General features: G+C 72.7%; 103 protein-coding genes, 12 tRNA genes, 1 other RNA gene and 2 pseudogenes (1 of these 118 running past the window's edge). 62 read left to right on the top strand and 56 right to left on the bottom strand.

The features are described 5' to 3' along the window. On the bottom strand, window positions 1-373 hold the 5' portion of the coding sequence (locus ACFY7C_RS25825; RefSeq protein WP_389654728.1) for an ATP-binding protein. The gene continues 233 nt to the left of window position 1, outside the view; the window shows 373 of its 606 coding nt (coding positions 1-373); it begins with the start codon at window positions 371-373; its stop codon lies beyond the left edge, outside the window. A 187-nt stretch (window positions 374-560) separates the two neighbouring features. After that, window positions 561-1,382, bottom strand: coding sequence for a glycerophosphodiester phosphodiesterase (locus ACFY7C_RS25820; protein WP_389654726.1), 822 nt, complete (start codon window positions 1,380-1,382; stop codon window positions 561-563). Window positions 1,383-1,533: 151 nt separating this feature from the next. Between ACFY7C_RS25820 and ACFY7C_RS25815 the strand changes: the two genes are divergently transcribed. Further along, window positions 1,534-2,991: a S1C family serine protease gene (locus ACFY7C_RS25815; RefSeq protein WP_389654724.1), complete on the top strand. Its 1,458-nt coding sequence runs from the start codon at window positions 1,534-1,536 to the stop codon at window positions 2,989-2,991. Window positions 2,992-3,111: 120 nt separating this feature from the next. Beyond that, window positions 3,112-3,198 (top strand) — tRNA-Ser (locus tag ACFY7C_RS25810). Window positions 3,199-3,230: 32 nt separating this feature from the next. On the opposite strand, the gene ACFY7C_RS25805 is transcribed toward ACFY7C_RS25810, so the two are convergent. Next, on the bottom strand, window positions 3,231-4,145 hold the full coding sequence (locus tag ACFY7C_RS25805; protein WP_389654722.1) for a bifunctional DNA primase/polymerase: 915 nt from the start codon (window positions 4,143-4,145) through the stop codon (window positions 3,231-3,233). Between the two features lie 386 nt (window positions 4,146-4,531). Between ACFY7C_RS25805 and ACFY7C_RS25800 the strand changes: the two genes are divergently transcribed. The 9 genes from ACFY7C_RS25800 (at window position 4,532) to ACFY7C_RS25760 (ending at window position 14,130) form a co-directional block, all read left to right on the top strand. Next, window positions 4,532-4,837, top strand: coding sequence for a hypothetical protein (locus ACFY7C_RS25800; protein ID WP_389654720.1), 306 nt, complete (start codon window positions 4,532-4,534; stop codon window positions 4,835-4,837). Between the two features lie 348 nt (window positions 4,838-5,185). Then, window positions 5,186-6,352, top strand: a complete 1,167-nt coding sequence (locus ACFY7C_RS25795; RefSeq protein ID WP_389654718.1) for an acyl-CoA dehydrogenase family protein — start codon at window positions 5,186-5,188, stop codon at window positions 6,350-6,352. Next, window positions 6,349-7,431, top strand: coding sequence for a bifunctional MaoC family dehydratase N-terminal/OB-fold nucleic acid binding domain-containing protein (locus tag ACFY7C_RS25790; protein ID WP_389654716.1), 1,083 nt, complete (start codon window positions 6,349-6,351; stop codon window positions 7,429-7,431). The genes ACFY7C_RS25795 and ACFY7C_RS25790 overlap by 4 nt, the downstream gene beginning before the upstream one ends. 1 nt (window position 7,432) lies before the next feature. Then, window positions 7,433-8,542, top strand: a complete 1,110-nt coding sequence (locus ACFY7C_RS25785) for an acyl-CoA dehydrogenase family protein (protein WP_389654714.1) — start codon at window positions 7,433-7,435, stop codon at window positions 8,540-8,542. Then, a complete protein-coding gene (locus ACFY7C_RS25780) occupies window positions 8,539-9,030 on the top strand; it encodes a MaoC family dehydratase (protein WP_389654712.1) in 492 nt (163 codons plus the stop codon). Before ACFY7C_RS25785 ends, ACFY7C_RS25780 begins: the two co-directional genes overlap by 4 nt. Beyond that, window positions 9,027-10,193 carry a lipid-transfer protein gene (locus ACFY7C_RS25775; protein ID WP_389654710.1) on the top strand — a complete coding sequence of 389 codons (1,167 nt, stop codon included), beginning with the start codon at window positions 9,027-9,029 and terminating at the stop codon, window positions 10,191-10,193. Before ACFY7C_RS25780 ends, ACFY7C_RS25775 begins: the two co-directional genes overlap by 4 nt. 52 nt (window positions 10,194-10,245) lie before the next feature. After that, window positions 10,246-11,460: a glycoside hydrolase domain-containing protein gene (locus ACFY7C_RS25770; protein ID WP_389654708.1), complete on the top strand. Its 1,215-nt coding sequence runs from the start codon at window positions 10,246-10,248 to the stop codon at window positions 11,458-11,460. A gap of 219 nt (window positions 11,461-11,679) precedes the next feature. After that, window positions 11,680-12,333, top strand: coding sequence for a SigE family RNA polymerase sigma factor (locus tag ACFY7C_RS25765; RefSeq protein WP_389654706.1), 654 nt, complete (start codon window positions 11,680-11,682; stop codon window positions 12,331-12,333). Between the two features lie 144 nt (window positions 12,334-12,477). Continuing rightward, window positions 12,478-14,130: a long-chain fatty acid--CoA ligase gene (locus tag ACFY7C_RS25760; RefSeq protein ID WP_389654704.1), complete on the top strand. Its 1,653-nt coding sequence runs from the start codon at window positions 12,478-12,480 to the stop codon at window positions 14,128-14,130. Window positions 14,131-14,278: 148 nt separating this feature from the next. On the opposite strand, the gene ACFY7C_RS25755 is transcribed toward ACFY7C_RS25760, so the two are convergent. Further along, window positions 14,279-18,343, bottom strand: coding sequence for a PAS domain-containing protein (locus ACFY7C_RS25755; protein WP_389654702.1), 4,065 nt, complete (start codon window positions 18,341-18,343; stop codon window positions 14,279-14,281). A 153-nt stretch (window positions 18,344-18,496) separates the two neighbouring features. Next, entirely contained in the window at window positions 18,497-18,952 is a 456-nt protein-coding gene (locus ACFY7C_RS25750; RefSeq protein ID WP_389654700.1) for an SSI family serine proteinase inhibitor, read from the bottom strand. 195 nt (window positions 18,953-19,147) lie between these two features. On the opposite strand from ACFY7C_RS25750, the gene ACFY7C_RS25745 reads away from it, so the two are divergent. Continuing rightward, window positions 19,148-19,241: transfer RNA gene (locus ACFY7C_RS25745), tRNA-Ser, on the top strand. A 323-nt stretch (window positions 19,242-19,564) separates the two neighbouring features. Further along, window positions 19,565-19,637: transfer RNA gene (locus tag ACFY7C_RS25740), tRNA-Arg, on the top strand. A 207-nt stretch (window positions 19,638-19,844) separates the two neighbouring features. Here the strand turns inward: ACFY7C_RS25740 and ACFY7C_RS25735 are convergent. After that, on the bottom strand, window positions 19,845-20,093 hold the full coding sequence (locus tag ACFY7C_RS25735; protein ID WP_389654698.1) for a hypothetical protein: 249 nt from the start codon (window positions 20,091-20,093) through the stop codon (window positions 19,845-19,847). Between the two features lie 43 nt (window positions 20,094-20,136). Next, entirely contained in the window at window positions 20,137-20,532 is a 396-nt protein-coding gene (locus ACFY7C_RS25730; protein ID WP_389654696.1) for a hypothetical protein, read from the bottom strand. Between the two features lie 174 nt (window positions 20,533-20,706). On the opposite strand from ACFY7C_RS25730, the gene ACFY7C_RS25725 reads away from it, so the two are divergent. From ACFY7C_RS25725 to ACFY7C_RS25670, 12 genes are all read left to right on the top strand, one after another. Further along, window positions 20,707-20,859 carry a hypothetical protein gene (locus ACFY7C_RS25725; protein ID WP_389654694.1) on the top strand — a complete coding sequence of 51 codons (153 nt, stop codon included), beginning with the start codon at window positions 20,707-20,709 and terminating at the stop codon, window positions 20,857-20,859. A gap of 11 nt (window positions 20,860-20,870) precedes the next feature. Next, entirely contained in the window at window positions 20,871-21,536 is a 666-nt protein-coding gene (locus ACFY7C_RS25720) for a histone deacetylase (protein WP_389654692.1), read from the top strand. A gap of 56 nt (window positions 21,537-21,592) precedes the next feature. Next, window positions 21,593-22,615, top strand: a complete 1,023-nt coding sequence (locus tag ACFY7C_RS25715; protein ID WP_389654690.1) for a Bro-N domain-containing protein — start codon at window positions 21,593-21,595, stop codon at window positions 22,613-22,615. Between the two features lie 36 nt (window positions 22,616-22,651). Beyond that, complete coding sequence (locus tag ACFY7C_RS25710; RefSeq protein WP_389654688.1) at window positions 22,652-23,503, top strand: DUF2797 domain-containing protein; 852 nt, start codon at window positions 22,652-22,654, stop codon at window positions 23,501-23,503. A gap of 119 nt (window positions 23,504-23,622) precedes the next feature. Next, window positions 23,623-24,015: an antibiotic biosynthesis monooxygenase family protein gene (locus ACFY7C_RS25705; protein WP_389654686.1), complete on the top strand. Its 393-nt coding sequence runs from the start codon at window positions 23,623-23,625 to the stop codon at window positions 24,013-24,015. Beyond that, entirely contained in the window at window positions 24,005-24,871 is an 867-nt protein-coding gene (locus ACFY7C_RS25700) for an amidohydrolase family protein (RefSeq protein ID WP_389654684.1), read from the top strand. Before ACFY7C_RS25705 ends, ACFY7C_RS25700 begins: the two co-directional genes overlap by 11 nt. A gap of 141 nt (window positions 24,872-25,012) precedes the next feature. Further along, window positions 25,013-25,756 carry a response regulator transcription factor gene (locus ACFY7C_RS25695; protein WP_389654682.1) on the top strand — a complete coding sequence of 248 codons (744 nt, stop codon included), beginning with the start codon at window positions 25,013-25,015 and terminating at the stop codon, window positions 25,754-25,756. Window positions 25,757-25,762: 6 nt separating this feature from the next. Continuing rightward, window positions 25,763-27,298, top strand: coding sequence for a sensor histidine kinase (locus ACFY7C_RS25690; RefSeq protein WP_389654680.1), 1,536 nt, complete (start codon window positions 25,763-25,765; stop codon window positions 27,296-27,298). A 149-nt stretch (window positions 27,299-27,447) separates the two neighbouring features. Next, window positions 27,448-28,713 (top strand): glycosyltransferase, encoded by a 1,266-nt coding sequence (locus ACFY7C_RS25685; RefSeq protein ID WP_389654678.1) that lies wholly within the window; start codon window positions 27,448-27,450, stop codon window positions 28,711-28,713. After that, window positions 28,710-30,806 (top strand): ArnT family glycosyltransferase, encoded by a 2,097-nt coding sequence (locus tag ACFY7C_RS25680; protein ID WP_389654676.1) that lies wholly within the window; start codon window positions 28,710-28,712, stop codon window positions 30,804-30,806. Before ACFY7C_RS25685 ends, ACFY7C_RS25680 begins: the two co-directional genes overlap by 4 nt. Window positions 30,807-30,893: 87 nt before the next feature. Further along, window positions 30,894-32,414 carry an MFS transporter gene (locus ACFY7C_RS25675; protein WP_389654674.1) on the top strand — a complete coding sequence of 507 codons (1,521 nt, stop codon included), beginning with the start codon at window positions 30,894-30,896 and terminating at the stop codon, window positions 32,412-32,414. Between the two features lie 36 nt (window positions 32,415-32,450). Beyond that, window positions 32,451-33,242, top strand: coding sequence for a TetR/AcrR family transcriptional regulator (locus ACFY7C_RS25670; protein ID WP_389654672.1), 792 nt, complete (start codon window positions 32,451-32,453; stop codon window positions 33,240-33,242). A gap of 88 nt (window positions 33,243-33,330) precedes the next feature. Here the strand turns inward: ACFY7C_RS25670 and ACFY7C_RS25665 are convergent, their stop codons facing one another. Both ACFY7C_RS25665 and ACFY7C_RS25660 read right to left on the bottom strand, forming a co-directional pair. After that, window positions 33,331-34,926, bottom strand: coding sequence for an MDR family MFS transporter (locus ACFY7C_RS25665; RefSeq protein WP_389654671.1), 1,596 nt, complete (start codon window positions 34,924-34,926; stop codon window positions 33,331-33,333). Window positions 34,927-34,954: 28 nt separating this feature from the next. Further along, complete coding sequence (locus ACFY7C_RS25660) at window positions 34,955-35,398, bottom strand: MarR family winged helix-turn-helix transcriptional regulator (RefSeq protein WP_389654669.1); 444 nt, start codon at window positions 35,396-35,398, stop codon at window positions 34,955-34,957. Window positions 35,399-35,591: 193 nt separating this feature from the next. On the opposite strand from ACFY7C_RS25660, the gene ACFY7C_RS25655 reads away from it, so the two are divergent. The 3 genes from ACFY7C_RS25655 (at window position 35,592) to ACFY7C_RS25645 (ending at window position 37,808) form a co-directional block, all read left to right on the top strand. Continuing rightward, window positions 35,592-35,825 (top strand): hypothetical protein, encoded by a 234-nt coding sequence (locus tag ACFY7C_RS25655; protein ID WP_389654667.1) that lies wholly within the window; start codon window positions 35,592-35,594, stop codon window positions 35,823-35,825. A gap of 306 nt (window positions 35,826-36,131) precedes the next feature. Next, window positions 36,132-37,358 carry a glycosyltransferase gene (locus tag ACFY7C_RS25650; protein WP_389654665.1) on the top strand — a complete coding sequence of 409 codons (1,227 nt, stop codon included), beginning with the start codon at window positions 36,132-36,134 and terminating at the stop codon, window positions 37,356-37,358. A gap of 111 nt (window positions 37,359-37,469) precedes the next feature. Then, window positions 37,470-37,808 (top strand): DoxX family protein, encoded by a 339-nt coding sequence (locus ACFY7C_RS25645; RefSeq protein WP_389654663.1) that lies wholly within the window; start codon window positions 37,470-37,472, stop codon window positions 37,806-37,808. Window positions 37,809-37,821: 13 nt separating this feature from the next. Here the strand turns inward: ACFY7C_RS25645 and ACFY7C_RS25640 are convergent. Both ACFY7C_RS25640 and ACFY7C_RS25635 read right to left on the bottom strand, forming a co-directional pair. After that, window positions 37,822-37,926, bottom strand: a pseudogene (locus ACFY7C_RS25640) (DUF397 domain-containing protein); the annotation flags it as partial. Next, window positions 37,895-38,842 carry a Scr1 family TA system antitoxin-like transcriptional regulator gene (locus ACFY7C_RS25635; RefSeq protein WP_389654661.1) on the bottom strand — a complete coding sequence of 316 codons (948 nt, stop codon included), beginning with the start codon at window positions 38,840-38,842 and terminating at the stop codon, window positions 37,895-37,897. The gene ACFY7C_RS25635 and the pseudogene ACFY7C_RS25640, both read right to left, overlap by 32 nt. 122 nt (window positions 38,843-38,964) lie before the next feature. Here ACFY7C_RS25635 and ACFY7C_RS25630 point away from each other — a divergent pair, with 122 nt between their 5' ends. Then, the gene (locus ACFY7C_RS25630; protein ID WP_389654659.1) at window positions 38,965-39,348 is read left to right on the top strand and encodes a hypothetical protein; all 384 of its coding nucleotides are present in this window, start codon (window positions 38,965-38,967) and stop codon (window positions 39,346-39,348) included. Between the two features lie 36 nt (window positions 39,349-39,384). Beyond that, complete coding sequence (locus ACFY7C_RS25625) at window positions 39,385-39,630, top strand: hypothetical protein (RefSeq protein WP_389654657.1); 246 nt, start codon at window positions 39,385-39,387, stop codon at window positions 39,628-39,630. Between the two features lie 43 nt (window positions 39,631-39,673). Here ACFY7C_RS25625 and ACFY7C_RS25620 read toward each other — a convergent pair whose 3' ends face one another. From ACFY7C_RS25620 to ACFY7C_RS25580, 9 genes are all read right to left on the bottom strand, one after another. After that, on the bottom strand, window positions 39,674-40,408 hold the full coding sequence (locus ACFY7C_RS25620; protein WP_389654656.1) for a hypothetical protein: 735 nt from the start codon (window positions 40,406-40,408) through the stop codon (window positions 39,674-39,676). Window positions 40,409-40,479: 71 nt separating this feature from the next. Further along, entirely contained in the window at window positions 40,480-41,508 is a 1,029-nt protein-coding gene (locus ACFY7C_RS25615) for an RNA polymerase sigma factor SigF (protein ID WP_389654654.1), read from the bottom strand. Between the two features lie 235 nt (window positions 41,509-41,743). Beyond that, window positions 41,744-42,592, bottom strand: a complete 849-nt coding sequence (locus ACFY7C_RS25610) for an RNA polymerase sigma factor SigF (protein ID WP_389654652.1) — start codon at window positions 42,590-42,592, stop codon at window positions 41,744-41,746. 209 nt (window positions 42,593-42,801) lie between these two features. Further along, a complete protein-coding gene (locus tag ACFY7C_RS25605) occupies window positions 42,802-43,101 on the bottom strand; it encodes a Dabb family protein (protein ID WP_389654650.1) in 300 nt (99 codons plus the stop codon). 54 nt (window positions 43,102-43,155) lie between these two features. Further along, the gene (locus ACFY7C_RS25600) at window positions 43,156-43,320 is read right to left on the bottom strand and encodes a hypothetical protein (protein ID WP_164986384.1); all 165 of its coding nucleotides are present in this window, start codon (window positions 43,318-43,320) and stop codon (window positions 43,156-43,158) included. A 338-nt stretch (window positions 43,321-43,658) separates the two neighbouring features. After that, a tRNA-Ser gene (locus ACFY7C_RS25595) sits at window positions 43,659-43,746 on the bottom strand. Window positions 43,747-43,814: 68 nt separating this feature from the next. Then, complete coding sequence (tadA, locus tag ACFY7C_RS25590; protein WP_389655644.1) at window positions 43,815-44,243, bottom strand: tRNA adenosine(34) deaminase TadA; 429 nt, start codon at window positions 44,241-44,243, stop codon at window positions 43,815-43,817. Window positions 44,244-44,389: 146 nt separating this feature from the next. Then, window positions 44,390-44,929 carry a hypothetical protein gene (locus ACFY7C_RS25585; RefSeq protein ID WP_389654648.1) on the bottom strand — a complete coding sequence of 180 codons (540 nt, stop codon included), beginning with the start codon at window positions 44,927-44,929 and terminating at the stop codon, window positions 44,390-44,392. A gap of 235 nt (window positions 44,930-45,164) precedes the next feature. Next, window positions 45,165-45,389, bottom strand: a complete 225-nt coding sequence (locus tag ACFY7C_RS25580) for a hypothetical protein (RefSeq protein ID WP_389654646.1) — start codon at window positions 45,387-45,389, stop codon at window positions 45,165-45,167. 87 nt (window positions 45,390-45,476) lie between these two features. Here ACFY7C_RS25580 and upp point away from each other — a divergent pair, with 87 nt between their 5' ends. Next, the gene (upp, locus tag ACFY7C_RS25575; protein WP_389654644.1) at window positions 45,477-46,112 is read left to right on the top strand and encodes a uracil phosphoribosyltransferase; all 636 of its coding nucleotides are present in this window, start codon (window positions 45,477-45,479) and stop codon (window positions 46,110-46,112) included. 71 nt (window positions 46,113-46,183) lie between these two features. Here the strand turns inward: upp and ACFY7C_RS25570 are convergent, their stop codons facing one another. Both ACFY7C_RS25570 and ACFY7C_RS25565 read right to left on the bottom strand, forming a co-directional pair. Continuing rightward, window positions 46,184-46,813 carry a LytR C-terminal domain-containing protein gene (locus ACFY7C_RS25570; RefSeq protein ID WP_389654642.1) on the bottom strand — a complete coding sequence of 210 codons (630 nt, stop codon included), beginning with the start codon at window positions 46,811-46,813 and terminating at the stop codon, window positions 46,184-46,186. A 171-nt stretch (window positions 46,814-46,984) separates the two neighbouring features. Further along, window positions 46,985-47,281 (bottom strand): type II toxin-antitoxin system VapB family antitoxin, encoded by a 297-nt coding sequence (locus ACFY7C_RS25565; RefSeq protein ID WP_003999914.1) that lies wholly within the window; start codon window positions 47,279-47,281, stop codon window positions 46,985-46,987. A 106-nt stretch (window positions 47,282-47,387) separates the two neighbouring features. On the opposite strand from ACFY7C_RS25565, the gene ACFY7C_RS25560 reads away from it, so the two are divergent. Then, a complete protein-coding gene (locus ACFY7C_RS25560; RefSeq protein WP_389654640.1) occupies window positions 47,388-49,076 on the top strand; it encodes a helicase HerA-like domain-containing protein in 1,689 nt (562 codons plus the stop codon). Window positions 49,077-49,102: 26 nt separating this feature from the next. Here the strand turns inward: ACFY7C_RS25560 and ACFY7C_RS25555 are convergent, their stop codons facing one another. From ACFY7C_RS25555 to ACFY7C_RS25540, 4 genes are all read right to left on the bottom strand, one after another. Continuing rightward, window positions 49,103-50,656, bottom strand: a complete 1,554-nt coding sequence (locus tag ACFY7C_RS25555; RefSeq protein WP_389654638.1) for a M28 family metallopeptidase — start codon at window positions 50,654-50,656, stop codon at window positions 49,103-49,105. A gap of 115 nt (window positions 50,657-50,771) precedes the next feature. After that, entirely contained in the window at window positions 50,772-51,383 is a 612-nt protein-coding gene (locus ACFY7C_RS25550) for an HhH-GPD-type base excision DNA repair protein (RefSeq protein WP_389654636.1), read from the bottom strand. 41 nt (window positions 51,384-51,424) lie between these two features. After that, window positions 51,425-52,441 (bottom strand): prolyl aminopeptidase, encoded by a 1,017-nt coding sequence (gene pip / locus ACFY7C_RS25545; RefSeq protein ID WP_389654634.1) that lies wholly within the window; start codon window positions 52,439-52,441, stop codon window positions 51,425-51,427. A 10-nt stretch (window positions 52,442-52,451) separates the two neighbouring features. After that, window positions 52,452-53,027 (bottom strand): RBBP9/YdeN family alpha/beta hydrolase, encoded by a 576-nt coding sequence (locus tag ACFY7C_RS25540; RefSeq protein ID WP_389654632.1) that lies wholly within the window; start codon window positions 53,025-53,027, stop codon window positions 52,452-52,454. Between the two features lie 51 nt (window positions 53,028-53,078). On the opposite strand from ACFY7C_RS25540, the gene ACFY7C_RS25535 reads away from it, so the two are divergent. Beyond that, window positions 53,079-54,152, top strand: a complete 1,074-nt coding sequence (locus tag ACFY7C_RS25535; RefSeq protein ID WP_389654630.1) for an erythromycin esterase family protein — start codon at window positions 53,079-53,081, stop codon at window positions 54,150-54,152. On the opposite strand, the gene ACFY7C_RS25530 is transcribed toward ACFY7C_RS25535, so the two are convergent. Beyond that, window positions 54,149-54,889 (bottom strand): TetR/AcrR family transcriptional regulator, encoded by a 741-nt coding sequence (locus ACFY7C_RS25530; protein ID WP_389654628.1) that lies wholly within the window; start codon window positions 54,887-54,889, stop codon window positions 54,149-54,151. The genes ACFY7C_RS25535 and ACFY7C_RS25530 overlap by 4 nt on opposite strands. A gap of 134 nt (window positions 54,890-55,023) precedes the next feature. Between ACFY7C_RS25530 and wrbA the strand changes: the two genes are divergently transcribed. Further along, window positions 55,024-55,635, top strand: coding sequence for an NAD(P)H:quinone oxidoreductase (gene wrbA, locus ACFY7C_RS25525; protein ID WP_389654626.1), 612 nt, complete (start codon window positions 55,024-55,026; stop codon window positions 55,633-55,635). A gap of 225 nt (window positions 55,636-55,860) precedes the next feature. Here the strand turns inward: wrbA and ACFY7C_RS25520 are convergent, their stop codons facing one another. Beyond that, on the bottom strand, window positions 55,861-56,148 hold the full coding sequence (locus tag ACFY7C_RS25520) for a metal-sensitive transcriptional regulator (RefSeq protein ID WP_389654624.1): 288 nt from the start codon (window positions 56,146-56,148) through the stop codon (window positions 55,861-55,863). Between the two features lie 86 nt (window positions 56,149-56,234). Here ACFY7C_RS25520 and ACFY7C_RS25515 point away from each other — a divergent pair, with 86 nt between their 5' ends. Beyond that, window positions 56,235-56,834 (top strand): rhodanese-like domain-containing protein, encoded by a 600-nt coding sequence (locus ACFY7C_RS25515; protein WP_389654622.1) that lies wholly within the window; start codon window positions 56,235-56,237, stop codon window positions 56,832-56,834. Here ACFY7C_RS25515 and ACFY7C_RS25510 read toward each other — a convergent pair. Then, on the bottom strand, window positions 56,822-57,520 hold the full coding sequence (locus tag ACFY7C_RS25510; protein WP_389654620.1) for a TetR/AcrR family transcriptional regulator: 699 nt from the start codon (window positions 57,518-57,520) through the stop codon (window positions 56,822-56,824). The genes ACFY7C_RS25515 and ACFY7C_RS25510 overlap by 13 nt on opposite strands. Window positions 57,521-57,590: 70 nt before the next feature. On the opposite strand from ACFY7C_RS25510, the gene ACFY7C_RS25505 reads away from it, so the two are divergent. Beyond that, the gene (locus ACFY7C_RS25505) at window positions 57,591-59,036 is read left to right on the top strand and encodes an MFS transporter (protein WP_389654618.1); all 1,446 of its coding nucleotides are present in this window, start codon (window positions 57,591-57,593) and stop codon (window positions 59,034-59,036) included. A 37-nt stretch (window positions 59,037-59,073) separates the two neighbouring features. On the opposite strand, the gene ACFY7C_RS25500 is transcribed toward ACFY7C_RS25505, so the two are convergent. The 5 genes from ACFY7C_RS25500 to ACFY7C_RS25480 form a co-directional block, all read right to left on the bottom strand. Beyond that, window positions 59,074-60,270 carry an RNA polymerase sigma factor gene (locus tag ACFY7C_RS25500; protein ID WP_389655642.1) on the bottom strand — a complete coding sequence of 399 codons (1,197 nt, stop codon included), beginning with the start codon at window positions 60,268-60,270 and terminating at the stop codon, window positions 59,074-59,076. A 191-nt stretch (window positions 60,271-60,461) separates the two neighbouring features. Next, window positions 60,462-60,896 (bottom strand): YciI family protein, encoded by a 435-nt coding sequence (locus ACFY7C_RS25495; protein WP_389654616.1) that lies wholly within the window; start codon window positions 60,894-60,896, stop codon window positions 60,462-60,464. An 88-nt stretch (window positions 60,897-60,984) separates the two neighbouring features. Then, window positions 60,985-61,848 (bottom strand): ATP-grasp domain-containing protein, encoded by an 864-nt coding sequence (locus tag ACFY7C_RS25490; protein WP_389654614.1) that lies wholly within the window; start codon window positions 61,846-61,848, stop codon window positions 60,985-60,987. After that, window positions 61,845-63,032 carry a winged helix DNA-binding domain-containing protein gene (locus tag ACFY7C_RS25485; RefSeq protein ID WP_389654612.1) on the bottom strand — a complete coding sequence of 396 codons (1,188 nt, stop codon included), beginning with the start codon at window positions 63,030-63,032 and terminating at the stop codon, window positions 61,845-61,847. Before ACFY7C_RS25485 ends, ACFY7C_RS25490 begins: the two co-directional genes overlap by 4 nt. 85 nt (window positions 63,033-63,117) lie before the next feature. Next, window positions 63,118-63,690 carry a TetR/AcrR family transcriptional regulator gene (locus tag ACFY7C_RS25480; RefSeq protein ID WP_389654610.1) on the bottom strand — a complete coding sequence of 191 codons (573 nt, stop codon included), beginning with the start codon at window positions 63,688-63,690 and terminating at the stop codon, window positions 63,118-63,120. 107 nt (window positions 63,691-63,797) lie between these two features. On the opposite strand from ACFY7C_RS25480, the gene ACFY7C_RS25475 reads away from it, so the two are divergent. Next, on the top strand, window positions 63,798-64,697 hold the full coding sequence (locus ACFY7C_RS25475) for an NAD(P)-dependent oxidoreductase (protein ID WP_389654608.1): 900 nt from the start codon (window positions 63,798-63,800) through the stop codon (window positions 64,695-64,697). Between the two features lie 114 nt (window positions 64,698-64,811). On the opposite strand, the gene ACFY7C_RS25470 is transcribed toward ACFY7C_RS25475, so the two are convergent. Genes ACFY7C_RS25470 through ACFY7C_RS25460 form a run of 3 tightly spaced genes read right to left on the bottom strand, consistent with a single transcriptional unit; the run spans window position 64,812 to window position 67,745 of the window. After that, complete coding sequence (locus ACFY7C_RS25470; protein ID WP_389654606.1) at window positions 64,812-65,870, bottom strand: aldo/keto reductase; 1,059 nt, start codon at window positions 65,868-65,870, stop codon at window positions 64,812-64,814. 10 nt (window positions 65,871-65,880) lie between these two features. After that, window positions 65,881-66,792: an alpha/beta fold hydrolase gene (locus ACFY7C_RS25465; protein ID WP_389654604.1), complete on the bottom strand. Its 912-nt coding sequence runs from the start codon at window positions 66,790-66,792 to the stop codon at window positions 65,881-65,883. Continuing rightward, the gene (locus ACFY7C_RS25460; protein ID WP_389654602.1) at window positions 66,789-67,745 is read right to left on the bottom strand and encodes a DUF5937 family protein; all 957 of its coding nucleotides are present in this window, start codon (window positions 67,743-67,745) and stop codon (window positions 66,789-66,791) included. Before ACFY7C_RS25460 ends, ACFY7C_RS25465 begins: the two co-directional genes overlap by 4 nt. A gap of 95 nt (window positions 67,746-67,840) precedes the next feature. Here ACFY7C_RS25460 and ACFY7C_RS25455 point away from each other — a divergent pair. Next, window positions 67,841-69,022: pseudogene (locus tag ACFY7C_RS25455) on the top strand (MFS transporter); the annotation flags it as partial. A gap of 69 nt (window positions 69,023-69,091) precedes the next feature. On the opposite strand, the gene ACFY7C_RS25450 reads toward ACFY7C_RS25455, so the two are convergent. Continuing rightward, a complete protein-coding gene (locus ACFY7C_RS25450; RefSeq protein ID WP_389655640.1) occupies window positions 69,092-69,313 on the bottom strand; it encodes a DUF4287 domain-containing protein in 222 nt (73 codons plus the stop codon). Window positions 69,314-69,591: 278 nt separating this feature from the next. Between ACFY7C_RS25450 and ACFY7C_RS25445 the strand changes: the two genes are divergently transcribed. The 3 genes from ACFY7C_RS25445 (at window position 69,592) to ACFY7C_RS25435 (ending at window position 71,533) form a co-directional block, all read left to right on the top strand. Continuing rightward, window positions 69,592-69,909 (top strand): hypothetical protein, encoded by a 318-nt coding sequence (locus ACFY7C_RS25445; RefSeq protein ID WP_389654600.1) that lies wholly within the window; start codon window positions 69,592-69,594, stop codon window positions 69,907-69,909. A gap of 70 nt (window positions 69,910-69,979) precedes the next feature. Then, a complete protein-coding gene (locus ACFY7C_RS25440) occupies window positions 69,980-70,864 on the top strand; it encodes a GNAT family N-acetyltransferase (protein ID WP_389654598.1) in 885 nt (294 codons plus the stop codon). Between the two features lie 102 nt (window positions 70,865-70,966). Further along, window positions 70,967-71,533: a hypothetical protein gene (locus ACFY7C_RS25435; RefSeq protein ID WP_389654596.1), complete on the top strand. Its 567-nt coding sequence runs from the start codon at window positions 70,967-70,969 to the stop codon at window positions 71,531-71,533. 40 nt (window positions 71,534-71,573) lie between these two features. Here ACFY7C_RS25435 and ACFY7C_RS25430 read toward each other — a convergent pair whose 3' ends face one another. After that, on the bottom strand, window positions 71,574-73,037 hold the full coding sequence (locus tag ACFY7C_RS25430) for a glycosyltransferase family 39 protein (protein WP_389654594.1): 1,464 nt from the start codon (window positions 73,035-73,037) through the stop codon (window positions 71,574-71,576). Between the two features lie 216 nt (window positions 73,038-73,253). Next, window positions 73,254-73,341 (bottom strand) — tRNA-Ser (locus ACFY7C_RS25425). Window positions 73,342-73,460: 119 nt separating this feature from the next. Between ACFY7C_RS25425 and ffs the strand changes: the two genes are divergently transcribed. The 6 genes from ffs to ACFY7C_RS25395 all read left to right on the top strand — a co-directional run bounded on the left by ffs (window position 73,461) and on the right by ACFY7C_RS25395 (window position 81,842). Next, window positions 73,461-73,559: signal recognition particle sRNA small type (gene ffs / locus ACFY7C_RS25420), an RNA gene on the top strand. A 57-nt stretch (window positions 73,560-73,616) separates the two neighbouring features. Continuing rightward, window positions 73,617-75,776: a DNA polymerase III subunit gamma and tau gene (locus ACFY7C_RS25415; RefSeq protein WP_389654592.1), complete on the top strand. Its 2,160-nt coding sequence runs from the start codon at window positions 73,617-73,619 to the stop codon at window positions 75,774-75,776. Between the two features lie 61 nt (window positions 75,777-75,837). Next, the gene (purD, locus tag ACFY7C_RS25410; protein ID WP_389654590.1) at window positions 75,838-77,097 is read left to right on the top strand and encodes a phosphoribosylamine--glycine ligase; all 1,260 of its coding nucleotides are present in this window, start codon (window positions 75,838-75,840) and stop codon (window positions 77,095-77,097) included. Between the two features lie 262 nt (window positions 77,098-77,359). Next, window positions 77,360-79,183 carry a hypothetical protein gene (locus ACFY7C_RS25405; protein ID WP_389654588.1) on the top strand — a complete coding sequence of 608 codons (1,824 nt, stop codon included), beginning with the start codon at window positions 77,360-77,362 and terminating at the stop codon, window positions 79,181-79,183. Window positions 79,184-79,393: 210 nt separating this feature from the next. Further along, the gene (locus tag ACFY7C_RS25400; RefSeq protein ID WP_389654586.1) at window positions 79,394-80,854 is read left to right on the top strand and encodes a N,N-dimethylformamidase beta subunit family domain-containing protein; all 1,461 of its coding nucleotides are present in this window, start codon (window positions 79,394-79,396) and stop codon (window positions 80,852-80,854) included. Between the two features lie 88 nt (window positions 80,855-80,942). Next, window positions 80,943-81,842 (top strand): phosphoribosylaminoimidazolesuccinocarboxamide synthase, encoded by a 900-nt coding sequence (locus ACFY7C_RS25395; protein ID WP_389654584.1) that lies wholly within the window; start codon window positions 80,943-80,945, stop codon window positions 81,840-81,842. A 47-nt stretch (window positions 81,843-81,889) separates the two neighbouring features. Here the strand turns inward: ACFY7C_RS25395 and ACFY7C_RS25390 are convergent. The 8 genes from ACFY7C_RS25390 to ACFY7C_RS25355 all read right to left on the bottom strand — a co-directional run bounded on the left by ACFY7C_RS25390 (window position 81,890) and on the right by ACFY7C_RS25355 (window position 86,902). Beyond that, window positions 81,890-81,965, bottom strand: a tRNA-Gly gene (locus tag ACFY7C_RS25390). A gap of 22 nt (window positions 81,966-81,987) precedes the next feature. Next, window positions 81,988-82,656 carry a response regulator gene (locus ACFY7C_RS25385; protein WP_389654582.1) on the bottom strand — a complete coding sequence of 223 codons (669 nt, stop codon included), beginning with the start codon at window positions 82,654-82,656 and terminating at the stop codon, window positions 81,988-81,990. Then, on the bottom strand, window positions 82,599-84,071 hold the full coding sequence (locus ACFY7C_RS25380) for a sensor histidine kinase (RefSeq protein WP_389654580.1): 1,473 nt from the start codon (window positions 84,069-84,071) through the stop codon (window positions 82,599-82,601). Before ACFY7C_RS25380 ends, ACFY7C_RS25385 begins: the two co-directional genes overlap by 58 nt. 236 nt (window positions 84,072-84,307) lie before the next feature. Continuing rightward, on the bottom strand, window positions 84,308-85,078 hold the full coding sequence (locus ACFY7C_RS25375) for an ABC transporter permease (RefSeq protein ID WP_389654578.1): 771 nt from the start codon (window positions 85,076-85,078) through the stop codon (window positions 84,308-84,310). After that, complete coding sequence (locus ACFY7C_RS25370) at window positions 85,075-86,040, bottom strand: ABC transporter ATP-binding protein (protein ID WP_389654576.1); 966 nt, start codon at window positions 86,038-86,040, stop codon at window positions 85,075-85,077. The genes ACFY7C_RS25375 and ACFY7C_RS25370 overlap by 4 nt, the downstream gene beginning before the upstream one ends. 166 nt (window positions 86,041-86,206) lie before the next feature. Then, a tRNA-Gly gene (locus ACFY7C_RS25365) sits at window positions 86,207-86,279 on the bottom strand. 80 nt (window positions 86,280-86,359) lie between these two features. Continuing rightward, a tRNA-Gly gene (locus ACFY7C_RS25360) sits at window positions 86,360-86,431 on the bottom strand. Window positions 86,432-86,560: 129 nt separating this feature from the next. Continuing rightward, window positions 86,561-86,902, bottom strand: a complete 342-nt coding sequence (locus tag ACFY7C_RS25355; RefSeq protein WP_389654574.1) for an Lsr2 family protein — start codon at window positions 86,900-86,902, stop codon at window positions 86,561-86,563. A 307-nt stretch (window positions 86,903-87,209) separates the two neighbouring features. On the opposite strand from ACFY7C_RS25355, the gene purS reads away from it, so the two are divergent. Genes purS through purL form a run of 3 tightly spaced genes read left to right on the top strand, consistent with a single transcriptional unit; the run spans window position 87,210 to window position 90,405 of the window. Then, window positions 87,210-87,479 (top strand): phosphoribosylformylglycinamidine synthase subunit PurS, encoded by a 270-nt coding sequence (gene purS / locus ACFY7C_RS25350; RefSeq protein WP_356696207.1) that lies wholly within the window; start codon window positions 87,210-87,212, stop codon window positions 87,477-87,479. Next, entirely contained in the window at window positions 87,476-88,156 is a 681-nt protein-coding gene (gene purQ / locus ACFY7C_RS25345; RefSeq protein WP_389654572.1) for a phosphoribosylformylglycinamidine synthase subunit PurQ, read from the top strand. The genes purS and purQ overlap by 4 nt, the downstream gene beginning before the upstream one ends. After that, on the top strand, window positions 88,156-90,405 hold the full coding sequence (gene purL / locus ACFY7C_RS25340; protein ID WP_389654570.1) for a phosphoribosylformylglycinamidine synthase subunit PurL: 2,250 nt from the start codon (window positions 88,156-88,158) through the stop codon (window positions 90,403-90,405). Before purQ ends, purL begins: the two co-directional genes overlap by 1 nt. Before the next feature lie 52 nt (window positions 90,406-90,457). Here the strand turns inward: purL and ACFY7C_RS25335 are convergent, their stop codons facing one another. Then, the gene (locus ACFY7C_RS25335) at window positions 90,458-90,862 is read right to left on the bottom strand and encodes a nuclear transport factor 2 family protein (RefSeq protein WP_389654568.1); all 405 of its coding nucleotides are present in this window, start codon (window positions 90,860-90,862) and stop codon (window positions 90,458-90,460) included. A gap of 73 nt (window positions 90,863-90,935) precedes the next feature. On the opposite strand from ACFY7C_RS25335, the gene ACFY7C_RS25330 reads away from it, so the two are divergent. The 4 genes from ACFY7C_RS25330 to purM all read left to right on the top strand — a co-directional run bounded on the left by ACFY7C_RS25330 (window position 90,936) and on the right by purM (window position 95,510). Then, on the top strand, window positions 90,936-91,727 hold the full coding sequence (locus tag ACFY7C_RS25330; protein ID WP_389654566.1) for a sterol carrier family protein: 792 nt from the start codon (window positions 90,936-90,938) through the stop codon (window positions 91,725-91,727). Window positions 91,728-91,807: 80 nt separating this feature from the next. After that, window positions 91,808-92,629: an META domain-containing protein gene (locus ACFY7C_RS25325; protein WP_389654564.1), complete on the top strand. Its 822-nt coding sequence runs from the start codon at window positions 91,808-91,810 to the stop codon at window positions 92,627-92,629. A 242-nt stretch (window positions 92,630-92,871) separates the two neighbouring features. Continuing rightward, a complete protein-coding gene (gene purF / locus ACFY7C_RS25320) occupies window positions 92,872-94,398 on the top strand; it encodes an amidophosphoribosyltransferase (RefSeq protein WP_389654562.1) in 1,527 nt (508 codons plus the stop codon). A gap of 44 nt (window positions 94,399-94,442) precedes the next feature. Then, window positions 94,443-95,510: a phosphoribosylformylglycinamidine cyclo-ligase gene (gene purM / locus ACFY7C_RS25315; RefSeq protein ID WP_389654560.1), complete on the top strand. Its 1,068-nt coding sequence runs from the start codon at window positions 94,443-94,445 to the stop codon at window positions 95,508-95,510. 173 nt (window positions 95,511-95,683) lie between these two features. Here purM and ACFY7C_RS25310 read toward each other — a convergent pair whose 3' ends face one another. Together ACFY7C_RS25310 and ACFY7C_RS25305 are read right to left on the bottom strand one after the other, a co-directional pair. Then, on the bottom strand, window positions 95,684-95,941 hold the full coding sequence (locus tag ACFY7C_RS25310) for a DUF3073 domain-containing protein (protein ID WP_345486740.1): 258 nt from the start codon (window positions 95,939-95,941) through the stop codon (window positions 95,684-95,686). Window positions 95,942-96,229: 288 nt separating this feature from the next. Further along, window positions 96,230-97,318, bottom strand: a complete 1,089-nt coding sequence (locus tag ACFY7C_RS25305) for a Leu/Phe/Val dehydrogenase (protein WP_389654558.1) — start codon at window positions 97,316-97,318, stop codon at window positions 96,230-96,232. A 153-nt stretch (window positions 97,319-97,471) separates the two neighbouring features. Between ACFY7C_RS25305 and ACFY7C_RS25300 the strand changes: the two genes are divergently transcribed. Both ACFY7C_RS25300 and bldC read left to right on the top strand, forming a co-directional pair. Beyond that, window positions 97,472-98,326: a hypothetical protein gene (locus ACFY7C_RS25300; RefSeq protein WP_389654556.1), complete on the top strand. Its 855-nt coding sequence runs from the start codon at window positions 97,472-97,474 to the stop codon at window positions 98,324-98,326. A 545-nt stretch (window positions 98,327-98,871) separates the two neighbouring features. Next, window positions 98,872-99,078 (top strand): developmental transcriptional regulator BldC, encoded by a 207-nt coding sequence (gene bldC, locus ACFY7C_RS25295; RefSeq protein WP_003949541.1) that lies wholly within the window; start codon window positions 98,872-98,874, stop codon window positions 99,076-99,078. 415 nt (window positions 99,079-99,493) lie between these two features. Here bldC and ACFY7C_RS25290 read toward each other — a convergent pair. Both ACFY7C_RS25290 and hrpA read right to left on the bottom strand, forming a co-directional pair. Next, window positions 99,494-99,567: transfer RNA gene (locus ACFY7C_RS25290), tRNA-Asp, on the bottom strand. A gap of 77 nt (window positions 99,568-99,644) precedes the next feature. Next, complete coding sequence (gene hrpA / locus ACFY7C_RS25285) at window positions 99,645-103,619, bottom strand: ATP-dependent RNA helicase HrpA (RefSeq protein WP_389654554.1); 3,975 nt, start codon at window positions 103,617-103,619, stop codon at window positions 99,645-99,647. Window positions 103,620-103,801: 182 nt separating this feature from the next. On the opposite strand from hrpA, the gene ACFY7C_RS25280 reads away from it, so the two are divergent. The 3 genes from ACFY7C_RS25280 (at window position 103,802) to ACFY7C_RS25270 (ending at window position 105,938) form a co-directional block, all read left to right on the top strand. Further along, complete coding sequence (locus ACFY7C_RS25280) at window positions 103,802-104,155, top strand: hypothetical protein (protein WP_389654552.1); 354 nt, start codon at window positions 103,802-103,804, stop codon at window positions 104,153-104,155. A 62-nt stretch (window positions 104,156-104,217) separates the two neighbouring features. Beyond that, window positions 104,218-105,105 (top strand): DsbA family protein, encoded by an 888-nt coding sequence (locus ACFY7C_RS25275; protein ID WP_389654550.1) that lies wholly within the window; start codon window positions 104,218-104,220, stop codon window positions 105,103-105,105. Next, window positions 105,102-105,938, top strand: coding sequence for a cytochrome c biogenesis CcdA family protein (locus ACFY7C_RS25270; protein WP_389654548.1), 837 nt, complete (start codon window positions 105,102-105,104; stop codon window positions 105,936-105,938). Before ACFY7C_RS25275 ends, ACFY7C_RS25270 begins: the two co-directional genes overlap by 4 nt. Window positions 105,939-106,076: 138 nt before the next feature. Here ACFY7C_RS25270 and ACFY7C_RS25265 read toward each other — a convergent pair. From ACFY7C_RS25265 to ACFY7C_RS25255, 3 genes are all read right to left on the bottom strand, one after another. Continuing rightward, a tRNA-Phe gene (locus tag ACFY7C_RS25265) sits at window positions 106,077-106,150 on the bottom strand. 22 nt (window positions 106,151-106,172) lie between these two features. Further along, window positions 106,173-106,246, bottom strand: a tRNA-Asp gene (locus tag ACFY7C_RS25260). 39 nt (window positions 106,247-106,285) lie between these two features. Then, window positions 106,286-106,358 (bottom strand) — tRNA-Glu (locus ACFY7C_RS25255). Between the two features lie 105 nt (window positions 106,359-106,463). On the opposite strand from ACFY7C_RS25255, the gene ACFY7C_RS25250 reads away from it, so the two are divergent. From ACFY7C_RS25250 to ACFY7C_RS25240, 3 genes are all read left to right on the top strand, one after another. Further along, window positions 106,464-106,814 (top strand): metallopeptidase family protein, encoded by a 351-nt coding sequence (locus ACFY7C_RS25250; protein ID WP_352076949.1) that lies wholly within the window; start codon window positions 106,464-106,466, stop codon window positions 106,812-106,814. 210 nt (window positions 106,815-107,024) lie between these two features. Beyond that, on the top strand, window positions 107,025-107,624 hold the full coding sequence (locus tag ACFY7C_RS25245; protein WP_389654546.1) for a hypothetical protein: 600 nt from the start codon (window positions 107,025-107,027) through the stop codon (window positions 107,622-107,624). Between the two features lie 211 nt (window positions 107,625-107,835). Next, window positions 107,836-109,680: DEAD/DEAH box helicase (locus ACFY7C_RS25240; protein WP_389654544.1), on the top strand; the 1,845-nt coding region annotated here is incomplete at its 3' end.

Genomic DNA, 109,680 nt, shown 5'->3' with positions numbered 1-109,680 from the left:
CGTCCGTCACCTCGACCGTCAGACCGCCGGCCTTGTCGACGCTCCAGGCCGCGCGGACGTCGCCTTCGCCCACGTCCGCGTCGCGGCCCAGCGGTCTCCCGTGCCGACAGGCGTTGCTCAGCAGTTCCGAAAGGATCAGTACCGCGTCGTCGACGACCGTTTCGGACATCCCGCTGCGGCTCAGCTGCTCCCGCATCCGGTGTCGCGCCTTGCCCACGCCCGCAGGGCCATGGGGTACGGCCATGCTCGACGACGTGGGCACCTCCTGTGCCATCACCAACGCCACCCCCGAGACCTCCTTTGCCCCACGCCACGTGGTGAATGCCCCAATGGCCTGGACCGGAAACCGGCCAGTCCGCCTCCGGTGACGCACTCGTGACGATCGCGTACGTTCCGAACGCGCCGGTGCACACCCCTCACCTGTGTGACGGGTGGTGCACAAGGGGCGTCACGGCCGCAGGAGGCGGGTGCGGCGCGGAGCCCCGCAGAGCCGGCGCGGGCGGCGTGACCGTAGGGACGGCCGGGGACATCCGGGGAGGCGGGGGGCCTCCGGACGCGGTCTAGAGGCGGCCGAGTTGGGTCAGCACCTGCTTCGGCCGGTTGGTGATGATCGCGTCCACGCCGAGCCGTTCGCACAGCTCCACGTCCTCCGCTTCGTCCACGGTCCAGACGTGCACCTGGTGACCGGCCTTCTGCAGCCGCAGGATCACGGCCGGGTTGTGGCGCACGATCCGGATCGACGGGCCCGCGATCCGCGCACCGGCCGGCAGCCGGCCGTCGCGCAGCCGCGGCGTGACGAACTGGGAGAGGGAGACCGTGGGCATGGTCGGCGCGGCCACCGCGATCCGGTGGAGCGAGCGGGCCGAGAAGCTCATGACGCGTACGGGGGAGTCCTCGGGCGCGGCGGGCGCGGCGAGCCCGAAGCGGTCGAGCAGCTGGAGCAGTTTCTCCTCGACCTGCCCGGCCCAGCGGGTGGGGTGTTTGGTCTCGATGGCCAGCTCGACGCGGCGGCCGGCGTCCGAGACCAGCTCCAGGAGCCGTTCGAGGGTGAGGACGGAGGTGGCTCCCGGATCGCCCCAGTCGGGGATCTCGCCGGCCTCCTCGCGTCCCTTCCAGGTGCCGAAGTCGAGGGCCGCGAGATCGGCGAGTTCAAGCGCGGAGACGGCGCCGCGCCCGTTGGAGGTGCGGTTGACGCGGCGGTCGTGGACGCAGACGAGATGGCCGTCGGCGGTGAGCCGGACGTCGCACTCCAGGGCGTCGGCGCCGTCCTCGATGGCCTTCACGTAGGCGGCCAGCGTGTGCTCGGGGGCGTCCTCGGAGGCTCCGCGGTGGGCGACCACCTGGACGGGGAGGCGGTTCGGTTGCTGCGGTGCGTGGGTCACCGCGTCATGGTAAGGGCGCCCGTTATGCCCTATATAAACAATCGAGTGCGGACGCACAGCTCCGGCTTACAGTGGCCTGACGCGCTGTGGGAAAAGCTGATCCCAGCGATCGTGCGACGAGTGGACGTGGACAGTGAACGAGGAGAGAGCTGTGAGCACCGAGAACGAGGGCGCGGCGGTTCCGGCGGACGGGAGCGCCCCGGCCACCCCTCCCACGCCCCCGGCACCCCCCGCGCCCCCGACCCCGCCCTCGACCGAGTCGGCGACCTCGCCCACGACTGAGCCGGCGACCTCGCCCCCGACCCCGCCCTCGGCCGAGCCGGTGACGGCGGCCCAGGAGCCGGTGCAGCCTCCCTCCCCGGCTCCCGCCCGGACCCCTGCCCCGGCCCCCGCTCCGGCCCCGGACCCGGCGGGCGGCTGGCCTCCCGCCCCGCCCGTGACCCCGGCCTGGGCCGCGCCCGTGCCGCCCACCCCCGAGGCCCCGCGCAAGCGCGCCGGCGGCCTCGTGGCGGCCGTCCTCGTCGCGGCCCTGGTCGCCGGCGGAGTGGGCGGCGGCATCGGCTACTGGGCGGCGTCCGAGCGGGACACCGCCACCACCAGCTCGACCACGGTCTCCTCGGGCGACTCCCCCGCCTCCTTCAAGCGCGACCCGGGCACCGTCGCCGCCGTCGCGGCCAAGGCGCTGCCGAGCGTCGTCACCATCCAGGCCAACTCCGGAGCCATGGAGGGCGAGGGCGGCACGGGCACCGGCTTCGTCTACGACAAGGAAGGCCACATCGTCACCAACAACCACGTGGTGGCGTCCGCGGCGGAGGGCGGCACGCTCTCCGTGACCTTCTCCAACGGCAAGTCGTACGACGCGGAGGTCGTCGGCCGAGCCGAGGGCTACGACGTGGCCGTACTGAAGCTGAAGAACGCCCCGTCGAACCTCGCGCCGCTGCCGCTGGGCGACTCCGACAAGGTCGCCGTCGGCGACTCGACCATCGCGATCGGCGCGCCCTTCGGCCTGTCGAACACGGTCACCACCGGCATCATCAGCGCCAAGGACCGCCCGGTGGCCTCCGGCGACGGCTCCGGCGGCAAGAACTCGTACATGAGCGCTCTGCAGACCGACGCCTCGATCAACCCGGGCAACTCCGGCGGCCCGCTGCTCGACGCGAGCGGCGCCGTGATCGGCATCAACTCCGCGATCCAGTCGGCGGGCAGCGGCTTCGGCCAGTCCCAGGCGGGCTCGATCGGCCTCGGCTTCGCCATCCCGGTCAACCAGGCCAAGAACGTCGCCGAGCAGCTGATCAAGACGGGCAAGCCCGTCTACCCCGTCATCGGTGCCACGGTGAACATGCAGGACAAGGGCGAGGGCGCCACCATCGCCGACCAGGGCTCCGGCGGCACCCCCGCCGTCGCCCCGAACGGCCCCGCGGCCAAGGCCGGCCTGAAGCCGGGTGACGTCATCACCGGCCTCGACGACCGCCAGATCGACAGCGGCCCCACCCTGATCAGCGAGATCTGGACCCACAAGCCCGGCGACACCGTCAAGATCACCTACGAACGCGCCGGCAAGCCCGCCACCGCCACGGTCACCCTGGGCGAACGGACCGGCGACAACTGACCCCACCCACCCACCCCGCCCCAGCGACCGATCGGCTCCGGGCGGCATACAACGACGGACCCGGCCGGCCCGCCCAGCCGGTAGGCTGTAGCCGCTCCGCGCCAGGTGAGGCGGGGCGTGGGTGGGTTGCCCGAGCGGCCTAAGGGAACGGTCTTGAAAACCGTCGAGGCAGCGATGTCTCCGTGGGTTCAAATCCCACACCCACCGCGTGGACGAACGGCCCCTGACCAGTCACCTGGTCAGGGGCCTTTCTCGTCCCGGGACGTGATCGCGGCCGCTGAGGCCAGGGTGGCCTGGATCTCCGGTTCCGGGAGGCCCGTGGTGAGGGCCGCGGTGGTGAGGGCGGCGAGGAGGGGGGCCGGGGCGCCGTTCTCGTAGGCGCGGCAGGCGGCCCAGAAGAGGCGCGTGTTGCGCTGGCCGCGCGGGGAGGCGAGGACGAAGCGGATCAGGCCCTCGGTGGCGGCCGGGCCCGGTGGGACCGGGTGGTCCGGAGGGGGCGGGGGTGGTGGCGGGGCGATCAGGGTGAGCAGGGCGGGCGGGCAGGGTGCGGGGGAGAGGTCGGCCGTGCCGGTGGCGAGCCGGTACGTGCCGCGCGGGGTGATCGAGCCGGGCCCGACCAGGTAGCCGCCGGAGCCCCGGATGTCGACGCCGGGGGCGAGGCGGCCCGCGGAGTTGGGGACCACGACGTCGGGCGGGCCGGTCAGCCACAGGTGCCGGCCGCCGCCGGGGGTGAGGACCGTGACGGTGGGCGGGACGGTGAATCCGTGCCGCCGGGCCAGCTCGTCGAGCGTGGCCACCCCGTCCGTACCGTCCGGGGTCTCGTCGTCGGCCTCCCGTACGTCGAGGTCCACCCCGATCAGCCGGTGCGGAGGGCGCCCGCAGGCGATCCCGTAGCCCGAGGCCCACGGGGCCGCGGTGAAGAGGGCCCGCACGGCGGCCGGGTCGGTCGTCGCGTCGTGGACGCCGTGGCCGGGCAGCCCGCACTCCCCGCGGCAGGGCACGGAGCGGTGTTCGCCCCGGTGCGGTGAGCGCAGGGCCGGCAGCTTGGTGCGGGACAGGGGGATGACGGGAAGCCCGCGCTCCGCCGCGGTCAGGGCGTGGGCGAGGGCCAGGGCGTGGTTCAGGGCAGCGGTCTGCCGGGCAGAAGCGGCCATGGATTCATTTTCGCACACAAGTTCGATCGAGGGGAGGGTGGGCATGGTCGCAGAGGGTGGAGGCGGGGAGTGTCAGCCTGCGGGGCAGATTGGCTGAAAAGCTGCCGAATCGGTTCTCCTCTTGCGCGGCCCAGCCTCGGTCGTGCCCGTTCGTCCGTGTGGTGGTCGGGACGCATGTGAGCTGGGGGGATGGTGAGGCTGAGGAGGTTTATCGACTTGTCCTCACGCCTGGGAGGGAATCGCCTGCTCCGGGGTGGTTCGCCGGGGATTCGGTGGGCAACTCTGGACTCGCGACGTCGAGCACAACGACCGAGGCGGCCGGCCAACCGCCTTGCGTTTGCGAGTAGTTAGAGCAGTTCAGAGCTTCAGTTCCTGGAGGAACAGACATGGCAAGCATCCGTACCGCCCGCGTCCTCGCCGCTGCCGCCGCCCTGCCCCTCGCCGCCGCGCTCTTCACCGGGGTGGCCCAGGCCGACAACGGAGGATTCGCGAACGACGGATCGAATGCGAGCGTCGCCACGATCATCGGCAGTGGGGTCGCCGGCAACAACAACGGCAACTCCACCACCACGCAGCAGGTGGCGACCGGATCCGGTGCCTCCAACCAGAACAACACCGCGAGCGTGAACGGCTCGGGCGTCACCAACATCGGCCAGTCCAACGCGACGGTCAACTTCTACCCGTGGTGGTAGTCGGCCCGTGGGGGATGCCCATGAGGGGCCCGTGAGGGGGCATCCGTAGGGGAATGATCGAGGGGTGAACGGCGGCCTGCGCGGCGGTGCTTCGGGACTGACGCGCAGGCCGCCCGCGTCTGCGTACGTGCGCCGCCGGCGTCTGCGCGCCGCCTGCATACGTGTGACGCCTGACTTCGTGTGGTGCATGGGTTCGTGCGCGGCCTGACTTCGTGTGGTGCATGGGTTCGTGCGCGGCCTGGGTTCGTGTGGCACCCGTGCAGCTCTTGCGCATCGACCTTGACAGGGCTCCCGAATCTGACGGACAGTCAGAAACCTTGACCCGGAGTCCCGACGGGAGGCGTCGCCGTGCACCTCGCCCCGACCGAACGGCAACTGCGGCTGCGCGCCGAGCTCCGCGCGTACTTCCGTGCGCTGATGCCCGACGGACCGCCGCCCGCCGCCGACACCACCGCCCAGCGCGCGCTGCTGCGCCGGATCGGCGGCGACGGCATGCTGGGGATCGGCTGGCCCGAGGCGTACGGCGGCCAGGGCCGCGGCCCCGACGAACAGTTCGTCTTCTTCGACGAGGCCTACCGGGCCGGCGCACCCGTCTCCATGGTCACCCTCAACACCGTCGGCCCGACCCTGATGAGGTACGGCACCGACGAGCAGAAGGCCTCCTTCCTGCCCCGCATCCTTCGTGGCGAGGCCGTCTTCGCCATCGGCTACAGCGAGCCCGAGGCCGGTACGGACCTCGCCTCCCTCCGCACCCGGGCGGTGCGCGACGGCGACTCCTGGGTCGTCGACGGCCAGAAGATCTTCACCTCCAACGCGCAGAACGCCGACTGGATCTGGCTCGCCTGCCGCACCGATCCCGACGCGCCCCCGCACCGGGGCATCTCCATCGTCCTCGTCCCCACCGACGCACCCGGCTTCTCCTGGACCCCGATCGAGACCGTCGGCGGGCTCACCACCACCGCGACCTACTACGACGGGATCCGCGTCCCCGCCGGGAACCTGGTCGGGGAGGAGAACGGCGGCTGGGGTCTCATCACCAACCAGCTCAACCACGAGCGGGTCGCGCTCGCCGCGATCGGGATGCAGGCCGAGGACTTCTACGCGTCGGCGCTCCGCCACGCCTGTACACCCGATCCGGTGACGGGGAGGCGTCGCATTGACGAGCCGTGGATTCGGATTCGGGCCGCCGAGGCACATGCCCGGCTGGCGGCAACGCGCCTGCTCAACTGGCGTTTGGTGGGGGATGTGGAAGCGGGCGGTCCGGCCCCCGGCGACGCGAGCGGGGTGAAGTTCGCGGGAACCGAATCGGCGGTCGAGGTGTACCGAATGTGTCAGGAGATCGCGGGCGGGGCCGGACTGGTCCGAGCGGGGTCGCCGGGAGCGTTCGACGGCGGCGAGCTCGAGCGGATGAACCGGGCCGCCCAGATCAACACCTTCGGGGGAGGGGTGAGCGAGGTGCAGCGCGAGATCGTCGCGACGATGCGGCTCGGCATGAAGGGGAGGAGGCGCCGATGAGCACGACGGAGCAGCAGCGGGGGGACCGGCCGGAGCGGGACCGGCCCGTGCAGGACCGGCCGGAGCAGGAGCGGCAGGCGCCGGGGCTATCCGGTCGGCAGGGACCGGCCGAGGAGCCGGACGCCTTCTACGAGCGGCTGAAGGGGTACGAGGGGCAGGCCGCCGCCACCGCCGGCGCGGGCAAGGACCTCGTCAACGAGCCCATGATCCGGCACTGGTGCGAGGCGATGGGCGACACCAATCCGGCCTACCGGGGGCCGGAGGCGATCGCGCCGCCGACCATGCTCCAGGCATGGACGATGGGCGGCCTGTCCGGTCACACGGACCGCTCGGGGGCGTACGAGGAGCTGTCCGCCCTCCTCGACGGCGCCGGGTATACCTCGGTCGTCGCCACCGACTGCGAGCAGGAGTATCTGCGGCCTCTGCGCCCGGGGGACGCGATCACCTTCGACGCCGTCATCGAGTCCGTGTCTCCGCGCAAGACCACCAGGCTCGGCACGGGCCACTTCGTCACCACGCGCATGGACGTCCGGGCCGGAGGGGCGCTCGCCGGCAGGCATCGCTTCCGCATCCTCAAGTACGCGCCGGCCGCCCGCCCCGCCGAGCCGGACCCGCTTGCCCAACCCGGCAAAGCCGCCCCACTCGCCCAGCCCGCCCCGCCCGCCCAGCCTGCAAAGCCCAGGCGGCCGCGGCCCGTCGTCAACCGCGACAACGCCGGCTTCTGGGAGGGCGTGGCGGAGCACCGGCTGCTGATCCAGCGCTGCGGCGGCTGCGAGACGCTCCGTTTCCCCTGGTTGCCCGGGTGCAACGCCTGCGGGGCCCGACAGTGGGACACCGTCGAGGCGAGCGGCGAGGGGACCGTCTACTCGTACGTGGTGATGCACCACCCGCCCTTCCCCGCCTTCGACCCTCCCTACGCGGTGGGGCTGATCGAACTGGCCGAGGGCGTGCGGATGGTCAGCAACGTCGTGGGCGTGCCGTACGACAAGGTGCGGATCGGGATGCCGGTCCGGCTGGAGTTCCTCCGGGTGGACGACGAGCTGGAGCTCCCCGTCTTCCGGGCGGGAGGCGAGCACTGACATGGACTTCACGCCCACCGAGGAGCAACAGGCCGCCCGCGAGCTGGCGGCCCGGATCTTCGGCGACCTCGCCACGCACGAGCGGCTCGCCGCCGCCGGCACGGGGACGGACGCCGAGCTGTGGAAGGCCCTGTGCGGGGCGGGGCTGCTGGAGGCCGTCGAGGAGACCGGACTGCTCGGCCTCGTCCTGCTGGCGGAGGAGCAGGGGCGCACGACGGCGCAGGTCCCGTTCACGGCGAGCGGGGTGTACGGGCTGCTGGCCGTCGCCCGGCACGGTACGGAGGAGCAGCGCGCCCGGCTGCTGCCGGGGCTCCGGGACGGTACGACGGTGGTGACGGGTGCCTTCCCTGCCGCTGAGGGCGCGGGCGCGGTACGGGCGGAGGCCGACGCCCGGGAGCGGAGCGGGGACGAGGCGGTGCCGGGCTCGAGGGGGCGGGCCACCGAGGCGCGGGGGCGGCTGACCGGTGGCGTCGGATGGGTGCCCTGGCTGGGGGATGCCACTCATGTCCTCGTGCCGGACGAGGAGCGGACCCTGTGGCTGGTGCGCAGGGAGGACCTGGGGCCGGTCGACGCCGTGGAGCTCACGGCGCCGTGGTCGGCGGGGCGGCTCGTCCTCGACGGGACACCGGCGGAGCCCCTCGGCGGCCCAGGGCCCGAGGCGTACGAGGACGTGCTCGCCACCGCCCGGGTCGCCTTCGCCGGCCTCCAGGCGGGAGTCTGCGCCGGCTCGCTGGCCAGAGCGGTCGCGTACACCTCGGAGCGCGAGCAGTTCGGCCGCCCCCTGTCCTCGAACCAGGCGGTCCAGCTGCGGGCCGCCGACGCGTACATGGACACGGAGTCCATCCGGGTCACCGCCTACGAGGCCGCCTGGCGGCACGACCAGGGGCTTCCCGCCGCCGAGCACGCCCTGACGGCGGCCTGGTGGGCCTCCGAGGCGGGCAAGCGGGTGGTCCACGCCGGCCAGCACCTGCACGGCGGCCTGGGCGCCGACCTCGACCATCCCGTCCACCGGCACTTCCTCTGGGGGCGGCAGCTCGACGCCTATCTGGGCTGCGGCACCGAACTCCTCGCCGAACTGGGCGACCTGCTCGCGAAAGGACGGCCCGCATGAAGCCAGGGGACCAGCTGGCACCGCTCACGATCCCGATCACCCGCACGCTGATCGTCGCCGGGGCCGTCGCCTCCCGCGACTACCAGGACGTGCACCACGACGCCGAGCTGGCCCGGGAGAAGGGCTCCCCGGACATCTTCATGAACATCCTCACCACCAACGGTCTGGTGGGCCGGTACATCACCGATCACTTCGGCCCGAGCGCCGTCCTCCGCAAGGTCGCCATCCGGCTCGGCGCGCCCAACTACCCGGGCGACACGATGACGTTGACCGGCACGGTCACGGGGGTCGACGGAGCCCTCGCCCGGGTGCGGATCGTGGGGGCCAACGGTCTGGGCCGCCACGTCACGGGCACCGTCACCGTGGAGCTGCCGGGGCCCGGGCCCCTGGACCTGTCCGGGCCCGAGTCCCCGGACCTGCCCGGGCTCGGGACAGCAGACCCCGGGTCCGAGCTCCTGGGCCTGTCGGGGGAGGGCGGCGAGCGATGAGCGTACGCAGCCGGGACGCGCTCGGTGGCCGGGCGGCGATCGTCGGGATCGGCGCCACCGAGTTCTCCAAGGACTCGGGCCGCAGCGAGCTCACCCTCGCCGTGGAGGCCGTGCAGGCGGCGCTCGACGACGCCGGGCTGGTGCCCGGCGATGTCGACGGGCTGGTCACCTTCACCATGGACACCAGCCCCGAGATCACCGTCGCCCAGGCCGCCGGCATCGGCGAGCTGTCCTTCTTCTCCCGCGTCCACTACGGCGGCGGCGCCGCCTGCGCCACCGTCCAGCAGGCCGCCCTCGCCGTCGCCGCCGGGGTCGCCGAAGTCGTCGTCTGCTACCGGGCGTTCAACGAGCGCTCCGGCCGCCGCTTCGGCTCCGGCGTGCAGCACCGGGAGCCGTCCGCGGAGGGTGCGGCGCTCGGCTGGCAGCTGCCCTTCGGGCTGCTCACCCCCGCCTCCTGGGTCGCCATGATCGCCCAGCGCTATCTCCACACCTACGGGCTCACCCCGGAGGCCTTCGGTCATGTCGCCGTCACCGACCGCCGCCACGCGGCCACCAACCCCGCCGCGTACTTCCACGGCAAGCCGATCACCCTCACCGACCATGCCGCCTCCCGCTGGATCGCCGAGCCGCTGCGGCTGCTCGACTGCTGCCAGGAGACCGACGGCGGACAGGCGATCGTCGTCACCTCCACCGAACGCGCCCGCGATCTGCGCCGTCCGCCCGCGGTGATCGTGGCCGCGGCGCAGGGCGCCGGACGCAACCAGGAGGCGATGACCAGTTTCTACCGGGACGGGTTGACCGGGCTGCCGGAGATGGGGGTGGTGGCCCGTCAGCTGTGGCGGAGCTCGGGTCTCGCGCCGGGGGACATCGACGTGGGCATCCTCTACGACCACTTCACGCCCTTCGTGCTGATGCAGCTGGAGGAGTTCGGCTTCTGCGGGCCGGGCGAGGCGGCCGACTTCGTGGCGGCGGACGCGCTGCCCCTGAACACCCACGGAGGCCAGTTGGGCGAGGCGTATCTGCACGGGATGAACGGGATCGCGGAGGCGGTCCGGCAGCTGCGCGGCACGTCCGTGAACCAGATACCCGGGGCGGCCCGGACACTGGTCACGGCGGGCACCGGGGTTCCCACGTCCGGGTTGATCCTGGGCACGGACGGCTGAGGCCAGAGCCCCAGCGGTGGCCGCGCGGGACGGGTGGCCCTTCACTCGCGCCATGGAGAACATCCCGCCGTCCCGCCCGAGCGCCCCGCGCCGCACCGGCCCCGGACCCTCGCGTGGCGTCCCTCCCGGCGCCCCTCCCTCCGGGGCCGGTTCCCGGGGCCGCCCGCCCGCCCGGGCCCGTACGTCCCTCCGCGCCCGCGCCCACGCCCGTACGCGCGTCTCGGCCCGGGCCGCCCTCGCCGGCGCCGTGGCCGTCCTGGCGGCGGTCGCCGCCCTCCTCACGGCCGCGGTGGAGGAGGCGCCGCCCCTGGGGCCCCGGACGCAGAAGGCGCCCCAGCCCCAGAAGGCGAGCGAGACCGGGGCGGAGACCGAGCCCTTGCCGGGGAGCCGGAAGGCCCAGGGCTCGGGCGCCCAGGCCTCGTCCGCACAGGGCTCGGGCGCCCAGGCCTCGGGCGCTCCGGCCTCGTCCGCACAGGCTCGGGGCGTCGCCGGGCCCGGAAGCGAGCCCCGGGTGGGCGCGGTGCCGCGGTACTTCGCCGGGCGGGCCTTCGACACGTGCGAGGCCCCGTCCCTCGCCGTGATGAACGCCTGGCGCTCCTCGCCGTACCGGGCCGTCGGGGTGTACTTCGGGGGCCGTGGCCGAGGTTGCCCGAGGCAGGAGCACCTGACCCCCGGCTGGGTCGCCTCGGTGCACGCCCAGGGCTGGGAGATGCTGCCGCTGTTCGTCGGCTCGCAGGCTCCGTGTGTGATCGCCGAGGCCAAGCGGCGGTACGCCATCGGCGCCAGCCCCTGGCTCCAGGGCACCCAGGAGGCGGGGGACGCGGTGCGGGCGGCTCGCGCCCTCGGGTTCGACGCGGCCAGTCCGCTCTACCTGGACATCGAGGCGTACCGGACCGATGACGCCCGCTGCGTGGAGACCACCGTCCGCTTCGTCCGCGCGTGGAACCGGGAGGTCCGCCGCCTCGGTTACGTCCCCGGCTTCTACAGCAGCGCGGACACCGGCGTCCGGCAGCTGGAGCGGGAGCGGCGGGCGGGGACGAAGGACCTGCCGTCGGTGATCTGGTTCGCGCGCTGGCAGGGCGGGCCCGCGCTCGACACCGAGAGCGTGCTGCATCCGGCGGCGTGGCAGCCGCGCGCCCGGATCCACCAGTACGCGGGCAATGTCACCGAGACGTACGGCGGCCGGCGCATGCTGATCGACCGCAACGTCGTCGACGCCCCCGTCGCCCGCGTTCGCGTCGCCACCCGCGCCCTCCCGCGTCGCTGACCCCGCACCCGCACCCGCACCCGCATCCCGCACCCGCATCCCGCACCCCCGCACCTCGTGCCCTCCCCGGCCGGTGAAGGGCTGCGGGACCCTGACGTCGGTGCGGCGCGGCTCCACCTACAGGAGGTCCGGCGGGCCCCACCCCTACAACCTGAGAGGGACTGCGGTTCGGGACCTGGGGCCGATCCCGGGGCCGCCGCCCGCTCATAGCGTGGAGCCATGACTCCGCCGCCCCTCGGCCCGGTCTGCACCGGCGCCTCGACCGCCGTCGGCCGCCCGGCCGCCGGCCGCCCCGCGACCGGTCCCACCGCCGGCCTTGCGACCCGTCCCGCGACCCGTCCTGCGGCCCGCCCCGCTCACCGCGCCGCGCCGCACGCCGCGTACCCGTCGTTCACCTCGTACGTGCGGGCCCGCGGCCCCGTCCTCCTGCGCACCGCTCGCTCGCTCACCGCGAACCCGTCGGACGCCGAGGACCTGCTCCAGACGGCGCTCGCGAAGACCTTCGTCGCCTGGGAGCGCATCGAGGACCACCGCGCCCTGGACGGTTACGTGCGCCGGGCGCTGCTCAACACCCGGACGTCGCAGTGGCGCAAGCGCAAGGTCGACGAGTTCGCCTGCGACGAGCTGCCGGAGCCCGCAGGGGTGCCGGAGCCGGACCCGGCGGAGCGTCAGGTGCTGCACGACGCGATGTGGCGTGCGGTGATGAGGCTTCCGGACCGCCAGCGGGCGATGGTCGTCCTCAGGTACTACGAGGACCTGAGCGAGGCGCAGACCGCCGAGGTGCTCGGCGTCTCCGTGGGAACGGTGAAGAGCGCCGTCTCCCGGGCCCTGGGCAAGCTCCGCGAGGACCCGGAGCTCTCCCCCGTACGGTAGGAGCCCTCGTCCTCGCGGGTTACCCACAGTTACGCCAGTGATCACTGGCAATTTCCGTACTCCCGGGTAGTGACATACCGCGCGGTACGTGCGCAGAATCGGGGCCACCCTACTGTCGCGTAGCGCCCATCGGGAGGACGCCCCGTGCTGAGCACCATGCAGGACGTACCGCTGACCGTCACCCGCATCCTCGAGCACGGGATGCGGATCCACGGGAAGTCCACGATCACCACCTGGACCGGGGAGGCCGAGCCGCAGCGCCGCACCTTCGCGGAGACCGGTGCCCGCGCCGGACAGCTGGCCAACGCCCTGCGCGACGAACTCGGAGTCACCGCCGACGAGCGGGTCGCCACCCTCATGTGGAACAACGCCGAGCACGTCGAGGCGTACTTCGCGATCCCCGCCATGGGCGCGGTCATCCACACCCTCAACCTCCGGCTTCCGGCCGAGCAGCTGGTCTGGATCGTCAACCACGCCGCCGACCGCGTGGTCATCGTCAACGGCTCCCTCCTCCCGCTCCTCGCCCCGCTGCTGCCGCACCTCCCGACCGTCGAGCACGTCGTCGTGACCGGCCCCGGCGACCGCTCCGTACTCGACGGCGCGGCCCCGCGCGTCCACGACTACGAGGACCTGATCGCCGGCCGCCCCACCACGTACGACTGGCCGGAGCTGGACGAGCGCACCGCCGCCGCCATGTGCTACACCTCCGGCACCACCGGCGACCCCAAGGGCGTCGTCTACTCGCACCGCTCCATCTACCTGCACTCCATGCAGGTCAACATGGCCGAGTCGATGGGTCTCACCGACAAGGACACGACCCTGGTCGTCGTGCCGCAGTTCCACGTGCTCGCCTGGGGGTTGCCGCACGCCACCTACATGACCGGCATCAACATGCTCATGCCGGATCGTTTCCTCCAGCCGGCCCCGCTCGCCGAGATGATCGAGCGCGAGAAGCCGACCCATGCCGCCGCCGTCCCCACCATCTGGCAGGGCCTGCTCGCCGAGGTCACCGCCCGCCCCCGCGACCTGACCTCCATGGCCCAGGTCACCATCGGCGGCGCCGCCTGTCCGCCCTCCCTCATGGAGGCGTACGACAAGCTGGGCGTCCGCCTCTGCCACGCCTGGGGCATGACCGAGACCTCCCCGCTCGGCACCATGGCCCACCCGCCGGCCGGTCTGAGCGCCGAGGAGCAGTGGCCCTACCGCGTCACCCAGGGCCGCTTCCCGGCCGGCGTCGAGGCCCGGCTGGTCGGTCCCGGCGGCGAGATCCTGCCCTGGGACGGCGAGTCCGCGGGCGAGCTCGAGGTCCGCGGCAACTGGATAGCCGGTGCCTACTACGGCGGCGCCGAGGGCGAGGCCTTCCGCCCCGAGGACAAGTTCAGCGCGGACGGCTGGCTCAAGACCGGCGACGTCGGCGTCATCAGCACCGACGGCTACCTCACCCTCACCGACCGCGCCAAGGACGTCATCAAGTCCGGCGGCGAGTGGATCTCCTCCGTCGAGCTCGAGAACGCGCTCATGGGCCACCCGGCCGTCGCCGAGGCCGCCGTCGTCGCCGTCCCCGACGAGAAGTGGGGCGAGCGCCCGCTCGCGACCGTCGTCCTCAAGGAGGGCACGAGCGCGGACTACGAGGAGCTGCGCGCCTTCCTCGCCTCCGAGGGCGGCATCGCCAAGTGGCAGCTCCCGGAGCGCTGGGCGATCGTGCCGGCCGTCCCGAAGACCAGCGTCGGGAAGTTCGACAAGAAGGTGATCCGCAGGCAGTACGCGGACGGCGAGCTGGACGTGACGCAGCTGTAGCGACGAGCGGTCGTACGCGTACGGGGAGGGCTGGAGAGCCCTCCCCGTACCCATGCGTACCCGTGCGTGCCCGCGGCTTTCCGCGCGCCGTTCCGTCTGCCCGTCTGCTCCGTCTGCTCCGACGGTTCCGACGGTTCCGTCTGTCCGTCTAGTTGGTGCCGATCTTCGCGAGCAGGTCGACGATCCGGGCCTGCACCTCGGCGCTGGTCGACCGCTCGGCGAGGAAGAGCACCGTCTCCCCCGAGGAGAGCATGGGGAGTTCGGCCTCGTCGAGGTCGGCGGAGGTGTAGACGACGAGCGGGGTGCGGTTCAACTGGCCGTTGGCCCGCAGCCAGTCGATGATCCCGGCCCGGCGGCGGCGCACCTGCATCAGGTCCATCACCACCAGGTTCGGCCGCATCTGCGCGGCCAGCGTGACCGCCTCCGTGTCGGTCGCCGCCCGCGCCACCTGCATCCCGCGCCGCTCCAGCGTCGCCGCGAGCGCCTGCGCGATCTCCTCGCTCTCCTCGATCAGCAGGACGCGGGACGGGTGCTGCTCGCTGTCCCGCGGTGCCAGCGCCTTGAGCAGGACGGCGGGATCGGCGCCGTACGCCGCCTCCCTCGTCGCCTGCCCGAGCCCGGCCGCGAGCAGCACCGGCACCTCGGCGGCGACGGCCGCCTGGCGCAGCGACTGCAGCGCGGTACGGGTGATGGGCCCGGTCAGCGGGTCGACGAAGAGCGCGGCCGGGAAGGCGGCGATCTGCGCGTCGACCTCCTCGCGGGAGTGCACGATCACCGGGCGGTAGCCACGGTCGCTCAGCGCCTGCTGCGTGGCCACGTCCGGGGCGGGCCAGACGAGCAGCCGGCGCGGGTTGTCCAGCGGCTCCGGGGGCAGTTCGTCGTCGACGGGCTGCGGCAGCGGCTGGTTCGACACCTCTACGGCGCCACCGGGGCCGTCCAGCGGCTCCGGCCCCTCCGCCGAACCCTCGGCGGGCGCCCCTATGGCGTAGGCACGGCCCTCGGGCGCGGGCGCCGGGGTGAGCTTGGGCGCGGCCGCCGATGCCGGACCGGACGCCGGTGCGGGAGTGCTCGGGGACTCCGCCGGACGGCTCTCCTCCGCGGGGTTGCCGAGCTTGCGCCGTCGGCCGGAGGGAGTGGCGGGCGGCGGCGTCGGTGTCGCGGGCTGCGCCCCGGGCTGGGTGCCGGGCGGGGCCGTCTGGGGTCCCTGAACCGACGGCCTGCCCGACGGCTGCGGCGACGGCTGGACCGACGGCTGGCCGGTCGGCCGGACGAAGGGCACGCCCTGGCCGAGCGTACGGACGCTGAAGGCACGTCCCTGCGTGGAGTCCTTCGGCGCGGGAGCGTTCGCCGGACCGGCCGACGGGATCTCCGGCGGCAGCGGTACGGAGCCGGTGCCGGTCCCGCTGGTGGTGGCGGCGGGCGGGGACGCGGGCATGGGCCGCGCGGGCATCGGGTGCGCCGGCGGCGGCGCGTGCTCGTCCTCGGGCGACCCGCTCCGTACGGCCTCGTGGTCCGGGCCGGTGGGGTGGGCGGGGTCGCGGTCGGCGTCGGCCGGCGGAAGCGCGAACGGCGTCCGCGGTCCGGCCTCGGCCGCGGCGGCCCGCTCCTGCGCGGCGGCCAGGGCACGCCGACGGCGCCCGGTGGGCTGCGGCGCGGGCGGCTCCGGCGACGCGACGGCCGGCAGCGCGAGCGCCGCCGCGGGGGCGGCGTCGACCGGCACGCCCTGCGGCGGAACGGTGTCCCCGAGCGCCGGCCGGCCCTGCGCGCTCTCGGCGGCGGTCACGACGGAACCTTCGGCGGGCCGCCCACGGCGCCGCCCGGTACCGGAGGACGCGGGCCCGCGCATGTTCTGGGCGGGGATCAGATCGGCCGGGGTGTGAGGGGTCCCGGGAGTGCCGGCGGTCCCAGGAGCGCCAGGCGCCCCGGGAGCGACCGGGGCTCCTGGAGCGACCGGCGTCCCGGGCGTCCCCGGCACCCCCGGTGTGCCCGGCGTCCCTACGGCCCCCTCAGTCCCATGAGTCCCCTGGGCGACACGGGCCCCCGGCACACCCCCCTGCTCGGGTGCACCCGGCACCCCCGCAGTACCGGGCGTCACCGGCGCTCCTGGCGCACCCGGCATCCCGGCAGCACCCGGCACCCCCGGAGCCTGCACAGCCCCGGCCGCACCCGGCACCCCATCAGTCCCCGGCACTCCACCAGTCCCCGGCGCTCCACCAGCCCCGGGCATCCCTGCCGCCCCAGCCGTCCCCGCCGCGCCCGCCGTATCGGCGCCGGCCGAGTCGTCCGTGCGGCCGCGACGGCGGCCGGTCGGCTCGGGCAGGGGGCCGCCCTCGGGGGAGAGCGGGCTGTCCAGGAACGCGTCCGTGGAGGCGCGGCGGGCGCGCCGCCGGCCACCGCCGCCGGTCGCGTTGTCTCCGTCGACCGGGCTGCTGCCACCACCGTCGGAGGCAGCAGCGGCCAGGGCGGCGCCGCCCCCACTGCCGCCGTCAGCCGCGGGGGAGGGCGAGGCCTGGGCCGGAAGCGCGGGCCGTACGGGACGGGCGGCCGCGCCCTCGGCCGGTTCGGGCCGCTGCGGCTGGGCCGGCGGGGCGACGGTCCCGCGTCCGGCGCCGAGCGGAACCTCCACCACGTAGGCACTGCCGGTCATGCCCGGCACCTCGTGCGTCTGCACGACGCCGCCGTGCGCGGCGACGATCCCGCGCACGATCGGCTGGTGGACGGGGTCGCCGCCCGCGTACGGGCCGCGGACCTCGATCCGTACGACATCGCCGCGCTGGGCGGCCGCGACGACGATCGTCGTGTCGCCCGCCCCGCCCACGCCGCCGGCCTGCGCGGCCCTGCTGCTCTTGCCGGTCGCGTCGACGCCGGCGACGTCCGCCACCAGGTGTGCGAGGGCGGTGGTGAGCCGTGCGGCGTCGACCTCGGCCTCGATCGGCGGCGCGTGCACGGCGAACTGGGCGCGCCCGGGCCCGATCAGCTCCACGGCCCCGTCGATGCCGGCCGTCACGATCCTGTCGAGGAGCACCGTGCCCTTGTCGAGCGACTCCGTGCCCGCGTCGAGCCGCTGGTAGCCGAGGACGTTGTCGACGAGGGTGGTCATCCGGGCGTAGCCGGCGGCCAGGTGGTGCAGCAGCTGGTTGGCCTCGGGCCACAGCTGCCCGGCGTCGTCGGCGGCGAGGCTGGCGAGTTCGCTGCGCAGCTCCTCCAGGGGCCCGCGCAGCGACTCGCCGAGGACGGCCGTCAGCTGCTCGTGCCGGGCGGCGAGCGCCGCGTACCGCTCCTTCTCCTCCGCCAGCTCCGCCGCCCGCTGCTCCAGCTCCGTGGCGTGCCGCTCGGCCAGGTCGGCGAGCTCGGCGGTGTGCCGTTCGGCCTGGTCGGCGAGCTCGGCGGCGTGTCGCTCGGCGAGCTGGGCGTACGGCCTGCGGTCGGCGAAGGTCATGACGGCACCGACGAGCTGGTCCCCGTCCCGTACCGGCGCGGTGGTCAGGTCGACGGGCACCGGGTCGCCGTTCTTCGCCCACAGCACCTGTCCGCGGACGCGGTGCTTGCGGCCCGACTTGAGGGTGTCGGCGAGCGCCGACTCCTCGTACGGGAAGGGCTCGCCGTCGGCGCGCTTGGGGAGGATCAGGGGGTGCAGTTCGGCGCCGCCGAGCTCGGTGGCGCGGTAGCCGAGGATCTGCGCGAAGGCGGGGTTCACGAGGACGACCCGGCCGTCGGTGTCGGTGCCGACGACGCCCTCGGACGCGGCGCGCAGGATCATCTCGGTCTGGCGCTGGGAGCGGGCGAGCTCCGCCTCGGTGTCGAGGGTGCCGGTGAGGTCCCGTACGACCAGCATGAGCAGCTCGTCGCCGGTGTAGCCGCTGTACGAGTCGTAGGCCTCGCGCCCGTCCTCCAGGCTGGCGCTGGTCACCTCGACCGGGAACTCGCTGCCGTCGGTGCGGCGGGCCATCATCCGGGTCGGCCGGGTGCGGCCCCGGTCGTCGGCGCCCTCGGGGCGCCGCATCGAACCGGGGATCAGGCGCGAGTCGAAGTCCGGCAGCAGGTCGAGCAGGCCCCGGCCGACGAGCGCGGTGCCGGGGGTCTCGAACATGCCGAGGGCGATGGTGTTGGCGTTGACGACGGTGCCGTTGCAGTTGACGAGCACCAGACCGTCGGGGAGCGCGTCGAGTATGGCTGCGAGGCGAGCAGCGCCTCGGGATGGCCTGCTGCTCACGAGACGCTTCCTCCCTGAAACCACTGCATGTGCCTGCAGCCCTTGCCTAGTGGCCGGCCGGCCCCATCTTGCCCCTCGGCCCGCGGCCTGTCACGGAGGGAGTCTAAGGGAGGGCGGGGCTCCGCCTCTGGACATGGGGTGGGGGTTGTGTGATCACGCCTTGACGCGGGGGAGGACGGGCCGGAGGTTCTCCCAGCGGTCGATCTCGCAGCCGTTGGCGCGGGAGAAGTGGGCGTCGACGGTGCGGCCCTGCCAGCTTCCGGTGATGTGGGCGGTGGCCGGCCCGCCGTGCTGCTGCGTGCACATCCGGTCCTCCGGCACGGGCGCGAACGGGTTCTCGCCGGCCTTGGCGAGCTGGTCGAGCCGCTTGCAGGCGTTGTCGGCGGCGGGGTGCGTCCCGCCGGGCGTGCCGCCGCACTCCAGCTCGAACGTCCCGTTGGCGTCGGAGTGCCCGCTGCGCTCGATGCTCACGGTGAGCGTGTCGGGGGAGGAGAGGAGCGGCAGCGGGGGCAGCGGCCCGAGCCCGGTGGCGCCGGCGGGGACGGCGGTCGCGAGGGGGGTGAGGGCCGCGACGGTCGCGGCGGTCGCGAGGAGGAGGGGACGCAGCATTCGGACTCCTGGAGCGGCGGACGGGCGTTCTTCCCTCACTAACGCTCCGGGCGGCGCTCCGTTGCGCAACCGGGATGCGCCGGGTGAGGGCTTTGCCCTGGGCCCCCGGTGGCTAGTACGGTGAAAGCGATTGGTGGCACCCGGCTCGTCTGTGTCATCATCTGCACGCACCACTCGCGTACGCGCGGGGTGCATGGAGGCGTCGCCTAGTCCGGTCTATGGCGCCGCACTGCTAATGCGGTTTGGGTCTTAAAGCCCATCGAGGGTTCAAATCCCTCCGCCTCCGCCACCACCGAAGCCCCGGTCCCTCCGACCGGGGCTTCGCCCGTTCCCGCCCCGCCTCCCGGCCGCCTTTCGACCGCTCCGGGCGCCGGGCCCCGCGATCACCCCGACCGCGTGTGACCCCGGTCTCTTTTCGCCCTTTCCGGCCACGCCACCGCCCCCCGGCGGCGTCGGCCGCCGCACTGTCCAGCTTGATCGCCTAGGGCGTTTTCGCAGGTCACAAGGGGTGTGGCCAATGGATTTCACATGACGGCGGCAGTCATGTAATGTTCTTCCTGTCGCCGCGAGCGGGCCGAAAGGCCGGGGAGTGAAGACGAAAACTAAAAACAAGCACTCGTAGCTTAACGGATAGAGCATCTGACTACGGATCAGAAGGTTGCAGGTTCGAATCCTGCCGAGTGCACACAGATGAGAGGCCCGGACGAGAGTCCGGGCCTCTTGCGTTTGCCAGGTGCTTGAGCAGCAGTCGCCGCCCGCCGTGGGGATGTCCCGGACGTCAGCGGCGGAGAGACGCGCAACGGTGACCGTGCCCGTGGTGGAGTCCGGGGAGACCGCGCCGCTCGTCTCGAATATGTCCGCGAGCGCCGCGCTGTTCGGGCGTACGTGCGGGTCAGGACTTGGGCTCGGGGCGGGGAGGAGGCTGGGCGCAGAGGGCGTCGATGGTGGCGTTCTCCTCGGGGGTGAGCTGGTCGTCCAGGGCGACGCTGAGGACGTGGCGGGCGCGCGACAGGCGGCGGGTGACGTCGTGGGCGAGGACGAACTCGCCGATGGTGCGCTCGTCGGCGGTGCCGGAGGCCATGCGGGAGCCGAGGCGGAGGGAGACGACGAACTCGTCCAGGTCCCGCAGGACGGCGACCACGTCGTCGAGGGGAGGCGGATCTCGCGGGTGGACGGGTCCATCGTCAGCCGAGGAGGGGGACGAAGCCGCCGCGGGTGGTGGCCGGTCGGGTGAGGGCGGGGAGGTCCAGCAGGGGCGGAAGCGGGGTGGGGAGCGGGGTCGGGAGGGAGACGACGACGGCGCCCCCCGCGCGTTCGGCGTCCTCGCACCAGTCGGCCAGGTCGCCTTCGCCGAGGACCGGGGCGGCCAGGGCCGGGATCATGGTGCCGTGGTCGCCGGGGCCGTCCACGACGCACAGGGTCAGCCTCGGGACGATGCCCCAGCCGTCGCAGACGGGCGGCTCCCCGCCGGTGGAAACCGGCGCGAGCGGGGGCAGGGCGTCGTGGACCGGCGCCTCGGTGAGGACGAGGAGCGGCGTGGCGGCCCGTACGAACACGGTGTTCTCGGGGTTCTGCAGCATCGGGTCACTTTCGCAGATGACGTACGCTGCCCGGGCCCCGGGTGCTCGCAAGTTCGGGGACATGGACCGGTGGTCGTGCCGGCGGGCCCTCGCCCCGTGCGAGGCCGCCGTGAGGCGGACGGCCACCGGTTTCGCATGTGCCGGAACAGCGATGAGGCGGGGCGGAACACGGGCATGGGCGGGCGGAAGCCACGGCTCGCGTTCGAGGGCACCGAATGTCCGGCGTCCCTCACCGTCTACGGCGACCCCGACGACCCCGTCGCCTGCCTCACCCTCGACCCCTACTCCCTCTGCGACGCCGCCGAGGGCATGCGCCGCAGCCGATAACGTCCGGCGGCATGTACGTCTGGTACGCCGCCTACGGATCCAACGCCGACGACGCACGGCTCCGGCACTACCTCCTCAACTGCCGCGAACCGGCCGCGCCCCTCGCCTCGCGGGCCGTCGAACTCCCCGGAACCCTCTACTTCGCCACCGAGTCGCCCGTCTGGGGCGGAGGACGCGGCTTCTACGATCCGGAGGCCCCCGGCACCGTCTACGCGCGGGCGCACCTCATCACCGCCGGGCAGTTCTCCGACATCACCGACCAGGAGATGTACCGCCGGCCGGGTGCGGGCGCGGGCACGCGCACGGGCCCGCGCCCCGATGCGCAGACGCAGACGGAGCTCAAGCTGGCCGAGGCCGTCGTCCGCGGGCGGGTCCGGCTGGGGCCCGGGCGGTACGAGACGGTGGTGTGCGCCGGGGACATCGACGGGGTCCCGCTGCTCACCTTCACCGCGCCCTGGGCCCTGGGGGAGGTGGAACTGCGGGAGCCCTCCGAGGCGTACGTACGGCGCATCGCGGCCGGTCTGCACGCCGCCGGGGCCTGGGCGGCCGAGGAGATCGCCGCCTATCTGGCCCGCTGTCCGGGAGCGGCCGGGCGGTTCACCGCCGACGACGTCCTCACCCTCCTCGCCGGCGGCCCCGGCCGTCTCCCACCCACACCTTCGGGTGAACCGAACTGATTTCCATGTCAGTTGAATATGCCCTCGGCCTAGCGTGCAGCTGGAGGTGATGTCCGATGAACGCCGTCGACGCCATCGACATCGACGACTTCGTGTACGCCGCCACGGGAGCGCGGCTGCGGAGGATCACGCTGCCGGACGGATCGCACTGGTTCCCCGCCGTGGACGTGGCCCGTCAGCTCGGCCACGCCAGCGCAAGCAAGGCCCTCCGCACGCACGTCGGGGACGCCCTGCACACGACGCTCGGCGAGCTCCCACTCGACCTCGACTCCGACCCCGACCCCGACCCCGACCCCGACCCCGACCCCGGCCCCGGCACGACGCGGACGCGCCTGCGGGGCCTGAGGAAGTCGACCCGGCTCGTGTGCCTCGAAGGGCTCGTCCAGCTCGTCAACGCCTCCAGCAAGGCACAGGCCGCGCCCTTCAAGACGTGGGTCGCCCAGCTCGTCGCCGGCGTGCAGCGTGACGGGTCCTACGGGCTCGAACCGTCGCCCGTGCCCACGGCGGGCTTCGTCCTTCCGCAGCCGCTCCTCGACGCCCTCGTACGGCTGGAGGAGTGCGGTGCGCGCATCGACGAGGAGAGCGAGCGCCTTGAGCTGCTGCGCGAGGCCGGGCGTGACCTCCACCGGATCGCCGCCTCCCTGGAACGGCTCTCCGTCCCCGCCCAGCGCTCCCTCCCCGGCCAGACCGACCAAACAGGCCAGACCGACCAGGCAGGCCAGGCGGCCGAGGAACCGGACGCGGACCGGCCGCGCCCCGGGACCGCTCTCACACCCCAGCAGCTCCTCGACTCCTGGCGCGCCCGGAACGCCGTCGTGAGCGACGACGTCCACGCCGTCGCCGCCTGTCTCGCGCCCGCCCTCGTCCGCGGTGGTGTCCGCTACCGCCTGGAGGAGGTGGCCCGCCGTACCGGGCTCACCGCCGAGCGCGTCCGCGACTGCGTCCGCGTGCTCGTCGAGCACGGCTGCATGCGCCACGCCGGAGGCTCCGACCGCCTCGGCCGTCCCGGCAACGGCCACGACGGCAACGGCAAGGACGGCAACGGCACCGACGGAGGTCTGCTGTACGTGCTGCCCTGACGGCCCCGTGTCAGTGGTCTGCACGACACTGGACCCATGGTGTGGCGGAGCGGCGGGATCTCGTGGCGGGGCGGGGTGCCCGGGCTGCGGTGGGAGGGCGGGCGGGTCAGCGTGCTCGCTTGCGGGCGGGACATCGCCTTCCGGGCCGTCGGCGAGCGGCGTTGCGTCGGGGCCCGGGGCAATCCCTGCCCCCTGGCCGCCGTCCTGCCCGGGCGCGGCACCGGCGGCCGGTGCGGCGACTGTACGCGGCTCGACCGGGCGCACTCCGTGGCGGCCGACACCCTCGCCGACGACCCGCGTCCGTACCGCGTTTATCTCGCCTGGTTCGGGCCCGGGATGGTGAAGGTCGGGATCACCGCGGAGCAGCGCGGCGACGCGCGCCTGCTCGAACAGGGCGCGGTCGCCTTCAGCTGGCTGGGGCGGGGGCCGCTGATGGCCGCCCGGCGGACCGAGGAGGTGCTGCGTCACGCCCTCGCCGTGCCCGACCGCATCCCGTACGCGCGCAAGCGGGCCGTCCGGCACGTCCTGCCGCCGGCCGGGGAGCGGGCGGGCGAGGTCACGGAGCTGTACGGGCGGGCCGTCGGCGTCGGCGTCTGGGCGGAGACCCTGGAGGTGCTGCCCTGCCGGGTCCACGACCACGTGGAGGTCTTCGGGATCGGTGACCTGCCCGCGTACGACGGGAGCGTCGTCGAGCTCGTCGCCGGCGGGGTGGTCGCCGGGCGGCTGCTCGCCGCGGCCGGGCCGGATCTGCACCTCCTCGACCGGAGCGGGCGCCATCTCGCGCTCGACACCCGGCTCATGAGCGGCTGGGCACTGGAGGCCGCGCCACCGGAACGGCTCCTCACCATGCCCGTGAGCTGCGAGGACGGGCAGGAGCAGCTGTTCTGAGGTCGCGCACCCACGCCCCGTCGGTGCGTGCCCCTCGTGAAGATCTGAATCGTAAAGTCTTGGATCCCTTCCGGCGGCATCCATGGACAGCCCCGCCCGGCCCGCCGCAGGGTGATCACATGACCCAGAACCTCGTGGGCGGCTTCGAACCGCCCTACTACACCGCTGTCTTCACCTCGATCCGGCCCGACGCCCCCGAGGGATACGCCGAGACCGCCGCCAAGCTGAACGAGCTCGTCAAGGACGTGCCCGGCTTCCTCGGTTACGAGGCGGCCCGGACTGCCGGCGGCATCGGCATCACCGTCGCCTACTTCCGTGACCTCGACGGGCTCGCCAAGTGGCAGCACCATCCCGAGCACATGGCCGCCAAGCGGTACGGCCGGGAGCACTGGTACGACAGCTACCGCGTCCACATCGGCAAGGTGGAGCGCACCTACGGCTTCGACCGCGAGGACCGCGAGGACCGCGAGGACCGCGACGACCGCGACGACCGTAACGCCCATGACGACTGAGGAACGGCGGTGGGCCGACCGTCTCGGCGTCCCCGGGCTCGTCGACGTCCACACCCACTTCATGCCCCGCAGCGTCCTCGACAAGGTGTGGGCCTACTTCGACGCCGTCGGGCCCCTCACCGGTCTCGAGTGGCCCATCACCTACCGCGAGGAGGAGGACCGCCGGGTCGCGCTGCTGCGGGAGTTCGGGGTGCGGGCCTTCACCTCGATGCTCTACCCGCACAAGCCGGCCATGGCCGCCTGGCTCAACGACTGGGCCGCCGACTTCGCCGGCCGCACCCCCGACTGCCTGCACACCGCCACCCTCTTCCCCGAGGCCGGCGCCCCCGGCTACGTCCGGCAGGCCCTGGAGCGCGGCGCACGGGTCTTCAAGGTGCACCTCCAGGTCGGCGGCTTCGACCCCAACGACCCGCTCCTCGACGAGGTGTGGGGCCTGCTGGCCGAGGCCGGGACCCCGGTCGTGATCCACTGCGGATCCGGGCCCGCCCCCGGCGCGTACACCGGCCCGGGGCCCGTCGGACGGCTGCTCGCCCGCCATCCCCGGCTGCGGCTGATCGTCGCGCACATGGGCATGCCCGAGTACGCGGACTTCCTGGACCTCGCCGAGCGGTACGAGGGGGTCCACCTCGACACCACGATGGCCTTCACGGACTTCAGCGAGCGACTCGCGCCCTTCCCGGCCGGTGAGCTCAAGCGGCTCCAGGGGCTCGGCGACCGGATCCTCCTCGGGTCGGACTTTCCCAACATCCCCTACCCGTACGTCCATCAGCTCCACGCCCTGGAACGGCTCGGTCTCGGCGACGACTGGCTGCGGGCCGTCTGCCATGACAACGGCGTCCGGCTGTTTCACCTCTGATCCGCCCTGATCCGCCCTGATCGACCCCAGATCCGCCCTGATCCGCCTCTGATCACGGGAAGTCGGCGGCCCCCGGCTTTCTCAGGGAATTCACAGACAAGCGCAAGACGTGTCTCAGCCGCGCCCCGGACCGTGGCAGCCATGACTGCGACCACCCCCGCGCCCCGCTCGCGTACCGATCTGCTCCGGCCCGACGGCTCCGCCGTCCGCGTGCTCGTCGTCGACGACGAGGCCTCGCTCGCCGAGCTGCTCTCGATGGCCCTGCGCTACGAGGGCTGGCAGGTGCACAGCGCGGGCGACGGGGCCGGGGCGCTGCGGACGGCCCGGGAGTTCCGGCCCGATGCCGTCGTGCTCGACATGATGCTGCCCGACATGGACGGGCTCTCCGTGCTCGGGCGGCTGCGGCACGAACTGCCCGAGGTGCCGGTGCTGTTCCTGACCGCGAGGGACGCGGTCGAGGACCGGATCGCCGGGCTCACGGCGGGCGGCGACGACTACGTCACCAAGCCCTTCAGCCTGGAGGAGGTCGTGGCCCGGCTGCGCGGGCTCATCCGGCGCGCGGGGGCGGCGCAGGCGCGCAGCGAGTCGCTGCTCACGGTCGGGGACCTCACCCTGGACGAGGACAGCCACGAGGTGACCCGGGGCGGCGAGTCCCTCCACCTCACCGCCACCGAGTTCGAGCTGCTGCGCTTCCTCATGCGCAATCCGCGCCGGGTGCTCAGCAAGGCGCAGATCCTGGACCGCGTGTGGTCGTACGACTTCGGCGGGCAGGCCAACGTCGTGGAGCTCTACATCTCCTACCTGCGCCGGAAGATCGACGCCGGGCGCAGCCCCATGATCCACACCCGCCGCGGGGCCGGGTATCTCATCAAGCCAGGGGAATAGCCCGCCGTGCGCCCCCGCCCCCCTCTCCGGTCGCGCCCCCGCCCCCTTCGCCGGTCGAGCCTCGGCGCGCCCTGGTCGCTCCGCACCCGCCTGGTCGTCTCCGCCGTCGCCCTGATCGCGGTCGTCGCCGCCGTCATCGGGACGGTGACGACGATCGCGTTCCGGTCGTATCTGTACGACCAGGTGGACGGCCAGCTGCGGGCGGTGTCCAACCGGGCCGCCGGTTCGCCGTTCCTCTCGCCCGCGCCCGGGAACGGCGACCCCCGCGAGCTGCTCGGCTTCATCAACGGGCCCGGCTCGCCGCTCGGGACCGTCGGCGCCGTCGTCGTGGACGGCGAGGTCACGTCGGCGTCGGTGTCCGTGCCGCCGGAGGAGGGACGGTACGGGCCGCGGTTCAAGGTCGAGGAGCTCGACGCCGGGCAGCGCGCCGCCCTGGCGTCCGTACCGCGCGACGGCGCACCGCACACCGTCTCGCTGAGTGGTGGCCTCGGGGACTACCGGGTCGAGTACGCGACCGGGCAGCACGGCGACTTCCTCACCGGCATCCCCCTCACCGAGCTCCAGGACGCCCTCTCCACCCTGGTCGTCGTCGAGCTCAGCGTCACCGGCGCCGGGCTCGTCGCCGCCTCGCTCGCCGGGACCCTGCTCGTACGGATCGCCCTGCGCCCGCTGCGCCGCGTCGCCGCGACCGCCGCGCAGGTGGCACGGCTGCCCCTGCACCGCGGGGAGGTGGCGCTCGACCACCGGGTGCCGGAGGCGCAGGCGGACGCGCGCACCGAGGTCGGGCAGGTCGGCGCGGCCATCAACCGGATGCTCGACCACGTCCATTCGGCGCTCGACGCCCGGCAGCGCAGCGAGACGCGGGTGCGGCAGTTCGTCGCGGACGCCAGTCACGAGCTGCGCACTCCGCTCGCCTCGATCCGGGGGTACGCGGAGCTGACCCGGCGCGGCCGGGAGGAGTGCGGGCCCGACACCCGGCACGCGCTCGGGCGCATCGAGTCCGAGGCGACGCGGATGACGGGTCTCGTGGAAGATCTGCTGCTGCTCGCCCGGCTCGACACCGGACGCCCGCTCTCGTACGAGAGCACCGATCTCTCCCCGCTCGTCGTGGACGCCCTCTCCGACGCCCGCGCGGCCGGGCCCGAGCACCACTGGCGCCTCGAACTCCCGGACACCGACGGTCCCGCGGCCGTGAAGGTGCCGGCCGACGGCGCCCGGCTCCACCAGGTCCTCGTCAACCTCCTCGCCAACGCCCGCACCCACACCCCGCCCGGCACGACCGTCATCGCCCGTGTCCGTACGGAGCCGGGCCACGCGGTCGTCGAGGTCGAGGACGACGGGCCGGGCATCGCGCCCGAGCTTCTGCCGTCCGTCTTCGAACGGTTCGCGCGCGGCGACGCCTCCCGGTCGAGGACGGCGGGCGGCACCGGGCTCGGCCTCGCCATCGTCCGGGCCATCACCCTCGCCCACGGCGGCGAGGTGACCGTGGACAGCGTGCCCGGCCGGACCGTCTTCGCGGTGTCCCTGCCGAAGACGCGCTGACTCCCGGCCCCGACCCTTCCTGGCCCAGCCCCAGCCCCAGCCCCAGCCCCAGCCCCTGACTCCCGTCTCCCGCCTCTCGACTCTCGACTCACAGCCCCGGCACAGTCTCACCACACCGCCGTGACAGCGGGCCCCGCGAGGGTCGGGGCATGCGAACGCCACCGTGTGCCGAAACCCTTCCGGCCCGGGAGCACCTCCCCGTGGGCGCGGCCGGCCGGCCCGTCCTGGATGTGGTGATCCCGGTCTTCAACGAGGAGAAGGACCTGGAGCCGTGCGTGCTGCGGCTCCACGACCACCTCTCCCGCACCTTCCCGTACGCCTTCCGCATCACCGTCGCCGACAACGCCTCCACCGACGCCACCCCGGACGTGGCCCGCGCACTCGCCGCCCGCCTCCCGGGCGCCGTCCGCTCCGTACGGCTGGAGCAGAAGGGCCGGGGCCGGGCGCTGCGGACGGTGTGGTCGGCGTCCGAGGCGCCGGTCCTCGCGTACATGGACGTGGATCTGTCCACCGACCTCAACGCGCTGCTGCCGCTGGTCGCGCCGCTGATCTCCGGCCATTCGGACCTGGCGATCGGCTCGCGCCTGGCCCGTTCCTCCCGCGTGGTGCGCGGGCCGAAGCGGGAGGTGATCTCGCGGGCCTACAACCTGATCCTGCGCGGCTCGCTCGCCGCCCGCTTCTCGGACGCCCAGTGCGGGTTCAAGGCGATACGGCGGGAGGTCGCCGAGCGGCTGCTGCCGATGGTCGAGGACACCGGCTGGTTCTTCGACACGGAGATGCTGGTGCTGGCCGAGCGGGCCGGGCTGCGGATCCACGAGGTGCCGGTCGACTGGGTCGACGACCCCGACTCGACCGTCCACATCGTGCGGACCGCGACCGATGACCTGAAGGGCGTGTGGCGGGTGGGGCGGGCGCTGGCGACCGGGTCGCTGCCGCTCGACCGGCTCGCCCGGCCCTTCGGCGACGACCCGCGCGACCGCGAACTGAGCGGAGTGCCGGGCGGTCTGGCCCGCCAGCTGCTCGGCTTCTGCTGCGTCGGGGTCCTGTCGACCCTCTTCTACCTGGCCCTCTACTCCCTCTCCCGGCTCGGCGCCGACGCCCAACTCGCCAACGCCGCCGCCCTCCTCGTCTCCGCCGTCGCCAACACGGCCGCCAACCGCCGGCTCACCTTCGGCGTACGGGGCCGGGACCGGGCCGCCCGCCACCAGGCGCAGGGGCTCGTCGTCTTCGGCATCGGCCTGGCCCTGACGAGCGGCTCGCTGGCCGCGCTCGGCGCGGCGACCGGGGCACCGGCGCATTCGGCCGAGCTCGCCGTGCTGATCGTCGCCAACCTCGCGGCGACCGTCGTGCGCTTCCTCCTCTTCCGGCTCTGGGTGTTCCCGGAGCGTGCCCCCTCCACAAGGACCCTTCGATGAACTCCCTGATCCGACGAACCTGGCGTGGAAGGCCCGAGGACGCGCCCTGGGTGCGGCCCGCCCTCCTCGGCCTGCTGCTCGCCACCGCCGCGCTCTACCTCTGGAACCTGAGCGCGAGCGGCTACGCCAACTCCTTCTACTCCGCCGCCGTCCAGGCCGGCAGCCAGAGCTGGAAGGCCTTCTTCTTCGGCTCGCTCGACGCGGCGAACGCCATCACCGTCGACAAGCCCCCGGCCGCGCTGTGGCCGATGGCGCTGTCCGTACGGCTCTTCGGGCTCGGGTCCTGGCAGATCCTGGTGCCCGAGGTGCTTATGGGGGTGGCCACGGTCGCGGTGCTGTACGCGGCGGTCCGCCGCCGCTTCGGCGCGGCCGCCGGACTGATCGCGGGCGCGGTGCTCGCGCTCACCCCCGTCGCGGCGCTGATGTTCCGCTTCAACAACCCGGACGCGCTGCTCGCCCTGCTGATGACGGTCGCCGTCTTCTGCGTGCTGCGCGCCCTGGAGCTGGACCGGGGCGCCGCGCGGTGGCTGGTGTGGGCGGGGGTGGCGCTCGGCTTCGCGTTCCTCGCCAAGACCCTGCAGGCCTTCCTGATCCTGCCGGTGCTCGCGCTCGTGTACGTGGTGTGCGCGCCGGGCGGGTTCGGGCGGCGGCTCGGCCGGCTGGGCCTCGGCGGGCTCGCGATGCTGGTGTCGGGCGGTTGGTGGGTGGCCGTGGTCGAGCTGTGGCCCGCGTCCTCCCGTCCGTACGTCGGAGGGTCGCAGAACAACAGCTTCCTGGAGCTGACCTTCGGCTACAACGGGCTCGGCCGGCTCAACGGCAACGAGGTCGGCAGCGTGGGCGGTGGCGGTAATGGCGGCCCCCGGCGGTTGGCGGGTGATCTGCCGGCCGGCCTGGAGCTGCCCGCCCGCGCCGGCGGCGGCCCCGGCGGTGGCGGCTGGGGCGAGACGGGCCTCGGCCGGATGTTCGACGAGCAGGTCGGCGGCCAGATCTCCTGGCTGCTGCCGGCCGCGCTGATCCTGCTCGTCGCCGGGCTCGTGGTGACCCGGCGGGCGGCGCGCACGGACACGGCCCGCGCGGCGTTCCTGGTGTGGGGCGGTTCGCTGCTGCTGACGACGGCCGTCTTCAGCTTCATGGCCGGCATCTTCCACGAGTACTACACGGTCGCGATGGCCCCGTACATCGCCGCCCTGATCGGCATGGGCGCGGTGGTGCTGTGGGAGGAGCGGGCCCGGTTCCCCGCCTCGGGGGCCCTGGCGCTCGCGGTGGCGGTGACGGCGGTGTGGGCCTTGGTACTGCTCGGCCGTACGCCGGACTGGCAGCCGTGGCTGCGCTGGGCGGTGCTGGTCGCGGGGTGCGCGGCGGCGCTGGGGCTGCTCTTCGCGTGCCGGACGGACCGGCGCCTCGGGCTCGCGGCGGCGGGGCTCGGCCTCGCGGCGGGCCTGGCGGGCCCCTTCGCGTACACCCTGGCCACGCTGGCCGATGGGCATCAGGGCTCGATCGTCACGGCGGGACCGGCGGGACCGGCGGGCATGGCGGGCCCGGGCGGTCGCGGCGGCCCCGGCGGCCGGATGTTCCTCGCGTACGGCCCCGGCCCGGGCGGCCAGGGAGGGGGTGGCCAGCCTCCGGGCCAGGGCCAGGCCCCGGGCCAGGGCCCCGGCCGGCCCCCGGCCGACAACGGCACCCGTATGGAAGGCCCCAGCGGCCGTGCGACCGGCGGCATGGGCGGTCTGCTCAACGGCGCGACCGTCGGCGCCGAGGCCGAGCGGGCCCTGCTGGAGAACGCCGACGCCTACACCTGGGTCGCCGCCGCCATCGGCTCCCAGAACGCGGCCAGTTACCAGCTCGCCACCGAGAAGCCGGTCATGGCGATCGGCGGCTTCAACGGCAGCGACCCGTCGCCGACCCTGGCGCGGTTCAAGCAGTACGTGGCCGAGGGGCGGATCCACTGGTTCATCGCCTCGGGCGGCGGCGGGATGGGCGGCAGCGGTGAAGGATCGCGGATCTCCGCGTGGGTGGAGGCGACCTTCGAGAAGGTCACCGTCGGCAGCGCCACTTTCTACGACCTGACCAGCGATAAGACCACCCGCGAGTAGCCCGTCACCGTTAATCGCTATACAGCGTACGAGAGAGTCCTATACGGTGTACGAGTCCACCCCTCGTACACCGTATAGGAGTTGCCCATGACAGCCACCGGCGGTGGCCACCCGCAGCGCTGGCTGATCCTCGGCGTCATCTGTCTCGCCCAGCTCACCGTGCTGCTCGACAACACCGTGCTCAGCGTCGCCATCCCTTCGCTGACCACCGAACTCCACGCGTCCACCAGCGACATCCAGTGGATGATCAACGCCTACTCGCTGGTCCAGTCCGGCCTGCTGCTCACCGCGGGCAACGCCGCGGACCGCTACGGCCGCAAGAAGATGCTGGCCATCGGCCTCGCGCTCTTCGGCATCGGCTCGCTCACCGCCGGCCTCGCCGAGTCCAGCGCGCAGCTGATCGCCGCCCGTGCGGGCATGGGCGTCGGCGGCGCGCTGCTGATGACCACGACCCTCGCCGTCGTCATGCAGATCTTCGACGACTCCGAGCGGGTCAAGGCCATCGCGCTCTGGGCCACCGTCGGCTCGCTCGGCTTCGCCGCCGGCCCGCTGATCGGCGGCGCGATCCTCAACCACTTCTGGTGGGGAATGATCTTCCTCGTCAACATCCCGGTGGCGCTCATCGGTCTGATCGCCGTGCTCAAGCTCGTCCCCGAGTCGAAGAACCCGCAGGGCGAGCGCCCCGACCTGCTCGGCGCCCTGCTCTCCACCATCGGCATGACCTCCGCCGTGTACGCGATCATCACCGGTCCCGAGCACGGCTGGACCTCGGCCGAGGTGCTGGTCCCGGCCGCGATCGGCGTCGTCGTGCTGGCCGCCTTCGCCGTCTGGGAGCTGCGCATCCCGTACCCGATGCTCGACATGCACTTCTTCCGCAACCAGAAGTTCGTCGGCGCCGTGGCCGGCGCGATCCTGGTCATGTTCGGCATGGGCGGCTCGCTCTTCCTGCTCACCCAGCACCTGCAGTTCGTCCTCGGTTACGAGCCGCTGGAAGCGGGTCTGCGGATGGCGCCGCTCGCGCTGACGGTCGTGGGGCTCAACCTCACCGGCGTCGGCCCGCGGATCGTGACGAAGCTCGGCACCCCGCTCACCGTCGCCGTCGGCATGACCCTGGTGGCGGCCGGTCTCGGCTCGATCGCCCTGATCGGCGGGGGCACCGACGGCACCTACTGGGGCATGCTGCTCGGCCTGGTCCTCATGGGCACCGGTCTCGCCGTCTCCAACCCGGCCATGGCCAACGCGATCATGAGCGCCATCCCGCCGGAGAAGGCCGGCGTCGGCGCGGGCGTCAACGGCACCCTCGCCGAGTTCGGCAACGGCCTCGGCGTCGCCGTCCTCGGCGCCGTCCTCAACGCCCGCTTCGCCGCCCTCGTCACCGTCACCGCGACCTCGCTGCCCGCGGCCCTCGCGGCGGCCGGCGGCGAGAGCGAGCGGGCGGCGATCTCCGACGCCTTCGCCTCCGGCCTCCAGACCAGCCAGTTGGTCGGCGCGATCGCCGTCCTCGCCGGCGGCCTGGTCGCGGCGGCCCTGCTGAAGCGGGCCGAGCGGGCCGAGCGCGCCGGGGCCGAGGGCGCCGAGCCGGCCGAGCAGCCGACCGTGGCTGCCTAGCATGGTCACGGACCACTGACGGACGGAAGGAACGCGATGGTCAAGGCAGCCGATCGGGCCAAGAACCCGGCGCGTTCCAGCGTCTGGCTGGAGAACCGGGACAACCGGGCCGCCCGCAGCGGGGGCGGCCCGGCCGGGCTCGACCGGGAGCGGATCGTCGCCGCCTCGATCCGGATGCTGGACGAGGAGGGCCTGGCCAAGCTCTCGATGCGCAAGCTGGCGACCGAGCTGAACGTCACCGCGATGTCCCTGTACTGGTACGTGGACACCAAGGACGACATCATCGAGTACGCCATCGACACCTGTTACGCGGAGATCGACCTCGCCGAGGTCGACGCGGCCGGCGACTGGCGGGACCGGATCAGGGCGCTCGCCCTGGCCTACCGCCGGATGCTGGTGCGCCACCCGTGGATGTCGCCGTGCGCCGGGCAGTATCTGAACATCGGCCCGTACGCCATCGCCGTCGGCTCCAAGATCCAGGAGGCGGTCCGGGACACCGGGCTTCCGATCGAGCGTCAGCCGAGCGCGATGTCGGCCGTCTTCCAGTTCGTGTACGGGTACGGGACGATCGAGTCCCAGTTCCAGCGCCGGGCCGCCGAGGCCGGGATGTCGCAGGACGACTTCTACGGCGAGTCGATCAAGGCATTCCGGGACGATCCGCAGTTCGTCGAGGTGCTCGAACCGATCGCGGAGATCCTCGACGAGCGCGCCTCGCACGGCAGCGTCAGCGACATCTGGGACCGCGACTTCGCGTACGCGCTCGAGGTCCTGATCGCGGGCATCGAGGTCATGGTCGAGCGCAGCCGTACGGAACGGGCGAAGGAATGACGGAGCGGCGGGCCGTCCCCTGCCCGCCGCCCCGTACTCCACCCGGCCGCGCCTCCGCTCGAAGCGCGGCCGGGAGCTTTTTGCCTGGTTACCCGGTCTTCTCCGGCTGCGCGGTGTTGCTCTTCAGCGCGACCTCCTTGATGAACAGCGTCACGAGGAAGGCGAGCAGCGCGAACGGCGCCGAGTAGAGGAAGACGTCGCCGACGCCGTGCCCGTACGCGCTCTCCATGACCGTACGGATCGGGGCGGGCAGCTTGTCCATGTCCGGGATGCCACCGCCGCCCTGGCCCACGGCCGCCGCGGCCTTCGGGCCGAGCTCGGCCAGGCCCTCCTTGACGTAGTCGGTGACCCGGTGGGCCATGACCGCGCCGAGCGCCGAGACACCGATCGCACCGCCCAGGGAGCGGAAGAAGGTGACGACGGAGGAGGCGGCGCCGAGGTCGGAGGGGGCGACCTGGTTCTGGGTGCAGAGCACCAGGTTCTGCATCATCATGCCGAGGCCGAGGCCGAGGACCGCCATGAAGACGGCGATGTGCCAGTACTCCGTGTCGTAACGGATGGTGCCGAGCAGGCCGAGGCCGCCGGTGGCGAGGGCGCCGCCGCTGATCAGCCAGGCCTTCCAGCGGCCGGTCTTGGTGATGACCATGCCGGAGACGGTGGAGGAGACGAACAGGCCGCCGATCATCGGGATGGTGAGGACGCCCGACATCGTCGGCGACTCGTTCCGGGCCAGCTGGAAGTACTGGCTGAAGAAGACCGTGCCGGCGAACATCGCGACACCCACGAAGAGCGAGGCCAGGGAGGCCAGGGTGATCGTGCGGTTGCGGAAGAGCCGGAGCGGGATGATCGGCTCGGAGGCCCTCGACTCGACGAGCGCGAACACCGCGCCGAGGACGATCGAGCCGCCCACCATGACGGCGGTCTGCCAGGACATCCAGTCGTACTTGTCGCCCGCGAAGGTGACCCAGATCAGGAGCAGGGAGACGGCGGCGCTGATGAAGAGGGCGCCAGCCCAGTCGACCTTGACCTGGCGCTTCACGACGGGGAGCTTCAGGGTCTTCTGCAGCACCAGGAGCGCGATGAGCGCGAAGGGCACGCCGACGTAGAAGCACCAGCGCCAGCCGAGCCAGTCGGTGTCGGTGATGACGCCGCCGAGCAGCGGGCCGCCGACGGTGGCGACGGCGAAGACCGCGCCGAGGTAGCCGCTGTACCGGCCGCGCTCCCGCGGGGCGATCATGGCAGCCAGGATGATCTGGGAGAGGGCGGTCAGACCGCCGACGCCGATGCCCTGGACGACGCGGCAGGCGATGAGCATGCCGGTGTTCTGGGAGAGACCGGCGACGATCGAGCCGGCGACGTAGATCACCAGGGCTATCTGGACGAGCAGCTTCTTGGAGAAGAGGTCGGCCAGCTTGCCCCAGAGCGGGGTGGTCGCCGTCATCGACAGCAGGGCGGCGGTGACGACCCAGGTGTAGGCGGACTGGCCGCCGCCGAGGTCGGTGATGATCTGCGGGAGGGCGTTGGAGACGATCGTCGAGGACAGGATGGCGACGAACATGCCGAGCAGGAGCCCGGACAGCGCCTCCATGATCTGCCGGTGCGTCATCGGGGCGGCGGAGGCGTCGGCACCGGCGGTGTCGGTGCGGCCCTCCCGTACACCCGTGTCAGGCGCGGTGGTGGCCATGAATTCCTTTGCTTCCTTTGCGTGAGTCTCAGGCGTGGTGGGCCCGGCAGTCCCCGAAGGAGTCGCGGAGGCGGACGAGCAGGTGGGTGAGCAGTTCGACGTCGTCGTCGGACCACTCCGCGAGGTGGCGGGAGAAGGCCTCGGTCACCCGCCGGTCGAGTTCGCCGAGCATGGCGAAGCCGTCGGTGGTGAGCCGCAGGATCCGGGAGCGCTTGTCGTCCGGGTCGGGCAGTCGCTCGATCCAGCCGTGCTCCACGGTGTGGGCCACATGGCGGCTGCAGACGGACATGTCGACGGCCATGAGCTCGGCCAGCCGGCTGGTCCGCATGTCGCCGTGGTGCTTGACCAGGGCGAGGACGGCCGCCGCCCCGCCCTGGCAGTCGGCGGGCAGCGCACGGCTGAGCCCGCGCTTGACGGCCCCGATCGCGCTCACCGATCGGGCGAGGTCCTCGTACCGGCTCCGTGTCTCCATGCACTTCTCCAGGGAAGGATCTCGGCATCTTGTTGCTTAGGGCAACCATAGAGATGGATGGTTGCTCCAGGCAAATGAAATCGGTCAAAGCGGCCTAAAGAATCGGCAAAGGGGGGAGGGGAGGTGCAGGTCCGGGGCAGGGCCGGAGGGCGGGGCTTGGGACCGCCACCCCGACTTCGCTAGGGTCCGGCCCATGGCACACAACCCCCAAGCACCGTACGGCCAGGGCGGCGGACAGGCCCCCGAGGGCTCCTACGACCCCGCCGGCAGCACCCAGATGTTCCGCGCCTTCGTCGACGAGGGCACTCCGCAGCGGCAGCCGCAGGCCGCTGCCGCCACCTCCTCCGGCCCCCGGGTGGGCCTGATCGTCGGCGTGGTCGTCGCGATCGCCGTCCTGGCAGGCGTGGCCTGGCTCGCCCTGGGCTGACCCGCACGACCTTCTCGAAGGCCCCTCGAAGGCCCCTCGCAGGCCCGTTGCGGACAGACCCCTGACCGGCCGGACCGGACGCCCCACCACCGGGGCCTCCGGCCCGGCCGTCCGCGTCTCGGCACCTGAAGGCCCGTCACCAGCGAAGCGGGGCAGGGCAAAAGAAAAGGCCGGGAGCCGTACGCGCTCCCCGCCACTCTCAACTTATAGCGCACGGGGGGCCTTGCGGCAAGGCCCCGGTCATGGCGCAGAATCGGCGGCCTCGCCGGAATCGGACGAGGAGCAAGCCGAAGGGGGAGCCACCGCATGCGCGTGGTGTTGTCGTCGTACGGGTCCCGTGGGGACGTCGAGCCGCTGGCCGCTCTGGCGCTGGCGCTGCGGCAGTCGGGGGCCGAGGTGCGGCTGGTCGCGCCGGGGGACCAGGAGTTCGCCGACCGGCTGGCCGGCATCGGGGTCGAGATGGTGCCGGTGCGCTATTCGGTGCGGGTGCTGGCGGCCGGGCCGAGGCCGAACTCCCCGGAGGACATGGCCGAGCGGGTCGCCGCGCTGGCGAAGGCCCAGTACGCGGCGGTGGCCGAGGCCGCCGAGGGGGCGGACACGCTCCTGGCCACCGGCCTGTTCCCGGCCGTGACCGGGGCCCGCACGGCGGCCGAGAAGCAGGGCCTGCGCTACGCCTACGTGACCTTCTTCCCGGGGATGCTGCCCTCGCCCCACCACCCGCCCTACCCGCTGCCGGGCCGCCCGCTCCCCGAGGACGTGAGCGACAACCGGACCCTGTGGGACCTGGACGTCGACAGCGTGAACGCCGTCTTCGGCGCCGGGCTCTCCGCCCTCCGGACCGAGGTGGGGCTCCCGCCCGTTCCCAGCGTCCGCCACTACGCGATGGGCGGCCGGCCGTTGCTCGCGGCGGACCCGGTCCTCGGCCCGTGGCAGCGGCCGGCGGAGCTCGACGTCGTGCAGACCGGTGCCTGGTTCGTGCCGGACGAGCGCCCGCTCCCGGCCGACGTGGAGGCGTTCCTGCGGGCCGGCGAACCGCCGGTGTACGTCGGCTTCGGCAGCATGGGCATGCAGGGCTCGACCGAGCCCGCCCGGGCCGCCATCGAGGCGGTACGGGCCCATGGCCGCCGCGTCCTCGTCTCCCGGGGCTGGGCCGACCTCGGCCTGATCGACGACCGGGACGACTGCATGGCGGTCGGCGAGGCGAACCACCAGCGTCTGTTCCCGAGGGTGGCCGCCGTCGTCCATCACGGCGGCGCCGGCACCACCACCACGGCCGCCCGGGCCGGAGTGCCCCAGGTGATCGTCCCGCAGATCGTGGACCAGCCGTACTGGGCGGGCCGGGTGGCCGAACTCGGCATCGGTGCGGCGCACGACGGCCCGGTGCCGACCTTCGACTCCCTGTCCGCCGCCCTGGCGACGGCCCTCGCGCCCGAGACCGCCGCCGCGGCACGGACGGTGGCGCCCACGGTCCGCGCCGACGGTGCGGAGCGGACCGCGAAGCTGCTGCTCGACGGCTTCGGCGAACCGGCGTAACGGCGGCTCCGAAAAAGAATTTCGCGTGCGCGGTCACACGGACGTCGTGGGCGGTGTCAGTGCGGTGAGTGAGCGAGAAGCGCTCACCACCGTCCGCACGAGGAGCCCACGATGTCCACCACCGCCACCGTCGTCACCGCCATCGCCGCGTTCATGGCCGGGTTCTCCGGTGTGTCGATCCTCGCCCGCGCCACGTTCGTCGTGGAGCCGCTCGCCGAGTACGGCGTGCCCCGCTCCTGCTGGAACCGGCTCGGCGCCGCCAAGCTGGCCGGCGCGGTCGGCCTCCTGGTCGGCTACGCCGTCCCGGCGATCGGCGTCGCCGCCGCGATCGGTCTCGTCCTCTACTTCGCCGGGGCCGCGATCACCGTGATCCGCGCCCGCTCGTACGGGCACGTCCCGTTCCCGCTGCTCTACATGGCCCCGGCGGTAGCCGTCCTGGCCCTGGTGTGACCCGCGGGACTGTTCACAGGCTGTGGACGAAGGTCTCCCACGCCGCCCGCTCGAAGACGACGGCAGGGCCCTCCGGGGCCTTGCTGTCACGTACGGGGACGAGGCCGGGGAATCCGGGGGCGACTTCGAGGCAGTTTCCGCCGTTGTCGCCGCTGTAGCTGCTCTTGATCCAGGTCGCCGCAGCCAGATCGTGCCTCTGCATGGTGCCCGTACCCTTCCATCATGTCGCTGATCAGAGCGGCGGATTCGCGGACTGACAGAGCGCCTGCCCTGAGCACATCATAGGTCTGGGTGTGCCGCGCGAAGTCGCTTGGATCGTCGCTGAAATGGCCTCTGTCAAGGGATTCCGAGTAGACCCACTCATGCCCGTCGGGCAGCCGGATCAAGGACACCGACGTGTTCGGGCGACGGAGTCCGGGACGGTCGGAGGGCGCCACCTGCACCACGATGTTGGGGTGTTCGGCCACCCGCAACAGGTGGGTGCACTGATCCCGCATGACGGTCGCGTCACCGACCATGTTCCGCAGGCAGCTCTCGTCCAGCACCACGATGTACAACGGGCCGTCCTCGGCCAGGAAGCGCTGCTGGCGGCTCAGCCGCGCCCGGACCCGGTCCTCGACCGCCTCGCCGTTCGGCACGCGAGAGAACAGGGCGTGCGCGTACTCCGGGGTCTGCAAGAGGCCGGGCATCATCTGCGTCTGGTACTCCCGTAACGCCACCGCCTCCGCGTCCATCTCGGCTCGGCGCTCGAACCAGTCCGGATGCTGCACCTCCGGGTACCAGTCGATCTTCTCCCACAGCTTCGCCAACACCCCTCCCGTTCCCAGCACTTCGTCGCAAGTCCTGGCGAACGCGCACGTCGGCACCCGCGTCCCTGCCTCCACGCGCGCCACCATCGAGCGATCGCACGGGATCCGGCCGGCGAGCGCGCTCTGGGTGAGCCGGGCCGACTCGCGGTAGTGCCTGAGGAGTTCGCCGAACACCTCGGCCGTCGTGGCAGCCTCCGTCTGCGCCCTCGCGTTCTTCTGGGCCACTTCGTCCCCCTCGTGACAGTGGCCCTTGGCACGCGGCAGGCGTTGTGGCCACACCTCCCATTGAGCAACGCTGGAAGCACGGAGAGTAATCGCCCGATCGGGTGAGTGTGGAAGGACGACGCATGGCAGGGCACACGGAGTGCGGGGCGGAGCCCGGGGCGTATGTGTACGACCCGGTCGCCGGGAAGGTCGGCGAGTACCGGGGGCAGGCCGGGCCGTACGCGATGCTGCGGCCGCTCGGCGGGGGGCGGGAGTGGCAGGCGGACCCCGAGAAGGTGCGGCCCGCGACCCGGGACGAGCGGCTGAGCGCGGGGGTGCGCGCCGCGAACGAGCGGGCGGAGACGGCGTACGACCTGAGCCGCCCGCCCGTACCCGTGCCGCACTGCGTCGAGTGCGGCGAGCTGGCCGATGCCCGTGCCGCGGCCCGCGCCCGCTTCGACTGGAGCGCCGAGACGGACGCGAACGTCCTGCTGCGCCGGCACCTCCGGGCGGGTCACCCGGAGTGACACGGCGGGCCCGGGCTCGTTGGCACTGCCGTGAACATGAAGAAGCCGGCCGTCATGGCCACCCTCGCGATCAGCGCCCTCGCCCTCGCCGCGCCCGCCCACGCCGCCCCCGAGCCGGACGGCACCTTCGGCAGCGGGGTCAACGCCGCCAACAACTGGAACTTCACCGCGGGAGCCGTCTGCCGGGCGGAGGTCGCCGTCGTGCCCGTCCTCGGGGACTGGGTCGGCGACCAGGTCGACAACTGCTCCAACGGCAACGTCGTCGAGCGCCCGCAGCCCTAGTCATCGGGTCTGCGATGCCTCGACACCCCCATCTGCGGAGAGGTCACTGCCAGGTGGCGGTGACCTCGCGGGTGTCGACGCGCATGCCGAGCGGCACCCGCCAGGAGTCCACGCAGACCGTGTACGTCTGGGTGCGGGCCGTCCCGGCGGCGAGGGGGGCGGGGAGGGGCTGACTGGACCGGATGGTCGCCCAGTCGACGCCGAGGGCGCCGATGACGTGTGTGGCGAAGGAGACGGTGCCCGAACGGACCGCTGTGCCACCGGTGTTGCGAATGGTGACGGTGACGTTCTCGCACCAGCGCCGGTCGGTGTCGGTGAGCACGGGCGCGGAGAGGGTGAGCGCGGCGGGGGCGGTCGGGGTGGTGGACGGCGGTGTCGTCGCCGAGGGGGCCGAGGGCGGTGGTGAGGGTCTTGTGACGGGCGTGCGGGGTGGGGGCGGGGTCCCTTCGGCGGCAGGGGGCGCCGTCGCCGCGGCGCCGCCCGGGCGGCCCGGCGCCCTCGGAGCCGTACCGCTCGGAGCCGTATCGGCCGTGGAGGGTCTCGGCGACGGGCGGGACGTGCTGGACGTCTGTCCGGGGTCGGTGGGCTTCGCCGGGTCCAGGGGGACCAGGGTGACCGATCCGGACGGTGGGACCGCGCCTTTCTGGTCGGGGCCGGAGCCGGCGCCGACCGCCGCGTATCCGTCGCCGTCGTCGCCCGCTCCGCACGCGGTCAGCGCTCCGCCGAGGCAGAGCGCGACCACCACGAGTCCCGGTCGCTTCCATCGCCGCATGGACATGGTCGTCAGTGTGACTGACGGGTCGTCAGCAAGGAAGCGAAACGGGGGAACTCGCCCTCGGAGGGCCCCGCTCAGTCCGCGATCAGGCCCTCGCGGAGCTGGGCCAGGGTGCGGGTGAGCAGCCGGGAGACGTGCATCTGCGAGATGCCGACCTCCTCGCCGATCTGCGACTGGGTCATGTTGGCGAAGAAGCGGAGCATGATGATCTGCCGCTCACGGGGCGGGAGTTTGGCGAGCAGCGGCTTCAGCGACTCGCGGTACTCGACGCCTTCCAGGGCCGTGTCCTCGTAGCCGAGGCGGTCGGCCAGGGAGCCTTCGCCGCCGTCGTCCTCGGGGGAGGGGGAGTCGAGCGAGGAGGCGGTGTACGCGTTGCCGACGGCGAGGCCGTCGACCACGTCCTCCTCCGACACCCCGAGCACCGCGGCGAGTTCGGGCACGGTCGGGGAGCGGTCGAGCTTCTGGGCGAGCTCGTCGCTGGCCTTGGTGAGGGCGAGGCGCAGCTCCTGGAGGCGGCGCGGCACGCGGACGGACCACGAGGTGTCGCGGAAGAAGCGCTTGATCTCGCCGACGACGGTCGGCATCGCGAACGTCGGGAATTCCACGCCCCGTTCGCAGTCGAAGCGGTCGATCGCCTTGATCAGGCCGATGGTGCCGACCTGGACGATGTCCTCCATCGGCTCGTTGCGGGAGCGGAAGCGGGCCGCCGCGTACCGCACGAGGGGGAGGTTGAGCTCGATGAGGGTGTCGCGGACGTAGGTCCGCTCCGGGCTGTCCGCGGCGGCGCCCTCGTCGTCCAGGGCGCGCAGGCGCAGGAACAGGGAGCGGGAGAGGGTGCGGGTGTCGAGGGCCTCGGGCGCGACGGGCGGCGGGGCGGCGGCGAGCGTGGCGTCCTGGTCGGTCTCCGGCGCGGCGGTGTCGGCCACCATGGCGGTGTCGATGGCGGGGACGGTGTCGATGGCGGTCGCCGTGGCCGTGACGGACGCGGTGGCCGTCGCCGTGCCGTGCGGGCCTTCGGCGCTCTCCGCGGCGGTCGGCGCCGTCGTCTGCGTGGGCATGGGCGTGAGCGTGAGCACCTTCGAGCTGCCCTGATCTGCGGACATGCCACCCCCTTGAGGTCGCGGACGGTCGTGGCGGCCACGACCATCTGAGGAACGCAGCCTCCACCTGAATACCGGCAGCGGGGCTGCGGCAAACGCGCTCTCAGCAGAATGTCACATGTCGGCAACACGCTGTAGTGACTTGTCGACACAACGGCGGTGAATATCCGCAGGAAACAAGGGGTGTACGGCTTTTGGGACGGCTGAAAACTGCTCCGAACCGGTCTACCCGATCAAGCTACGCCTCGATCCGATTTGCGGATCTCAGACGGGCGAAGCTCCGGGCGAGGAGCCTTGACACATGCATCTGGGAGACCCCGAGCTCCTGGCTGATCTGGGACTGGGTCAGGTTGCTGTAGTAACGCAGCATCAGGATCCGCTGCTCGCGCTCGGGGAGCTGGACCAGCAGGTGCCGTACGAGATCGCGGTGCTCGACGCCCGCGAGCGCGGGGTCCTCGTAGCCGAGCCGGTCGAGCAGTCCGGGCAGCCCGTCGCCCTCCTGGGCCGCCTCCAGGGAGGTGGCGTGGTAAGAGCGGCCGGCCTCGATGCAGGCGAGCACCTCGTCCTCGCCGATCTTGAGGCGTTCGGCGATCTCGGCGGTCGTCGGGGAGCGGCCGTGGGCGGTGGTGAGGTCCTCGGTGGCGCCGTTGACCTGCACCCACAGCTCGTGGAGGCGGCGGGGGACGTGCACGGTGCGGACGTTGTCGCGGAAGTAGCGCTTGATCTCGCCCACGACCGTCGGCATGGCGAAGGTGGGGAACTGCACGCCCCGGTCGGGGTCGAAGCGGTCGATGGCGTTGATCAGGCCGATCGTGCCGACCTGGACGACGTCCTCCATCGGCTCGTTGCGGCTGCGGAAGCGGGCGGCGGCGTACCGCACGAGGGGCAGGTTGGCCTCGATCAGGGCCCCGCGGACGCGGTGGTGCTCGGGGGTGCCCGGCTCCAGGTTCTTGAGCTGGCCGAAGAGCACCTGGGTCAGGGCGCGGGTGTCGGCGCCGCGGGTGCTCTGGGGGCGTGGGCGGGGCGTGTCGGGGGTGGTCCCGGCCTCGTTCTGGGGCGGGACCTGAGGCGCTGTACTGGCCGGCACGTTCACGCCACCCCTTCTCGTCAACTTCGGTCGACTCATCCGTCAAAAGCGGTCATAGCATCACAAGACATGTCCACTGTGTGCAAGCACCGCATAACTACGTGTTGAGGGGGAAGTTGGGCAGCAAAAACCCCGAGGCCTGCGCGTTCGTGGCGCGCGGCCCCGGGGTGAAGCCGGGTTCGGCCGGGGTTCAGCCGATGGGGAAGGGCTCAGCCCTGGAACTCGTAGTCGGCGATCACCCACGTGGCGAACTCGCGCCACTGGGCGACGCCCGCCTGGTGGGCCGGGTGCTCGAGGTAGCGCTGGAGGGCGTCCTTGTCCTCGACGGCCGAGTTGATGGCGAAGTCGTACGCGATCGGCCGGTCCGTGATGTTCCAGTCGCACTCCCAGAACCTCAGCTCCGGGATCTGCGAACCGAGCGCGCGGAAGGCCTCCACGCCGGCGATCACTCGGGGCTCGTCGCGCCGGACGCCGTCGTTGAGCTTGAAGAGGACCAGATGGCGGATCACGGCGGTACTCCCGGAAGTGCTGGGTCGTCGTCCTAGGGGCGGTTGCGTGTCGTCCTAGTTGACGAGTTCGGTCATGAACTGGCCGACGCCTTGAGCGGCGCTCGATATGCCCTCGAACCCTACCTGGACGAGATCCGCCGCCCGGGCGGGGGACGTGATGATCGTGTACAGCACAAAGACCACGACCGCGTAGAGCGCGATCTTCTTCGCCTGAGCCATGCTTCCGCCCTCCCCGGCCCTCCTCGGCCTCCCCGGTCGCGTGAGTCTAACCGAGCCTTTATGGACCAAGGGCCCGGCGATCGGGGTCTTTTGCCGCCCCCCGGACGGGTGACGGGCGCGCAGTATGGATGTCGAGCCCGGCGGATCTGGCAGGAATCCGCGGGGCTGAGGAACCGGCCCTCACTGCGGGGTCCGCGCCGCGAGCTTCCCCCCTGACCGCGGCGCAGGACTGGCAGGACCGGTTCTCATCGGGGGGAGCGGCTTGTCCCCCCGATGCCGCTCCCCCCGGCCACCACATGAAAGAAGAAGGCCCGGTGCGATGCACCGGGCCTTCTCTCTGGCGGTAGCGGAGGGATTTGAACCCTCGGTGACTTGCGCCACACTCGCTTTCGAGGCGAGCTCCTTCGGCCGCTCGGACACGCTACCGAGAGAGAGCTTAGCCCAAAGGTGCCCGTGGACTGAAATCCGTATGTCCGGGCAGGTCAGCGGCCGCGTCAGCGGTCACGGAAGAAGCGGGTCAACTGCTGTGAGCACTCCGCTTCGAGGACGCCGTGGATCACCTCGGGCCGGTGGTTGAGCCGCCGGTCGCGGACGAGGTCCCAGAGGGAGCCGGTCGCGCCCGCCTTCTCGTCGAAGGCGCCGAACACCACCCGTTCGACCCGCGCCTGTACGAGCGCGCCCGCGCACATCACGCAGGGTTCCAGGGTCACGACGAGCGTGCAGCCGGTCAGCCGCCACTCGCCCCTCGCCGCGGCGGCCCGGCGCAGCGCGAGGACCTCGGCGTGGGCGGTGGGGTCGCCGGTCGCCTCCCGCTCGTTGTGGCCGCGGGCGAGGACCGTGCCGTCCGGGCCGAGCACGACCGCGCCGACCGGTACGTCACCGGCCAGCGCGGCCTCGTCCGCCTCGGCGAGGGCCAGCCGCATCGGGTCCCGCCAGGGGTCCCGTACGGGATCGGGGTCGGGGTCGGTGAGGGGGTCGGGACCGGTGATGGGGTCGGGGCCGGTGAGGGGATCGGGGGCGGGATCGGGGGCGGGCCCGGACGAGTCCGGGCCCCGTACGGCGAGGGGCACTAGCGCACGGTCTCCAGGATGTCCGAGGCGCCGATCGCGTCCGCGATCTCCCCGAGGGCGTCGGCGTCGGCCTGCAGGCCGAGGAGCTGCTTCTCGGTCAGGCCGAGGTCGGCCAGGACCTGCACGTCGCCGAGCGGTCCCACCGGCACGATGCCGGTCGTGGCCACCACGTCGTCGTCCTCGTCCTCGTCCGTCTCCGGCTCGCCGTCCTCGGTGCCGTCCAGGTCGACCAGTTCGTCCAGGTCGTCGTCCCGGTCGTCGTCGCCGAGGAGCTCGGAGGTGAGGATCTCCCCGTACGAGGAACGGGCCGCGGCCGCCGCGTTGGAGACGAAGATCCGGGGGTCGTCCTCGCCGTCGACGCGGACGAGGGCGAACCACTCCTCCTCCTGCTCGATGAAGACGATCACCGTGTCTCCGTCGTCGGCTGCGGACTCGCGGGCCAGATCGGCCAGGTCCGCCAGCGTCTCCACATTGTCGAGCTCTGTATCGCTCGCTTCCCACCCGTCTTCGGTGCGCGCGAGCAGTGCGGCGAAGTACACCTGACTCTCCCACTGATCAGAGGTGTGATGATCCGGCGGCGCGCTCCTGATGCCCCGCCCAATCGGCATCGTGACAGAAACCCGGGCTCCAGGAGAGGTCTTCGGCTGTTGCGTCGTGCATCAGTCTGAACGACACCGCGATCGGGCGGGCGTGCGACCCCGGCGCACACAGGGGGCGCACAGCCGGGAGGGGGCGGAGCCCCTTGGCCGTACGGCGCGGGTCACCACGGGAAGATCACCACCGGAAGGTCCGCATGCGCATCGCCTGCCGCATCCGGGCCGCCCGGGCGCGCCGCGGCTGGACGCGGTCGCGCAGCGCCTTGGCCTCGTTCAGCTCGCGCAGGAACTGGGCGCGGCGCCTGCGGCGCTCCGCGTCGGTCTCCTGCTCCTCGCGTCCCTGACGGGGCTCCTCCCTTGCCGAGGTCGCCTCGCCGGGCTTTTTGTCCAGGTCGTCGGGCATAGGCCACACCACCCCATGACTGGGTACCTGTGTCCCCACCTTCCCTCCACGGCGTGGGTTGACGCCAGTCCCGGCTACTGTTGAGCCATGCGTCTCCACGTCGTCGATCACCCGCTGGTCGCCCACAAGCTCACCACGCTGCGCGACAAGCGCACGGACTCCCCGACCTTCCGCCGGCTCGCCGACGAGCTGGTCACCCTGCTGGCCTACGAGGCGACCAGGGACGTGCGCACCGAGCAGGTCGACATCGAGACCCCCGTCACGTCGACGACCGGCGTGAAGCTGTCGCACCCGCGGCCTCTGGTGGTCCCGATCCTGCGGGCCGGCCTCGGCATGCTCGACGGCATGGTGCGGCTGCTCCCGACCGCCGAGGTCGGCTTCCTCGGCATGATCCGCAACGAGGAGACGCTGGAGGCGTCCACCTACGCGACGCGGATGCCGGAGGACCTGTCGGGCCGACAGGTGTACGTCCTGGACCCGATGCTCGCGACCGGCGGCACGCTGGTGGCGGCGATCCAGGAGCTGATCAAGCGCGGTGCGGACGACGTGACCGCGGTCGTGCTGCTCGCCGCCCCGGAGGGCGTCGAGATCATGGAGCGCGAGCTGGCGGGCACGCCGGTGACGGTCGTGACGGCCTCGGTCGACGAGCGGCTCAACGAGAGCGGCTACATCGTGCCGGGCCTGGGCGACGCGGGCGACCGCATGTACGGCACGGCCGGCTAGTTCCTCCCCGTCTCCGGCCCCCCGGCGCCCGGCCCCCCGGCCACAGCGGGTGGCCGGAGGCCGCGAGGTGTTCAGCAGCGGCCCGGGACCGGCTTCGGCTTGTTGAGCGCGATCAGCGCCGCGTCCGCCGCCGCCTTCGGGTCGAGGGTCTTGAAGGCCGTACCGATGATCAGGTCGACGTCCGCCGTGGTGCGGGCGTCGACCTTCGTCGTGGCGCCCTTCAGCTGCGTGCCGACGACCGAGAAGATGCCCTTGGAGGCTCCGGGGGCGCCGAGCCACAGGCCGGTGCCGGGGACCTTCTTGTCGTAGGCGGCGGGGGCGTTCCCGACCTTGCCGATGACGAAGCCGCGCTTCTTCAGCTCGTCAGCGGTCGTCTTCGCGAGGCCGCTGCGCGGCGTCGCGTTGTAGACGTTGACCGTGATCTGGGCGGGCTTGGGAAGCGCGCCGGCGGGCTGCCCGGTCGCCTTCGGGGCCGGCTTGCAGTCGCCGCGCCGGCCGGCGGCGGTGGTGGTCCTCCCGTCGCCGCCGGTGAAGACGTCGACGAGCTGGAACGTTCCCCAGCCGGCCGCGCCGAGCACGAGCACGGCGGCCGCGGCCCCGAGGACGATCCTGCGCCGGCGGTGGGGGCGGCGCATGCGCGGGTAGACATCCCCCGTGATGCGGTATTTTCCGCCCATTCCGGGGGGAGTGAGCATGCTCATGAGCGCAGCGTAATGCCGCCCGTGGGTGATGCCTACTGGATGATCATGTGATCGCGTCCGGATGGGGGTGAAAGGGCCCCGAAAGGATCACGGGGGCTCCCGGAGGGGTTTCGACGGGAGATCCCCGAAGGGGTTCAGGCTGCCCCAAGGAGTTCGGGAGCCCCGAAGGGGTCAGTCGAGTTCCAGTACGCGGGCGTGCAGCACCTGGCGCTGCTGGAGCGCGGCACGGACCGCGCGGTGCAGTCCGTCCTCCAGGTAGAGATCGCCCTGCCACTTCACGACATGCGCGAAGAGGTCGCCGTAGAAGGTGGAGTCCTCGGCGAGCAGCGTCTCCAGGTCCAGCTGGCCCTTGGTCGTCACCAGCTGATCGAGGCGGACCGGGCGCGGTGCCACGTCCGCCCACTGCCGGGTGCTTTCCCGGCCGTGGTCGGGATACGGCCGGCCGTTTCCGATGCGCTTGAAGATCACACGGAAAGCCTACCGGGCAAGCGGCTCCCGGCGCAGCCACGCGGACCCGGTGCGATGCTGGGTCAAACCGGGATCAATCAGTACGCAAGCGGGACAGGGGTCCGTCATGAGTGTGAGTGAGCAGCCCTCGGACGGCCCCGCGACGGAGCCCTGGGCGGAGATCGCCGCGGGGTACGCCTTCGACGGACCGGCACTCGATCTGGGGGCGCTGCTCTGGGACGGCACGTGTCACCCGGACGCGCGGGTCCGTATCCCGCTGCCGGTGCTCAACCGGCACGGTCTGGTCGCCGGCGCGACCGGCACCGGCAAGACCAAGACGCTGCAGCTGATCGCCGAGCAGCTGTCGGCGCAGGGCGTGCCCGTCTTCCTCGCCGACATCAAGGGCGACGTCTCCGGCATCTCCGCCCCGGGCGAGGACGGCGCGAGGGTCCGCGAGCGGGCCGGGCAGGTCGGGCAGGAGTGGACGGCGACGGGATTCCCCTGCGAGTTCTACGGGCTCGGCGGGACGGGGACCGGGCCCACCGGTGCCGGGGTGACCGGTGCCGGCGCGACCGGCGCCGGGCCCGCCGCCGCCGGCATTCCGATCCGCGCCACCGTCACCGGCTTCGGGCCGCTGCTGCTGTCCAAGGTGCTCGGGCTCAACCGGACCCAGGAGCAGTCGCTCGGCCTGATCTTCCACTACGCGGACGGCAAGGGCCTGGAGCTGGTCGACCTGAAGGACCTGCGGGCGGTGGTGGCCTTCCTCGTCTCCGATCTCGGCAGGCCCGAGTTGAAGGGGATCGGCGGTCTGTCGACGGTCACCGCCGGGGTGATCCTGCGGGCGATCACCGCGTTCGAGCAGCAGGGCGCGGGCGGGTTCTTCGGGGAGCCGGAGTTCGACACGGCCGAGTTCCTGCGCACGGCCCCCGACGGGCGCGGCATCGTCTCCGTACTGGAGCTGCCGGCCGTGCAGGACAAGCCGCAGCTGTTCTCCACCTTCCTGATGTGGCTGCTCGCGGATCTGTACGGCGATCTGCCGGAGGTCGGCGATCTCGACAAGCCCAAGCTGGTCTTCTTCTTCGACGAGGCGCATCTGCTCTTCAACGGGGCGTCGAAGGCGTTCCTGGAGTCGATCACCCAGACGGTGCGGCTCATCCGTTCCAAGGGCGTCGGGGTCTTCTTCGTGACCCAGACGCCGAAGGACGTGCCGGCCGATGTGCTCGCCCAGCTCGGCAACCGGGTCCAGCACGCGCTGCGGGCGTTCACCCCGGACGACGCGAAGGCGCTGAAGGCGACCGTGCGGACCTTCCCGAACTCGGCGTACGACCTGGAGGAGGTGCTGACCGGGCTCGGCACGGGCGAGGCGGTGATCACCGTCCTGAGCGAGAGGGGCGCTCCGACACCGGTGGCGGCCACCCGCCTTCGCGCGCCGGAGTCGCTGATGGGGCCGGTCCCGGCGGCCGACCTGGAGGCGGCGGTGAAGGGCTCGGCGCTGTACGGGCGGTACGCGGAGGCGGTGGACCGCGAGTCGGCGTACGAGAGGCTGACGGCCGAGCAGCGGGCGGCGGAGGAGGCGGCCGAGCAGGCCGCGGCGCGTGCCGCGGAGGAGCGGGACGAGGTGAGCGGACGGGAGACCGAACGGCACAGGGCACGGGACAGGGAACGGGAGAGGGCTCCCCGCCGGAAGGAGGAGCCCTCGCTCGCCGAACAGGTCGTCGGCAGTGGTCTGTTCACGTCCCTCGCGCGGTCGATCGGCACCCAGCTGGGCCGGGAGATCTCCCGCTCGGTCTTCGGGACGGCCCGCCGGAGGCGGTGACGCCGGCCCGACGGCGCGGGAGGTGACTACTCGGTGACCTCGTGGTGGTCCTCGTGCAGACCGCCGCCGCTGCCCGCGTCACCGGTGGTCGGGACGGACACGACCGGCTTCTTCAGGGAGCTGATGTCGTGGGCGTAGGTGCCGAGGGCGTTGGCGATGACGTCGATGTTGATGTCGAACGCGGTCATGTTGATGTTGCTGAGGTCGTCGCCCTTGGCGTGGTAGTTCACGTCGTACGCGACCCCCGCCTCGCCGCCGAACTTCGCCGCCTGACCGGCCGTCTTGATGCCCTCGGCGCCGGTGAAGGTGCCGCCGGAGGGGATGCCGACGGCGATGAACGGGCCGTAGTCCGAGCGGCCGGTGAAGTCGGTGCCCTCGTGCGGGTTTCCGCGCCCGTCGAGGAAGTCGTTGATGTCGCGCTCCAGCTGGGCGGAGCCCTCGGGGCCCGCGCCCGCGCCGACGCCGTCGGAGTTGTCGCCGTCGTAGACGAACTGCCCGTAGTTCGGCGAGGCGATCATGTCGAAGTTCAGGTAGAGCTTGATCTCCTTCTTGCCGAGCTCCGACAGGGTGTCGACGTAGTGCTCGGAGCCGAGCAGACCGACCTCCTCGGCCGACCACCAGGCGAAGCGGACCTTGTTGCGGACCTTGTCCTTCGACTCGGCGAGCTCCAGGGCGGCCTGGAGGAGGCCGGCGGATCCGGAGCCGTTGTCGTTGATGCCGGGGCCCGCGGTCACGGAGTCGAGGTGGGAGCCGAGCACGATGGTGTTGGCGGCGTTGCCGCCCTTGGTCTCCGCGATGACGTTGTTGGTGGTCCGCTTCTCCTGGAGCTGGCGGATCTCGAAGGAGAGGTTCACCGGGCCCTTGGCGAGGTCGGCGAGCAGCTTCTCGCCCTCGTCCTTGGTGATGCCGCCGGTCGGGATCTTTCCGGCCGCCGGGTCGCCGAGGGTGCCGGAGAGGATGCCGTCGGCGTTGTTGAAGACGATGGCACCGGCGGCGCCGGCCGCGGCGGCGTTCTGCTGCTTGACGGCGAAGGCGCAGCCGCCGCGCTTGATCAGCGCGATCTTGCCGGTGAAGGTGCCGGAGGCGAAGTCGCCGGGCTCGCAGCCGCTGGTGCCGTCGGCGTCGACCGGGACGGCGGCGAGCTCGGCCTTGATGCCGCCGACGGGGGTGGACTTGGTGTAGGTCATCGCCCGGATCGCCAGCTCGCGGGCGGCGGGGGAGAGGACGGCGGCCTTCTCGGCGAGCGTCTCGGTGTAGACGAAGTCGAACTTCTGGTACGTGACGGCGTAGCCGGCCTTCTTCATCCGGCTGTACACGTACGCGGCGGAGGCGTCGTGGCCGAGGGACCCGGCGGCGCGGTGCCCGCCGGCCGAGTCGGCTATCGCCTGGAACTTCTGCAGGTGCTTGTAGGCGTCCTGGGCGGACGTCTCGCGGACCAGCTTCCTCGCCAGCTTGGCGGCGTCGCGGGCCTGCGCGGCCCCCGGATCGGGGGTGGCGGTGGCGGGCGCGGCGAGCACCAGCGGGGTGGCGAGTGCGGCGGCGGCCAGAACGGCGGCGGCTCTGCGCTGGGATGCGTTCACAGAAGTCCTTCCCGATGCGTACGAGGATGAGGGGAAGTTAGCGATCGCCGGGGCCCTCTGGGAACACATCTCGCACAATTCCTGTCGGCTTGAACAGGATTGACATCAGGCGTTGTCAATTCTCGGTCGGTTTGGTGGTTTTCTCGGCTTTGGCGGCTTTCGCGGCGGCCTTCATCTCCTGCTTGTGGGCCCGCACCTTCGCCAGGGACTCGGGCCCGGTGATGTCGGCCGCCGAGCGGTGGCAGTTCTGCTCGCCGTACGGGCCCGCCGCCTCACGCCAGCCCTCCGGCCGCACCCCGTACTGCTTGCCCAGCAGCGCCAGGAAGATCTGCGCCTTCTGCTTGCCGAAGCCCGGCAGCGCCTGCAGGCGGGCGAGGAGCTCCTTCCCCGTCGCCGCGTCCGACCAGACCGCCTCGGCGTCGCCGCCGTACTCGTCCACCAGGAACCGGCACAGCTGCTGGATCCGCTGGGCCATGGACCCCGGATAGCGGTGCACGGCCGGCTTCTCGGAGAGCAGCGCGGCGAAGCCCTCCGGATCCCGGGACGCGATCTCGTGCGCGTCCAGGTCGTCGTGGCCCATGCGGGTCGCGATCGTGTACGGGCCGGAGAACGCCCACTCCATCGGCACCTGCTGGTCGAGGAGCATGCCGACCAGCGCGGCGAGCGGGGAGCGGCCGAGGAGCGCGTCGGCCTCGGGTTGCTGGGCGAGATGGATCACGGGGCTCATGTATCGATGATCCCGCCGGGGCGCAGGCGCCGCCCGGTGGCTCACCCTTTCGCGCCTCTCGCGGCCTCCTCCTCCCCGAAACGGGCGAGGGCACCCATGACGAGACGCCTGGTCTCGCCGCCGCCGAGGTGGCCGGCACTCTCCACCACGTGCAGCTCGGCGTCCGGCCAGGCGCGGGCCAGCTCCCAGGCGGTGATCAGCGGGCCGCCCATGTCGAGCCAGCCGTGGATCAGGACGCCCGGGATCCCGGCGAGCCGGTGCGCGTCCCTGATCAGGGCGCCCTCCTCCAGGAAGGCGCCGTGGGCGAAGTAGTGCGAGCAGATCCGGACGAACCCGAGCCGGGCGTCGTCGACCCGGTCGGTGTACGGAGTGCCCTGGCCCTCCATCGACAGGACGGCGTCCTCCCAGGCGCACCAGTCGGCCGCCGCCTTCTCCCGTACGGCACGGTCGGGGTGGTTCATCCGGGCCGCGTACGCCCCGACCGGGTCCTCCGCGTGGTCGACGCCCGCCCGGAAACGTTCGTGCGCCTCCGGGAAGAAGCGGCCGACCCCCTCGTACAGCCAGGCCGTCTCCGAGCGGCGCGTGGTCGTCACGGCCGTGATGACGATCTCGGTGACCCGCTCGGGGTAGGCCTCCGCGTAGGCCAGGATCAGGGTGGACCCCCAGGACCCGCCGTAGAGCAGCCAGCGGTCGATCCCCAGGTGGGTGCGCAGGCGCTCCATGTCGGCGATCAGGTGGGCGGTGGTGTTCACCGCCATGTCGGCGGCCGGGTCGCTCGCGTGCGGGGTCGAGCGGCCGCAGCCGCGCTGGTCGAAGAGGACGACCCGGTAGACCTCCGGGTCGAACAGCCGGGGCGAGTTCGGGGAGGACCCGGAGCCGGGGCCGCCGTGCACGACGAGGGCGGGCCTGCCGGCCGGGTTGCCGTACACGGCCCAGTGGACGCGGTTGCCGTCGCCGACGTCGAGCATGCCCTCGTCGTACGGCTCGATCTCGGGGAAACGGTCAGGGAAAAGGTCGGGGAGACGGTCAGGGCGCTCGGGGAGGGGTGCGCTGGTCATCCGGCCGACGCTAGTGGCCGCCGGTCACCCGTGTCGCCGGGTTTTCGCACCAGGCGAGCACGGAGGGCCAGGGCCCGTAGCCGCCGTGCTCGGGGTTGAGGTGCCCGCCGCCCGGGACGTGGTCCATGTCGAGCCCGAGCGGCACGCCGTAGTGCGTGTCGGCGCCCTCGGGGCAGTACGGGTCCCCGTCCCCGAACACCAGCCGGGCCCGCAGCCCGCGCTCGGTGAGGTCGAGGCCGTCGGCGAAGGCGGCGATCTCGGGGATGGACGCGGTCACGGCCGGCGAGGGCGGAGCGACGAGCAGCACCCGGTCCGCCTCGGGCCGCCGCGCGCCCGCGCGCAGCCACAGCAGCACGGAGAGACTGTGCGCCAGCACGACGAACTCCCCGTCCTCCCCGTCCCCGGACCGCTTCCCGTGCTCCTCCAGCGCGTCCAGCCACCGCTCCAACTCCGGAGCGTCCGCCTCCGGCAACTGCGGATACCGCACCTCGTGCCCGCGCTCGCGCAGCTCCGCGGCGAGCCAGTGCTGCCAGTGGCCGGCCGGACGATGGTTCTGGAACCCGTGCAGGATGAGGTAGGTGGTCACGTCACCGATCTTGGGGCCGGGCGGGGGCGGGGTCCAGGGTAGTTTCGAGGGATGGACGGCTTACGGGGACTGCGGGAGTTCGGCGCGGCGCTGGCAGGGGTGCGGCTGGTCGGCCTCGGCGAATCGACGCACGGCACGGCGGAGTTCTTCCGCCTGAAGCACCGGCTGGTGCGATACCTGGTCACGGAGCACGGCTTTCGCACCTTCGCGATGGAGGCGAGCGCCTCGGCCGCGCCCGCGGTGGACGCGTACGTACGGGGCCGGGGCGAGCCGGGCGACGGCGCCGCGGTCCTCGGCGGGCTCGGCTTCTGGACCTGGCGCACCCGCGAGGTCCTGGACCTGCTGGAGTGGCTGAGGGCCTACAACCGGGGGCGGTCACCGGCCGAGCAGGTCGGCTTCGCGGGGATCGACCCGCAGCGCTGCGGGGTGTCGGTGGCGCACTTCGGGGACCGGGCCGGGGCGCTCGCGGTGCTGGCGGACGCGCAGCCGGGTTCCCTGCCGGAGCGTCGGGCCGAGCTGACGGAGGCGGCACGGGCGCTGGCCGAGGGCCTCTTCGACCCGGAGGACGTACGGCACGCGCGGATGCTCGTACGGGTCGCGGACGTGGTCACGCGGCCACGGCAGGAGCTGTTCGGGGTGCGGGACGGCTACATGGCGGACGCGGTCGACGAGCTGCTCGCCACCACCGACGCCGGGGTCGCGCTGTGGGCCCACAACGGCCATGTGGCCGTAAGGGACGGGGTGATGGGCGGCCTGCTGCGGGAACGGCACGGCTCCGCGTACTACGCGCTCGGCCTCTTCTTCGGCGAGGGTGCCTTCCGGGCCCGCCGGATGTGGCCGGGGCCCTGGGGCCCGCGCCTGCGGCGCCCCTCGCCCGTCGCCGTCAACCGCGTCGGCCCGCCGCCGCCCGGTTCGCTGGAGGCCCGGCTCGCGGACCGGGGCGAGCACCTCCGCGACCTGAGGGCCGCGCCGGAGCCCTGGGGCGGGGAATCGCTCGGATCCCGCTCGTACGGCGCGTACGTGTCCCGGGGCTTCTACCGCCGGAACGTCATGCCGACGGTGCCGGGGGAGGAGTACGACGGCCTGGCGTACGTCCCGGTGTCGACGCCGTCCACGCCGCTCTAGCTCTCGGTGGGCTGCTTGAGGGTGAGCAGCTGGCGGATGCCCGCCTTCAGGTCCTCGGCCGAGAGCTGCTGCTCCTGGGACAGGTGGTGCATCAGGCTCGGGGAGAACGGAGCCAGGAGGAGGTGGGCGAGGAGAGGGGCGTTGGTGGTGGGGCGGGCGTGGGAGATCAGCAGGGTCAGGTGGGTGTGCATCGCGAGGTAGGCGCCGCTGGTGTAGCGCGCGGTGGGCGCGGCGGTCTGGGCGGCGAGGAGGATCTCGCGCTGTTCGACGACCCGGTCGACGAGCGCGTCGAGGAAGGCGTCCAGGCGCTCTGCCGCCGGCGCGCCGGGGCCCAGGGGCGGCGGACCGCTGAGGTACGCCTCCTGGAACTGGCGCTCGCGGTCGTCGAGGAGTGCCCACAGCAGCTGGGAGACGTCGCCGAAGCGACGGTAGACCGTTCCGACGCCGATGCCGCTGGCGTGGGCGACCTGGTTCATGGTGACGGCCTCGGGGCCGTCCTCGGCGACGATCCGGGCGGCGGCGTCGAGGATCTTGCGGCGGTTGCGGGCGGCGTCGGCGCGCTCGGGGGCGGGGCCGCCGACGGTCGGCAGCAGGCTGAGCAGGGGCGTGGGCGCGGGTGTGGGAGCGGGCGCGTCGACCGGTCGGTCGCCGCGGTCGCTGCCGCTGCTGCCACCGGTGCTGGTGCCGGTGCCGGTGGCGGTGCCGGTTCCTGTCTGCCGTTTCCTCGTGCTGCTCATGTGCCGTCGCCTGCCTTTCGCGCGCTCCCCCTCCTGACCTGAGCATACCCACCCCCCTTGCTAAACGGATAGGTGTCCGCTTACCTTGGTTCTCGTTGAAGCGGAAAGTAATCCGGTTTTCAGGAGGGCTCGTCATGTCCGTCAAGGTCGCCGTCATCTACTACTCGGCCACGGGGAACGTCCACCAGCTCGCCCAGGCCGTCGCGGAGGGCGCCGAGAAGGCCGGCGCCGAGGTCCGGCTCCGCCGGGTCCCCGAGCTCGCCCCCGACGCGGCCATCGACTCCAACCCCGCCTGGCGCGAGCACGTCGACGCCACCGCCGACGCGGTCGAGGTCGCCACCCTCGACGACCTGGAGTGGGCGGACGCGTACGCGCTCGGCTCGCCGACCCGCTTCGGCAACGTCGCCGCCCAGCTGAAGCAGTTCATCGACACCTCCGGCGGCCTGTGGAACCAGGGCGTGATGGCCGACAAGCCCGCCACCGCCTTCACCAGCGCGTACAACCTGCACGGCGGCAACGAGTCGACGCTGCTCGCCCTCTACAACACCTTCCACCACTGGGGCTCGGTCATCGTCTCCCCCGGCTTCACCGACCAGACCGTCTACGCCGCCGGCGGCAACCCCTACGGCACCGCCCACCCCGGCGCCAACGGCGCCCCCGCGGAGAACGTCCTGGCCGCCGCCCGCTACCAGGGCGAGCGCCTCACCAGGATCGCCAAGCGTCTGAAGGGCCTCGCGGTCGACTGACCCCGCCCGAGACCGACCCGAACCGCCCCCGTGGCCCCCGGCATGACGATGCCGGGGGCCACGGTGCGTTTGTGGAAGAGGGGCTCCGGGCGTGGGGGGCGATGTGGACCGGTGGCCGTCGGCGTCAACGCGCCGGCGGCGCCGCTCGCCCGTCCCGGTGGCGCCGGGTCACTCGACCGGGCGGTCTCGCGCCCCTTCGCGCGAGCGCCGGCGGACGGCCGGGAACTATGCCAGGGACAGGAAGAGCTTCTCCAGGCGGGCCCGCATCTGGTCGCGGTCCTCGCCGTTCTTCCGGGCGTCCTCCACGTCCGTCAGGCACTGCTGGAGGCCGGTCGCGATGATCGCGAAGCCGGCCCGGTCGAGGGCCCGGGAGGCGGCGGCCAGCTGGGTCACGACCTCCTCGCAGTCGCGGCCCTCCTCGATCATGCGGATGACCCCGGAGATCTGCCCCTGCGCTCGCCGCAGCCGGTTCAGCACGGCCTTCAGCTCGGCGCCCGCGAGATCCAGTTCCACGATCACTCCTCCACAGATACCCCGGGGGGTAATTTACTCCCCGCCATGGGGTTCGTCTCCGTACGCGTCCAAGGATGTCACCTGCCATGAACACGCCCTCGTCGCTCGACGCCGACCAGGCCCACGCCCGCCTCGGCGAGCTGACCGTCGTCGATGTCCGCACCCCCGCCGAGTACGCCGGCGGCCACCTGCCCGGCGCGCTGAACGTGCCGCTCGACCGCCTCGACCGGGCCGTGCCCGACCTGGAGGAGGCCGCGGCCCGCGGCTCGCTGCTCGTGGTCTGCCAGTCCGGCGGCCGCTCCGCCGCCGCCTGCGGCCGGCTCGCCGCGCGGGGCGTCGCCGCGATCGACCTCGCCGGTGGCACGAGCGGCTGGGCGGCCCGTGGATACGCCCTGGAGCGCCCGGCCGGCGCCCCGGCCCGTGTCCCGTGGGCGATGGACCGCCAGGTCCGGCTGGTCGCGGGCTCGCTGGTCCTGCTCGGGCTGCTGCTCGGGGTGTTCGTGCACCCCGCCCTGCAACTGCTCGCCGCGGCGGTCGCGGGCGGCCTCGTCTTCTCGGCGCTCACGAACACCTGCGCCATGGCGGTGCTGCTCGGGAAGCTCCCGTACAACCAAGCGGGCGCGGGCGCGGGGGTCGGTGCTCGTGACGGTGCGGCGCCGGTACGGGACGGGCGTCAGGAGGCGTAACGACGCAGGAACATCTCCACGCCGTCCGTGAGGAGCCGCTCGCTCAGGTCGTCGCCGAGCTCGGCCCCGTACTGGTCGAAGACCATCTGCGGGAAGACCAGCAGCGAGTAGAGCTGGAGGACCGCGACCTCCAGGTCGGGGATCTCCAGGAGCCCCCGGTCCGCGAGGGTGCGCAGGGCGCCGGCGACGGCCGGGTGGTGGCCGGCCGGGCCGTATTCGCGCCAGGCGCGGCCCAGTTCGGGGAAGCGGTGGGCCTCCGTGGCGACGAGGGTGCGCAGGGCGCGGCCCTCTTCGTCGGCGCGTACGGCCAGGAGCCAGGCGCGGCCGGTGTCGGTGAGCGCGGTCTTGAGGCCCGCCGCGTCCGTCGCCGCGGCGAGGCGGCCGAGGTCGGGGCCGCCGGTCCCCATGCCGCCGGGGTCGCCCCCCGCCTCGTTTCCCGCCTCGGCTCCCGGCTTGCCCAGGGGATCGTCGAGGGCGCCGGCGACGACGGCCGTGAAGAGGGCCTCCTTGCTGCCGAAGTGGTTGTAGACGGTCACCTTGGAGACGCCGGCCTCGGCGGCGATGGCGTCCATGCCGACCCCGAAGCCCTCACGGAGGAAGAGGGCGCGGGCGGCCCGCACGATGGCCTGGCGTTTGCGGGCGGCGCGGGCCCCGCTGGGTGCGGCCTTCACGGCGTCGGTCGTCATGGTGCCCAGCCTACCGCTGCAACTGAACTGCACCGTTGAGTTCATGTGTACTGTGCCGTACAGTTCAGTTATGACGGCCCCTTCGGACGCTCACGTCCTCACCCCTGCCCACAGCCATGTCCACACCCCCGGACCCGCTCTCCCCCGCCGCTGGACGGCCCTCGCGCTGCTCTGCACCGCGCAGTTCATGCTGGTCCTCGACGTCATCGTCGTGAACGTGGCGCTGCCCGCCATCGCCGAGGACCTCGACCTCGGCCGTACCGCCCTGACCTGGGTGGTCACCGCGTACACCCTCTGCTTCGGCGGTCTGATGCTCCTCGGCGGCCGGCTCTCCGACGCCCTCGGCGCCCGCCGCCTCCTCCTCGCCGGACTCGCCCTCTTCACCGCCGCGTCCCTGCTCTGCGGCCTCGCGCCGAACGGCGGCCTGCTCATCGGCGGCCGGATCGCCCAAGGCGTCGGCGCGGCGCTGCTCTCCCCGGCCGCGCTCGCGCTCCTGACCACGCTCTTCCACGGCCCCGAACGCCCCCGGGCCCTCGGTGTCTGGGCCGCCATCGGCGGCACCGGCTCGGCCGTCGGCGTCCTGCTCGGCGGCGCGCTCACCGACGGCCCCGGCTGGTCCTGGATCTTCTTCCTCAACGTGCCCGTCGGCCTGGCCCTGTCGGCCGCCCTGCCCCGGATCCTGCCGGCCACGGCATCCCGCCCGGCGCGGCTCGACGTCCCCGGCGCCCTGCTCGTCACCGCCGCGACCGGCTCCCTCGTCTACGGCCTGGTCCGCGCCGGCGACACCGGTTGGACCTCCGCCGCCGCCCTGCTCCCGCTGCTCGCCGCACCCGTCCTTTACGGACTGTTCGCGGCGGTGGAGAAGGCCGCCCCCTCGCCGCTGATGGACCCGCGCATGCTCACCCGGCGCCCGGTCGTCGCGGGCTCACTGCTGATGCTGGTCGCCACCGGCCTGCTGATCTCCTTCTTCTTCCTCGGCTCGGCCCTGCTCCAGCACGTCCACCAGCTCTCCGCCCTCCGCACCGGCCTGCTCTTCCTCCCGGTCGCCCTCGCCACCGTCATCGGGGCCCACCTCGCCTCCCGCCTGATCGTCACCGTCGGCCCCCGACCCCTGGCCACCGCCGGCGCGGCCGTGACCGCCCTCGCCCTGCTCCCCCTCGCCCTCCTCCCCGCAGACGCCGGCCCCTGGACCACCCTGATGCCGGCCCTCTCCGTCGCCGCCCTCGGCCTCGGCGCCGTCTTCGTCACCGCCACCACCACCGCCCTCGGCCTGACCGCCCCCCACGAGGCCGGTCTCGCCTCCGGCATCGTCAACACCAGCCACGAACTCGGCGGCACCCTCGGCGTCGCCGCCGTCTCCACCCTCGCCGCCCCGGCCCTCGAAGGCCCCGACCCCACCACCTTCACGACCGCCTTCACCCTCCTCACCACCACGGCCGCCCTCACGACCCTCCTCGCCCCCGCCCTCATCCCCAGGGGCACCCCCCACCTGACGGGCGGCCCGCACGCCCATTGAGCGCGTTCCCCGCGCCGGGCGGTGGCGGTCACCCGCGTCACTCCGACAGGCGGGCCGCGCGGGTCTGGAGGTAGCGCCGTTCCGGGAGGCTCTGGGTGGAGCGGGCGGCGGTGCGGTAGGCGTCGGCGGCGGCCGCGTGGGCGCCGGTGCGTTCGAGGAGGTGGGCGCGGACGGCGGGGAGGCGGTGGGAGTGGGGGAAGCGGGGCTCGAGGGCGGTCAGGGCGGTCAGGCCCGCCTCCGGTCCCTCGACCATCGCGAGGGCGACGACGCGGCCGAGCTCGGCCATCGGGTCGTCGGGGGTCTTCGTGAGGAGGACGTCGTAGAGGGCGAGGATCTGGGGCCAGTCGGTGGTGTCGGGGCCCGTGGCCTCGTCGTGGAGGGCGGCGATCGCGGCCTGGAGCTGGTACGGGCCGGGCGGGCCCTCGGTGAGGGCCTCCTCGACCAGGGCGGTGCCCTCGGCGATCGCCGCCCGGTCCCAGAGCGTGCGGTCCTGCTCGTCGAGGGGGACCAGCTCGCCGTCGGGCCCCGTGCGGGCCGCGCTGCGGGCCTCGGTCAGCAGCATCAGCGCCAGCAGGCCCGTCACCGCGCCCTCCCGCGGCAGCAGCCGACGGGCCGCCCGGGTCAGGCGGATCGCCTCGCGGGCGAGGTCGGCGCGGTGGAGCGCGGGCCCGGACGTGGCCGTGTAGCCCTCGTTGAAGATCAGGTACAGCACCTGGAGCACCGAGGCGAGGCGCGCGTCCCGGTCCTCCGCGCCCGTCGGGTGGAAGGGGTGGTCGGCCCCGGCCGCGCGCAGCCTCGCCTTCGCCCGGCTGATCCGCTGCGCCACCGTCGCCTCCGGCACCAGGAAGGCGCGGGCGATCTCCGCCGTCGTCAGACCGCCCACCGCGCGCAGCGTCAGCGCGATCCGGCCGGCGGGTGGGAGCACCGGGTCGCAGCACAGGAAGAGCAGGGTGAGCGTGTCGTCATCGGCGGGCGCCGCCCGGACCTCGCGCGGTGCGAGCCGCAGCGCCGTCTCCTCGCGCCGCGCCCGTGCCTCCTCCGACCGCAGCGCGTCCGTGAGGCGCCGGGACGCCACCCGGATCAGCCAGCCGCGCGGATTGGCCGGCAGCCCCTCCCGGGGCCACTGCGCGGCCGCCGCGAGCAGCGCCTCCTGTACGGCGTCCTCGGCGGCGTCGAAATGCCCGTACCGGCGCACGAGCGCGCCGAGGACCTGCGGCGCGTGCTGCCGCAGCAGGTCCTCGACGGTGGCCTCCCGCCCGTAGAAGCCGGTGCGCTCCTGCCCGTGGGGGTGCCCGTAAGGGGCGGGGCTCTCCTGCCCGTAGGGGGTGGCGGTGCCCTTCCGCCCGTACGGGACGGTGCCCTCCCGCCCGTACGGATCGGTGCCCTCCTGCCCGTACGGGACGGGGTCCTGCCCGTACGGGACGGTCAACCGAGCTCGCTCCCGCCCAGCTCGCTGCCGCCCGCCTCGTCGATCGGGCGGATCACCACCGGGTAGACCGGCGCGCCGGCCGGCTGCGGGCACTGCGCGACCCGCGCCGCGATCTCGGTCACCCGCTCCAGGCTCTCGCAGTCGAGCACCCAGTACCCGGCGAGCACCTCCTTCGTCTCCCCGTACGGCCCGTCGGTGACGACCGGTCGTCCGTCGGCGTCGGCGGTCACGAACCGGGTCCTGGCCGGCTCGACGAGCCCCTGCCCGTCGATGAACTCGCCGCTCTCCGACAGGTCGTCGTTGATCGCGTTCATGTAGGCGAACATCGCCCTGAGGTCCTGCTCGTTCCACGCGGGGCTGTGCGCGTTGCCCTTGCCGTTCATGGCGTCGTAGTCGGCCTGCGCGCCCTGCACCATCACCAGGTACTTCATGACGTCCTCCTGTGCCGGTGTAGCGGTTCGTTCGTCCGTGCCGGTTCTTTCACAGGAGACGTCGGAGCCGGTCCGCGATTCTCGACACTCAGCCCGATCCCACCCGGAGGAAGGAACGGTCCCGCTCGCCGACCCGCCCGCGCGGCCCCGCCGCCCGCAGGACGACATCGAGCACGTCGGCCGGATCGGCCGCGTAGCAGTGCGCGAACCACGCCATGTTCGCCTCCACCACCGCCCACCCGGCCTCCTCCGTCAGGCCGACGTCCACGACCACCGCGCTCGGCAGCGTGCCGCCCGCCGCCGCGAGCAGCTGCGCCCCGAAGCGGAGGGCGTCCGGCGCCACCGGACCCGGGTCGAGGCGCCCGTACGAGAGGTAGCGGCTGCCTGCCACCACCCGCCCGTCCAGGACGAACAGCCGGTACTCGGTCGCGAACGTCACCGGCTTCGAGACCAGCACCGGCGTGTCCCCGGGCAGGTCGTACGGCAGCCGCCCGCCGTCCTCGTACACGGCGGGCGGGAAGGACTTGTCGACCGGCGGCTTCACGAACGCCGGCCGCGCCGCCAGCTCCCGGCGGGCCGCCGCGAGCGTCGTCAGCGTGACGCGGCGCCCGGTGAACTCCCCCGGCAGCTCCGCGAGCCAGCCGCCCGACGGCTCCAGGAGCCCGAGCCCGAGCCGCCCCGCGATCCGGTCGGCGAGCAGCGGGCCGCCGTACCAGTGCGGTGCCTCGTCCGGCCGTACGACCGTCTCCGGCGGCCCGTCGAGCACCCGGACGGCGAGACCGCGGCGGCCGGCGGCCTCGGCGAGGAGGAGGGCGGTGGAGGTGCGCTGGGCGGAGATCAGCAGGACGTCGGATCGGGGCGAAGGACGCTCGGAGGCGGTGGGGAGCCCGGTGGTGCGGTCGGTCGCGGCGGCGTCGGTCATGGCGGCGTCGGTCATGGCGGCGTCGGTCATGGGGCGGACAGTTCCTTCTCCAGCGGCGTACGGAAGCGGGGCGTGACGCGGACCTCGCCCACCCAGGCGGCCAGTCGGGCGACCTCCGCCTCCACGGCCTGGACGGCGTCCCGGCCCAGGCCCTCGTCGAGCAGTCGCCACACGATCCCGCCGTCCGGCCGCTGCGCCCAGCCGCCCACGATCCGGCCGTTCCACCACACGGTCGGCCCGATGTTGCCGCTGCGGTCGAAGAGCGCGGGGCGGTGGGCCGGGTCCAGGTACCAGTCGCGGGCCTGCCAGCCCATCGCCGTGGGGTCGAGGGCGGGCAGCAGCGCCGCCCACGGCTCGCTCGCGTCCGGTGCGGTGACGGGTTCGAGGTCGTCGGGCAGCACATGACCGGGGCCCTCGTCCAGGGCGACCTCGGCCGCGCCGACGGCGGCCAGCGCCCGGCGGACGTCCGTCACCTTCCAGCCCGTCCACCACTTCAGGTCGGCCTCCGTCGCCGGGCCGTACGCGGCCAGCCAGTGCCGCACCAGCTCCGACTGCGCCTCGGGTAGCGGGAGTTCGGGGTGCGGCGGGACCAGCGCCCAGCGGAACCGGCTCGACGTCCAGCCGCCCTGCGGCCGGCCCCGGGCGATCCGGCCCTCCATGCCGAGCACCCGCAGCACCCGGCTGGACACCGACTGGGGCCCCTCGTGGTTGGTGCCGACCCCGTACACGTACTGCGATCGCAACCGCGGCACGGCCGCGCCCAGTTCGGTCCCCGTCGCCTCGCCGCGCTCCTCCAGCACGGCGATGATCTGGCGCTCGGTCTCGGCGAGCCAGGCCGCGTCGAAGTCACTGCCCGCCGCCAAGTGCTTCAGGAGCATGGCGCGTTCGCGTGCGGCGACCGCGTCGGCGGTGGAGGAGTGGACGGCGGCGGCGAGACCGGTGGGCACGACGAAGACGGTGTGCCGCATGCCGTGCATACGGGTCAGCGTCCGGTCCTCGTACAGCGCCCGCTCCACGTCCGCGACGGGGTCCCCGCCCGGGGCGAGCCGCGCACCCGCGGCGAGGAACACGGTCGCCGCGTCCGTCGCGTGCAGCGCCACCAGCGCCCCGGCGACCTCTTCCGCCGTCGTCGCCCGCGCGGCGGGGGCCAGGCGGTGGCGCAGGGCGAGGCGGGCCCTGCGTTCGTCGGAACCGATCGCTCTCTTGTCTCCCATGGGTCAAGGATGACCTGACCGGAGAGGAAGTCCGCCACCGCGCCCGGACGTCCGCAGGTCAGGGCCCTGGTCGGCGGGGAGGCGGCTAGACCTGGTGCGCGCGGACGAGGCGGGCGAGTTGCCGCCCCACCACGTGGAGGGGTTCCTCGCTGCGGGTGACCTGGGCGGTGACTTCGGCGCCTTCCAGGGCGGAGATGACGGTGATCGCCAGTTCCCGGGCGCTCTCGGCGGGGAAGCCGCAGCGCAGCAGCTTGTCGCGGACCAGTTGCTCCCAGGCGCGCAGTGCGTCGGCGCACGCCTGCTGGATCTCCGAGTCGGTGCCGAGCGTCTCCAGGGCCGCCGCCGTGACCGGGCAGCCGTCGATCCAGCCCGACTCGCGCAGTTCGTCGGCGAGTTGCCGGGCGCAGGCGATCACCGCCTCCGCCGGGTCGTCCTCGCCGTCCAGTGCCGTCCGCAGGAGCGTCGCGAAGTCCTCGGTGCCGCGCTTGATCGCGGCGACCGCGACGGCCTCCTTGCCGCCCGGGAAGAAGTGGTAGACGGAGCCGAGGGTGGCCTGCGCCTCCTGGGCGATCTGCTTGATTCCCGTGCCGACGTAGCCCTGCCGCTGCAGCAGGCGCGATGCGGCGACGACGATCCGGTCCCGTGTGCTGGTCTCCATGCGGCCACAGTATCGGCCCACTGAGTAGAGCGTTCGTTCTAGAGCTGTGCTACGTTCTCGTCGTGCTCTAAATAGAGCGTTCGTTTTAGTGAGGGGTGGAGATCTCCATGAGCAACGGCAGCAGCACCGAGCGGCAGCGGCAGTCGGTCACCGTCATCGGCCTCGGCCCGATGGGACAGGCCATGGCCGGCGCCTTCCTCGACCGCGGATACGACGTCACCGTCTGGAACCGCACCGCGTCGCGCGCGGACGCCCTGGTCGCGCGCGGGGCGGTGCTCGCGCCGACCGTGGCGGAGGCCCTCGCCGCCCATGAGCTGGTGATCCTCAGCCTCACGGACTACGACGCCATGTACGCCACGCTCGGGGCCGCCGAATCCGCGCTGACCGGCCGGGTCCTGGTGAACCTCAGCTCGGACACACCGGAGAAGGCCAGGGCCGCGGCCCGCTGGGCAGCCGAGCGGGGCGCCGTCCAGCTGACCGGCGGCGTCACCGTGCCGCCCTCCGGCATCGGGCAGGCCGAATCGTCGACGTTCTACAGCGGCCCGCGTGAGGTCTTCGACCGGCACCGGCCCGCGCTCGAGGTCATCACCGGGCGGACCGACCACCGGGGCGAGGACCCGGGGCTCGCCGCGCTCATGTACCAGATCGGCATGGTCATGTTCTGGACCTCGATGCTGAGCTACTGGCAGGCCGTCGCCCTCGCCGACGCCAACGGCCTGAGCGCGGCGGACGTCCTCCCGCACGCCGTGGAGACGGCGAACTCGCTCCCCGGGTTCCTCTCCTTCTACGCCGAACGCGTCGACGCCGGCCGGCACACCGGCGACGTGGACCGCCTCGCCATGGGCATGGCCAGCGTCGAACACGTCCTGCACACCAACGCGGACGCCGGAGTCGACACCACCCTCCCGGCCACGATCGTCGAACTCTTCCGCCGCGGCATGGACACCGGCCACGCCGCCGACAGCTTCTCCTCCCTGGTCGAGCTGATGAAGAAGGCCGAGGCGTAGCCCCGCCACCGAGGCCCTGGCCCAGCTCGGCCTCGGCTCCGCGCCGCCCGACGAGCGACGGGCCCCGCCATAGAGCCGGACCAGTCGGGGTCTGCCTCCCCAGAGGCCGGCGGACTAGTCCGCCGCCGCCCGGTCGCCCAGCGGCCGCCGGCGCAGCGCGGGGTCGGTGAGGGAGGCCGGGCGCCAGACGCCGTCCGGCTGGTAGAGGTTCGTGCCGGGCGGCACGATCGCGTCGATGCGGTCCAGGACCTCGTCCGTCAGGACCAGCGAGGCGCCCTTCAGTAGCCCCTCCAACTGCTCCCCGGTCCGCGGACCGAGGATCACCGACGTGACCGCCGGATGCGCGGCGGCGAAGGCGATCGCCAGCTCGGGCAGGGTGGCGCCGATGTCGTCGGCGACCGCGATCAGCTCCTCGACGGCGTCCAGCTTGGCCTGGTTCACCGGCAGGGCGGGATCGAAGCGCTGCGGCGCGAGCGCCGCCCGGCCGCTGGTCAGGTCGACGGGCCGGCCCTTGCGGTACTTGCCGGTGAGGAACCCGGCCGCCAGCGGCGCCCAGGTCAGCACCCCCATCCCGTACCGCTGGGCGACCGGCAGCACGGAGGTCTCGATGCCGCGCGCGAGCAGCGAGTACGGGGGCTGCTCGCTGCGGAAGCGGCGCAGGCCGCGCCGCTCGGCGACGGCGTGCGCCTCGACGATCTGCTCGGCGGGGAAAGCCGAGCAGCCGAAGGCCCGGATCTTGCCCTGGGACACCAGGTCGCCGAGGACGTCGAGGGTCTCCTCGATGTCGGTGCGGTGGTCGGGCCGGTGGACCTGGTAGAGGTCGATCCAGTCGGTGCCGAGCCGCCTGAGGCTGTTCTCCACGGCCCGGGTGATCCAACGGCGGGAGGTGCCGCCCCTGTTGGGACCTTCCCCGAAGGGGAAGAAGACCTTGGTGGCGAGCACGGTCTCCTCGCGGCGGCGCGGGTCGCGCAGCGCCTTGCCGACGATCTCCTCGGACTCGCCCGCCGAGTACATGTCGGCCGTGTCGACGAAGTTGATCCCCTGGTCGAGGGCGGCATGGATGATCCGTACGGAGTCCTGGTGGTCGGGATTGCCCACCGCGCCGAACATCATCGTGCCCAGACAGTACGTACTGACTTCGATCCCGGTCCCGCCGAGTACCCGATAGCGCATGCGCCGCACCCTAGGTGTTGGAGTCCACTCCAGCGCAAGGGATCTCCTGGAGGAACCCGGAGACCAGGGCGTGCAGCACCTCGGGCCGTTCCAGGTGCAGGTCGTGCCCGGTGCCCGGTACGCAGGCGCCGCGGAGCCCGGGGAGCAGGCGGCCCATCTCGTCGTACTCCTCGGCGGGGATGATCCCGTTCTGCGCCAGGACGGCGAGGACGGGCACGTCGATCGCCGCCCACTCCTCCCACCAGGCCCGGTCGGCGTTCTCGGCGAGCGAGGCGATCATGACCTCGGGGTCGAATCGGGGCCACAGGCCGCCGTCCCGCTCCTCCAGCCCGTCCGTCCAGCCTTCCCCTACGGGTCCGCCGCCGAGGTGGGCGACGGCCGCGTCCCGGGACGGGAAGGGCACCGGCCAGGCCCGCAGCCAGTCGCCGACGCCGGCCAGGACCGCCGGGTCCGCCCCGCCGGGCCCGGCCTCGACGAGCACGACGCCGGCGAGGCGCCCGGTGAGGCGCCCGGCGAGACGGCCGGAGCGCGCGGCGGACGTGGCCCCGGCCCCGCCCCGGGCCGTCGCCGCGGCCGTGAGGAGGGCGGCGTGGCCGCCGTACGACTGCCCGACGAGGACCGCGTCCGCCAGGCCGAGGTGATCGAGCACGGCGAGGACGTCGGCGACGTACGCGGCCCGGGAGACGTCCCCCGGGTGCCGCTCGCTCGCGCCGTGTCCGCGCTGGTCGAGGGCGACGACCCGGTGCCCGTCCGCCCGCAGACGCCGGGCGACGCCGTCCCATTCGCCGGCGTGCCCGGCGAGCCCGTGCAGCAGGAGGAGCGGCCGCCCGGTGCCGCCCCAGTCGCGCAGGGAGAGCCGTACGCCCTCGCCGCCGGCGCCCCCGTCCCGTACGAGAGTCCGCTCGGTCCAGCTCGTCCTCATGCGTACGCCTCCCGGGGACAGAGCAGCGCGTCCGCGACGGCGGTGCGCGCGTAGAGGACGGACCGGCCGCTGCGGTGGGCGCTGACCAGGCCGGCGTTCCTGAGGGCGATGAGGTGCTGGGAGACCGCGGCCGCCGACAGGCCGAAGGCGCCGGCGAGCTGGGTGGTCGAGGCGGGCGTGTCCAGCTCGGCGAGGAGCAGCGCGCGCGAGCGCCCGAGGACGGCGGCCACGGCGTCGGTGGCGGTGGTCGTGGTGCGGGGTTCCCACAGGTTGCCGATCCCGCGGGCGGGATAGGCGAGTTGGGGTGGGTCGGGGGCCACGGACCGGGTCAGGACCCGCGGCCAGGCGAACGCGGACGGGACGAGCAGCAGCCCGGAACCCGCCTGGTCGCGGGTGAGCGCGCAGGCCCGCCGTACGAGCCGCAGGGTGCCGTCGTCCCACCGTACGGTCTCGTGGAGTTCGCTGAGCACGCGCGCCGAGCCGTGCTCGGCGACCTGGCGGGCACGATGGAAGACATCGGCCTCCAGGAGACCGCGGATGCGGGCCCAGTAGGGGGCGAGGGCGAGTTCCCAGTAGGTGCGGATCTCCTCGCAGAGACGTTCGAGGTCGACGGAGCCGGGGCTGCGGAGGGTGTCGAGGTCGTGGGCGATCTGCTCGGCCGGGGTCCGCCGGACGGCGTCGAGTTCGTCGTCGAGGGTGGGGAAGGGACCGGAGGGGGTGGGGGTGAGGAAGTCGGCGAGGTAGCCCTGCCCGGGGACCAGCGCGGCGAGCCGGCCCCGGTGGAGCCCGGCGCGGCGGATCCGCGGCCGTACCTGCGCGGCCCAACCGCGGTGCAGCGGCGGGTCGGTGTCGGCGACGAGCAGCCGGAAGCTGGTGACCACCTCCCACATGGGGGAGACGGCGAAACGGGTCTGGGCGAGGTCGGCGGCGGAGAAACTGAGCCCGGACTCCATGAGCGCGCCCCCTGCTGTCTCGGTCGTCCCGGTGGTGGATTCGGCCTGAGCTTAATGATTGGAGGGGGTGCGGGCCAGAGGCGCAGTCTCCTCCCATGCCTCCCTCGAAGTCCTCTCCCTCCAAGTCCCCGTCCTCCGCCTCCCCTTCCTCTTCTTCCTCCCCTTCCGCCTCCTCCTCGCTGTCGTCGTTCCGGGGGCTGCCGCCGGTCGTCTGGACGCTGTTCGCGGGAACGGTGATCAACCGGCTCGGCTACCTGGTCACGCCCTTCCTCGTCTTCTTCCTCGCCTCGCGCGGCGTCACCGGCACCGACACCACCTACGTCCTCGGCGCGCTCGGCGCCGGCAACCTCCTCGGCCCGGCCATCGGCGGCGTCCTCGCCGACCGCATCGGCCGCCGCCCCACCATGCTCATCGGCCTCGTCGGCACCGCCGCCGCGCAGGGCGCCCTGTTCGTCGCGCCCGGCGTGTGGACGATGGCCGCGGCCGCACTCCTGATCAGCGCCACCGGCATGACCGTGTCGCCCGCCGCGTACGCGCTGATGGCCGATGCCGTCGAGCCCGAACGCCGGCAGCGCGCCTACGCGCTCTTCGGCTGGGGCGTCAACATCGGCACGGCGGTCGCCGGCGTACTGGGCGGCTTCCTCGCCGCCCACGGCTACTGGCTGCTGTTCGCCGTCGACGCGGGATCGATGCTGCTGTACGCGGGAGTGGTCGCCGCCCGCCTGTCCGAACCGCCGCGTGCGCCGAGGCCGGCCGGGGACGACGGCATCGGTTACGGGGTCGTCCTGCGCGACCGTCTCGCGGTCGTGCTCCTGCCCCTCCTCGGCGTACAGCTCTTCGTCTACTCCCTCACCGAGGTCGCCCTGCCGCTGGCGATCCGCGACAGCGGCCTGTCGCCCGCCGTGTACGGCGCGATGGCGGCCGTCAACGCCGTCCTGGTGGTCGCCCTCCAGCCCTTCGCGACCGTCCGCCTGGCCCGCCTGCCGCAGCTGCGGGTGCAGGCGGCGGGCAGCGTGCTCATCGCCACTGGCGTCGCCCTGACCGGTCTGGCCGACGGGGTCGTGGGCTTCACCGTCTCGGTCGTCGTCTGGTCCCTGGGCGAGGTGGTCGTCGCCGGCATCGCCGCCGCCATCGTCGCCGACCTGGCCCCGCCGCACGCCCGCGGCCGCTACCAGGGCGCCTTCGGCTGGACCTGGGGCGTGGCCCGCTTCGGCGCCCTGACCCTCGGCGTCGGCGTCTACACCGGCCTCGGCGCCGCCACCCTCTGGTGGTCCGCCCTCACCGCCGGCCTCGCCGCGGCCGCCGCCATCCTCCTCCTGCGCCGCCGCCTCGACGAGCGCACCGCCCTAACGAGCGCCGGCACGGTGGGCGAGGGCATGGGCGACAAGGGCGTTGGCATGCCCGTGCCCGAGCCCGTGCTCGGCCTTGAGCCAGCCGACGAGCTCCATGTGCCTGACGAGCGGCGAGGCGTCGACGAGCTCCAGCCACTCGGAGACGGGACGCCCGTACTTCTTCTCGATGGCCGGGAAGTAGCTGGCGGGACCCTTGACGACGGGAGCGTCGGACATGACACGACCTCTTCTCTGCGCGGCGGCTCGTACGCCGGCCGGTGCTGACGGCTTACGGGGAGGTAGACCGGCGCCCCGCCGAAAACTCATCGGCGGGGCGCCGGTCCTTCTGTCGGTCTGTCTGCCGGCGGGCCCCTACGTCCCGTTGATCCGTCGGCCGGCCCCGTCCCGTCCGTCTGTCGGCCGGCCGTCGGCCGGTCCGTCAGAGCCCGTCCACCCGGCGCCGCGTGTCGCGCGATTTCCGCACGCGCGCTCGTCCGGGCTCCTACGCTCGGCACGTGACCGAGAACGAGATCAAACTCAAGGCCATCGCCGCTCTGACGGCGTTGCGCGGCGGAGTCGACGAAGGCCTCGTCTCGGATCTTCTGGGCGAGGTGATCCCGGGGGAGTTCGCGGTGCCGGCCGGGGCGAGCGCGGAGGAGATCGGGCTCTCCGTCCTGACCCAGCTCTCCGAACCGGTGAGCGCGCTCGTCAACGGATTCATCCTGGCCTTCGAGGCCGTGGCCGACGCCCATGACGCCTCGGGCGCGGAGCCGGGCACCGAGCCGATCCTCCAGGAGCTGGCGCTGCGCCTGGCCAGCGACGACATCGACTGACGTACTCCGCCCGTACCTCGGCGTCTGTCGCTCCTACTTCCCTTCTCGACTTCCTCTGCACGGAGTGAACTTGTCCATACGCATCACCCCTCTGACCGACCCGGAGCCCAGCGCCATCGGCCACCGCCTCGCCTGGCTGGCCGCCGGCCCCGACGGGACGCCCCTCGGGTCCGCGTTCCTCCGGTTGTTCGCGAAGGAGGGGCAACGGCACCTCGCCCAGCTGGAGCTCCAGGTGCATCCGGCCGAGCGGCGGCGCGGTGTCGGCTCGCTGCTGCTGGACGCGGCCGTCGCCGCCGCCCGCGAGGACGGGCGGCGCAGTCTCGTCGCCCAGGCGGAGGCGGGCTCGCCCGGTGCGGCCTTCCTCGCCGCGCGGGACTTCCGCATCGCCATGACCCTCACCTACGCCCGGCTGCCGCTGGCCGACGCCGACCTGCCCGCGCTGGCCGAGGAGATCGTCGCGAAGGCGCCCGCCGGCTACCGGCTCGCGGAGTGGGAGGGCATGGTGCCGGACGCGCTCGCCGGGAGTTACGTGGCGTCCCGCCGGGCCATGGACGACATGCCGATGGGCGCGGTCGACTACGGCACGGTGGTCTGGGACCTCGGCCGGCTACGGGCGGCGGTGGACGCGGTCGAGGGGCGCGGGGAGGTCCTGCACACCGTGGCGGCGGTCGACGAGGCCGACGGTTCGGTGGTCGGCTTCACCGAGCTGGTGACCCCGGGCAGCGGCACGGGCGACGGCCTGCACTACGGGACGGCCGTGCTGTCCGAGCACCGCGGGCACGGGCTCGCCCGCTGGATGAAGGCCGCCTCGATCGTCCGGGCCCGCGAGCGGCACCCGCTGCTCGAGGGCCTCGTCACGGACACGGCCGACAACAACCCGTACATGCGCCGTGTCAACGACGGGCTGGGATACGCGGCGACGCACGAGGCCCACGAGTTCCAGCGCGAGCTGTAGGGCCCGCGGCGGGGGTCGGCTGCCTCCGCCCGGGAGCCCCGTAGGGGGGATCATCGGTGAGTCCCGGTGAACGGGCACGGCCCAGCCGTCGAGGATGCGCCCATGCGTCTTTCCTCCTCGCTCTCCCTGTCGCGCCGTGCCCTCGTTCCCTTCGTGGCGGGCGTCGCCCTGCTGACCACCGCGGTCTCGGCGGCGGCCGACACCGCGGAGGCCTGCGGCTCGGTCATCACCGCGCCCCTCGCCCCGCGAGCCGCCGCCGACGAACCGTGTCCCAGCACCGATCCGGTCGTGTGCCGCATCCGCGTCATGCCGATGGACGAGAAGGTCGAGGCCCAGCGCACCCGGATGCGCTACCACGGCCTCCTGGAGGACATGCACCGCACGGAGGCCGACATGCGGGCGGCCGGGGCCACCGAGGAGGAGATCGCCCGCGAACTGGTCGACATGCGCAACCAGGCCAAGGAGATCACCCGCGCGGGCATGACCCGCGAGGAGGTCCGGGTCCTGGAGGAGCGCAACATCGCCAAGTACGGCAATCCGCTCGGCCCGACGGCCGACCAGCTCCACGCCAAGTACGGCTCCTGGGAGAAGGTCACGGACGCCTCGATGCGGACGAGCTACGCCGTGGACCGCGAACTGAGCCTCGCCTACCGCCCCTGCCCCGTCTGACCCGACCGGAGGGTCAGAGGGCCAGGGGGGCGCGTCGGCGTCATCGCGCCGGCGCGCGCCGCTCGTACACCGTCACCCGGCGCCCGCGGACCTGCGCGTCCGTCACCGGGGTGAAGTGTTCCTCCAGTACGGAGAGCTTCACCTGGTCCCGTTCCGCCGACACCGGCCGCGCCACCTTCCGCGCGTCCGTCACCAGCAGGATCCGCCGCTGGGACAGCATCGCGGCCCTGATCCGGTCGGGGCTCTCCTCCACACCCTTCAGGGTGCCGGACTCCTCGGGCGTCCGCGCCAGGGCGATGTCCCGCAGCCCGGAGAAGGCGTCGGGGGAGACCAGGCGGGTGTCCCGCCGCGCGGCCGGTACGTAGACCACGCCGTCGCCGGGGCCGCCCAGCCGCCGCACCTCCTCGGCCACCGCCAGGACGTCGTCCACCCGGCTGGCCGGGGACCGCTTGGCCAGCGACTGGGGCAGCAGCGCCACCGTCGCCACGGCGATCACGACGGGCAGGATCCAGCGCGACGCCCTCGGGAAGCGCGGCCGGGCCGCCCGTACCGCCGCGGCCGGGATCGAGCCGATCAGCAGCGCGAGCCCGAGCAGGCTGAACAGCACGTACCGGTCGAGGAACAGCGGCTGGACCAGGGAGAGCCCGATCAGGCCGAGCTGCGGCACCGCCAGCAGCGGCAGCCCCACGGCGGCCACGGACAGCCGCCGACCCGCCCGCGGCCGGTCGAGCAGCGCCCCGAGCCCGCCGATCGCCAGCAGGATCGCGGGGCCGATCAGCATGTGCCAGGTCAGCGGCGGGATCCAGGACACCTGGCCGGACTGGCCGCGGCTGAACAGGACGAGCGGAAGCACCCCCGCCGTCGCGCCCGCGGAGGCCGCCGCCCAGCGGATCCACACCCCGCGCCGGGCCCGGGTCCAGAGCAGGGTCAGCAGGTGCGCGGGCAGGATGAGCAGCGAGAGCCAGTTGAGCAGCCCGCACACCAGGACCGCAGCGCCGTACGCGACCCAGCCCGCGCCGCGACGGCGGTCCACTCCCTGCGACAGGCTGACGAGGAGGAGCGTCGCGATGCCCGCGCCCGCCGCGACGAGGGCGTACGGGCGTCCTTCCTGCAGGTGGAACTGCACGGCCGGCAGCAGCCCCAACGCCAGCCCCGCCCCAAGGCCCGCCCACGTCCCGGCCAGTCGCCGCCCGATCACCGTCACGCAGGCCGCCGCCACCGCCATGGCCAGCACGGAGGGCAGCCGCAGGACGGTGGTGCCGGGCCCGAAGCACGCGAAGAGGCCGTGCATGAGCAGGTAGTAGAGCCCGTGCACGACGTCGACGTGCTCCAGCATGCGCACGATGTCGGCGGTGGACCGCTCCGCCACCTGCCAGGTCGCGGCCTCGTCCCGCCACACACTGCCCTGCCGCGACAGGCCCCACAGTCCGAAGGCCAGGGTCCACGCGACGGGGATCGGCCAGAGGTACGGACGGCGCGCGGGAGCGGCGGCGGGGGAGGTCATGAAGGAGGTTCCGGCCCTTGGCTCGTGCGGGGACACTTCGGCGGGTTGCCGCCGTGAAAGACGCACCCCCGGGCCGCCGGGTAAAGCCGGTCCCCCGTTCGAGACGCACGTCACACCACGCTGCGGACACCGCTCCCGCCCCCGAGGGCGGCTTCCGGACCACTGGACGGAGAACGCCGAAGGGCCGGTCCGCTTGCGCGGACCGGCCCTTCGAGCTGGCGGAGGATACGAGATTCGAACTCGTGAGGGGTTGCCCCCAACACGCTTTCCAAGCGTGCGCCCTAGGCCTCTAGGCGAATCCTCCGGGGAGAACATTACATGACCGGGAAGGGTGCTTGCGAACGTGATCCGGGGCGGGGGAGCGACCGAAGGACGCAGGTCGCGGGGGGTGGTCGGGGAGGGGTCCGGATCGGGTACCCTGGGCGGAGCCCCTCACGTGGCGCTATCTGACTGAACTCCCCCAGGGCCGGAAGGCAGCAAGGGTAGGTCGGCTCTGGCGGGTGCGTGGGGGGCGCTTGCGTTCCCGCCCGGTTTCCGGTCGTTCCCGGGTTGTCGGTGGGCGCCTATAACCTCGTATACGTGTCGTCTCTCGCGCTGTACCGCCGCTACCGCCCCGAGTCCTTCGCCGAGGTCATCGGGCAGGAGCATGTCACCGACCCGTTGCAGCAGGCGCTGCGGAACAACCGGGTCAACCACGCGTACCTGTTCAGCGGACCCCGAGGCTGCGGAAAGACGACCAGCGCCCGGATCCTCGCCCGGTGTCTGAACTGCGAGAAGGGCCCCACCCCCACCCCCTGCGGAGAGTGCCAGTCCTGCCGGGACCTCGCGCGCAACGGGCCGGGCTCGATCGACGTCATCGAGATCGACGCGGCTTCGCACGGTGGCGTGGACGACGCCCGTGACCTGCGGGAGAAGGCCTTCTTCGGGCCCGCGTCGAGCCGGTACAAGATCTACATCATCGACGAGGCCCACATGGTCACCTCGGCGGGCTTCAACGCCCTCCTGAAGGTGGTCGAGGAGCCGCCGGAGCACCTCAAGTTCATCTTCGCGACGACCGAGCCCGAGAAGGTCATCGGCACCATCCGCTCGCGCACCCACCACTACCCCTTCCGTCTCGTGCCGCCCGGCACCCTGCGGGAGTATCTGGGCGAGGTCTGCGGACGCGAGGGCATCCCCGTCGAGGACGGCGTGCTGCCGCTCGTCGTGCGGGCCGGGGCCGGGTCCGTGCGTGACTCGATGTCGGTCATGGACCAGCTGCTCGCCGGCGCCGCCGACGACGGTGTGACGTATGCCATGGCCACGTCCCTGCTCGGATATACGGACGGGTCCCTGCTGGACTCGGTGGTGGACGCCTTCGCCGCCGGGGACGGCGCCGCGGCCTTCGAAGTGGTCGACCGGGTGATCGAGGGCGGCAACGATCCGCGCCGCTTCGTCGCCGACCTCCTGGAGCGGCTGCGGGACCTGGTGATCCTCGCCGCCGTGCCGGACGCCGCCGAGAAGGGCCTGGTCGACGCGCCGGTCGACGTCATCGAGCGCATGCAGGCGCAGGCCTCCGTCTTCGGTGCCGCCGAGCTCAGCCGCGCCGCCGACCTGGTCAACACCGGGCTCACCGAGATGCGCGGCGCGACCTCGCCGCGGCTCCAGCTGGAGCTGATCTGCGCGCGCGTGCTGCTGCCCGCCGCCTTCGACGACGAGCGGTCCGTGCAGGCCCGGCTCGACCGGCTGGAGCGGGGCGCCGCCGCCGCGCCCGCGGCCGTCTTCACGACGACGTCGCCCGCGCCCCAGATGGGGTACGTGCCCGCTGCCGAGGCCCATGTCCCGGCGCCCGCGCCGGCGCAGCAGCCCGCGCCCGCCCAGCCGCAGCCCGCCCAGCCCCAGCCCGTCCAGCAGGCCCCCGCGCCCGCCCCGGCAGCCACCCCCGCCCCGGAGGCCCCTCGGCCCGGTGCCTGGCCCGGCGCCGCCCGGCCCGGCGGCGGTGCGGGCTCCGGCGGTGGCGCGCCCGGTGGCAGTGCGCCCGGCGCCTGGCCCGGAGCGTCCGCCCCCCAGGCCCCGGCCCCCGCCGCCGCGTCCCCGTCACAGCCCCAGCACCAGCCGCAGGCCGCCGCCCCCTCCCAGGCCCCGGCGGGCAACATGGCCGCCGGCGCCGCCCAGGTGCGGAACATGTGGCCGTCGATCCTGGAGGCGGTCAAGAACCGGCGCCGCTTCACCTGGATCCTGCTCTCGCAGAACGCGCAGGTGGCCGGCTTCGACGGCACCACCCTCCAGCTCGGCTTCCTCAACGCGGGCGCCCGGGACAACTTCGCGAGCAGCGGCAGCGAGGACGTCCTGAAGGCGGCCCTCGCCGAGCAGTTCCACGTGCAGTGGCGGATCGAGGCGATCGTCGACCCCTCGGGCGGCTCCGCCCCGCCGCCCGCCGCCGGCGGCTTCGGCGGCCGTCCGGCCGCCCCCGCCCAGTCGGCGGCTCCCGCCCCGGCGCCCGCCCCGCAGGGGCAGTACCAAGCGGCGGCTCCCGCCCCCGCGCCCGTACAGCCGCAGCACCGCCCTCAGGCCCAGTCCCCGGCGCCCGCGCAGGCGTCGGCCGCTCCCGTGCCCGCCCCGCAGGCGCCGCCGCCGGTCGCGCCCGAGGACGACGTGCCCGAGGAGGACGACCCGGACCTCGTCGACTCCGCGCTCTCCGGCCACGAGCTGATCGTGCGCGAGCTCGGCGCCACGGTCCTGGAGGAATACACGAACGAGTAGGGACGTCTCGGTCGGTGGCCCGCACAAAGACCACGAGGCCCCGCGGGCTACCCTGGCTGGCGTGAAGGTCCTCGTCATCGGCGGCGGCGCCCGCGAACACGCCCTGTGCCGCTCCCTCTCCCTCGATCCCGACGTCACCGCTCTGCACTGCGCGCCCGGCAACGCCGGAATCGCGGAGGTCGCCGAGCTCCACCCCGTCGACCAGCTCGACGGCGCCGCCGTCGCCGCGCTGGCGACCCGGCTCGGCGCCGACCTGGTCGTCGTCGGCCCGGAGGCCCCGCTCGTCGCGGGCGTCGCCGACGCCGTCCGCGCGGCCGGCATCCCGGCCTTCGGCCCCTCCCGGGAGGCGGCGGAGCTGGAGGGCTCCAAGGCCTTCGCCAAGGACGTCATGGCCGGCGCCGGCGTGCCCACCGCCCGCAGCTACGTCTGCACCACCCCCGAGGAGATCGACGAGGCGCTCGACGCCTTCGGCGCTCCGTACGTCGTCAAGGACGACGGTCTCGCCGCTGGCAAGGGCGTCGTGGTCACCGAGGACGTCGAGCAGGCCCGGGCGCACGCGCTCGCCTGCGACCGCGTGGTGATCGAGGAGTACCTGGACGGCCCCGAGGTCTCCCTCTTCGCCATCACCGACGGCACCACCGTCCTCCCGCTCCAGCCCGCGCAGGACTTCAAGCGCGCGCTCGACGGCGACCAGGGCCCGAACACCGGTGGCATGGGCGCCTACTCGCCGCTGCCGTGGGCCGACCCGCGGCTGGTCGAGGAGGTCCTCGCGACCGTCCTGCAGCCGACCGTGGACGAGCTGCGCCGCCGCGGCACCCCGTTCTCCGGGCTGCTGTACGCGGGTCTGGCCATCACCGGCCGCGGGGTGCGGGTCATCGAGTTCAACGCGCGCTTCGGCGACCCGGAGACGCAGGTCGTGCTCGCCCGGCTCAGGACCCCGCTGGCCGGTGTGCTGCTGCGCGCCGCCGACGGCACCCTCGCCGACCAGCCGCCGCTGCGCTGGAGCGACGAGGCCGCCGTGACCGTGGTCGTCGCCTCCCATAACTACCCGGGCACCCCGCGCACCGGCGACCCCGTCGAGGGTCTGGCCGAGGTCGCGGAGAAGGACGCCCCGCACGCGTACGTCCTGCACGCGGGCACCAGGCGGGACGGCGACGCGGTCGTGAGCGCGGGCGGCCGGGTCCTCTCGGTCACCGCCACCGGATCGGACTTGACCGAGGCCCGCGAGCGCGCCTACGCGGCGGTCGGCCGAATCCGCCTTGACGGTTCCCAGCACCGTACGGACATCGCGGAGAAGGCCGCGAAGGACGCGCGGGGCTGACCTCCAGGCGTCCGCGGGCGCGGCCGCGCAGTGAACCGCACGGCCGCGCCACCGTCATCACCTTTGCCCAAAGCCATTCCATCGAGTGACGGCTCGGCCATCCGGATGACGCCCGCCGAAGGCCCAACTAGGGTGCGGCGAAGGCGTTCCGCCGATGTTCCGGCACTTGGCCCTACCGACATTGCGATGTCAGTGGCGGGTGCCACAGTGGGGGAGTGAGCAACACCGCCACGGGCAGTCCCGTCGAGGGCAGGAGGGGGTGATGTACGGCGTGTCCGGTATCGGTTCCGCGGCCGGCGAGGAGCTCGGCGCGCGCGCCGCGCGTGCCCGGGCCCTCGCCGTGCTCCGCGTCCGCGGCAGGGCGCTCGGCCTCGCGGTGCTTCCCGCCGCCGTCGCCGTCGTGCTGTACGCGGGTGGTGTGACGGGCCATTTCACCGGCCCCGGATGGGACACCGCCCGCTGGGTGGTGACCGCGCTCGCCGTGGTCGTCCTGCTGGTGGCGGCGGCCGTGGCCCTGGTCGTCGCCCGGTCCCGGCCGGCCGTGACGCCGACGGTGGAGCTCGCCGAGAGCGCGGCCCCCGATCTGTACCGGCTGGTGCGCGACCTCGCCGAGCGACTCGGCGTCCCCGCGCCCTCCGCGATAGCCCTCACACCGGACTGCGACAGCTGGCTGGAGGACCGCTCCCACCCGGCGCACGGCCGCCGGCAGCGCCGCCGGGACGGCCTGCGGCACGGCGGCGGCGCGGCGGGTGACGCGCCCGTCCTGGTCATCGGCTCGCCCTTCCTGTGGTGGATGCGCGTCGGCGAGCTGCGCGCGGTGCTGGCGCCGGTCGTCGCCGGTACGGGACCGGCCGCGCACCCCGACATAGCGGCCGCCCGCCGTTTCGTCCGGGGCCTCGACGCCGCCGTGGCCGCGCCCCGGCGTCCCGGTCTCGACCCGTTCCGCAGGCTCGGCGCGCTGGGCGTCGGGCGACTGGCCCGGGTGATGCTCAGGAGCTGCCGCGGCCATGCCACCGAGATGGAGCGGGGTGTCGCCGCGGCCGGTTCCGAGCGGGCCCAGTCCGTGGACTACGGCGTGCGGATCGTCGCCCAGGAGCAGGTCGGTCTGGCGTACGCGGGCTGGGACCGGCTGCTGACCCGGGTCGCGCTGCCCGCCTGGCGGATGGGCCGCTGGCCCTCCCGGCTGGACGCCGGCGTGGTCTCCGCGCTCACCGAGCTGTCCCGCCGCGACCGGCTGGCGGACGGCTTCGCCTCCCGCCTCGGCGAGCGGCCCGCCTGTGACCTCCTGGAGGAGCCGGGCACGGTCGACGAGGCCACCTCCCTGCTCGCCGCCGAGCTCTTCCACGGCGCCCCGTCCGACGCGGGCCCGGACTGGGCCCCGGTGGAGTGGAGCGACTACGCGGACGAGGTCGTCGACCGCAAGTGGCGCACCGACGCGGCCCGCCTCCACCAGGTCCTCGACCGCCTGGACGCCGGCCCTTCAGCCGCCCGGCAGGACCCGTCCGCGGCTGCCGACCGACCGGAACCGCTCGACGAGCCCGAGCCCGCGCCCCTGCACGAGCCCGAGCCCGCGCGTCAGCCCACCCCGCCCGCCGCTGCCGGTCCCGCCGGCTCCGACTTCGGGTTCGCGCCCGACGGGCCCACGCTCGCGCGGGTCATGGCGCATCTGGCGGGGCCGCAGGGCGGTTCGCAGGGCGGCTCCGAGGGTGGCGGCGCTGCCGCCGACACGCTGGCCGCCGCGCTCGCCGCGCAGGCGGCGCGGGAGGAGGGCCGACGGCCCGCCGTGCCGGCGGCCGAGGGGCCCGACGGGCCGTTGGCGCTGTTCCCGATGCAGCCGCCCCGCAGCGGGCGGGACCTGCTCGCCGATCACGTGGCGGCCATGGTGTGCTGTGCCGCCGTGGACACGGCGGAGGCGTCGCCCGGGCTCGACTGGCTGGACGGCCCGGCGCTGTTCGTCCGCGGCGAGCGGAGCACGGATCTGACCGCCGTGGTGCTCGCCCTCGTCGAGGACGGCGACCCGGACCCCCTGCGGGCCTGGCTGACCAGGACCGGAGTGCGCCCGGAGAAGCCCGTCCGGCTCGTCTGACCCGGAGGGTCCGGTTCCACTCTCGTCAATTCACGACGAACGGTGACGGAGTGCGTGCGTTATGTGATGTGCTGGAGACCGGCACTGACAGAGGCAGGAGCCGGCGGCAAGGCCGCGGACCGCGATGACGACGAAGACCGTGGACCGCGAAGACCATCGGAACCACGAAGACGACGGCCACGACCGGGGGAGTCGAGGGAGGGGCGCAGCATGGGGGCGGAGCAGATCAGGCGGTGGGAGTCGGGCGCGCTCGCCCATGCCGTGTCGGACCCCTTCGGCCAGGGCCCGCTGCCCTGGCTGCGCGGTTCGGAGAACTATTTCGACGACACCGGCCAGATGGTCCCGTGGTACGCGGACGAGACCCTGGCCCGCGGCGGTGGCGGCGGGCCCCGCACCGCCGACGACGTGCACGGCCAGATCAAGGGCTTCGTGTCCACCGGCGCCGTCGCCCCCGGCGAGGCGATCGACTTCCACATCACCGTGGACCCGCCGCAGCAGTTCTCGGTCGACGTCTACCGCATCGGGCACTACGGCGGCGACGGCGCCGCCAAGATCACCACGAGTCCCCGGCTCGCCGGCATCGTGCAGCCGGCGCCGCTCACCGCCGACCGGACCGTCTCCTGCCACCACTGGTGGCAGTCCTGGCGGCTGCAGGTCCCGTCGTACTGGTCGATCGGCGCGTACGTCGCCGTGCTCACCACCGTCGACGGCTACCGCTCCCACATCCCGTTCACGGTCCGCGACAGCCACCCGGCCGACCTGCTGCTCGTCCTGCCGGACGTGACCTGGCAGGCGTACAACCTCTATCCGGAGGACGGCCGCACCGGCGCCAGCCTCTACCACGCCTGGGACGAGGAGGGCCGGCTGCTCGGCGAGGAGGAGGCGGCCGTGACCGTCTCCTTCGACCGGCCGTACGCGGGCGCGGGCCTGCCGCTCCACGTCGGGCACGCCTACGACTTCATCCGCTGGGCCGAGCGGTACGGCTACGACCTGGCGTACGCGGAGACCCGCGACCTGCACGCGGGGCGGGTCGACCCGAGCCGCTACCGGGGTCTGGTCTTCCCGGGCCACGACGAGTACTGGTCGGTGCCCATGCGCCGCACGGTCGAGCTCGCCCGCGACCAGGGCACCTCGCTGGTCTTCCTGTCCGCCAACACCATGTACTGGCAGGTGGAGCTGGGCCCGTCCCCGTCGGGCGCGCCGGACCGGCTCCTCACCTGCCGCAAGCGCCGCGGCCCCGGCCGCTCCGCGCTCTGGCGGGAGGTCGACCGGCCGGAGCAGCAGCTGCTCGGCATCCAGTACGCGGGGCGGGTGCCCGAACCGCACCCGCTGGTCGTGCGGAACGCGGACCACTGGCTGTGGGAGGCCACCGGCGCGGGCGAGGGCGACGAGATCCCGGGCCTGGTGGCGGGCGAGGCGGACCGCTACTTCCCGCGCACCGCGCTCCCCGAGCACCAGGGCCGCATCCTGCTCGCCCACTCCCCGTACCGGTACGGCCAGGGCGCGCCACGCCACCAGGAGACGAGCCTCTACCGGGCCCCGTCGGGCGCCTGGGTGTTCGCCTCGGGCACCTTCGCCTGGTCGCCGGCGCTCGACCGGCCGGGCCATGTGGACACCCGGATCCAGCGCGCCACCGCGAACCTCCTCGACCGGATCTGTAAGAGGGACTGACCAGGGGTTCACCGGGCCCGGCGGCCGGACCCGGCCGGGTGTGCGAGACAATCGGACACGCTCCTGGATCAACCTACGCGGAGGAACCGTGTCCGGATTCGTAGAAAAGCCCGAACCCGTCCAGGTCCCGGGCCTGACCCATCTCCACACGGGCAAGGTTCGCGACCTGTACCGCGACGAGGCCGGCAACCTCGTCATGGTGGCCAGCGACCGCATGTCCGCGTACGACTGGGTGCTGCCCACCGAGATCCCCGACAAGGGCCGGGTCCTCACCCAGCTCTCGCTGTGGTGGTTCGACCGGCTCGCCGATCTGGCCCCGCACCACGTCCTGTCCACCGACCTCCCGGCCGGCGCCCCCGCCGACTGGGCGGGCCGCACCCTGGTCTGCAAGTCGCTGAACATGGTGCCGGTCGAGTGCGTGGCCCGCGGCTACCTCACCGGCTCCGGCCTGGTCGAGTACAACGAGTCCCGCACGGTCTGCGGCCTCGCGCTCCCCGAGGGCCTGACCGACGGCTCCGAGCTGCCCGCGCCGATCTTCACCCCGGCGACCAAGGCCGCCGTCGGCGACCACGACGAGAACGTGTCGTACGAGGAGGTCGCCCGCCAGATCGGCGCGGAGACCGCCGCCCGGCTGCGCCAGACCACCCTCGCCGTCTACAGCCGGGCCCGGGACATCGCGCGGGAGCGCGGGATCATCCTGGCCGACACCAAGTTCGAGTTCGGCTTCGACGGGGAGGCGCTGGTGCTCGCCGACGAGGTCCTGACCCCGGACTCCTCCCGCTTCTGGCCGGCCGACCAGTGGCAGCCGGGCCGCGCCCAGCCCTCGTACGACAAGCAGTTCGTGCGCGACTGGCTGACCTCGCCGGCCTCGGGCTGGGACCGCAAGAGCGAGCAGCCGCCGCCGGCCCTCCCGCAGGACGTCGTCGAGGCCACCCGCGGCAAGTACATCGAGGCGTACGAGCTCCTCACCGGCAACACCTGGAGCTGAGGCGGGCACGAGAAAGCCCCCGGTCGGATCGACCGGGGGCTTCTTCATGGAGCGGACGACGAGATTCGAACTCGCGACCCTCACCTTGGCAAGGTGATGCTCTACCAACTGAGCCACGTCCGCCTGCGCCGTAGCGCGCAGCTAACTATACCCAACCTTTGGACCGCGCGAGACGCACTGCCGTGTGCCGGTTCTCGGCCCCGAGTTTCGCGGCGGCGGAGGAGAGGTAGTTGCGGACGGTCCCGGGCGAGAGCGAGGCCCGTCTGGCGATCTCCGTGACGGGGGCTCCGTCGGCGGCGAGTTCGAGGACCTCGGCCTCGCGCGCGGTGAGCGGGGAGTCCCCGGCGGCGATGGCGTCGGCGGCCAACTCCGGGTCCACATAACGGTTTCCGGCGTGCACGCTACGGATCAGCTCGGCCAGCCGCTGGGCGCTGACGGTCTTCGGGACGAAGCCGCGGACCCCGGCGGCGAGGGCCCGCTTGAGGTGCCCCGGACGACCGTGGCTCGTCACGATCATGGTCGTGCAGGAGGGCAGTTGATCCCGCAGGGATGTGGCGACCATCACACCGTCGGCGCCCGGCATCTGGAGGTCGAGCACCGCGACGTCCGGCTCGTGGGCGAGCGCCATGGCGAGCGCCTCGGGCCCTGACGCGGCCTCGGCGACGACCACGAGATCGTCCTCCAGGGCGAGCAGGGCGGCCAGCGCGCCCCGGATCAGATGCTCGTCGTCGGCGAGCAGAACGCGTACGCGCGCGGTCACGACGCCGTCTCCTTCCTCGAATTCCGAGCGTTCGACGAACGCCACGAACGCCATGCGGTCCACGAGCGACCCGACCGCCCCGGCCGCCCCGACGTGGCCACCGCCCCCGAAGTGCCGGGACCGGCCGAGCCCTTCGCGCCGTGCGAAACGTCGCCGACCTCCGGCTCGCCCCCGGCCCCCGGCTCGCCCCCGGCCCCCGGCGCGTCTACGGCGGCCCCGGGTCCGCCGGTCAGCGGCACCCGGGCCGTCACACGGAACCAGCCGCCCTTCGCCGGGCCCGCCTCCAGCGTGCCGTCCACCGCCGACAGCCGTTCCCGCAGCCCCGCGAGACCCGACCCGGGCTGCCGCGCGGACGCGGACCCGGACCCGGACCCCGCCCCGTCCGCCGCCTCCCGTACGCCGTCGTTCTCGACGACGAGCAGCACCGCACCGCCCCGCGCCCGCAGCGCGATCCGGCACTGCCGGGCGTCGCCGTGCCGCAGGACGTTCGTGGTGGCCTCCCGGACCACCCAGCCGAGTGCCGACTGCACTTCGCCGGGCAGCTCGATCCCCGCGGGATCCATCGCGCAGCTGATGCCCGCCGCGGCCAGCACGCCCCGCGCGCCCTCCAGTTCCACCCGCAGGTCCGCTTCGCGGTAGCCGCGGACCACGTCCCGCACCTCGCGCTGGGACTCCTGGGCGATCCGCTGCACCTCGGTCATCTGGGCCACCGCGTCCTCGGCGCGGCCGCGCCGGGCGAGCTGCACCGCCAGCTCGCTCTTGAGCGCGATCACCGACAGGTTGCGGCCCATGACGTCGTGCAGGTCGCGCCCGAACCGCAGCCGCTCCTCGGCGACGGCCAGCCGGGCCCCGAGGTCACGGGACCGCTCCAGCTCCCACACGATCCGCAGCAGCCAGCCGGAGAACCCGCAGGCGAAGACCATCGCCCCGCCGCTCGCCGGAACGCCGAGCGTGTACGCGAGGACCTGCGGCCAGTCCAGGCCGACCACGAGCGCCGAGAGGCCGGCCGCGAGCGCGGCGAGCAGCACGACGCCGGCCATCCTCCGCGCCGAGCGCAGGCACACGGCCACCGAACCGAGCGTGAAGGCCGCCGTGCCGACGACGACGGCGCCGGCGATGCCCGCGTCCCTGAGCGAGCCCGTGGACTGCAGCGCCATGAGCGTCACCGCGCCGAGCGCGGTCGCTCCGAGCAGTACGGCCGCCAGCCGCACGGGGCGCTCGCGCCGGTCGAGCTGCCAGTCGAGGGCGCGCGAGGCGAGCACGGCGCACAGGACGGCGTGCGCGACGACCAGCAGCGCGAGCACCGCGGCCGGGACGAGGCCGATCTTTCCCTCGGCGTTGCTGGCGAGCGGGACGAACGCGACCCCGCCGACCTCGAGCAGGGGGAAGAGGTGGAAGGTCCACCGTGTGTACAGCTCGACCTTGGCCGCGCTGCTGCGGCCGCTCCACCACCCCGTCAGCCTCGACACGGCCGACCCCCGTTCTTCCGCTTCCCGTTCTCGGTCCCGGTCCCCTAGGGAGTGTCTCGCCGATCTTGCCGGGCTCGCGACGCCTGGCACGCACGCTCGCCGCGTTGTCGTCGGTCGCCGATGTCCCCCAGAGCTTCGCCTGGGAGGTGCCCCCACCGCATGGACTCCCTCCTCCGCCTTGCGATCGCACGCACCAGACGCCGCTCCCTGATCCGGCCTGATCGACAAGACACCCCCTAGCGCCGCGGCTCCCAGCGGAACCACTTCCGGACAGCAAACACGCTCAGCAGGATCCAGGCCACCGTGGTGAGGCCGGCGCCCAGCAGTTCCTTTCCGCCGATCCCGCCGGTGCCCAGCCAGCCGGCCCGGATCAGCTCCATGGGCCCGCTGAGCGGAAGCAGGGAGCAGACCGAGGCGACCGTGTCCGGCAGCGACTCGACGGGCACCATCAGGCCCGATCCCATGGCGGAGACCAGGAAGAAGGGCAGGGTGGTCAGGCCGGCGCTCTCCACAGAGCGGGTGATCACCGTGGTGAGTGCGGCGAGCGCGGCCAGCAGCACGATCCCGGCCAGCGCGCCGAGGAGCAGCAGGTCGGGGCGGCGCGGGGCGGTGGCGTCCAGGGCGGCCGGGCCGAGGGCGGTCAGCACCGCGCCCTGGACGAGCGCGATCACCGCGGCCGGCAGGGCCCCGCCGGCCAGGATCTCGGTGTCGCGGGCCTCTCCGGTGCGCAGCCGCTTGAGCACGAGTTCCTCGCGGCGGGCGACGTAGGTGGCGACCAGGTTCATGTAGACGACGAGGCAGAGGACCATTCCGGTGCCGCCGACCATGGTGGCCTCGGCGATGCCGATCGGGAGATCGCCCTCGTCCATGCCGGCGAGCGAGGTGCGCAGCAGGAAGATCATCAGCACCGGCATGAGCAGGGCGACGAAGAGGTTGTTCCGGTTGCGGGTCAGGAGGGTGAGCTCGGCCCGTCCGAGGGCGGTCAGGCGCGCGGCGGTGGCGTTCATCGGGCCTCTTCCAGGGCGGTGGCGGTACGGGCGGGGACGCCGCCGAGGTCCTCGGCGAAGCCGTCGTCGGCGCGGGAGGCGATCTCCAGGAACGCCTCCTCCAGCGAGGCGGAGCGGGCGTCGAGCTCTTCGAGCCGTACGCCGTGGGTCGTGGCCCAGCCGAGCAGCTCGGCGAGGGCCTCCTGGAGCCCGTAGGTGCGGATCTCCACGCGGCGGCCGTACGCGGCGGCCTTCAGGCCGAGCGGCAGCCGCTCGTGGCCGATGCCCTCGGGGAGCCGGAAGCGGATCCGGGCGGGCCGGGCGGCGGTGACCTCGGCGGGGGTGCCGGAGGTGACGATCCGGCCGCGGTGCATGATCGCCAGCCGGTCGGCGAGGGTCTCGGCCTCCTCCAGGTAGTGGGTGGTGAGGAGGACGGTGGTGCCCTCGTCGCGCAGCCGCCGGACCAGGTCCCAGGTGTCGCGGCGGCCCTCGGCGTCGAGGCCGGTGGTGGGTTCGTCCAGGAAGAGGACCTCGGGGCGGCCGAGGAGCGCGAGCGCGAGGTCGAGCCGGCGCCGTTCGCCGCCGGAGAGCTGCTTGATGCGGACCCGGGCGCGGTCGGTGAGCCCGACGGCCTCCAGGGCCTCGCCGACGGGGCGGGCGCCGCTGGTGCAGCCGGCCCACATCCGTACGGTTTCGGCCACGGTCAGGTCGGACGGGAAGCCGCCCTCCTGGAGCATGATCCCGATGCGGGAGCGGACGGCGGCGCGTTCGCGGTACGGGTCGTGGCCGAGGACGCGGGCGGTGCCGCCGGTCGGGACGGCGAGGCCCTCCAGGAGTTCGACGGTGGAGGTCTTGCCGGCGCCGTTGGTGCCGAGGAGCGCGAAGATCTCGCCCCGGGGCACGGTGAAGGAGATCCCTCCGACGGCCTCGAAGCCGCCGGAGTAGGTCCGGTGGAGGTTGTCCGCCTCGATCGCTGCTGTCATGGGTCCAGGCTTCCGCCGGTCCCCGGCCCTCGGCAGTGCGCGCTGTCACCGGCCCCGCTGACAAATGTCATGCGCCGGACGCGGAAGGCCGCCGGGCCGTCGTCGAGCGGGAACGGTGGGAACGACGAAGGCCCCGGTTCCTGAGAACCGGGGCCTTCGCTCCCTGAGCGGACGACGAGATTCGAACTCGCGACCCTCACCTTGGCAAGGTGATGCTCTACCAACTGAGCCACGTCCGCATTGCTGCCGCTCGACTTTCACCGGGCGGTGCGAGCACCACTCTACCTGATCCACCGGAGTGGTCGGTAATGCGATGCAGAGCGGGTGACAGGGATCGCACACTGCGCCTTCCCCCTGGAAGGGGGCTGTTCTGCTACTGAACTACACCCGCACGCTGCGTGAGGTCCGGCCTTGCGGCCTCGCCCCTCGGCGTGTTCCAGACTCTAGCGGATCATGGGGGGTGGAGCGCAAATCCGGATCGGCGCCCTCCGCGCCCGGGGACGCCGGTGGGTGGCCGGGATCAGGTCGCGGCCTGGAAGGCCTCGTAGACCCGCTTGGGGATCCGGCCGCGGGCCGGCACGTCCATCTTGTTGGACTGCGCCCAGGCGCGGACGGCGGCCGGGTCGGGGGCGAGCGCGGTGTGCTTGTAGTCACCCCTGGGGGCCGGCGCCGGTGCGCCGTCGCGCGTGCTCAGCTTGCGGCCGGCGGCGAGGTAGGGGGCGAGGGCGGTGCGCAGTTTCTTTGCATTGGCGGGATTCAGGTCGATCTCGTACATCTTCCCGTCCAGGCCGAACGCGACCGTTTCCGCCGCTTCTCCGCCGTCGATGTCGTCGAAGAGGGTGACCACCACACGCTGAGCCACGGATATCGGTCCTTTCCTGGGGATCGCCGTGTCCCGAACGGTGCCATCACCACTCTGACGTGCGGTGATGCCGTCATCGCGGCCACCCCTGGCACATACTGCGTCGTTCTGCATTCCTTTGTACAGCGGTGGGTATCGGAATGTGAAGCCCAGGCAATTGTCTCCGCGTGTCCCGCCTTATTTCGCTGGAATTCGGCAGTGTGGCACCTGCTGCTCTTTGTAGGATCCTTCAGATTTCTACTCGCGTAGATTTTGGAGGCAGGTACGCTGAGGGAACCGCCCACGCAACACACCACCGGGAGTGCCAGTGGCACGCGTCGTAGTCGACGTCATGCTCAAGCCGGAGATCCTCGACCCGCAGGGACAGGCGGTGCAGCGTGCACTGCCCCGCCTCGGTTTCCAGGGGATCTCCGACGTCCGCCAGGGGAAGCGCTTCGAGCTGGAGGTGGAGGGACCGGTCGACGACGCCGCCCTCGCCCGCATCCATGAGATGGCCGAAACCTTCCTTGCCAACACCGTGATCGAGGACTTCACCGTCAAGGTCGAGTCCACGGAGACCGCCGGGGCCTCGTCGTGACCGTACGCATCGGCGTCGTCACGTTCCCCGGAACGCTCGACGACCAGGACGCGCTGCGCGCCGCCCGCCTCGCGGGCGCCGAGCCCGTCTCGCTCTGGCACCGCGACAAGGACCTCAAGCAGGTCGACGCCGTGGTCCTCGCGGGCGGCTTCTCCTACGGCGACTACCTGCGGGCCGGAGCCATCTCCCGCTTCTCGCCGGTGATGGAGACGATCATCGAGCAGGCGAAGGCGGGCATGCCCGTCCTCGGCATCTGCAACGGCTTCCAGATCCTCACCGAAGCCCATCTGCTGCCGGGCGCCATGCTGCGCAACAACCACCTCCACTTCATCTGCCGCGACCAGAAGCTGCGGGTGGAGAACGCGGAGACCGCCTGGACCTCGGACTACACCGCGGGCCAGGAGATCGAGGTCCCGCTCAAGAACATGGACGGCCGGTACGTCGCCGACGAGCGCGTGCTCGACGAGCTGGAGGCCGAGGGGCGGGTGGCCTTCCGCTACCTGGACATGAACCCCAACGGCTCCCTGCGCGACATCGCCGGCATCACCAACGCCGCGGGCAACGTCGTGGGCCTCATGCCGCACCCCGAGCACGCGGTCGAGCCGCTGGTCGGCACCGGCAAGACCGACGGCCTCGGATTCTTCACCTCGATCCTCAAGAAGCTGGTCAACGCCTGATGAGCCTCGACACCGTCAAGCACGCCACCGAGACGCCCGACGTCGAGCAGCCGTGGGCCGAGCTCGGCCTCAAGCAGGACGAGTACGCGCGCATCCGGGAGATCCTCGGCCGCCGGCCCACCGGCGCCGAGCTCGCCATGTACTCCGTCATGTGGTCCGAGCACTGCTCGTACAAGAGCAGCAAGGTCCACCTGAAGCAGTTCGGCGAGAAGGCCCCGCAGAACGACGCCATGCTCGTCGGCATCGGCGAGAACGCGGGCGTCGTCGACGTCGGCCAGGGTTACGCGGTCACCTTCAAGGTCGAGTCGCACAACCACCCCAGCTACATCGAGCCCTACCAGGGCGCGGCCACCGGCGTCGGCGGCATCGTCCGCGACATCCTCGCCATGGGTGCCCGCCCGGTCGCCGTGGTCGACCCGCTGCGCTTCGGCGCCGCCGACCACCCCGACACCAAGCGCGTGCTGCCCGGTGTCGTCGCCGGCATCGGCGGCTACGGCAACTGCCTGGGCCTGCCGAACATCGGCGGCGAGGTCGTCTTCGACTCCTGCTACCAGGGCAACCCGCTGGTCAACGCCGGCTGCATCGGCGTGATGAAGCACGAGGACATCCACCTCGCCAAGGCCTCGGGCCCCGGCAACAAGGTCATCCTCTACGGCGCCCGCACCGGCGGCGACGGCATCGGCGGCGTCTCGGTCCTCGCCTCGGAGACCTTCGACGACACCAAGCCGACCAAGCGCCCCGCCGTCCAGGTCGGCGACCCCTTCCAGGAGAAGCTCCTCATCGAGTGCACCCTGGAGATCTTCAAGGAGAAGCTGGTCGCCGGCATCCAGGACCTGGGTGGCGCCGGACTCTCCTGCGCGACGAGCGAGCTGGCGAGTGCCGGCTCGGGCGGCATGCGGGTCGAGCTGGACACCGTGCCGCTGCGCGACGCGACGCTCTCGCCGGAGGAGATCCTCATGAGCGAGTCGCAGGAGCGCATGTGCGCGATCGTCGAGCCGCAGCACGTCGACCGCTTCATGGAGATCTGCGAGAAGTGGGACGTCACCGCCACCGTCATCGGTGAGGTCACGGACGGCGACCACCTGGAGATCTTCTGGCACGGCGAGCTCATCGTGGACGTGCCCCCGGGCACCGTCGCCCACGAGGGCCCGACCTACCACCGCCCGTACGAGCGGCCCGAGTGGCAGGACGCGCTGCAGGCCGACGACGCCGGCAAGCTGCCCCGCCCGCAGAACGGCGCCGAGCTGAAGGACCAGGTCCTGAAGCTGGTGGGCTCCCCGAACCAGGCCTCCAAGGCGTGGATCACCGACCAGTACGACCGGTTCGTGCAGGGCAACACCGTCCTGGCGCAGCCCGAGGACGCTGGCATGGTCCGGATCGACGAGGAGTCGAACCTGGGCGTGGCGATGGCGACCGACGGCAACGGCCGCTACGCCAAGCTCGACCCGTACACCGGCGCGCAGCTCGCGCTGGCGGAGGCGTACCGCAATGTCGCCGCCTCCGGCGCCAGGCCGCTGGCGATCTCGGACTGCCTGAACTTCGGTTCGCCCGAGGACCCGGCCGTGATGTGGCAGTTCGCCGAGGCCACCCGTGGTCTCGCGGACGGCTGCCTCCAGCTCGGCACCCCGGTCACCGGCGGCAATGTGTCGCTGTACAACCAGACCGGTGACGTGGCCATCCACCCGACGCCCGTCGTGGCCGTCCTCGGTGTGATCGACGACGTCAACCGCCGCACCCCGATCGCCTTCGCGGAAGAGGGCCAGCTCCTCTACCTGCTCGGCGACACCAAGGAGGAGTTCGGCGGCTCGGCCTGGTCCGAGGTCGTCCACCAGCACCTCGGCGGCATGCCGCCGGCCGTGGACCTCGACCGGGAGAAGCTGCTCGGCGAGATCCTGATCGCGGCCTCCCGGGACGGCATGATCGACGCGGCCCACGACCTGTCCGACGGCGGACTCGTCCAGGCGGTCGTCGAGTCCTGCCTGCGCGGCGGCAACGGCGCGCGCCTGGTCGTGCCCGAGGGCCTGGACGCGTTCACGTTCCTCTTCAGCGAGTCGGCCGGCCGCGCGGTCGTGGCCGTGCCGCGCAGCGAGGAGCTCCGCTTCACCGACATGTGCGGTGCGCGGGGTCTCCCGGCGACCCGGATCGGTGTCGTCGACGGCGAGACGGTCGACGTGCAGGGCGAGTTCAGCGTCTCCCTGGAGGAGCTGCGCACGGTGCACGAGGCGACGATCCCGGGCCTGCTGGCCTGACGTTCCCGTCGTACGGCAGCCCCCGCCCTTCCCGGGCGGGGGCTGTCCTCGTTCAGTCCGCCTGGTCCCAGAAGGCGTCGGCCTCGTCGATGTCCTGGACGCACTCGTCGCCGTCGGTGATCTTGCCACCGACGATGGTGAAGAAGATCCCGCCCTGCATCTCGATGCCCCGGTCCCCACGGTCGGCGTGCCACTTGTGCACCGACATGACGTGCCCGCGGCCGTCCGGGTACACCCCCTCCAGCTCGACCCGGAAGGTGCCGCCGGTGAGTTCGAAGAGCTGACCGAAATGGGCGAGGACATTGTCCGCGCCCTTGAAGTGGCCGGACATCCGGCTGTTGCCCGGCGAGTGGTGGGTGCAGTCCGAGGTCATCATCGACCGTACGGTCTCCATGTCGCCCTTGGAGAACGCTTCGTAGCTCCGCCGGACCAACGTGGCGTCAGGGTGCTCGGCCATGACTGATCGACCCCTCTTCTGAAGTAGGTGTGCGCGCGGCCTCCCCCTCCAGTCTCCGACTACCCTCGCCCCCATGCCACCCGCCAGGAAGCGCCCCCGCAGCTACGACTCCGCCAAGATCCGTGCCGCCGTGCTCGCCCAGTTCGGGCATGTCGCCGACGCCGTACGCGGCCTTGCGCCCGATCAGCTGGCCCGGCCGACGGGCCTGGGGGAGTGGACGGTGGCCGATCTGGCCGCGCACATCGCGTGGATCGCGGACTCCCTGGCCGGGTCCCTCGCCCGGCCGCCGGCCGCCAAGGGCGAGATCCTGCCGCACCAGTGGCCCTTCACGACGGTCGCGCTCTCCGGGAAGATCGCCGACGCGGCCCGCGAGACGCTCACCGGTGCGCCTCTTCCCGAGCTGTACGAGCGGGCCGGATCCCGGCTCGCGGAGGCGCTCGCCGCGCACGACGACGACCGGGTGCTCGACCTGTGGATCGGGCCGATGCGCCTTGGGGACTTCCTGGTCACCCGCACCGTCGAGCTGGTCGTCCACACCGACGACCTGAACCGGGCCGTCGGTCTGGACGTCCCCCTCGACCGGCAGGCGCTCGCCGCCTGCGCCCGGCTGCTCGCGGACGCCCTCGCGGCGAAGGCCCCCGGCGGCGCGGTGGAGGTGCGGATCCCGCCGTTCGCGGTGGTGCAGTGCGTCGAGGGCCCCCGGCACACCCGGGGCACCCCGCCCAACGTCGTGGAGACGGACCCGCTGACCTGGATCCGGCTCGCGACCGGCCGGACCGGCTGGGCCGCGGAGCTGGACGCGGCGCGCGTGAACGCCAGTGGGGAGCGGGCCGATCTGTCGGGCCTGCTCCCGCTGATGAGCTGACGAGCCGTACGGGGACGGGCTGAGGAACCGTACGGGGGCGGGCCGAGGAACCGTACGGGCACAGGGCCCGTCCCATCGGCATGCAGAAGCCGCGCACACTCACCGCCGTCCTGACCGTCTCGGCCCTCGCCCTCCTCACCGCCTGCGGTACGGAGGCGGGCACCGGCCCCGGAGCGGGAGGGGACCCGGACACGCCCGACCTGCCCGTCGCCGGCAGCCACTGGACGATCGCCGCCGTCACCGTCGACGGCACCCGCTCGGTCGCCCCGCCGGGCGCCCGCCTGGAGATCGAGAAGAACGGCCGTGCCCGGGGCAACACCGGCTGCAACAACTTCGGCGCCGCCGTCGCCGTGAACGGGGACACCCTCACGGTCTCCACGCACGAGGTCACCATGATCGGCTGTCCCGCCGACCGGGACCGGTTCGAACGGGCACTGCTGAGGGCCTTCACCGGCAGGCTGACGGGGAAGCTCCAGGAGGAGGGGCTCACCCTGGCCTCGTCCGACGGACGCAACACCCTGGAGCTGGTCACCGAGACCGGCGCCTCCCTGGCCGGCCCGACCTGGACGGTGGACGCGCTGCTCACCGGGGACACCTCCGCTTCGCTGCCGGCGGGCTCGGAGGGCAAGGCGAAGCTGGCCTTCGGCAAGGACGGCCGGCTCAGCGGCAGCCTCGGCTGCAACCGGGTCTCCGCCCCCGCGAAGATCACCGAGAAGACCATCACCCTCGGGGCGATCGCGGCGACCCGGATGATCTGCACGGGCCCGCAGATGGAGCTGGAGACCAAGCTGTACGAGGCCCTCGACGGCCCCCTCACCTACCGCGTCGACCACCGCACCCTGACGGTCACCGACGCGGACGGCCAGGGCTTCACCGCCCGCGCGGAAACGGTCGAGGGCTAGTCGGGGGCCGGTCGAGGGCCGGGCAGCACGGGTCGCGTCTGCGAGGTCCGTCACATCCCGACCGTTCGGCCCGTGCCGTACGAGCGTGCGCTCTGATCTCGCCATCCGGCGCCAGCCCTTACCCCGCCTGCTTTGTGGGCTCCGACAAGGACCGGACGATCAGCTTGTGCGATCGTACAGCCGCTGTATCACGCTCTCGGACGAATTCGGACCGGTGGTCGATCTCGCCTACACTCGGAGACGTGCCACGTGGTGACGGTCGACTCAATCACGATCTGCTCCCCGGCGAGAAAGGCCCCCAGGACGCGTGTGGCGTCTTCGGTGTCTGGGCTCCGGGCGAAGAGGTCGCAAAGCTCACGTACTTCGGGCTCTACGCCCTCCAGCATCGGGGTCAGGAATCCGCGGGAATCGCGGTCAGCAACGGCTCCCAGATCCTCGTCTTCAAGGACATGGGCCTCGTGTCCCAGGTCTTCGACGAGACCTCTCTCGGTTCCCTCCAGGGTCATATCGCGGTCGGTCACGCCCGCTACTCGACCACTGGGGCCTCCGTGTGGGAGAACGCGCAGCCGACGTTCCGGGCGACCGCCCGCGGCTCGATCGCGCTCGGCCACAACGGCAACCTGGTGAACACGGCGCAGCTGGCCGAGATGGTCGCCGACCTCCCCAAGCGGGAGGGCCGCTCCACCCGGGTCGCCGCGACCAACGACACCGACCTGGTCACCGCGCTGCTCGCGGGCCAGGTGGCCGAGGACGGCACGCCGCTCACCATCGAGCAGGCGGCCGCGAAGATCCTCCCCGAGGTCCGGGGCGCCTTCTCCCTCGTCTTCATGGACGAGCACACGCTCTACGCGGCCCGTGACCCGCAGGGCATCCGCCCGCTGGTCCTCGGCCGCCTCGAGCGCGGCTGGGTGGTCGCCTCCGAGTCCGCCGCCCTCGACATCTGCGGCGCCAGCTTCGTCCGCGAGGTCGAGCCGGGCGAGATGATCGCCATCGACGAGAACGGCATCCGCACCTCTCGATTCGCAGAAGCGAAGCCCAAGGGCTGTGTCTTCGAGTACGTGTACCTGGCCCGCCCCGACACCGACATCGCCGGCCGGAACGTGTACCTCTCCCGCGTGGAGATGGGTCGCCGGCTCGCCAAGGAGGCCCCTGTCGAGGCCGACCTGGTGATAGCGACGCCGGAGTCCGGCACCCCGGCCGCCATCGGCTACGCGGAGGCCTCCGGCATCCCGTTCGGCGCCGGCCTGGTGAAGAACGCGTACGTCGGCCGGACCTTCATCCAGCCCTCGCAGACCATCCGCCAGCTGGGCATCCGGCTGAAGCTCAACCCCCTCAAGGAAGTCATCAAGGGCAAGCGCCTGGTGGTCGTGGACGACTCGATCGTCCGCGGCAACACCCAGCGCGCGCTGGTCCGGATGCTCCGCGAGGCCGGCGCCGCCGAGGTCCACATCCGGATCTCGTCCCCGCCGGTGAAGTGGCCCTGCTTCTTCGGCATCGACTTCGCCACCCGCGCGGAGCTGATCGCCAACGGCATGTCGGTCGAGGAGATCGGCAAGTCGCTCGGTGCGGACTCGCTCTCGTACATCTCCCTCGACGGGATGATCGAGGCGACCACGATCCAGAAGCCCAACCTGTGCCGCGCCTGCTTCGACGGCGAGTACCCGATGGAGCTTCCGGACCCCGAGCTGCTCGGCAAGCAGCTCCTGGAGACCGAGCTGGCCGCCGGCCCCGCCGCCACCGCGGCCGCCGACGCGCTGCGCCGCCCGTAACACCCCGCTGCACACCCGCAGTACGACACGAAAGCTCTGAACCCATGTCTCAGACCACTGGTGCCAGCTACGCGAGTGCGGGCGTCGACATCGAAGCGGGCGACCGCGCAGTCGAGCTCATGAAGGAGTGGGTGAAGAAGACGCAGCGCCCCGAGGTCCTCGGCGGCCTCGGCGGTTTCGCCGGCCTCTTCGACGCCTCCGCCCTCAAGCGCTACGAGCGTCCCCTGCTCGCCTCCGCCACGGACGGCGTCGGCACGAAGGTCGACATCGCCCGCCAGATGGGTGTGTACGACACGATCGGCCACGACCTGGTCGCGATGGTCATGGACGACATCGTCGTCTGCGGCGCCGAGCCGCTCTTCATGACCGACTACGTCTGCGTCGGCAAGGTCCACCCCGAGCGGGTCGCCGCCATCGTCAAGGGCATCGCCGAGGGCTGCGTCCTGGCCGGCTGCGCCCTGGTCGGCGGCGAGACCGCGGAGCACCCGGGGCTGCTCGGCCCGGACGACTTCGACGTCGCCGGCGCGGGCACGGGTGTCGTGGAGTACGACCGGCTGCTCGGCGCGGATCGCATCCGTACGGGTGACGCGGTCATCGCCATGGCGTCCTCCGGTCTTCACTCCAACGGGTACTCGCTCGTCCGGCACGTGGTCTTCGACCGCGCCGGCATGACGCTCGACCAGCAGGTCGAGGAGTTCGGCCGGACCCTGGGCGAGGAGCTCCTGGAGCCCACCAAGATCTACTCCCTGGACTGCCTGGCGCTCACCCGGACCACCGACGTGCACGCCTTCAGCCACATCACGGGCGGCGGCCTCGCCGCCAACCTGGCCCGGGTGATCCCGGACGGCCTGCACGCCGTCGTGGACCGCTCGACCTGGGCCCCCGGCGCCGTCTTCGACCTGGTCGGCAAGGCCGGTCAGGTCGAGCGCCTGGAGCTGGAGAAGACCCTGAACATGGGCGTCGGCATGATGGCCGTGGTCCCGGCCGACTCGGTGGACGTGGCACTCACGACCCTCGCCGACCGGGGCGTGGAGTCCTGGGTCGCCGGCGAGATCACCGAGCGCGGCGACAGGGCCACCGGCGCCGAGCTGGTCGGCGACTACGCGAAGTAGCCGCGGCGGCCGTACGACGTAAGCGAAGAGCACCCTTAAACGTTTAGGGGTGCTCTTTCGCGTGCCTGGCTCTTCCGCGTGCCCGGCGGTGCCGGTGCCGGTGAGCGCGGCTCGCTCCGGACAGCGCAGAAACCCGGTCCGGGTGCCCGGACCGGGTTTCGATGTTCAGAAGGTCAAGCGCGACGCTGAGTGGACGCCGGACCGGACTCGTCGTCCTCGTCCTCGTCGTCCGTGTTGTAAAGATCCGCGTACTGCGCGTACGGGTCGTCTTCCTCGTCGTCGTCCTCGAACGGCTCGCCATTCGGCGGCTGGCTCGAAGTCGTCGAAGCGCCCAGCTCGTGGGCCAGACGCGCAAGGTCGGTCCCGCCGCTGCTGTACTTCAGCTGGCGGGCGACCTTGGTCTGCTTGGCCTTTGCCCGGCCGCGCCCCATGGCTCGACCCCCTCGGTGACGGGGCTCGACGGCCCCAGAGTCTTGACACGCGTTCATGATTCGGAACGGGCTCTCGGGAGAGAGACCGGTCCGTAGGGCTTCAACGGTACCTGTTTCCGTCGGTCTACGGTACGCCGCGCGCATCACATACCCCGGTACAGAACCATCGAGGTGCCCTGTCCTCGCTGGTCAATCGCGATTTTAACCTCTTCTTGAGGTCCGACCCGCCGATCGGCGTGAGCGAAGTCTCGCGAATCGCCCGCCGGCGACGGGCCGGACCTGTCAAGCTCAGGCCCTTCGCGCCTCGGACATGCGCTGCTCGGCGATCCGGTCGGACGCCGCGGCCGGCGGAATGCCGTCCGCCTTCGCACGTGCGAAGATCTCCAGGGTGGTGTCGAAGATCTTCGCGGCCTTGGCCTTGCACCGGTCGAAGTCGAAGCCGTGCAGCTCGTCGGCGACCTGGATCACGCCACCGGCGTTGACCACGTAGTCGGGCGCGTAGAGGATGCCGCGCTCCACGAGGTCCTTCTCGATGCCCGGGTGGGCCAGCTGGTTGTTGGCCGCGCCGCAGACGATGCTCGCGGTCAGGAACGGCACCGTCTCCTCGCTGAGGGCGCCGCCCAGCGCGCAGGGAGCGTAGACGTCCAGGCCCTCGGTGCGGATCAGGGCCGCCGTGTCGGCGACGACGGAGACCTGCGGGAACTTCTCGGTGATCCGGCGCACCGACTCCTCGCGGACGTCCGTGATCACGACCTCGGCGCCGTCGGAGATCAGGTGCTCGACCAGGTAGTGGCCGACCTTGCCGACGCCCGCGACGCCGACCTTGCGACCGCGCAGCGTGGGGTCGCCCCACAGGTGCTGCGCGGAGGCGCGCATGCCCTGGAAGACGCCGAAGGCGGTGAGGACGGAGGAGTCGCCGGCGCCGCCGTTCTCGGGGGAGCGGCCGGTGGTCCACCGGTTGGTGCGGGCCACGACGTCCATGTCGGCGACGTAGGTGCCGACGTCGCAGGCGGTGACGTAGCGGCCGCCGAGGGAGGCCACGAAGCGGCCGTAGGCGAGGAGGAGCTCCTCGGTCTTGATCTGCTCGGGGTCGCCGATGATGACGGCCTTGCCGCCGCCGTGGTCGAGACCGGCCATGGCGTTCTTGTACGACATGCCGCGGGACAGGTTGAGCGCGTCGGCGATCGCCTCGGCCTCGGTGGCGTACGGGTAGAAGCGGGTGCCGCCGAGGGCGGGGCCCAGGGCGGTGTTGTGGAGGGCGATGACGGCCTTGAGGCCCGTGGCGCGGTCCTGGCACAGCACGATCTGCTCGTGGCCCCCCTGCTCCGAGTGGAACAGGGTGTGCAGTACGTCAGGAACGCCGGTCACATCGGTCACGGTGGTGACTCCCAAAACGAGGCGGCGGAAGGTCCCCCCTGCGGGTGGGGGTGGGACCGGAACGGCAGAAGATTAAGTCCTACCTGTCCGTAGCAGGGACGCAGTGCCGAGGATCACCCCCTCGAGGAGTACCCGCGTGGAAGGATTCGCGACATGTCGGTCGCGTCCTCGGTACTGGTCCCCTACGCCTCCTATCTGCGGGTGTACGAGCCGCTGGCCGCGTTCCCGGCCGCGGAGCGGGACCACTGGGCCCGGTACGCGCGCCGGACGGACACGCCGGGCGCGCAGGACGAACTGCGGCGGGCGCTGGCCGATCTGGTGCCGGTGCCGCCGGTGCCGGTGCCGGTGCACGAGAGCGGGGACGCGTTCGTGGTGTCGGTGGACGGGGTGGTCCTGGTCTGTCCGTGGCGGACCCGGCTGCGCGGCTGGCTGGCGATGGAGGAGCTGGTGGGCGGGACGCTGCCGGCGCCGGTCCTGGACGCGATGGTGCCGCCGGTGGTGCGGGAGCAGGTGACGGCGGACCACGCGCGGTGGCTGGAGCGGAACCCGGACGCGCGGCCGTGGATCCGCGGCGCGGTGTGGCGGGTGCCGCTGAGCTGGTTCGCGCTCTTCTCGGACGAGGAGCGGGAGTACGAGCCGGCCGACGGGCCGGGCGGGCCCGGCGGGGCGGTGCTGCGCTACCGGACGCCGATGGCGCAGGCACGGCGGCGCCTGGCGCGCTCCCTGAAGGCGCTGCGGGGGGCGATCACGGAGGGCCCGATGACCGAGAGCCTGGTCGGGGTGGGGCGCTGGCTGGAGGAGTTCCATCCGCGGGCGCTGGTGGAGCTGGACTACGGCGGCCTGGTGCACGCGGTCGCGCCGGAGGCGCTGGCGGCGGACCGTTCGGCCGCGGACCTGGCGGAGGGGATCGCGGCGCTGCGGGACGGCGACGGGGAGGTCGCGCGGGCGACCTACGAGCGTCTCGCGGAGCGGTGGCGGGCGGTCCGTGACCTGCAGTTCGCCAACTGACCATCGACAGGGCATCTCCATCTGATGTAAATGATCATCATCGCTGGACACCTGTTCGGGTCTTTGGTGTGCTCTGGTGGGGACGCCGGTGCGGGTGCGGCGGGACGTAGGTCCCGATCCGGGCCTTTGGCTCAAGCGTGACGGACAGCACTTACCGCACCCTTGCGCCCATCGCCCACCCTCGTGCCAAAATAGGACAAGGAGTCCGGGGAGGGTTCCTTCCGTCCAAGTTTGGGCGGAACGCTCAGCATTGCACTCTATGGGGGGTCTGAGGACTCCTGATCGCTCTGTGACTGATCGTCACAGTGGCGTGACTGTCCGTTATGGCATGGTCCATCGACTTCCGCCGCTGATGAACACCTGCGAGGGCAATTCCATCGGTTTGGCCGACGTGGCTGGACGGATGGTGTAGTTGTAGTGCCGAGGACAAGCCGTTCGTCCTATAACCGACTCGGCCCGCTTCTGCCATTTCGGGCAAGGCGGGTCAAGGTGCAGAATTTAGAGGAAAGAACCGAGAAGGTTCGGTTCTCCCGAGGAGGCCGCTCATGACCGCTCGCACCCCTGATGCCGAGCCGCTGCTGACCCCTGCCGAGGTTGCCACGATGTTCCGTGTGGACCCGAAGACGGTGACCCGTTGGGCGAAGGCCGGAAAGCTCACGTCCATCCGCACCCTGGGTGGACACCGCCGGTACCGCGAGGCTGAGGTCCGCGCCCTGCTGGCGGGCATTCCGCAGCAGCGCAGCGAGGCCTGAGGCTCCCGCGAGGCACGCAACACCCCGTAACACCGGGCATTTCGCCGGGTCCCCCAACCCGGTCCGCCCACCCCAAGCTCTGCCGACGCGCACCTGCCCCAACAGGTTCTCCGTCACCGATCGCGCTGGACTCCGCCGGGTCCGGCGCGATCTTTTTTGTTCCCGCGCCCCTCGTCGGCCGGTTGGTGCAATGGCACATATAAAATCGGGGGTATGTAGGGAGGGTGTAAGTGTGGTCGTTTCTGAAACTGGTTGAGTGACACCCGTCACACCACCCAACTCTTGCCAACCAACAGCCTGCCACGTGCGAGGAGTTCGCCAACGCGCCATTGGTCACCGCTCGGTGGGACCTTGGTCCCTCGTTCGTGGGAACGCAAGAAGGCCCGCACCATTCGGTGCGGGCCTTCTTCGCTTGCGATCCTGACGGGACTTGAACCCGCGACCTCCACCTTGACAGGGTGGCGAGCTAACCAACTGCTCCACAGGACCTTCGCAGCCTCTGAGCAGCGGCTGCGAGGAAAACTGTACAGCAGCTCGGCGGTCTGGTCGAACCGGCCTCAGGACCCCTACGGGACGGCCGCGTCGATCGCCTTCACGATCCGCTTGTCCGACACCGGGTGCGCCGTGCCCAGGGCGTGCGCGAAGTAGCTCACCCGCAGCTCCTCGATCATCCAGCGGATGTCCGTGACCGAGGACGGCACCGGGCGGCCCTTCGGGAGCTGTTCGAGCAGCCAGGCGTACTCGTCCAGCATCTCGTGGACCTTCTGCATCCGGGTGGTGTCCCGCTGCACGCCCGTCGGCATCTGCTGCAGCCGCCGGTCCACCGCCACCAGGTAGCGCATCAGGTCCGGCAGCCGCTTCAGGCCCGTGCGCGTCACGAAGCCGGCCGGCATCAGCCAGGACAGCTGCTCGCGCACGTCCTGGAGGTTCGGCAGCAGCGCCGGGCTGCTCGTCGCCTTCAGCCGCCGCTCGCAGGCCTGCCAGGCCGCGAGGACCTGCTGCGCCTGGCCCACCGTGCGCACGGTCAGCTCCACGAGGTCCGCGCGGACCCTGTCGTACAGCTTCCGGAACGACTCCTCGTCCCACACCGGTCCGCCGTGGTCCGCGATCAGCCGGTCGGCGGCGGCGGTCGCGCAGTCGTCGAAGAGGGCCTGTATCGAGCCGTGCGGGTTCGAGGACAGGGCCAGCTTCTGCTGGTTGGTCAGCCGGTCCGAGGCGAACTTCGCCGGATTCACCGGGATGTTCAGCATGATCAGCTTCCGGGTGCCCCGCCACATCGCCTGCGCCTGCTCCTCCTCGGTGTCGAAGAGGCGTACGGCGACGCTGTCGCCCTCGTCCACGAGCGCCGGGTAGGCCTTGACCGGCTGGCCGGCCCGCCGGGTCTCGAAGACCTTGGTGAGGGTGCCGATCGTCCAGTCCTTGAGCCCTGTGCGCTCCAGGGAGGGCCCGGAGCCGTCCGGGCCGCCCGTGGCCGCCGCGGCGGCCTTGGAGAGCGCCTGACGGGCCTTGGGGCGCAAGCGGAGCTTGAGCGCCTCCAGGTCCTTGTCCTCGGCCAGCTTGCGGCGCCGCTCGTCGACGATCCGGAAGGTGATCTTCAGGTGCTCGGGGACCTTCGCCCAGTCGAAGTCGTCCGCCGTGAGCGGCACCCCGACCATCCGCTGGAGCTCGCGCGCCAGCGCCGTCGTCAGCGGCTCCTGCACCGGGACGGTGGAGTCCAGGAACCGGGTCGCGAAGTTGGGCGCGGGCACGTAGTGGCGGCGGATCGGCTTCGGCAGCGACCGGATCAGCTCGGTGACGACCTCCTCGCGCAGACCCGGGATCTGCCACTCGAAGCCCTCGTCGGTGACCTGGTTGAGCACCTGGAGCGGGACATGGACGGTCACGCCGTCCGCGTCCGCGCCCGGCTCGAACTGGTACGTCACGCGGAGCTTCAGCGGCCCCTGGCGCCAGGAGTCCGGATAGTCGTCCTTCGTGACCCCGGCGGCCTTCTCGTTGATGAGCATCTCGCGCTCGAAGTCGAGGAACTCCGGCTCCTCGCGCCGCTTGTGCTTCCACCACGAGTCGAAGTGCGCCCCCGACACGACGTGCTCGGGCACCCGCTTGTCGTAGAAGTCGAACAGCGTCTCGTCGTCGACGAGGATGTCCCGGCGCCGGGCGCGGTGCTCCAACTCCTCGACCTCGGTGAGGAGTCTGCGGTTGTCGGCGAAGAACTTGTGGTGGGTGCGCCAGTCGCCCTCCACGAGCGCGTTGCGGATGAACAGCTCGCGGGAGACCTCGGGGTCGATCCGCCCGTAGTTCACCTTGCGGTCCGCGACGATCGGCACGCCGTACAGCGTCACCTTCTCGAAGGCCATGACCGCCGCCTGGTCCTTCTCCCAGTGCGGCTCGCTGTACGTCTTCTTCACCAGGTGCTGGGCCAGCGGCTCGACCCACTCGGGCTCGATCCGCGCGTTCACCCGCGCCCACAGCCGCGAGGTCTCCACCAGCTCCGCGGACATGACCATGCGCGGCGGCTTCTTGAAGAGCGCCGAGCCGGGGAAGATCGCGAACTTGGCGTTGCGCGCGCCCAGGTACTCGTTCCGCGAGCCCTCGCGGCGCGCCCCGTCCTTCGCCCCGTCCTTGCTCTCCTTCACGTCCTTCAGGCCGATGTGGGACAGGAGGCCGGCCAGGAGGGAGACGTGCACGGACTGCTCGGGCGCATCCTCCTCGTTGAGGTGGATGCCCATCTGCTTGGCGACCGTGCGCAGCTGCGCGTAGATGTCCTGCCACTCGCGGATCCGCAGGAAGTTCAGATACTCCTGCTTGCACATCCGGCGGAAGGACGAGGAACCCCGCTCCTTCTGCTGCTCGCGGATGTAGCGCCACAGGTTGAGGAAGGCGAGGAAGTCGCTGGTCTCGTCCTTGAAGCGGGCGTGCAGCTGGTCGGCCTGCGCCTGCTTCTCCGCCGGGCGTTCGCGCGGGTCCTGGATGGACAGCGCCGCCGCGATCACCATGACCTCGCGGACGCAGCCGTTCTTGTCGGCCTCCAGGACCATGCGGGCCAGCCGCGGGTCCACGGGCAGCTGGGACAGCTTCCGGCCCTGCTCGGTGAGCCTCTTCTTCGGGTCCTTCTGCGTCGGGTCCAGGGCCCCGAGCTCCTGGAGGAGCTGCACGCCGTCCCGGATGTTGCGGTGGTCCGGCGGGTCGATGAAGGGGAACTTCTCGATGTCGCCGAGGCCGGCCGCGGTCATCTGGAGGATGACGGAGGCGAGGTTGGTCCGCAGGATCTCCGCGTCCGTGAACTCGGGACGGGTGAGGAAGTCGTCCTCCGAGTAGAGGCGGATGCAGATGCCGTCCGACGTACGGCCGCAGCGGCCCTTGCGCTGGTTGGCGCTGGCCTGGCTGACCGGCTCGATCGGGAGGCGCTGCACCTTGGTGCGGTGCGAGTAGCGCGAGATGCGGGCGGTGCCCGGATCGATCACGTACTTGATGCCGGGGACGGTGAGGGAGGTCTCGGCGACGTTCGTCGCGAGCACGATCCGGCGGCCGGAGTGCGCCTGGAAGACGCGGTGCTGCTCGGCGTGGGACAGCCGGGCGTAGAGGGGCAGGATCTCGGTGTTGAAGAGCTTCTTCTTGGTGAGCGCGTCCGCCGTGTCGCGGATCTCGCGCTCGCCGGAGAGGAAGACCAGGACGTCGCCCGGCCCCTCCTTCTGGAGCTCGTCCACGGCGTCGCAGATCGCGGTGATCTGGTCCCGGTCGGACTCGTCGGAGTCCTCTTCGAGGAGGGGCCGATAGCGCACCTCGACCGGATACGTGCGACCGCTGACCTCCACTATCGGGGCGTCCCCGAAGTGGCGGGAGAAGCGCTCCGGGTCGATGGTCGCGGAGGTGATCACGACCTTCAGGTCCGGGCGCTTCGGCAGCAGCTGGGCCAGATAGCCGAGCAGGAAGTCGATGTTGAGGGACCGCTCGTGGGCCTCGTCGATGATGATCGTGTCGTACGCGCGCAGCTCGCGGTCCGTCTGGATCTCGGCGAGCAGGATGCCGTCCGTCATCAGCTTGACGAAGGTCGCCTCCGGGTTCACCTGGTCGGTGAAGCGGACCTTCCAGCCGACGGCCTCCCCGAGGGGGGTCTTCAGCTCCTCCGCGACCCGCTCGGCGACCGTGCGGGCGGCGATCCGGCGGGGCTGGGTGTGCCCGATCATGCCCCGGACACCACGGCCGAGCTCCAGACAGATCTTCGGGATCTGCGTCGTCTTTCCGGAGCCGGTCTCACCCGCGACGATCACGACCTGGTGGTCGCGTATCGCCTCCAGGATCTCGTCCTTCTTCTGGGAGACGGGCAGCTGCTCGGGGTACGTGATCGCGGGCACGCGTGCGGCACGCGCGTCGACCCGCTCCTTGGCCTTGCCGGCCTCGGCGGCGATCTCGTCCAGTACGGCCTCGCGGGCCTCGGGCTTACGGATGCGGCGGGCGCCTTCGAGACGGCGGCCGAGCCGGTGCGAGTCCCGCAGCGAGACCTCGGCCAGGACGGACTGGAGGGCGGCGAAGGAAGTAGACATACGGAATCCAGGATCGCACCTGCGGCGGAGAAGCGGCGAACCGATTTACGAGTGGCGGCCCGCCCGCGTCCCGGGGCGGCGACGGCCCGCCGTCCCGGGGACGGCGGTGGCGCGCTGCGTCATGTCCCGCCGCACATCCCGCTGCGTAATATTTCGGGCACGCCCACCTGAAAGGTCTCCCCATGTCCCGCACCGCTCGCGCGCTGGCGGCCTTCGCCGCGCTGGCGGCCCTGGTCCTCGGACTGGCGGTCTGCGGGGCGGCGGCGGCCGCTCCGGCGGGGAAGATCCAGGTGGCCGCGCCCGGCCCCGCGAACCCCGGCTGCGGCCAGGGGCACGGCGGCGACGAGGGCGCGGCCGGGCCCGCCGTACCGCCGCGCTCCCACGGCTTCGGGGAGCTGCTGCCCGTGCCGGCCGCCGACCGGGCGCCGTGGGGATGCTGGGGCGGGGACCAGGACGTACGGGAGACGGCGCCGGGCCCGTCGCCACCGGAGCGGGTGCCTCCGTCACCGATGGAGCTGTCGATCCTGCGGGTGTAGACGACCGGCGCCCTCTCGCCGCCCGTCGTCCTCTTTTCCTCCCCGTTCAGGAGTGCCTCAGCATGCCCAAGTCCACGTCCAAGCCCGCCTCCAAGGGCGCGTCCAAGGCCGCGTCCGATTCGGCGTCCAGGTCCAGGCCCGTCCTGATCGTCGCCGGGGTGGCCGTCGCCGCCGCGCTGCTCGGCCTGGTCTCGTACACCGCCACCAAGCCGGACGCGCCCGGCGGCTCCGGCGGCTCCGGCGGCTCCGGCGACTCGTCGGCCGTCGCCGACGTGTCCGCCGACCCGTCCGCCGGCGTCTACCCCGAGCTGGAGGCCTACGCCCGTCGCGTCGCCGCCGACAAGCTCGCCCTCGGCCGGGTCGACGCGCCCGTCGTGCTGATCGAGTACGCCGACTTCAAGTGCGGCTACTGCGGCAAGTTCGCCCGGGACACCGAGCCCGAGCTGGTGAAGAAGTACGTGGACGCCGGCACCCTGCGCATCGAGTGGCGGAACTTCCCGATCTTCGGCGAGGAGTCCGAGGCGGCGGCCCGCGCCTCCTGGGCGGCCGGCCGGCAGGGCCGGTTCTGGCAGTTCCACAAGGCCGCGTACGCGCCGGGCGCCAAGGAGAAGGGCTTCGGCGAGGAGCGCCTGACCGCCCTGGCGAAGGAGGCGGGCGTGCCGGACCTGGCCCGCTTCGCGCGGGACGCGGACAGCGCCGCCGCCCGGGAGTCGGTCCGCCGCGACCAGGAGCAGGGCTACTCGCTCGGCGCGACCTCGACGCCTTCCTTCCTGGTCAACGGCCGGCCGATCGCCGGCGCCCAGCCGAAGGAGACCTTCACCGAGGCCATCGAGGCGGCGGCGAAGGCGGCGGCGGACAAGGCGGCCGACAAGGCGACGGACAAGGCAACGGACAAGCCGGCCGACAAGCCGGCGGACGCCGAGCAGCCGGGCCCGGAGGGGAGCCGGTGACCTCCGGCATCGGCTACTTCGCGGCCTTCCTCGGCGGCCTGCTCGCCCTCCTCAGCCCGTGCAGCGCCCTGCTGCTCCCGGCCTTCTTCGCGTACTCCGTCGACACCCGGGCCCGGCTCGTGGCCAGGACCGGGATCTTCTACGCCGGTCTGGCCACCACCCTCGTCCCGCTGGGCGCGGCCGGCTCCTTCGCCGGGCGGCTCTTCTACGGCCACCGCGATCTCCTGGTGGCCGTCGGGGGCTGGCTGATCGTGGCCCTCGGGGCGCTCCAGATCCTCGGCCTGGGTTTCGCGTCCCGCCGGATGAGCGAGGTCAGCGGCCGGATCCGCCCCACGACCGCGTTCTCCGTCTACGCCCTGGGACTGGTCTACGGCCTCGCCGGCTTCTGCGCGGGCCCGATCCTCGGCAGCGTCCTGACGGTCGCGGCCCTCAGCGGCAGCCCGGCCTACGGGGGCCTGCTCCTCGCGGTCTACGCGCTCGGGATGGCCGTCCCGCTCTTCGTGCTCGCGCTGCTCTGGGAGCGTTACGACCTGGGGCGGCGGCGCTGGTTGCGGGGCCGGCCGATCCGGTTGGGCCGTTTCGCGCTGCACTCGACCTCGCTGCTGTCGGGCCTCTTCTTCATCGCCCTCGGCACGCTCTTCCTGGTCTTCGACGGGACCACGGCCCTGCCCGGACTGCTCTCGGTCGACGACTCCTTCGCCGTGGAGGAGCGGGTGGCCGGCCTCGGCCGCGCGGTCCCGGACTGGGCGCTGCTCCTGGCCCTGGTCGCGGTGGTGGCGGCGGCGCTCGGGTGGCGGGCGCGGTCGGGCGGGCGCCGGCGGGAGGAGACGTAGGGCTCCGGCCGTGCCGGGCTCCGGCTGTACGGGCTCCGGCTGTACGGGAGGGGCCCGGGCCATCCCGTACAGCCGGCCTCGGGGCCCGGGGCATACACGAAAAAGGCCCCGCTCTTTCGAACGGGGCCTTTCTCTTTGTGGCTGGGGCCGGGGTCGAACCGGCGACCTATCGCTTTTCAGGCGATCGCTCGTACCAACTGAGCTACCCAGCCACGAAGCCGTTTCCGGCCTCAGCGATCCTGACGGGACTTGAACCCGCGACCTCCACCTTGACAGGGTGGCGAGCTAACCAACTGCTCCACAGGACCATATGGTGTGCGAGAACCAGTCTCGCACAGGGTTGTGCGTGCCCCCAACGGGATTCGAACCCGTGCTACCGCCTTGAAAGGGCGGCGTCCTGGGCCACTAGACGATGAGGGCTAAGAGGCCCGCCTGGGCGCTTCTCAGCGCGTCGGGGACGTGAGAAGCATATGGGATGGCAGGCGGTATCGCCAAAACGGTTTCCCGAGGGGGGAGAATGAGCGGGTGCTGGAGATGACGCGCGAGGAGTTCGAGGAGCTCGTCGCCGAGGCCCTGGACCGGATCCCGCCGGAGCTGACCCGGCTGATGGACAACGTCGCCGTGTTCGTGGAGGACGAGCCGCCCTCCGACGATCCGGAGCTTCTCGGGCTCTACGAGGGAACGCCGCTGACCGACCGGGGCGAGTGGTACGCCGGGGTGCTCCCGGACCGGATCACCATCTACCGGGGGCCGACGCTGCGGATGTGCGCGTCGCGCGAGGACGTGGTCGCGGAGACGGAGATCACCGTGGTCCACGAGATCGCCCACCACTTCGGCATCGACGACGAACGGCTGCACGCGCTCGGCTACGGCTGAGCCGCCCCGGGCGCACTCCGGTCCGGGCGCATTCCGTCCCGGGCGCGTTCCGTCCCGGGCGGGTCCTGTCCCGGGCGCGTTCCGTCCCGGGGTGTCGCATCCCGGGCGCACGCCGGGCGTGTCCCTTGTGGTGCGAAGGGAGTTGGGCAGGGCAGCGCGTTCACACCGCGCGGGTCCCGTTCCTGCCTGCCCCGTCCTGGAGGTGCCTCCGTGCGCCATTTGCCCACCCCCGTGAGATGGGCCGCCACCGCGCTGGCGGTCGCCGCCTGCGCGGGCCTGAGCGGCTGTATGAGTGTCGGTGAGGACGGCGCGAAGCCGGCGCCCAGCACCTCCGCCGGGAAGGGGGGCGAGGCGGCCGGGTCCGGTGAGGACGGGCTCGCCGGCGGCCGGGGCGGCGGTTTCGACCGTACGGGGCGCAGCGGGCCCGATCCGGACGGCGAGGGCGAGCAGACCCCCGTACCGAGCGGATCGCCGTCGGCGACGGCCAAGCCGGGCGGCGCGGCCGGCCCGGACGGTCCCGGCGGGTCGCCCAGGCCGCAGCAGCCGCCGTCCGGCGGTGCGGACGGTGGCGCCGACGGCGGCGGCTCGGGGGCGCCGGGTGGCGAGACCACGCCACCGGTGGACCCGACCCAGCCGACGCCGACCCCGGAGCCGACCACGCCCACGCAGGAGCCGACGCCCGAGCCGACGGTGAGCGAGACGCCGACGACGACGCCCGGCGCGGACACCCACATGGGTGCCATGCGGGCGGCGGAGGGTCCCGGCGGGGCGGCGGAGCCTGAGGCATCACCGCAGGCCGGGCCGGTGTAGCGCGGGTGTGACGGAGCTCGGTTTGCCTTGGACGGGGGAGAGTGCGTATGGTGGTAGATCGTTTGATCCCATTTGCCCGGCGCCACGACCGAAGAGCGCCGTGACTGGCGCGTACTCTCCCTTGCCGTGGCTGACCGCATTGAGGCGGTCGTAGTGCGAAACACGGAGTTGACGGGCGCGTGCCGAGACTCCGGAAGGTTTCGCATTTCGCATGTCCATTTTCAGTTCTGACCACGCCGTCCTGCCCGAGAACGACGAGATCGTCGCTGTCGTCGACGTCGACGCCGCCGATGTCGTGGAGGCCGCCGAGGCCGCCCTCGACGCGAGCGTCGAGACGACCGACGAGACGACCGTCGAGGCCGACGACACCTCCGCCGACGAGCCGCAGATCACCTTCGGTGACCTGGGCCTCCCCGAGGGCGTCGTGCGCAAGCTCGCCCAGAACGGCGTGACCACCCCCTTCCCGATCCAGGCGGCGACCATCCCGGACGCCCTGGCCGGCAAGGACATCCTCGGCCGTGGCCGTACCGGCTCCGGCAAGACCCTCTCCTTCGGTCTGCCGCTGCTCGCCACCCTGGCCGGCGGCCACACCGACAAGAAGAAGCCCCGCGGCATCATCCTCACGCCGACCCGTGAGCTCGCGATGCAGGTCGCGGACGCCCTCCAGCCCTACGGCGACGTGCTCGGCCTGAAGATGAAGGTCGTCTGCGGCGGTACGTCGATGGGCAACCAGATCTACGCGCTGGAGCGCGGCGTCGACATCCTCGTCGCCACCCCCGGCCGTCTGCGCGACATCATCAACCGCGGCGCCTGCTCCCTGGAGCAGGTCAAGGTCGCCATCCTCGACGAGGCCGACCAGATGGCCGACCTGGGCTTCCTGCCCGAGGTCACCGAGCTGCTCGACCAGGTCCCGGCCGGCGGTCAGCGCCTGCTCTTCTCCGCCACCATGGAGAACGAGATCAGCACGCTGGTCAAGCGCTACCTGTCGAACCCGGTCGTCCACGAGGTCGACAGCGCCCAGGGCAACGTCACCACCATGACCCACCACGTCCTGGTCGTGAAGCCCAAGGACAAGGCCCCGGTCACCGCCGCCATCGCCGCCCGCAAGGGCCGCACGATCATCTTCGTCCGCACCCAGCTGGGCGCCGACCGCATCGCGGAGCAGCTCCGCGACGCCGGTGTGAAGGCCGACGCGCTGCACGGCGGCATGACCCAGGGCGCCCGTACGCGCACCCTGGCCGACTTCAAGGACGGCTACGTCAACGCGCTCGTCGCCACCGACGTCGCCGCCCGCGGCATCCACGTCGACGGCATCGACCTCGTCCTGAACGTCGACCCGGCCGGCGACCACAAGGACTACCTGCACCGCTCGGGCCGCACCGCCCGTGCCGGCCGCTCCGGTGTCGTGGTCTCCCTGGCCCTGCCGCACCAGCGCCGCCAGATCTTCCGCCTGATGGAGGACGCGGGCGTCGACGCCACGCGCCACATCGTCGGCGGCGCCGGCGCGTTCGACCCCGAGGTCGCCGAGATCACCGGCGCCCGGTCCCTGACCGAGGTGCAGGCCGACTCCGCGAACAACGCCGCCAAGCAGGCCGAGCGCGAGGTCGCCGACCTGACCAAGCAGCTGGAGCGCCTGCAGCGCCGCGCCGTCGAGCTCCGCGAGGAGGCCGACCGCCTGGTGGCCCGCGCCGCCCGCGAGCGCGGCGAGGACCCGGAGGCCGCGATCGCCGAGGTGACCGAGGCCGCCGAGGCCGAGCTCGCCGCGGCCGCCGTGGCGGAGCCGGTGCGCGAGGAGCGCCGCGACTTCGACCGCGACCGCCGTGACGAGCGTCCCTCGTTCAACCGTGACCGTCGTGACGAGCGTGGTGGCGAGCGTCCTTCGTTCAACCGTGACCGTCGCGATGACCGTGGTGGCGACCGCGGTGGTGACCGTGGTGGCTTCCGCCGCGACGACCGCCCGTCGTTCAACCGTGACCGTCGTGACGAGCGTGGTGGCGAGCGTCCTTCGTTCAACCGTGACCGTCGCGATGACCGTGGTGGCGACCGCGGTGGTGAC

The organism is Streptomyces sp. NPDC012769 (genome assembly GCF_042901205.1).
Lineage (GTDB): Bacteria > Actinomycetota > Actinomycetes > Streptomycetales > Streptomycetaceae > Streptomyces.
This window is presented reverse-complemented; position numbering and strand designations above follow the sequence as displayed.

What these genes read in the sequence shown, in the direction of transcription:
- ACFY7C_RS25325 (WP_389654564.1), top strand. Translation starts at nt 91,808, where the DNA reads ATGCAGAAGCCGCGCACACTCACCGCCGTCCTGACCGTCTCGGCCCTC.
- upp (WP_389654644.1), top strand. Translation starts at nt 45,477, where the DNA reads ATGCGTCTCCACGTCGTCGATCACCCGCTGGTCGCCCACAAGCTCACC.
- ACFY7C_RS25435 (WP_389654596.1), top strand. Translation starts at nt 70,967, where the DNA reads ATGCGTCTTTCCTCCTCGCTCTCCCTGTCGCGCCGTGCCCTCGTTCCC.
- ACFY7C_RS25800 (WP_389654720.1), top strand. Translation starts at nt 4,532, where the DNA reads ATGGCAAGCATCCGTACCGCCCGCGTCCTCGCCGCTGCCGCCGCCCTG.
- ACFY7C_RS25715 (WP_389654690.1), top strand. Translation starts at nt 21,593, where the DNA reads ATGAACGCCGTCGACGCCATCGACATCGACGACTTCGTGTACGCCGCC.
- ACFY7C_RS25490 (WP_389654614.1), bottom strand. Translation starts at nt 61,848, where the DNA reads ATGACCGACGCCGCCATGACCGACGCCGCCATGACCGACGCCGCCGCG.
- ACFY7C_RS25510 (WP_389654620.1), bottom strand. Translation starts at nt 57,520, where the DNA reads ATGACGACCGACGCCGTGAAGGCCGCACCCAGCGGGGCCCGCGCCGCC.
- wrbA (WP_389654626.1), top strand. Translation starts at nt 55,024, where the DNA reads ATGTCCGTCAAGGTCGCCGTCATCTACTACTCGGCCACGGGGAACGTC.
- purL (WP_389654570.1), top strand. Translation starts at nt 88,156, where the DNA reads ATGAGCCTCGACACCGTCAAGCACGCCACCGAGACGCCCGACGTCGAG.
- ACFY7C_RS25465 (WP_389654604.1), bottom strand. Translation starts at nt 66,792, where the DNA reads ATGAGGACGAGCTGGACCGAGCGGACTCTCGTACGGGACGGGGGCGCC.
- ACFY7C_RS25700 (WP_389654684.1), top strand. Translation starts at nt 24,005, where the DNA reads ATGACGACTGAGGAACGGCGGTGGGCCGACCGTCTCGGCGTCCCCGGG.
- ACFY7C_RS25300 (WP_389654556.1), top strand. Translation starts at nt 97,472, where the DNA reads ATGTCGGTCGCGTCCTCGGTACTGGTCCCCTACGCCTCCTATCTGCGG.
- ACFY7C_RS25680 (WP_389654676.1), top strand. Translation starts at nt 28,710, where the DNA reads ATGAACTCCCTGATCCGACGAACCTGGCGTGGAAGGCCCGAGGACGCG.
- ACFY7C_RS25430 (WP_389654594.1), bottom strand. Translation starts at nt 73,037, where the DNA reads ATGACCTCCCCCGCCGCCGCTCCCGCGCGCCGTCCGTACCTCTGGCCG.
- ACFY7C_RS25450 (WP_389655640.1), bottom strand. Translation starts at nt 69,313, where the DNA reads ATGTCCGACGCTCCCGTCGTCAAGGGTCCCGCCAGCTACTTCCCGGCC.
- ACFY7C_RS25400 (WP_389654586.1), top strand. Translation starts at nt 79,394, where the DNA reads ATGGGGGCGGAGCAGATCAGGCGGTGGGAGTCGGGCGCGCTCGCCCAT.
- ACFY7C_RS25665 (WP_389654671.1), bottom strand. Translation starts at nt 34,926, where the DNA reads ATGGCCACCACCGCGCCTGACACGGGTGTACGGGAGGGCCGCACCGAC.
- ACFY7C_RS25685 (WP_389654678.1), top strand. Translation starts at nt 27,448, where the DNA reads ATGCGAACGCCACCGTGTGCCGAAACCCTTCCGGCCCGGGAGCACCTC.
- ACFY7C_RS25725 (WP_389654694.1), top strand. Translation starts at nt 20,707, where the DNA reads ATGGGCGGGCGGAAGCCACGGCTCGCGTTCGAGGGCACCGAATGTCCG.
- ACFY7C_RS25600 (WP_164986384.1), bottom strand. Translation starts at nt 43,320, where the DNA reads ATGGCTCAGGCGAAGAAGATCGCGCTCTACGCGGTCGTGGTCTTTGTG.
- ACFY7C_RS25645 (WP_389654663.1), top strand. Translation starts at nt 37,470, where the DNA reads ATGTCCACCACCGCCACCGTCGTCACCGCCATCGCCGCGTTCATGGCC.
- ACFY7C_RS25805 (WP_389654722.1), bottom strand. Translation starts at nt 4,145, where the DNA reads ATGGCCGCTTCTGCCCGGCAGACCGCTGCCCTGAACCACGCCCTGGCC.
- ACFY7C_RS25515 (WP_389654622.1), top strand. Translation starts at nt 56,235, where the DNA reads ATGAACACGCCCTCGTCGCTCGACGCCGACCAGGCCCACGCCCGCCTC.
- ACFY7C_RS25720 (WP_389654692.1), top strand. Translation starts at nt 20,871, where the DNA reads ATGTACGTCTGGTACGCCGCCTACGGATCCAACGCCGACGACGCACGG.
- pip (WP_389654634.1), bottom strand. Translation starts at nt 52,441, where the DNA reads ATGACCAGCGCACCCCTCCCCGAGCGCCCTGACCGTCTCCCCGACCTT.
- ACFY7C_RS25710 (WP_389654688.1), top strand. Translation starts at nt 22,652, where the DNA reads ATGGTGTGGCGGAGCGGCGGGATCTCGTGGCGGGGCGGGGTGCCCGGG.
- ACFY7C_RS25785 (WP_389654714.1), top strand. Translation starts at nt 7,433, where the DNA reads ATGGACTTCACGCCCACCGAGGAGCAACAGGCCGCCCGCGAGCTGGCG.
- ACFY7C_RS25475 (WP_389654608.1), top strand. Translation starts at nt 63,798, where the DNA reads ATGAGCAACGGCAGCAGCACCGAGCGGCAGCGGCAGTCGGTCACCGTC.
- bldC (WP_003949541.1), top strand. Translation starts at nt 98,872, where the DNA reads ATGACCGCTCGCACCCCTGATGCCGAGCCGCTGCTGACCCCTGCCGAG.
- purM (WP_389654560.1), top strand. Translation starts at nt 94,443, where the DNA reads ATGTCTCAGACCACTGGTGCCAGCTACGCGAGTGCGGGCGTCGACATC.
- ACFY7C_RS25570 (WP_389654642.1), bottom strand. Translation starts at nt 46,813, where the DNA reads ATGAGCATGCTCACTCCCCCCGGAATGGGCGGAAAATACCGCATCACG.
- ACFY7C_RS25615 (WP_389654654.1), bottom strand. Translation starts at nt 41,508, where the DNA reads ATGTCCGCAGATCAGGGCAGCTCGAAGGTGCTCACGCTCACGCCCATG.
- ACFY7C_RS25495 (WP_389654616.1), bottom strand. Translation starts at nt 60,896, where the DNA reads ATGAAGTACCTGGTGATGGTGCAGGGCGCGCAGGCCGACTACGACGCC.
- ACFY7C_RS25370 (WP_389654576.1), bottom strand. Translation starts at nt 86,040, where the DNA reads ATGACAGCAGCGATCGAGGCGGACAACCTCCACCGGACCTACTCCGGC.
- ACFY7C_RS25485 (WP_389654612.1), bottom strand. Translation starts at nt 63,032, where the DNA reads ATGGGAGACAAGAGAGCGATCGGTTCCGACGAACGCAGGGCCCGCCTC.
- ACFY7C_RS25275 (WP_389654550.1), top strand. Translation starts at nt 104,218, where the DNA reads ATGCCCAAGTCCACGTCCAAGCCCGCCTCCAAGGGCGCGTCCAAGGCC.
- ACFY7C_RS25560 (WP_389654640.1), top strand. Translation starts at nt 47,388, where the DNA reads ATGAGTGTGAGTGAGCAGCCCTCGGACGGCCCCGCGACGGAGCCCTGG.
- ACFY7C_RS25280 (WP_389654552.1), top strand. Translation starts at nt 103,802, where the DNA reads ATGTCCCGCACCGCTCGCGCGCTGGCGGCCTTCGCCGCGCTGGCGGCC.
- ACFY7C_RS25470 (WP_389654606.1), bottom strand. Translation starts at nt 65,870, where the DNA reads ATGCGCTATCGGGTACTCGGCGGGACCGGGATCGAAGTCAGTACGTAC.
- ACFY7C_RS25670 (WP_389654672.1), top strand. Translation starts at nt 32,451, where the DNA reads ATGGTCAAGGCAGCCGATCGGGCCAAGAACCCGGCGCGTTCCAGCGTC.
- ACFY7C_RS25625 (WP_389654657.1), top strand. Translation starts at nt 39,385, where the DNA reads ATGAAGAAGCCGGCCGTCATGGCCACCCTCGCGATCAGCGCCCTCGCC.
- ACFY7C_RS25770 (WP_389654708.1), top strand. Translation starts at nt 10,246, where the DNA reads ATGGAGAACATCCCGCCGTCCCGCCCGAGCGCCCCGCGCCGCACCGGC.
- ACFY7C_RS25695 (WP_389654682.1), top strand. Translation starts at nt 25,013, where the DNA reads ATGACTGCGACCACCCCCGCGCCCCGCTCGCGTACCGATCTGCTCCGG.
- ACFY7C_RS25335 (WP_389654568.1), bottom strand. Translation starts at nt 90,862, where the DNA reads ATGGCCGAGCACCCTGACGCCACGTTGGTCCGGCGGAGCTACGAAGCG.
- ACFY7C_RS25630 (WP_389654659.1), top strand. Translation starts at nt 38,965, where the DNA reads ATGGCAGGGCACACGGAGTGCGGGGCGGAGCCCGGGGCGTATGTGTAC.
- ACFY7C_RS25750 (WP_389654700.1), bottom strand. Translation starts at nt 18,952, where the DNA reads ATGCTGCGTCCCCTCCTCCTCGCGACCGCCGCGACCGTCGCGGCCCTC.
- tadA (WP_389655644.1), bottom strand. Translation starts at nt 44,243, where the DNA reads ATGCGGCTGGCCCTCGCCGAGGCGGACGAGGCCGCGCTGGCCGGTGAC.
- ACFY7C_RS25660 (WP_389654669.1), bottom strand. Translation starts at nt 35,398, where the DNA reads ATGGAGACACGGAGCCGGTACGAGGACCTCGCCCGATCGGTGAGCGCG.
- ACFY7C_RS25480 (WP_389654610.1), bottom strand. Translation starts at nt 63,690, where the DNA reads ATGGAGACCAGCACACGGGACCGGATCGTCGTCGCCGCATCGCGCCTG.
- ACFY7C_RS25655 (WP_389654667.1), top strand. Translation starts at nt 35,592, where the DNA reads ATGGCACACAACCCCCAAGCACCGTACGGCCAGGGCGGCGGACAGGCC.
- ACFY7C_RS25780 (WP_389654712.1), top strand. Translation starts at nt 8,539, where the DNA reads ATGAAGCCAGGGGACCAGCTGGCACCGCTCACGATCCCGATCACCCGC.
- ACFY7C_RS25375 (WP_389654578.1), bottom strand. Translation starts at nt 85,078, where the DNA reads ATGAACGCCACCGCCGCGCGCCTGACCGCCCTCGGACGGGCCGAGCTC.
- ACFY7C_RS25405 (WP_389654588.1), top strand. Translation starts at nt 77,360, where the DNA reads ATGTACGGCGTGTCCGGTATCGGTTCCGCGGCCGGCGAGGAGCTCGGC.
- ACFY7C_RS25650 (WP_389654665.1), top strand. Translation starts at nt 36,132, where the DNA reads ATGCGCGTGGTGTTGTCGTCGTACGGGTCCCGTGGGGACGTCGAGCCG.
- ACFY7C_RS25620 (WP_389654656.1), bottom strand. Translation starts at nt 40,408, where the DNA reads ATGTCCATGCGGCGATGGAAGCGACCGGGACTCGTGGTGGTCGCGCTC.
- ACFY7C_RS25385 (WP_389654582.1), bottom strand. Translation starts at nt 82,656, where the DNA reads ATGGCGTTCGTGGCGTTCGTCGAACGCTCGGAATTCGAGGAAGGAGAC.
- ACFY7C_RS25460 (WP_389654602.1), bottom strand. Translation starts at nt 67,745, where the DNA reads ATGGAGTCCGGGCTCAGTTTCTCCGCCGCCGACCTCGCCCAGACCCGT.
- ACFY7C_RS25505 (WP_389654618.1), top strand. Translation starts at nt 57,591, where the DNA reads ATGACGGCCCCTTCGGACGCTCACGTCCTCACCCCTGCCCACAGCCAT.
- ACFY7C_RS25730 (WP_389654696.1), bottom strand. Translation starts at nt 20,532, where the DNA reads ATGCTGCAGAACCCCGAGAACACCGTGTTCGTACGGGCCGCCACGCCG.
- ACFY7C_RS25580 (WP_389654646.1), bottom strand. Translation starts at nt 45,389, where the DNA reads ATGCCCGACGACCTGGACAAAAAGCCCGGCGAGGCGACCTCGGCAAGG.
- ACFY7C_RS25530 (WP_389654628.1), bottom strand. Translation starts at nt 54,889, where the DNA reads ATGAGCAGCACGAGGAAACGGCAGACAGGAACCGGCACCGCCACCGGC.
- ACFY7C_RS25765 (WP_389654706.1), top strand. Translation starts at nt 11,680, where the DNA reads ATGACTCCGCCGCCCCTCGGCCCGGTCTGCACCGGCGCCTCGACCGCC.
- hrpA (WP_389654554.1), bottom strand. Translation starts at nt 103,619, where the DNA reads ATGTCTACTTCCTTCGCCGCCCTCCAGTCCGTCCTGGCCGAGGTCTCG.
- ACFY7C_RS25790 (WP_389654716.1), top strand. Translation starts at nt 6,349, where the DNA reads ATGAGCACGACGGAGCAGCAGCGGGGGGACCGGCCGGAGCGGGACCGG.
- ACFY7C_RS25330 (WP_389654566.1), top strand. Translation starts at nt 90,936, where the DNA reads ATGCCACCCGCCAGGAAGCGCCCCCGCAGCTACGACTCCGCCAAGATC.
- ACFY7C_RS25535 (WP_389654630.1), top strand. Translation starts at nt 53,079, where the DNA reads ATGGACGGCTTACGGGGACTGCGGGAGTTCGGCGCGGCGCTGGCAGGG.
- ACFY7C_RS25675 (WP_389654674.1), top strand. Translation starts at nt 30,894, where the DNA reads ATGACAGCCACCGGCGGTGGCCACCCGCAGCGCTGGCTGATCCTCGGC.
- ACFY7C_RS25310 (WP_345486740.1), bottom strand. Translation starts at nt 95,941, where the DNA reads ATGGGGCGCGGCCGGGCAAAGGCCAAGCAGACCAAGGTCGCCCGCCAG.
- ACFY7C_RS25775 (WP_389654710.1), top strand. Translation starts at nt 9,027, where the DNA reads ATGAGCGTACGCAGCCGGGACGCGCTCGGTGGCCGGGCGGCGATCGTC.
- ACFY7C_RS25705 (WP_389654686.1), top strand. Translation starts at nt 23,623, where the DNA reads ATGACCCAGAACCTCGTGGGCGGCTTCGAACCGCCCTACTACACCGCT.
- ACFY7C_RS25550 (WP_389654636.1), bottom strand. Translation starts at nt 51,383, where the DNA reads ATGAGCCCCGTGATCCATCTCGCCCAGCAACCCGAGGCCGACGCGCTC.